This is a genomic window from Ferdinandcohnia sp. GQ5, from assembly GCF_059759275.1.
In genome coordinates, this window is record NZ_JCAXEW010000004.1 from 230,686 (window position 1) to 337,962 (window position 107,277).

Below are 107,277 nucleotides of genomic sequence, written 5' to 3' on the forward strand. Positions count from 1 at the left end.
ATGGATTCAAATAATTCAGCGATATTATTCGTGTTATAAAAGTGTTTTTTCCAATAAACAAAACCAGCAAAGTAAAGTACACTCCCACTTGCTAATTTTGTTTTATTCCAAATATAATTGTTTTTTATATCAACCTTAACATTTACCAATAAATCCACCTACACATCACTATTCATGGCTTTTTGATGTTTGCCTAGAATGTCTTTATCCACTCTACTTAGTATGGTTGTAATCAAAAAATAACCCCAAGCAAGTAAAATATAGATCCATGATAATTGACTTTCTTGTGTATATATAATGCCTGCAACTGCAATTAACATATTTATAAAAATAAACGACATTTTCCAGAAGGACACGGGTACATGATACTCTTTCTGACTTCTAAAGAAGATTAAGACGATAGCAACTACATAAGATAACAAATAGGCGATTACACTTCCCCAAATCGATAATTGAGGAATCAATATTACGTTTAGGATAACATTTACAATCGCAGCAATCCCAAAAGCTATTGATATGTATTTTGTCTTTTTCTTAAAGAAAATACCGACCGAGATAATCATGTAATAAAAATTCAAGAACGTAACAGCTGAAATTGGTGCAACATATTTATAGGCTTCCCAATAGTTCTTATCTAGAAGCTTTATTACCCATGGCATAATCGTTGCTACAAAGAGCACCCCTAATGTTCCAATCAGTAAAATAGCCATATATAATTTACCAAATACAACCTGGCTATCCTGCTTATCTTTAATGGACATGGAATAAGGGCGCCACGCCATTTGAACACCACTTGTAAGAAGTGTAATGAGGGAAGCAAATTTCACTGCCGTTCCATAGAGACCAACCTCTGTAAATGAAGTATACTCCTTTAAAAAGATCACATTTGAATTCACAATAACCCAAAACGCAAGTGATGCTGGTACAAGGGGTGCTGCATATTTCAGGATTTCCTTAAGTATTTCTTTATTAATATTAAAACTGATAAATTTCCGCAGATTAGGCAATAAAAGAATAACAATCAAGATTCCACTTATAATTCGGCCTATTAAAATACCTTCAACAGATGTCATTATCGTTGCTAATAAAGCATATGACAATACAGCAACTAAAAACATTTTTAAGACCGTAAAGATGACAACTTTCATTGTCTTGAATTGATAGCGCATGACTGTTAGGACTAAAGCTGCGATTGTATCAAATAATAAAATACCTGCGGCTATATAAAGTAAATGTACGGCATTGGGTGTTTCCAATAATAGGTTAGAGAGCCATTCTCCACCCAAAATGAACACAAGCGCACAAATTACAACAATTGCTAACCGAAAGCTCATAACCTGCTGTACATACTTAATACGTTTGTCTTCATCTTTGGTGTCATAATAATAATAAGCCAAAGCTGAGTCTGTTCCGAAGATAACCAAGAAGGTTAACATTGCACTAAGTCTATCAACATAATCAAGCACACCATATTCGGCTGGATCAGGTAAAAATCGTGTATAAATAGGCAGCATGATAAATGCAATCAGCTTTGTTCCTACGTTCATTAATGCATAAAGGAGGGAATCCCCTCCTAAACGTTTAATCTGAGCTAACACTATTTAAGCAACTCCCGCTCATCCACCATTTTACTTACTTTTGCAGGAACACCTTTTATAACTGTCTTTGGTTCTGTATTTTTCGTAACAAGAGCGCCAGCAGCTACAAATGTCTCTTCCTCTACCGTAATCCCAGGCAGAATAATAGAAGCACCGCCTACTCTCGCTCCTCGTTTCACAATCGCTCCTTTAATCTTATCAAAGCGTTCCTCTGTACGTCCCATAAAATTATCATTCGTTGTTGTTACACAAGGTGCGATAAAGACCTGTTCTTCCAACGTTGTATAAGCTGTAATATATGAATTAGATTGAATCTTAGTTCGATTTCCGATTTCAACATAATTCTCAACACACACACCACGACCAACAATGACATATTCGCCAATTTTCACATTTTCACGAACACTCGCCAAATCAGCGATTAATGTATTAGCACCAATAACAGCACCTCTATACAGAACTGCGTTTGCACCAATTGTAACTCCTTCTCCAATTTCCAAAGGAGGAACATCGCCAGATAATTTTACCGTACTCGTCTTTGCTGGCTTAGGTGGCTTTCCAACTACTGCACCATCCGCAATGGATGTATTATCACCAATAATCGTATCCTCATGGATTGTGACACGATTACCAATTAAGACGTTCTTACCGATCTTGGCACCCTTTTCTACGACTGAAAAATGTCCAATCACAACTGATTCATCGATTTGTACAGAAGGATCTATAAAATTCATGAATGGTAACTCCCTTATTGATTTATAATTTGTGGTATTTAGCTGGCAATGTAATACCCTTCATTGCATTACGTGTATCAAAAACAGCTTTACTATGATCTGCAATCATTTGATAATCAAAGTCCGAATGATCTGTTGTAAGTAACACTAAGTCTGCTTCTTCTATAATTTCTTTTGAGAACGGAATAGTTTCTACAACACGATTACAAGAACGGAAAGATTTCACATAAGGATCAATAACCTTAAATTCTGCACCTTGCTCATCTAATTCTTCAATGATTTTCAATACTGGTGATTCACGTACATCATCAATATCTTTCTTATAGGCAACACCAAGGATGGCTATTTTTGAACCTCTAAGTGCTTTACCATCTTCGTTAAGAATATGCATTGCACGGTTAACGACATACTCTGGCATTCCGTTATTAATTTCACCAGCCAACTCAATTAGGCGTGTATGGTAATTATACTCACGTGCTTTCCATGTTAAGTAGAATGGGTCGATTGGAATACAATGTCCTCCAAGACCTGGGCCAGGATAGAATGCCATAAAGCCATATGGCTTTGTTTTCGCTGCATCGATTACTTCCCAAACATCGATTCCCATTCTGTCACATAGAATAGCCATTTCATTTGCTAACGCAATGTTGATGTGACGGAATGTATTTTCAAATATTTTTTCCATTTCAGCAATAGCTGGGCTTGAAACTTCATGCACATCCCCTTCGAGTACGGAGCGGTATAAAGCGGCAGCAACTTTCGTACAGTTTTCAGTGATACCACCAACTACTTTTGGTGTGTTCTTCGTTTTAAATTGCTTATTACCTGGGTCAACACGCTCAGGAGAATAGGCAATGAAGACTGTTTCCCCAGTTACTAAACCTTTTGCTTCAAGAGCAGGTTTTACGATTTCTTCCGTTGTTCCAGGGTAAGTTGTTGATTCTAACACGATTAACATGCCCTCATGTGCGTATTTCGCAATTTCATTTGCTGAACTGCTCACATATGAAGTATCAGGTTGCTGATAAATATCTAGTGGGGTTGGTACACAGATCGCAACAGCATCTACTTCTGAGATTCGAGCGTAATCAGTTGTTGCCGTTAAATGGCCTGTTTTCACCATTTCACTTAAATCTTCATCTACTACATCACCAATATAGTTAATCCCTGTATTTACTTGCTCAACACGGCCTGCTTGCACGTCAAAGCCAATTACCTTAAAGCCAGCTTTTGCTTTTTCCACGGCTAGTGGTAGACCCACATATCCTAGTCCTACAACACCAATGACTGCATCTTTATTTTCTAATTTTGATAATAATTGATTAAAATGACTCATTATTATGTCCATCTCCTTAAATTTCCGTTTGAGTAATATCTGTGCTGACTGAATTAAGAGGTAGGTCTCTTTCATTATGTAAGACCGCACTTTCAAGTCCTTCATTTCACTCATGTGAATCATATTTTATTTTCACTCATTCATTCTTTATGATTCATCTATCCCTATATCCTTCGTAGAAAAAAAACGAATTTTGACGGGACACTAAAATGCCATTATTTTGAATCGTAATATCGCTTTGCTCTTTCAATATATTTTAATAAGGTTAAAAGCGCCACAGTAAGAATGAGACCTAAAAGTAAACCTATTAACGCACTTTCTAGGGTGTAGGTTTTGGTATCATCCACGGTTGAATCAAGAATTTCTGGATACTCGAACAGGTCAATATCATTATCCATAGAATTTACTGAACGGGTTGAATTGATTAAAGCCGCTTCGGCATCTAACCTCTTGGTTGCAAAATCAATTTCTAATTCATTTGGGTTTTCGTTATTAATTTTTGGTTCATACGTTTTTATAGCTTTTTCTAATTTTTCTATTTCTTCCTCTAATCTTTGCTTATTTGCTTTGGTACGATTAACTTGCAAATCAGACTGATTACGGATTTCCTCTTCCATTTGACTTGTTATAAGGTTCAATTCCGATTCAATGGTCTTGCGATCATCTCCAAAGATTTTAACCCTTAAATACCCACTAGAAGGGACATGTATCTTTAACTTATTATTAATTTTATCATTATACTTACTAGTATAATGAATAGGATCTGTGAGTGCTGGTGTTTTAACAGACCCTACATAAATAGTTGCCTGCCCTTCGTAATCCCCGTCCTTAGGCCACATAGCATTTACAGCAATAGCTAAGACAATCGTTATTATAGGCACAATCAAAAATGCCCATTTCTTCTTCCAAAAATACAAGAGATACTCATATAAAACAAAACGTTCTTCCTTGTTATTCGACAAGATTTCACACCATCTTTCTTACACATTACGTATTTGACAAGTAAAGAAAACGTCCCCAACCGGCGACGTTCCTTTATTTATTTAATTACTTGTTAAAAAACTCAGCAATTTTTGAAACGACGTATTCCTGCTGTTCAAGTTTTAATTCAGGGAACATTGGTAATGATAATGCTTCGTTTGCAATTTTTTCAGCTACAGGTAAATCTCCCTCTTTGAAGCCTAGTTCTTTAAAGACAGGCTGCACATGTAATGGCAGTGGGTAATAGACCATAGTGGCTACTCCTTGTTCCTTTAGATAAGTTTGGAGTTCATCACGGTTCGGTACCTTAATTGTGTATTGGTGGAATACGTGATAATTTCCTTCTACTTCAACAGGAGTTACAATCTTATCACCTACAGCTTCTTGTAAAAGCTTCGTGTAGTTTGCTGCTTTTTCTCTACGTAGTTCACTCCACGTATCTAAGTGAGGGAATTTCACATTTAAAACAGCTGCCTGAATTTCATCAAGACGGCTATTGTATCCTAATACATGGTGATAATATTTTGGTTTGCTTCCGTGAACACGGATTACACGGCATTGTTCGGCAATTTCATCATCATTTGTGACGATCATACCGCCATCACCATATGCTCCCAAATTCTTTGTAGGGAAAAAGCTATATGTAGCAGCAGTTCCTAATTCTCCAACAGTCTTGCCTTTTGATTTGGCACCAATAGCTTGTGCTGCATCTTCAATCACAATTAGCTTATGTTCTTTTGCGATCTCTGAAATAGCCTCCATGTCAGCCATCTGGCCATAAAGGTGAACTGGGATGATTGCTTTTGTGTTTGGTGTAATAGCTTCTTTAATTTTCTCAGGGTCTATATTAAATGTAACAGGGTCAATGTCTACAAATACAGGTGTAGCACCCGCTCTTACAATAGCTCCCCCAGTCGCAAAGAAAGTAAAGGTTGTCGTAATAACTTCATCTCCAGGACCCACTCCGGATGCCTGTAAAGCGATATGTATAGCGTCACTTCCATTCCCACAACCAATTCCATGGTTCACATGACTATATGTAGCAATATCTTCTTCTAACTTTTTTACATTATCTCCTAAAATAAAACGTGATGAGCTCATCACTTCATCAAGAGCTTGTAATACTTCTGTTTTCATTCCTTGATACTGTTCACTTAGATCAAGCATAGGTACTTTCATTTGAAAATTCCTCCAATAAAAAATAGATCTTACAATTTTTAATCATGAATAGTTTATCACAATCTGTCAAATATATTGATAGTAAATACGACAAAGTTCTCAAAAAAAATCCGTTTGTAACATTTGTCACAAACGGGCTACTTAATTATTGTCTTCCTGATACCTTTCGATATACCTTCATAACTTGCTCGGATTTCTTTTCATGAACAAGTCCAATAACTTCTGCTAATAGAAGTCCGCCGATGAACAGCATAAAAAGAATTAATATCGATCCCCATAATGTTGCACTGGAGAATAACACGGCACTAATGCTAAAAATGATACCAATACCGTATATGAATAATACTGTATTTCGATGCGATAAGCCCATCGCCAATAATCTGTGATGCAGGTGAGATTTATCTGGTGATGATATTGGGCGTTTATTTACTAAACGTCGAATAATCGCAAATGATGTATCAAAAATTGGAACACCTAAAATAATGATTGGAACGATAAAGCTAAATAAAGTTACGCTTTTGTATAGTCCTAGCAGAGACAGAATGGAGATACAATATCCTAAAAACAATGCCCCTGTATCACCCATAAAAATCTTCGCTGGGTAAAAATTATAGAACAAAAATCCGATGATACTGCCTAAAATGATCAAGGATAAGGTTAAAATTAAATTTGCTCCTGCAATACCAGCCATGATTGCAACTGTCCCTATACTAATAGCTGAGATCCCTGCGGATAATCCATCTAATCCATCAATCAAATTAATCGCATTCGTAATCGCTACAATCCAAAAAATTGAAAGTGGGTATGCCCAAAAATCCAGTTCAAACCTTCCAATAAAAGGAATGGTAATAAAATCAATTGTTAAGCCCGTCCAAACGACTAAAGAAGCCGCAATAATCTGACCGAATAATTTCACTTTTGCTGATAACTCATACATGTCATCTAAGATTCCAAGCAAAATAATAAGGATTGCCCCAACAGTAATACCTGTTACCTGTTCTTTATAGATACCAGCAACAAAATAACCAACAGCTACCCCGATAAAGATAGCTAAACCACCTAGACGTGGCATAATTTTCGCGTGGACTTTTCGATAATTCGGTTTATCTGTTGCCCCTATTTTGTGGGCTAATTTTATAACTAATGGAGTTACAAGCAATACCGCTATCATTGGTAAAAGAAACGATAGAACCATTTGTATTTTCATGTATTATCACCTTTTTTCGGATAAAATAAGCCTTATCCACACTATTTCATATCGTAACATAAATCTAATGGAAATCAATTGTTTTTTTGTGATTGTACTACTCATTATATAGTTATTCCCTAAAGGGAAGACTGTCATGATAGATAATTACAAGTAATAATGACCTACTTTTCCAAGAAGGTTGTTTTCATCCATAAGACGTAAAAACACCATTCAATGTTACAACTTTCCATAAATAAAATAGTGAAATCGATTTACACTAAGAATACTTATACACTCACATGATTCGAAACCTAACCTGATTATTAGGTGGTTCAAAGAAAAAGGCCATACAATCATGTATGACTTTATCCACATTATTTCCATAATATAATGATATTTTCTAGATAAACGAAACATCATATCTTCCGGTGTAACTTCTGCTTTTTAAAAATAAAAAGTTTACTAACTACATAGTTAAATAGAATAACTATGACATTGGCGATAATTTTCGAAACAAGATCATCAAAGTTCAAGATCTCAAATAACAAAATCATTGATACAATATCAAGAACATAGGATAGAAGGCGAAAGAAAACAAAGAATAAAAGTTCTTTAGTGACATTTAATAAGGCTTTATTTTTATTGGCAAAGACCAAAAATTTATTCGTTACATAAGCAAAAGAAACTGAAACAATCCATGCAAGAGTTGTTGAGACTTTATAATCAAGGAATAGTACATCTGTTGTAAGAATATAAACAGTAATATTGACAAGCGTTGTTAGAACACCAAATATTAAATACAGTACAATCTCTTTATAAGCCTTCACTTCTTACATTCTCCCTATTCCCTGCCTTTTCGCCATTGTATTCATCCACAAAATACAGGGGCCTTTTTTTTGTTTCATTAAAGATACGCCCTAAATATTCACCTATAACCCCTAAAGATAGGAGCTGGATTCCACCTAAAAACAAAATAATGGTCATTAATGAGGGATATCCGGAAACCGATTCTCCAAATAGTAAAGTCTTAGCAATAATCCAAATCATATACAAAAAAGCAAATAAAGATACAATTACACCAAATAGGGATGAAAGTCGTAACGGAAATGTTGTAAATGAGCTAATTCCTTCTATTGCTAAATCGATAAGCTTAAAATAATTCCACTTTGTTTCACCAGCAGCTCTTGGATCACGTTCAAATAGTATTTCCTTCTTATTATACCCAATCCAACTAAACATCCCTTTTGTATATCTTTGGGACTCCCTTAGCTGTTTCAACGCTTCTACACATCTTCTATCTAGGAGACGAAAGTCCCCCGTATCCTCCTGTATGGGAATGTTTGTAGTTCGCTTCAACATTTTATAAAATTTGGCCGATGTCCATTGCTTTAACCACGTTTCACCTGTACGAGAACTTCTCTTTGCATAGACATCATCATAGCCTTCCTCCCAATACCGGATCATTTCGGGGATAAGTTCCGGGGGATCCTGTAAGTCAGCATCAATAATAACAACAGCATCCCCCATCGCGTGGTCTAGGCCAGCAATCATCGCTGTTTCTTTCCCAAAGTTTCGAGAAAGATCAACATACGAAACACGATAGTCACTTCTGCGCAGTTCTTTTATAATATTCAATGTATTATCTTTACTACCATCATTCACAAAAAGAAACTCAAAATTGTAGCCCCCAAGTTGATTTGTTACAAATTGTAAGCGGTCATACAGTTGACTTAATACCTCTTCCTCGTTATATGCAGGAATTAAAACCGTAATTGACTTCATCGCCATTCCCCTAACTATTATTTTCGCTGTACTGAGTATAAAAGATAATCTATGACACTTTCAACCAAAATTAACGGTATAAAACCTAAAATGAACGAATTAACACAACACTCTGAAAAGGAGTATAATAGATAGTAAATATAGCCTATTACACATGCAAGGAGAGTGGAATCTATACAACCGCAAAACATGATAATAAGGAGTCTATTCCTTATCTCCATCCTTATTTTTATACCGATTTTTATTCTTACCTTTCAGGAAGTTTCAGAGTACTACAAACATGATAACATTCTGTTAATAGTACTAGGAACTGCTGGAATTGTCCTTTTGGTTGCCTTTTTCCTTTCCATGAGAAAGATATCGACTACACTCTATATAGTTATTTTATTATTCATTGCATTTTCATTTAGACTAAGTTGGGTGCTAAATATAGATTCGGAAATCATATCCGACTTCGAAGTAATGTATAACGCAGCTAGACGAGCTGCGGAGGGAGATTTTGGTTTTACATCCGAAGGCATATATTTCATGAGATGGGGCTATCAGTTAGGTTTTACGATGTATCAAGCATTAATTATCTATATATTTGGCGATAGCACATTTTTTTTGAAGTTATTTAACATTTTGTATAGCGTAGGTACTTCATTCCTGATTTATTTAATAGGAAAAAAACTATTCAATGAAACTAGCGGAAGAACTGCAGGCTTTCTCTATGCTGTCTCAATTCCAAATATCGTTATGACTTCGGTTCTAACAAATCAGTATCTGGCGATTTTTCTTTTTTATTTTGCTTTTTATTTACTGATTAGTGACTATTACGAAAAAAAATATTCATGGTTAGCAATTGGTTTATTCCTGGCACTAGGAGATATTAGCCGACCTTTGGGCAGTTTCATATTACTAGCTGTTGGATTATACCTATTCATTGCCTATATGTTACAATCCAACAAATTGCAAAAACTAGCGACTGTAAAAAAATTCACAGGTATTATAGTAACTTTCTATCTTGTTCATTATGTATTCAATTTTGCATTCGTTTCCACAGGAGTAACTCCATACTCGCTTGAAAACAGAGAACCTCTTTGGAAATTTGTAACGGGATTAAACCATGAAACAATCGGTGTTTTTTCTGATGCTGACGCCTCCTATTTATCTCAATTTCCTGTTGGTGAAGATAGAGATAATGCAAGTAAGGAGTTAATTAAAGATAGGATTGCTGATAAGTCGGAGTTAATTACTCTATTTAAAGAAAAATTCATCTATATGTGGACAAGCCATGATGGATCAATTATTTGGGGATTACGATCGGGTGAACATGATTATACCAATTTAAAAGAGTCTCTAACTAAAATTGAACGAGTTATTTACATTATATCAACGCTTTTTATAATCATTGGTTTAATACGGTTACTTTTTAATAGAAAAGTCAATTTAACCGTATCGCTTTTTCTCTTATTAGTAATAGGTTATGTATGTGTTCATTTACTAATTGAAATTCAAACGAGATATCGATTTTTTATTATACCAAGTTTTACCCTTATTCAAGGACTAGGGATATATATAATTTTGGAATTCTCAAAAAAGATAATGACTTATTTTCCAACTACATACACGCAAAGGAAAAGCGTATAGGTAGGTAAGGGTTTGTTATTTTTCATCATATTTTGCAAAATTGAGCGAGCTTTTATCCTTATTTGCAGAATTTCCTCGGAAATTGTTGAATTATGTACTGCATTATGAGTAAGTTTTAAAAATATTGGTAAAACACCATTGAATTTCCAAATAGTTTCCATTGTTATTACCTTAAAACAAGCTTATAATTCATTGTTGTTGACATTTTTAGACAAAAAGGGAGATAAAATATGGGGAGACAAGATAAAAAGAAAATGAGCACAGGTAAGAAAGTGCTAATCTCAATATTAAGTGTTTTTATCGTAGTGATACTAGCCGCTGGTGGATATGGCTTTTACTTATATAATTCAGTAGCAAAAACGGTTGATTCAATGCACACGCCAATCGACCGCGAAAAGTCGGAAAAGCGTGTGGAAGATGTTGTTTTTGAAAAACAAGATCCAATTTCAGTATTGTTAATGGGTGTGGATGCTCGTAAAGGAGACAGAGGCCGTTCAGACACATTAATTGTCCTAACAGTTAACCCAAGTGACAAATCAATGAAAATGGTAAGTATTCCAAGGGATACAAGAACTGAAATTGTCGGTAAAGGATTCCAGGATAAAATCAATCATGCTTATGCATTTGGTGGACCAGAAATGGCAATTAATACCGTAGAAAACTTCTTGGATATACCGATTGATTATTATGTGCAAGTCAATATGGAAAGTTTCAAGGATATTGTAGATGCTGTTGGTGGAATAACGGTTAATAACGACTTTGATTTTAGCTTTGAGGGTTACACATTTAATAAAGGCCAGCTTTCTTTGGATGGAAAAGAAGCCTTGGCATATTCTCGAATGAGAAAAGAGGACCCAAGAGGAGACTTTGGACGCCAGGATAGACAGAGACAAATAATTCAAGGTGTAATTGAGAAAGGCGCAAGTTTTACTACTTTAACAAACTTTAGTGATATTATGGGAGCAATCGGCAAAAACATCCAAACCAATTTAACCTTTGACGAAATCGTTGGTATCCAAAAGAATTATAAAGATGCGAGACATAATGTAGAACAATCAATGGTGAAAGGACAAGGAACAAGAATCGACGGAATTTATTATTATTCTGTTCCTGAAGAAGAACGAACTGCCCTTTCATCCATGTTAAAAGAGCATTTACAGATGAATGATTCTATAACAAAAAGATAAACCCCACTGAACTGCCCGTATATGTTAGTAGAGTGTCTAACATTTACGGGGCAGTTCACAAAGGGTTTATCTTTTTTTCATGCGTATCGATGTTAATGTTACTGGAAAGAGTCAGGCGCCTTACTTGTTTTTCCAAAACGATAAAGAATTGCTTGGACAATTCGATATGCTGCTTGACCATCCCCATAAGGATTAGATACATTAGCCATTTTATTATATGTTGAATTATTGTTAAGAAGTTCATTCACTGATTGATAAAGTATATCTTCGTTTGTTCCAACTAGTTTTAATGCTCCTGCCTCTACTCCCTCTGGTCTCTCTGTCGTTTCTCTCATGATTAACACAGGAACCCCAAAAGAAGGTGCTTCTTCCTGAATACCCCCTGAATCTGTTAAGATTAAAAAAGCTCTCGAAGCAATATTATGAAAATCAATAACACTAAGAGGTTCAATTAAATGGATCCGTTCAATTCCATCAAAAACTTCATGAGCAATATTTAAAACAACTGGATTTAAGTGAACCGGAAACACAACATGGATATCTTGATGCTCCTCAACAATTCTTTTTACTGCCCTAAACATATTTTTCATAGGCTCTCCCAGGTTTTCTCTCCTGTGAGCCGTTAGTAAGATAAAACGATCGTTCCCTAATTGTTCAAGAACTTCATGGGCAAAGTTTTCTTTTACTGTTGTTTTTAAAGCATCTATAACTGTATTTCCGGTAATATAAATATTGTTTTTCTTCTTATTCTCCAAAAGTAGGTTTTCATAAGAACTTCTTGTAGGTGTAAAATGTAAATCAGCAATTACTCCTGTTAATTGACGGTTTATCTCTTCTGGGAAAGGTGAATATTTTTCCCAAGTTCTTAGTCCAGCTTCTACATGAGCAACTGTTACCTGATTATAATACGCTGCCAAACTTGCTACGAAAGATGTAGTAGTGTCTCCGTGAACCAATACTAGATTTGGATTCACTTCCTTGATTATTGTATCAAGCCCCTCTAATGCACGGGTGGTTACTCCAATTAAGTTTTGCCGTTCCTGCATAATATTCAGATCATAGTCGACATTTATTTCAAACACTTCTAGTACTTGATCAAGCATCTGGCGATGTTGAGCAGTTACGGCCACAAAAGATTGTATGACTTCTGGATGCTTCTCAAGCTCTTTTATTAGTGGTGCCATTTTGATAGCCTCGGGTCTTGTTCCGAAAATAGTTAATACTTTTAATCTGTTGGTCATGATATCTCCTCCTCCCCTCCTAATATTGAATTTTTGATTAATAAACTCAGAATGCAGTATTTGATCTTATAACCTAAACTTCATAAAAGTGTAAAAAATTGCAACAAGAATTGTCTTGTTGCAATTTTACGATTCCATCTTATTATGGACTACCTGGAGAAGTTGGTTCAGAAGGCGGAACTTCTGTATTTCCTCCACTCTCTGGTGGTGTACTTCCACCGGATTCCGGTGGAGTATTCTCTTGCGGTGGTTCCGGTTCTTCCGGCTTAACCGGTTCAGTTGGTACCGGATCTGGTTTCACAACCGGTTTCTCTGGTGTAGTTGGCACAGTAGGCTGTGGTTTGTTTTCAACTGGTTTAGTCGGCGTGCTTGGTCTTGTTGTACTTGGCTTTGTCGTTGTACTGGGTCTTGTTAGAGTTGTTTCAGTTTGACTGGGTACTACATCCACTCTATCACCTTCAGAGGCATATTCATTTGTTTGAGCAGATTCATCTTTTTCCGTTACTTCATATTCTCCCACACTCACAACATGATTCTTATCCTTTATCACAGGTCTAATTACCAAAGCATTTACATTACTAAAGTTATCAGCGTATACAACATAGTCATAGTTCTGACCGTGATACAACAATACAGATTCATCACTTCGAAGATTTGGTGCACCCGTACTCTCACTAAAATCCTCAATATTTAAGTTAGTGTTTAGGTTATAGGTAATCTCATCTACTTTACCATTTTCGTCAAAACTAAATCCTTGCCTATCATCCTGATTAGGAACTGTTTGCTCAGTTAATGAAAAAGAAGAGTCAAGGCTAGATAAATCAACATTTAATAACTCTGAAATAGTAGTTATGTATTTTGTATCCACATCATCTTTTGCTTCTAATTTAGAAACTATTTGTTCACTAATCCATACTTCTTGATTGCCTTCAATATAGAATTTCAACCAATTAAAATCTTCTGTTGGATCCTTTTTTATTTCCGACACATAGAAAGCTTGACCGAAATATAACATATTTACGCGATTACTATTAGCCATATCAGGCGTATCTCTTACAAATGCAGCAGAGACATTTACGTATCGAATATCGAGAGTCTCCTCAATGATGGCAGGCTCTTTTACTTCCTCTGTATTTATTTTAGGTGGCTCTGACTCGACAATAACCTCGCTTTGCACTTTTGGTTCCTGCTCAGGTTGCTTACCGGCCATTAACTTGTCCCACCCCACGGCTACACCTGTACCAAGTAATGCAATGAAGATAATACCTATTAACCAGAACTTACCTTTTCCTCGCTTGCGTTTTATTCTACTATTTGAGGGAGGGACTACCCTGTCATTTCTGTCATTACTATCATTGCTATCATTTTTATCATCGCTTTTATGATTATCGTCAGGTTGAACCAGTTTCTTTTTTTTACTTCTTCTATCATTTATTTGCTTCTTGAACTGTTCCTGCTCTTTTTTCGACATCTTTTTGAAGTCTTTGATAAACTTTTCATACTGAGGAACAACTTCTTCTATTGTCCCAAAGGCTTTTATTTCCCCACCCTCAAGCCAAAGTGCTTTTTGACAGAACTCTTTAATTTGGCCAATCGAATGACTAATAAAAAAGATGGTCTTACCTCTTTCTTTAAATTCATTCATTTTCGCCAAGCTTTTGTTAGCAAAAGTCTTATCCCCGACTGAAAGTGCCTCGTCAATCACTAGGATATCTGGATCAATCGTTACAGAGATTGCAAAACCTAGGCGGGACTTCATTCCGCTAGAGTATTTTTTTACAGGCTGATCAATAAAATCACCAATATCAGCAAATTCTATGATTTCAGGCATCATATCCTCAATTTGATTTTTTGAAAAACCTAGCATTAAACATTTTAGCTCTATGTTTTCTCTTCCTGTAAGTTGATTATTTAAACCGGTTCCAATTGAGATTAGTGAAACATCACCATTTAATTCAATTTTTCCTTCAGTTGGCGGGATTACGCCTGAAATAAGATTAGATAAGGTCGATTTACCTGATCCATTAATTCCTATTACCCCAATAACGTCACCTTTTTCAGCAGTAAAGCTAATATCCTGAAGGGCATAGAAGTCTTTTCCATACCCACTTGGCAAAGCTATATCTAACAACTTATCGGAAGTTTTGTGATACATCTTATATTTTTTTGTAACATTTCGAAAGATAACAGAACTACTCATGTTTGCTCCTTTAATACAGCACTAATATTTACTTACTTATAATATCATAAAAACTATTCTACATTAATTGTTAAAATAGTGAAAACGACGTTTCTAAAATTATTGTTTATCTCATATTTACTATTCCCTAGCGACCTTATTTATGTATATATTTATATAATGAATATAATAACAAACTAAAAGACTACATTCATAAAAACACAAGATAGGGGTAAGGACTGTGACAAAGATAGCTGTTTTAGGGGCTGGAAGTTGGGGGACCGCTCTTTCAATGGTACTTGCTGATAACGGACATGAAGTTCGATTATGGGGCAAGAACAAAGATCAAATTAATGAAATTAATAAGTACCATACTAATAAGAGGTACCTTCCAAATATCCGACTACAAGACTCAATTATAGGATATACATCATTATCTGCATCATTAAAAGATATAGAAACTATACTATTGGTGGTACCTACCAAAGCAATTAGAGAAGTACTTTTTCAAGTACGTCAATTAATTAATCGACCCGTTTTAATCATACATGCAAGCAAAGGGATAGAACCAATAACATTAAAATGTATTTCTGAAATTATTAAAGAAGAATTACCATCACAACTGCTTAAGGATATTGTTGTTTTATCTGGACCAAGTCATGCAGAGGAAGTTATACTAAAACATCCAACAACCGTAACGTCAGCTAGCTCAAACTTGGAAGCGGCAGAATCTGTTCAAGATTTATTTATGAACTCATATTTTAGGGTCTATACTAATTCAGATATATTGGGAGTCGAGCTTGGAGGTGCGTTAAAAAATATCATTGCACTTGGTGCAGGCATTTCTGATGGTCTCGGATTTGGTGACAATGCAAAGGCTGCCTTGATAACACGTGGCCTTGCAGAGATTACTAAATTAGGCGTTGCTATGGGTGCAGATCCATTAACATTTTCTGGTTTATCTGGGATGGGCGATTTGATTGTAACTTGTACTAGTGTTCATAGCAGAAACTGGAGAGCAGGAAACCTTATAGGGAAAGGTTACTCGCTAGAAAGCGTCTTAAACGATATGGGAATGGCAGTTGAAGGAGTACGAACGACAAAAGCTGCGTATAATTTAGCACAAGAATATAAAGTTGATATGCCAATAACTAACGCCATTTACGAGGTATTATTTAACGACAAGGACCCAAGAAAAGCTGTTGATGTACTAATGAATAGACTTGGGAAAGATGAGAGTATACAAAATAAGGTGCCTTAGAAATCACGGCACCTTATTTTACAAATAATCTACAAAATGGTCTCTGAACTTAATATGTAATACGGATCCAATGATCAATAAAACAAGGATTACTACCCAAAAGTATAAGGTATACGTAAGATTTTCAATGGGGTACCAAGATAACCCAAGTATAGAATATCGGTATCCTTCGGCAAGATAATAGATTGGATTTAACTTCATTATTGTATGTATTATTTCTGGCTTCAAGAAATAAGGTGGCCATAAAAAAGGGGATAGATAAATTAAAACCCTTACTAGTGATTGAACAACCATTTGCACATCTCTAACAATTGTTGCCAAAGTTGATGTGATTAGCGTTAAAGAGATTAAAAAAATAACGGTAGAGAAAATAAAATAAGGCAATTGTAAATAATAGATAGATATTGGATATCCTATAAACTGCATTATAACTAGTATAATGACTAACAACATCAAATGTTGGTAAAGTCTAGAAAAAATCACATATGAAGGAATAATACTTATTGGAAAATTCATTTTTGAAATTACTTTTATTCTCGTATATATAGATTTTGACCCTTGAAGAATGGACTGGTTGATAAAAAACCATACAACAATTGCCGAAAGCAACCAAGGAACGTATTGTATAATTGTATCTCCTACTAATACATCTCCCCTCCCACTACTTCGAAAAATCCCAAAACCAAATACAAACCAGTAAATTGTAATTTGAATCATTGGACTAATTAATTCCCAAAGCAAACCCAAATACGTATTGGTGTTGGCAGTTTTAAATTCGTACACTGACAGTCTTCTAATTAAGTAAAAGTTTTTAATTTGTTCCTTTAATATTGTAATTACAGACTTCATGAAAATTTGATACCCTTCTTTTTTATTTGAGCATTTATAACCTTCGTCTTTTAACATAAATACAATTGTAAAATGACAACCCTTTTTGAATAATGAGTCTACCCGTTTAATTTTTTATTTACAACTTAAATAATGAATTAATAAACATGGCCAATAAACTTTACAACCAACCTAATATTTTTAATCTAAGAAATATTCTTGAACCTCACAAAAAACTCTATTGTTATTATTCACTATAGCGACGTACTGAAACCGTATTTCTGAACCCTATATGAAACCCTTGGCACACGCATTTTGGCGTGACCAAGGGAAAAGGTTTTGATACCTATTTACTTTCAAGTTTCTTTATTTTATTTTTAAGGTCTGAAATAGTCTTATCCTTAGCTTTAATTACTTTTGCATGGTTTTCATTTATTTTTTCCGCTTTAGCTAACATGATTTCAAAACCCTTTTCAAGTCTTGTTCTCATTTCATCAGGATTACATGTAGTTATTGAACCGATTGGTTTTTTTAGTTCAATAGATTCAAGCTTATTTTCTAGTGGCTGCTTAACACCTTCAGTATTTCTGTCATAAATATGTTCAATCCCATTTGTCGCAAGGAAATTAATAAAATTATCATAGTTTTTCTGATGAGTCTTCTCTACAGCATGGAAATCAACCTTCTCAACCAAATCTTCAAGACGTGAATAACCATTTATTTCTTCTGAAGAAACCCTAGGTAAATTATGGAATTCCGTTAACTCTCTCATACGAGCATCTATTGGGATTGTAATACTTGGAGTTCCAGCAAGTGTTGGTACTATATTACCATGCAATCTTGTCCCAATACTTAAATCAACAGTTTTCATATGGTCGATCCAAGTTGGTGCATTTAAGAAATATTTAACCTTTCCTTTTTTAAAGAAATGGCTATAAAGACTATTAGGATAGTTAGCTAATTTTCTGTTAACTGCCCCACCTATTAAAGGCGAACCAGCATACGTTAATAGCATCTCATCCATATCTTGTGGAATGAATTCAGTGTTTTCAAATTGATGTGGTAGACCATTTAAAAACTCTAACACCTTCTGATCTGCAGCTGGTGTCATGTTAACATTAATAATAGAAGAATCACTTAAATTCAAGTCTCTAATCTTAATGTTATTTCCAAATGTATACATGGATGGACAACCTATTACTTGATGATCCCTTCCCTCTTTAAAGCCTAAAAATGAAAGATAGTCAGATGTAATTTGTCCTCTTAAGCCTAGCATACTAGACTTTTCTAAGACAGCTTTTACAAATCTCTTTACATCTTCATCAAAAGGACGTTTTGTCTTAATATTCGGCTCGTAAGGGAACTGCATTCCTAAACCTATTACATAAACCGGAATAGTAAGTTTTTCAATTAATTCAGTATACCTATTCAATGTAGGTATAAAACTTTTTCTAAATGCATTTGCTAAAGGAAAAACATAAGCATCATATGTTTCATTTATCATTTCTGCATCCTTTGGATTTTGCCCATAATAGTCTGATACTAATTCAACATTCTCTGTTGTCAAATTTCTATAAATACTGTAGGCATAAATTAAGTTCCCTACATTATTTCCAATAGTATTTCTTTTAATTATTTCATCTGCACCGAAAGTGTCTAACGGTGACATACCTGATCTTACTAATATTTTTTTCATAATTAAACTCCCCTAATTAAAATTTATTTAATAAAAAGTCAAATTAACTTTTCATCTAACTTTATCCTTAACATTTATTATTTTGATTTATTTGGAAAGGACAGAACATAATTATAAACCTTCAACCCTCACGATGGAAGTTGTATTTTATTGGTAACGATTCAAAGACTTTTCAAACTTAAGATCGAGAGTTTCCAATATAATCATTTTTTCATTTAATTAGCAATTCCCATGTGCACTTTATTCATTCATATACTTATAAAACATATCCATTGCCTGTTTGTTATATTCTTTATAATCGAAAGCCTTATATTTTGTATTTTCATTCATCATTTTTTCCATTCCTACTACTAATCCTTCGATGCTATTCTCTACAATTTCACCATAACCGTTCTCTAAAACACTTCGATTTCCTGGTATGTCAGTTGCAATAATAGGTTTATTTAGAATTAAGGTCTCTAAGAGAACCATCGGTTGTCCTTCGTGGTTTGAAGGTAGCACAAAACAATCACAATCATTAATCAAAGGAAAAGGATTGTCCAATTGACCCACAAGATGTATTTTGTCGGTTAATTTTAATGATTTTATCAATTCTTGTATCTCTTTTTTTAGTTCTCCGGATCCAATGATATATAAAGCAATATCCTCATTTATTTCGTACAGCCTTGAAAAAGCTCTTATTAATTTAGTTTGGTCTTTTTCGGGTGACATTCGACCCATTGTTACAAAATTATATGCTGACTTCTCAGGTACTAGGTGTCCCTGAATATTAACAATATCATTTACTATTGTATTATTCTTGATGTAATAATTCTTATCACCAATTTTAACAGTTTCTCTTAATTTAACTGAATCTAAAACATACTTGTAGTTAATAGAGTTATGCACATATACCATTTTCTCATTGCTATTTATAACTAAATGTTCCAGTTCACGTCTGTTTTTATTTCTTGTATGCTCTGCAACAGAAACAATGTAATCAAAATAATTATAAACCGGAAAGATAACATTAAGATTTTCTTTATGTTTAAAAACGCCATCAACTATTTTTTCATATTCCTCCATCATCTCATTATGTTGGAATATTAGTTTCTTTTTATCTGTAGTTGCAAGTAATAATGTCCAAAATTTAACATAGCCACTAAAATCAATAACAATATCTATTTTAGAATTTCCGAACATTCTTTGAAATTCTCTTCGATACATATTAATTATTTCTTGGTCTAAATAATTAATATGTCCTTTCCTAAAAAATTGTTCAGCTCCATATTTAAATAAATAGTTTTGTTTATCTACTTCGTCTAATAGGACATTCATACTTCCTACACGATAGTATTTTTTTACATTTTCATTTAGTTTATTGAAATTCTTCGCACTTTCTTCATCGTAGTTAGCTTTATCAGCGACTACAACATTGTATTTGCTATAATCTATATTGTTCATTAAGTTAATTGCTGAAGTTGTAACACCATTATTTAGAAATCCGCCACAATAAATTAGGATATTTATCTTTTCATCAGTTATAGTGTAAGTAAATTGATCATCGTTTTTGAATATCATATCAATTACCCGTTTTGTACTGTTACCATCCTCTAAACTTGAAAATTCATCCAAGCATTTTTGAATTTTATCCATATATATTTCTTGATATTGTTCTGCATTTTGAATTTCTTCAATTACTTCATTAATCTCCCGACAAATTGGACCTGGCATGTCTTTTAAATCTAAATAAAATCCGCGTTCAGCTTCATATTTTCTCAAATCATAGGCATAAAAAATAATTGGCATCTTTTTAGGTAAATAATCAAAAAATACACTTGAGTAATCAGTAATAAGCAAATCAACAATGCTTAATAGCTCATTTGTATCAATGTTGTCTGGTGCAATATTCAAATTTACTTTATGTTGTTTTAAATATTTTTGCATTAATGAGTGAACTCTTAGATAGATTGTGTATTCATTACCAACTTTTTCTTCGAGCCGTTTTGTATCTTCAATGATTTTATTAATTTCCCCGGATACGTTACCTACTTCCCCTCTCCAAGTAGGTGCATAGAGTAAAACTTTTTTATTCTTTCCAACTTTAAGCAAGTTTTTTATATTGCTGTTTTCTTGTAATACTTTGTCAACTCTTGGGTAACCTGTTACAGCAATTTTCCCTTGATAGATTCCTCTCAAATCATGAGAATCAATTATCTTTTCTGCTGTAAACTCATTAGGGTTTACAATATAATCTGTTTGTAAGAAGTTTCTCATTAGGTTTTTATGTTGTCCAAGACTCCCCATCATATGTTTGCCTAATGTTTTCAAAGGAGTACCGTGCCATGTATTAACATATACTTGTCCCTCTTTTTTAATAAAGTATGGGGGAAAAGATGTATTGTTTATTAGGTATTTACTTGAAGCCAAATAACGTAAATAATCATCGCTATTAATCTTTACAAATTCAACATTAGGTAATTCCAAAATATCTTGAGGACAGTTACCCATATCATTAAGAGCCCAGATGTGTTGATAATTATTGAATTCTGGGTCTTTAATCAAAGCTCTAAAAATCGCATATGGGTTACAACTAATATTTTTTCCATGAAAGCTCTCATATAATATAGTATTATCCATAATATCTAGACTTTCAAAATATGATGTATAGTTAACCTCTCTTCTAAACGTCTCATTTTTATTATATTTCTCTAATGTATTTGCTGCTACAGATCTATTTCTATCCAAATGAACTGCATTTGCAGTGTAACTTAACGTTTTTTGTTTTGGCATTTGCCTTTTTTTACTATTTACTTTCTTTTGTGAGCTTTTTTGTTCCTGGACTACTATTTTATATCCAGTCAACTTTTCAACCATTTTTTTTGCTTTTCTTAGTGGAACAATCATTTTATTATTCATTTTTATCCTCCGCTTCAATAATTGCACTACAAATTTCTAAATAAAACATATTTATGGCATGTAAATTATATTGATGATGATCGAATTTTTTTTGTTTTAATCCCTCATTAATAAACTTTTCCATCCCGCCTATTAAACCATTCACATTATTTTCGACCACTTCTCCATAGCCACCTTTAAGTACACTTCTGGAGCCGGCATTACTAGTTGCAATTATTGGTAACCCTAATAAAAGGGCTTCTAACAACACCATAGGTTGACCCTCATGATCTGATGACAAAATAAAACAGTCACATCTTTTCATAAAAAAAAATGGGTTTTCTAGCTGTCCAGTAAAAATTACTTTTGTTTGAAGACCTAATTTTATAGTAAGTTCCTTCAATTCCGATTCAAGTATTCCCTCACCAACAATATAAAGCTTTACATTCTTATAATGATTTGCAATTTTTGAAAAGGCACGAATTAGTTTTGAATGGTTTTTTTCAGGAGAGAGTCTACCTATACTTATTAAATTAATATCTGTTTTGTTTGGACTGATTATTCCTTCAACACTTATTTCTCCATTTCCTTCCTTTGATTTTTTCACAATAACTTCCTTATCAGATAAATTTATTTCTTCGCCTTCCTCCATCTGTCTAAAAACCTTTTCAGGGTCTATACAATTATGTATATATACTGCTTTCTCGGGTGCAATAAATTCTCTTAGGTTTTTTAAATTCAAGTCCCTTGTATTCTCCGAAACAGAAACAACCTTATCAAAGACTTTATACAACGGGAAAATAATATTCATATTTCTTCTATGTTTATACTTATTGTTAACTATTTTTTTAGATTCAGCACTCATATCATTATGCTGGTATATTGCTTTCGTTTTAACTTCAGAAAATGCAAAAAGTAAGCTCCAAAATGGTACATAACCACTAAAATCAACCACTATGTCAAATTTCAAATCTCCAAATACCCTTTTAAATTCTCTTTTATAAAGTGTTTTTGGAACAAACTGCCGTATTCTATTACCCTTTATACCCTTGTTCATAATGTAATAATGCTTATAATATTCAAAAATAGTTGTATTCATATCACCTAAGTAAAAAACCTTTTTTACTTTACGATTTACCTTCCGTAGGTTATCTCTCGTTATAGGATTATTACTGCCTTTGTCAACTAGTACAATATTATATTTGTTGTAATCAATTTGGTTAAATAAATTTATGGCTGAGGTAGTAATACCATTATGTAAAAATCCACCGCAATAAAATAAAATATTTTTTTTCTCATTCGATATTTTGTAAACATTTTTAGTCTCAACCTGTTTAAAAATGATTCCTATATACCTCTCCGTAACAGAGCCATCATTTTGATAACAAAATTCTTTTATAAATTTATCGTATATACTTTCACATTCAACTTCATATCTTTCAATGTTTTCTAATACATTTACTACAGCATTGATATTTCCGCAAATAGGACCGGGTAATTCGTTAAAAGTTATTCCAACAGTTGTATTAATAGATCCTTGCAAATTATTAGGGGTATAAAAAATTATCGGCCTCTTAGTAATTAAAAAGTCACAGAACAGGTTAGAATGATCAGAAATTAGTACATCAACTATTGATAAAATTTCACTATCGTCAAACCATGACGGAATAAAATAATGCTTTATATCTTTATCCCTTGTGAAAAATTTGTAAAATTGATTATTTACCTTTACTAGCAGTTGAAAGCCGAGTGGAATTCTCTTACCTAGGTAAGAGATAATATTTTGAACATTTTCTTTAATATTGTTATGATCTTCCGTACAATCTGGTGCGTAGAGAATAATCTTTTTTGACTTATTTATTTTGGTATACTCAGATAATCTTTCCTTTAGATCATTAGAATCAATATTTATTAATAAGTCTGTTCTTGGGTTACCTTCAACAATTATTTTCCCATTATATATTCCCTCTAAATGGTAAGACTCTATTCTATTGTTTGCCGAACTATGGCTTATGTTTAATATATAGTCTGAGTGCAATAAATTTCTGAGGATATTTCTCTCTTTAAACTCATATTCATAGCTATTATGTTGAACTTGCCTTTTCAAATAGGTTTCATTTCCGGTATTCACATAAATTTGCCCTTCTTTTTTTTGAAAATATGAAGGGAAACCACTGTTATTAATCAAATATTTTGCAGTAGTCAAATATTTAAGATAGGCATCACTGTGAACTTCGACAAACCTTATATTTTTTTTATTCCTATAATTATCATTTGGAATTACTTTTTCGCTATCTATAGCCCAAACATGTACAAAATCATCATACTCAGAATTCCCTAATAGATATTTAAAAAAAGCAAACGGGCTATCACCCATACCTATACCACCAAATGATTCGTATAATATTACCTTTTCTTTAATTGGCGATTTCTTGTAATAAAAAGTGTATTTTATAGACCTTTTAAATTCCATGTTTTTCCGCATTTCTAAAAAAGGTCTAACCAACAAATAAATTGCTGTTTTTATCTTATTAAACAATATCAGAATCCTTCACCTCTTTTTTAGAAAAATTGGCTTGATTCACTATTTTTGACTACTTACACTTTTTTCTGCATTTAAAAGGTCTTCCATAACACGCAATACATCATTCCTCAATTCTTTATGCTGTAGAGCAAATTCAATAGTAGTTGTAACGAATCCAATTTTTTCACCCACATCGTATCTTCTACCCTCGAAATCATAAGCGAATACTCTTTGAATTTTATTCAAATTTTGGATTGCATCTGTAAGTTGTATTTCTCCACCTGCACCCTTTTCTTGTTTTTCCAAAAAGCTAAATATTTCTGGAGTTAATATATAACGCCCCATAATTGCAAGATTTGAAGGTGATGTTCCTTTTTCTGGTTTTTCAACAAAATTTTCTACCTGATAACGTCTACCATCCTGCTTTAGTGGATCAATAATTCCGTAACGATGTGTCTCTTCCATCGGTACTTGTTGGACACCAATAACGGAAGACGTTGTCTCTTCATACTGATTTATAAGTTGTTTAACACATGGAACGTCACTTACAACTATGTCATCTCCCAACAGTACAGCAAAGGGTTCTTCTCCTATAAAATTACGTGCACACCAAATAGCGTGTCCGAGCCCTTTTGGTTCTCTTTGTCTTATATAGTGGATATTCGCAAGTTTAGAGGAGTATCTTACTTTTTCTAACATTTCGAGTTTCCCTTTTTCTTGTAAATTCGACTCTAATTCTGGAGCATTATCAAAATGGTCCTCTATTGCTCGCTTTCCTTTACCAGTAACAATAATAATATCCTCTATACCTGATGCTACGGCTTCTTCAACAATATATTGAATTGTTGGCTTATCTACAATTGGCAACATTTCCTTAGGCATTGCCTTTGTTACTGGTAAAAATCTAGTCCCTAATCCAGCAGCAGGAATTATAGCTTTTTTGACTTTTTTCATATTAAATACCCCCATCTTTTTATATTACTAGTACACTCAATTTTATTATTAAATATTATTAGAATAAAATACCATCGTTAAGAATTATTAAGTATAACTTCTGCCACTCTCTTTGAAGATTTACCATCTTCTAACTGGCAAAACTTTTTGAAAAAAAGCTCTAATTTTTCCGTATAATCACTGTCACCTTTATCAATTTTTTTAATAAACGATATTAACTCTTCAGTAGTTTTAACTAGTGGCCCCGGGGAATTTTGTTCAAAGTCAAAATAAAAACCTCTGAGGTTATCACGATAATTATCTATGTCATAGACATAAAAGATCATTGGACGTTTTAAGCATAGAAAGTCAAATAAAACAGATGAATAATCAGTAATTAATAGATCAGAAATCAGATATAGTTCTCTGATATCCTCATAATTACTATAATCAAAAATAAAATCACCGAATTCCGAACTATCTATATTCCCCGAAATTAAGTAATGTGTCCTAAGAAGAATAACATAATTCTTCCCTAATTCTTTTTTCATTTTGTTTATGTCAAGGTGTAAGCTGAACTTATAATGACCCACTTTATAATATTGGTCATCCCTCCAGGTAGGTGCGTATAAAACAATCTTCTTATCTAACGGAATACCCAGTTTAATTTTAATTTTCGAGATATTCTCATTCGTATTGAAATTAACAAGATAATCATTACGTGGATAACCTATTTCGAGAATTTCTTTATCATACTGAAATGCCCTTTTAAAGATTTCAGATGAATATGCATTAGGAGAGATTAAATAATCCCAATTTCTAGACTCATTTACAAAATTTTTTTTATATTTTTTAGTATTGGTGCCTGGCATGTGAACTTCATCTATATCAACACCTAACTTTTTTAAGGGAGTGCCATGCCATGTCTGAAGATATATAGTGTTTTTCGGTTTCCTAATCCATAATGGTAATCTACAATTTATCACCCAAAAATTAGCTCTTGGCATTAAAAATAACCACTGTAGAGAGAATCGAGTAACATATGGAACTTTATGGTTTTTAAATATTTCAGTGAAGTTTTTATCCACACTCCATAACATTTGATATTCAGGGTTGTGCTCCCTCAAATATTCATAAATTGCACGCGGGTTACAACTATACTGCTTTCCAAAAAAACTTTCAAACATAATTACCTTTCTTCTTTTAGGTAATAGCCCAATAAAGTTAAAGACCACTTTAAAGATTGGTATTATAAGATTATGTTGAATACTTTTTTTTATTTTGTTCAACTTAAATCCTCCAAACAGCAAAAAGTATATACTTAACGTGAGAATAAAAAATCATTTAATCCCGTTTAGTATATACTGTGAAAGTTTTTTTGATGAATCCCCAACTGAATATTGGTTCCACGTACCTGCGAAACCATTAATAACATCAGAGTCAAAATGGTGATTTACTATTAATGCAATTACTTCATCTGTATGTTTAACTAAGGGACCTGGAACTTCTAATTCAAAATTATTAATTAACCCTCTAGATTTTCTATATAAGCTTAAATCATAGGTGAAGAATATCATCGGTCTTTTTAGTAATGCAAATTCAAATGGAATTGAAGAATAATCAGAAATTAAATAATCCGTAATAATTAGAAGTTCGTTTACTCTATGATAATCAGATAAATCGATTAAAAAGTCTTTATATAAACCTTCATAATTTTGACTTTCGTTAACAGAAGGGTGAAGTTTAAGAATCAACACATAATTCTTGTTAAGTTTCCTGTACATTTTTTCAATATCGAGTTTAATTGCGTAACTATTAAATTCACCATCCCGAAAAGTAGGTGCGTATAATATTACTTTTTTCTCTTTTAGAACTGGGTACTTTTTATAAAGAGCAGTTTTCACATTCTCGACCTGTGTCTTATCGTAAAAAAAATCCGTTCTGGGAACTCCTGTCCGTAAGATTTTTTTCTCAGGGATTCCAAAAGATTCCTTAAAAATTCCAGCCATTTTCTCAGAACCTACGACCACCTTATCAAAGCTTTCATAAACTTTCCGAAATCGCTTTTGTGCAATTGTATTTCTTTTTGAAGCTGCAATATCTTTTAAACCAAAGGTTTTAAACGCCCCAGCCGCATGCCAAACTTGGATACATTCCACATTTTTCCTTAACTTTATTGCAGATAAAAAGGCATAATAATTATCTATTACAACACTTTTCGTAGTGGATAGATGATATAAACATCTAAGAGTTGTAAAGAAATTAAAATTGCCCATTGGAATAATATTCGCTTTAGGAAGTTCCTTCTTTAAATCGCTAAAGAGTGTCGACTTACAAAAAATTATAATCATCGAGTTAGGTATCTCTTTTTCTAACTCTCTATAAAGGTAAATTGTGTTCTCTTCAAAGGTTACAAGGAAAGTAATTTTCTTTTGTTGTGGAAGAGGTGCAAGTAGACTATATAAAATCCTGATTACTAGAAGATATAAGGAAATAATGGTTTCCTTAAGCATTTACAGCAAATAGGTCTTCTTTAATTTTTGTTGTAGAGATACCCGCCGTTCTTGGTAAGTAAATAACCTGGCAAAAATCTTTTAAGAAGTCGAATTTACCTTCCCAATCATCACCCATAACAAAGATATCAATATCATTTTCGATTACATCTTTAATCTTTTGTTCCCAATTATTTTCCGGGATTACCTTATCAACATAGCGAATTGATTCTAGTATCATTTTTCGATGTTCAAAGCTATGATACGACTTTTTGTTTTTAATTGCATTAAATTGGTCAGTTGAAATTGCAACTGTAAGATGATCTCCTAAATCACTAGCTCTTTTTAATAGATTAATATGTCCCCAATGTAAAAGATCAAAAGTTCCATATGTTAATACTTTTTTCATAGAATCATGCACTCCCTTTTATATTAATTTAATAGTTGTCCGAATTTATAATATTAAAATTGTATAATTTATTATAGATTATGTCAATTCTTCAAAGAAATTGTAAAATTATTGTAGATTATGTTAATCTTTATTACAATTAAGTTAAAATTGTTTCGGTATTTCCTAGTACATAATAACTAATACTCGTAATGGAAATCAACTGGAAAATTATATTTAATATATAAAAAAACTTCTTTCACTAGAATTTGATGATATAATTACTGATAGATTTTCATATTACTAAAGTCCTACTTTTTATATAAAAAGATTACAAAATCTTTACTTGGTCTATTTTTATTGAATTAATCTTTTAAATCTGTTTACTCTATAAATAACTACACAAACCTTAAGGAAATGTAGGGGATACTTCTAATGCTTAAATATGAAGAAATACTGGGGTTCAATTTCGTTAATAATTCAATGAATGAGTTTGTTGGTGTAATCGAAAAACGAATGCTATCCTCTCAAAAAACATTTATTGTTACTGCCAACCCTGAGATCGTAACGTATGCACAGTTACATTCAACATATGAGGATGCTTTGAATAAAGCTGATTACATCATTCCTGACGGTGTCGGGATAACGTTGGCATCTAAATTACTAAATAAGCCATTACAAGAAAGAATAGCTGGTTTTGACTTCATGACCGAGTTATTACAAGTAGCAAATTTGCATAAATCAAAGGTTTATTTTTTGGGAACAAAACCAAAGGTTATTGATTTGACAGTTACAAATGTTCATAATGCATTCCCAAATATTGAAGTCGTAGGTTTCCATCATGGTTATTTCAGTGATCACGAACTTCCATCTATTATTGAGGAAATAAAGGTTGCTAAGCCAGATATAGTATTTGTTGGACTTGGATTTCCTAAACAAGAAAAGTGGATTGCCGAAAACCACCACCACTTTGATAAAGGCATTTTCATTGGCCTTGGTGGCTGCTTTAATGTCTGGGCAGGCGTAGTTAACAGGGCACCAAAGTTTTGGCGGAACCTTAACCTAGAATGGGCATATCGTATAATGAAGGAGCCAGCCAGACTTAAGAGAGCTGTAGCAATTCCTAAATTTGTTTTTCGAGTTTTAAATGTAAAATATCGAAAAAACACCAAAAAGGGAGTTTCAAAAATTTAAATTGATTGCTACAAAAAGGAGAATGGCAACCGCCATTCTCCTTTTTGTATTATTTATTAAATCTACCTGTAAAATCTAATGTACTGCATTTTTCTAACGGAAGTTTAACTCCCTTACCTTCTGCTGCTGACTTGTAAATTGCAAGCACAAGTTCTAATGCATCTCTTCCATCTTTTGCTGTTACATAAGGATCACGATCGTTTTTAATCGCGTCTATTACGTCAGTATAGAGTGGATTATGTCCAAATCCGTAGACGCTTGGAGGGTTTTCCTGATATTTTGCTTTAACTTCTTCTGGATTATCTTTATTATCAGCAAAAAGCCATTCTTCGATAATATTAACTGATTTCCCTCCAGCTTTTACTGTTCCCGAATCACCAAATATGTAAAGTGTTTCTTCTAGATTGGTTGGGAAAATGTTAGTTGTACCTTCAACGATCCCGTAACTTCCATTTGAGAACTTGATTAAAGCTAATCCAAGGTCTTCTGCCTCAATAAACCCATGCTTTAAGTTGTCTGTCATACCAACAACCTCGGTAATTTCTCCGCCCATCATCCAGCGTAGAAGGTCAATGTTATGAATACATTGGTTCATCAATGCACCGCCGTCTTGTTCCCATGTTCCACGCCAAGGAGCTTGTGTATAATAGTCTTCTCCTCTATTCCAACGAATGTGTGCAGTACCGTGCAGAAGGCGACCGAAACGTTCTTCTTCAACTGCTTCACGGATTTTTTGAATCGATTTGTTAAAACGATTTTGATGACATGCGCTTACCTTAACATTTTTCTCTTTTGCTTTATTGATAATTTCATCAGCATCTTCTAATGAAAGAGCAATCGGCTTTTCGATAATTAGGTTAGCACCCGCCTCGATACAATCTAATGCAATCGCTGCATGCTTACCACTTTCCGTACAGATTGCTACTAGTTCAGGGTTTTCCTTTTCTAACATCTGTTTGTAATCGGTATATAAAGATGTTGTTTTTGGAAGATCAAACTTGTCCATTTTATCTTCCATATTTTCTGGAATTACATCACATAAGGCAACAATTTCAAGTTTATTTTCCAATGCAGCCGCGATATGGTTTGGTGATATACGTCCACAACCAATTAATGCATATTTTAAAGTCATGTTGCTCCTCCTTAATAATTAAAACATAAATTTGATTTTAGATTTTTTGACGAATGATGGCAGTTTTTAAGAGCCTCTCTTATTTTAGTACAAAATGGACTAACTGCCAAACTAAGAAATACCTATTTACATTTCTCCATCCTTGACACTAATTTTCACCATCTTGAGCAATAAAATACTTCGACAAGTAATCTGCCCATAGTTTATGTCCTTTTTCGCTTGGAGCACCATTTGGATCTAAAAATTCAACGATTTCATCTGATTGGTAGTCTGGCCATACTTCCCAATGGTTGAGGTATGTATAATTGTTTTCTTTAGCATAACCTTCTAAATCATTAACCTCATTTGGGTAATACCTTGCATTATGTAAAGGATTAGCCGGCTGTAGTAAGACAGATACTTCAGGAACTTCCTCCTTAATTGCCCCTAGAATTACAGTAATATTTTCTAACCTTCTCTCTAAGGGCACCAGATTGGCATTGTCGTACAAAATAAATGGTTCAAATAATAAGATATCAGGAGAAAGATCGATGATTTCTCGATATATTTCCTCTTGAACAACCTCCGTTGATGTTTTATCACCAATTTCTTTAATTGTGATTGTAAGAATATCCTTTCCGTATGTATCTTCAAGGCCCTTCTTAAATAATGCTGGCCAAGCAGTTGAATCATCGGGTGTCGAGTCCGAACCTGCAATAATGAAGTTAATTGGTATACCAGTTTGAGCTGCTTCCATAAGCTTTGTTTGTATTTCTTCTGGTAAGTTCCTTGAGTACTTTTTTACTATTTCGATTTTATTTTCACTTTCATCCTCTTGTTTTTCATCAGCTGCTGTTTTTAATTGTTCGTCAGGCTTTTCTGCTTGAGAAGTCTTGGCCGTTGCATATAATTTATTGTTCCAATGTATTTTCCCTGTTATAACTGTTGCAACAGATAGCACGATGACAACAAGCACAAGTGCTTTTTTCAAAATATAACCCCCAGACAAAACACGACTAATTACCTATATTATACAATAAAAATGTTATAAAATTTAGCTTTTTCGGGTAATTCATGTAGTATTTCCTCGGAAATTGCAATTGGAAATAAAGAAAGCTGACGAAACTCGTCAGCTCTATAATTTACTTTAAGACACTTTCGAAAACAGCTTTTACCTTAGGCGTAACATCATGACTACCGTTTTTTACGTCTTCAATAAGCATTGCAACTAATAGGCTTGGATTTTCTGTATTTACAGCTACAAAAAATCCATTTTCTTTTCCATCTTCCTCTTTTGAAGTTTTCAGCTCAGCCGTACCAGTCTTTCCTGCAAGCCTAATACCCTCAATTTTTGCATCACGCGCTGTTCCTTTTGGGTCTTCCACAACTTGAATTAAATCATTAAGAATGAGTTGTGCCGTTTCAGGAGTAATCACGTTTTCTTTCCAAAATTCTTTATCTGACTCATCTAGGATAAGTTTTGGTTTGAGCAGGTTCCCAGAATTTAATAACGGTGTATACGATATCGCTAGGTGAACAGGGCTCATTTCAAGTTGTCCTTGGCCATAACCAGTGTCCGCAGTTAAAATTTCAGTATTTAAACCTTTATTTGAAACTTTTGATTCAAATAAAGGATACTCGAATGGGAATGGTTCTCCAAACCCATATTTCTTGAGTTCTTCTTCAAATTCTTCTCCACCAATTCCGAGTGCAGCCTGGGCAAAGTAAATATTGTCCGAGTAAACAAATGCGTCTCTTAAGTTCACTGGTTTTCCTGGATCACTGACTCTAGTAATTGAATAGCCTCCCCATGAACTATCCTTTTGCCATTGCTTCCCTTTAATATCAATCGTTGTTTCAGGTGTAATTACCTTATTCTCAAGTGCAATTCCTGCAGTAACTGGCTTAAAGGTTGATCCAGGTGCATATGTTGCACCAAAGCGATTTAGTAACGGCTTTAATGGATCTTCATTCAATCGATTCCATTCTTCTGCAGATAGCCCAAGAACAAAGGCATTTGGATCAAAGGAAGGGCTACTTACTAGAGCTAATGTCTCCCCTGTTAATGGATGAATTGCAGCAGCAGCCCCAGCGTTCCCACCTAGTTGATCATATGTTGTAAGTTGAACGTCAATGTCGATAGCTAATGTAATCGTTTCGCCATCCTTCACATCCTTTTCAGCAAGGGTGACTTTTCCTTCGCCATCCGCTCTTCTAATGTAGACTTTAGCTCCCCTTTCTCCTTTTAATCGATCTTCTAGTACCATTTCAAGACCCTTTTTACCGACAACATCATTTGCTGTATACCCTTTTTCCTCTAATTCTTTTAAGTCTTCAGCCGTTACACTACCGATATACCCAATCAAATGAGCGGTTGCTTCTTTAAATGGATATACACGAGATTCAACTTTTTTTGAAAGAACCCCATTCAGTTGAGTAACCTTTGTTGCAAGTTCCTGCTCCTGTAAAGACAATTTCGTGATTGGCACGAAGTAATCAGGTTGTACCCAAGAAGCATTTAATTTCTTTTCAATTGACTCTGGTGTTAGCTTTAATAGTTCTGCCACTTTTGCGATAGTAGTAGCCTTGTTTTCACCAAGATCCTGTGGAACTAGTCCGATTTCATATACTAGTCCATTTTCAGCTAATTTCACACCATTGCGGTCAAGGATTTCCCCACGTTTCGGATATGAAAACTCGAGGCCTATCCCATCCCCTTCTTCCATATCCGGGAAAAACATTGAAGGTTCCCATCGGATTGCCCACTTTTTCTCATCGTCTTTTTCTTCTAGGACAAGCGTTGTTTGCTCACTAAACTCAATCGGTCCTGCGACTGTTTCCATTGATAGGCCATATGTAAAAGAAACTTCTCCTTGATCATTCGGTTTCATTTCCTCTTCTGGTTTATCGAAGTTTACTTTTAATTCATTTACTCCAATATCACTGTAAATCTTTCCGAACCGTTCTACAAACTCATCTTTTTTAACAGTTTCTTTTACATCTGCAGAAAATTGGTCATATACTTTTTCGAAGTCCTGTGATTCCCAATCCTTGATGAATCCCTCGAATCGTTCTTCTGGTAGCGGATCCTTATTGCATGCAGAAATAATTAAGACGCAAAAGATCATGCTTATCATCAATAAGATTTTTCGTGTCATTGTCTCATCCCCTCTTTTACTTTACCTGTTTTTTATTTTAACATATGGAATAAACTATACTTCAAATTTTACTAAATATCTGAAATCAATAAAAAGAACATAGCCTAACACTATGTTCTTTTATTCTACTAGATACTTATAAAGCTTTTCTTTATTCCCAAAATAGATATGACCATCTGCATCTTGTACTATTTCTTTTACCACGTTATCTGCAAGAAATCGATATTCCATTGTTTTCGGATCCATCTTAAAAAGATGTTGTTCAATGGTACCATATATGAAGCCATCTTTCCCCACAAGCAAATATACATTCCCATATCTACCGGAAATCGCATCAAATATCTTTACTGTTTTAAATTCCTCATTCTCCGGGTTATACGAGAAAATCGTTCCATCAGCTGCACCCCAGATGTTGTTGTCTGGTCCAGTGATTAATGACATAACCAAGCTGGCTTTTACTGGAAGCTTTATATACTCCTTTTGGGTTGGATCATTCGGCTGGAATCGGAAAAATTTTGCTCCATCTTTTGCTTTTTTATAATTAGCATGAATAGATGATCCTCCATAGATATATGACTCATACGGGTGCAAAGTAATAATACTTTGATTTTCTATATAGTTTTTATAAGTTTTATATTTCTTTGCTTTCACATCATATTTAAATAGTAAACCGCCTTTATTTGAGTACTGCGGGTAAGTTCCACCGAAAAGATAATTCTCATGTGAGACCAAAGCAGGAATTCTTTCTTGTCCGAGTTCCCCAAACTTCACCAACCGTTTAGGAGTCTGGCGATTCCATTTTGATTTAGAATCATTAAGCTCCAATAATTTCGCACCCGGGTAAGCTCCCACGTACAATTTGCCATTTAAAAATACAGCACTTTCTAACTGACTAATTCCATTTAATTGAATGCCTTTATTCTTTATTGGGTCATACCTTGTCAGACCACCAGACATATAACCGTTTACATATATATATCTTTTATCTGGGCTCTCAAACAATAGGTGGAGGTCGACAGGTAATGGTGGGACACTCATTTTATGAATTTTAATTTTATTTGTTTTCGGATTATATATGAAGTAATGGCCTTCGTTATCAATCAACCCTGTGAGTAGATTGGTCGATCGATTTTTTTTTAATTGAATAATATCTAATGATAACGCTTCGGTTTTTTCAATAAGAGGTACCTTCGTATGACGAATCTTTCCTGTTTCACAGTTATAGGCGTAAATCTGACCAAGGTAACTATAATAAAACTCATTTGTTTGTTTATTTTTCTCAGAAAATCCCCTCGAAGCTGAATTAAAAGGTTCTCCGAATTTGTTGTTTAACATATCATATACAATCGCCTTTTTGCTTGGGTAAAGTTTCATTACTAAATAGCGAGCATCAATCAGTTTCATTTTTTCAATATAGGTTTCATCGTTTAACGGTTTATTAGGCACAGAAGATTTTGTGTTATTTCTTAAATCCCATCGCAGCAATTCTGCTTTTGAACCAACTCCTACATATAAACGATTATTTTGATTATCGACGGCAATCGACTTTGCATATTGTTTCCCTTTTAATGTCGGTAAGAAAAATTCCCGCTTATTTGTAATTCTATTATATTTAAATACATTAGCCCCATATGCAGTAACTCCATATACATAATTCTCATCGACAATAATATCTTGAATAGAAGTATCCGTTGTATCGCTTAAAATATGACCATGATCCTTTAGCAAGTGTTTTGTGGGATTATAGCTGTACAGATTCCCACTATTTGTTCCCGCAACCCATAAAATCCCTGACTGGTCAACATCAAGCGCCCACGCACTTGTTGAATTTGATAATTTATGAACATCGACAACCTTTTTTGTATTTAGATCAAGTATCGCCAACCCAGATGGGTTCCCATGAAGAACGACATATAAATAAGCATTTCCATCCTTGTCCATTCCTGCTTTCGCCGCCATTGTACTTTGTTTAAATACTTGTGGCCCTAGATTAACTGGGTTTTCATTTCCTAGTTGAGCAGCTCCCGTTGTTAATCCATAACTGAAAAAAATTGAAAAAATCGTAACCAACATAACAATACAAATTACTCTTTTTTGCAAAAAACCGCCTCCCCGAAAATTAAAGGAATACAACGTTACTACATGCACATAATTACTTTTTACAATCTTCCTATATATATACTTGATTACACATCACCTATTTCTGTTCACAGGGACAGGTCCCTTGTCCCACTTATCTTTTTCACACTCCTTGTTATGTAATAGTCTTTTGGGGTTTCTTTGAACACAGAATTTATTTTTTAAGGAATCCCAATTCTTCGAGTTTTGATTTACTTTCCCAGTATGTAGAATTATTATAGTTCTATTTACCTATTAACAATTCGACAAAATGCGACGATAATAATACAGGATTCGAAAAAAATCGTTGGATCAAAGCAAAATTACGGAAACGTGAGGACGCAAAGCTATAGGGACTAAAGTCCTATCGACCAAGTCAGCCAGTTACCGAAAACGAGGAGGAAAAAAGTATGGGCACATGGGTAACCCCAGAAGAAATGGAAAGAAAAAGAAAAAGAAATAAGACACTACTTTATATTTTACTTCCAATCGCGGCAATCATAATAAGTGCAACTATGACAATACTTGCTAATAGTTTTTAATAGGTCAAAATTCTAGCCACAGCTGGGTCACAGGGACAGGTCCCGTGTCCCAGAATGGACTATATTTAAAGCAATGAATGACAAAAAGCACCTAATTAATTTTCGATTAGGTACTTTTTGTCATTGGGATTATTAATTTCTATTTAAATTTAAGATAAACTTTATTTAACTTCCTTATTAAATTCTTCAAGCTCTTTTAATTTAGCTTTCGATGGTGTTTCGTACTTGATATAGCCTTCCATGTTAGTTACGTAGTAGCCAGCTCCCACACCATATTGTCCACCATATAATCCATCATAACTGTATACACGATAGGTTTCGCCTGGATTAAGAATTCTTTCAAATTTTAATTCAGGTTTTTTGTTCCTGCAATACGCACATTCTTCTACATTACAAACATCCACACGCTTCCAAAGATTAATGCGCTTTAGAACTCTAATTCGTCCAATTTGGCCAGGTTTCATTTCCATGCCATCCCAATATACGCCATCTTTTTCAGGCTCTCCATTAAAGACTTTACTCACATCTTCGATAAATTGAGTCCAAGTGATACCATACCGACTCAAAGCATTTTCAGGATCGCTTCTTCTTTGCGGATCTAACGTTTTGTGGGATACAATATGTCTTTTCGGATCTAAATTAAATTTTTCACAAAGGTATGCGTGATACCAAACGTATCTCTTATAGGCTTCATCAAAGTTTATATTTCCTCCCCAACAAAGTTCCACTCCAATCGCGGCATCATTTGCATCTTCACCGAATAAGCGGTTGTCAGTTGGTTTATTGTATTGGACATGCCAAGCCTTTTCCGTTAATGGGATAATCTCTAAGATATACTTGTCATCTATAAATGTATGAGCTGATGCTGAAGGTTGACTGTTATTAAAATAGCTTTGATTATTATATGCAGTACTTCCAGGGTTCGCGGTATCGTGACTAACTATAAATTTAACTCGGTTAATGGGTTGTCCGCTACGTGAGTTGCCAAGCTTTATATAATCTCTTGTAATTTGATACATATATAGATCTCACCCTTCGAATTATATTTATAAAATAGGGTATGTAATGTATCCAGCAAGAGTAACGGCTGATATGTATTTGTTATATAAATGAATTACTTGTCATAAATATATAGCTCGGTAGAAAAGTGGTACCTCAGTATCTGATTATGTTTATATACATCCCTTTCAGTCCATAATTCTGATAAGGTGATTTAAATTGAAGATAAATTATGAGCTTGTTTTCGGTGCTGATAAAGTTGGACATTTCTTGCTTTTCTTTTTCATTTCACTTTTTATTGGAGTTGTGATCCTTTTAATTATTGACCGCTCATATTTGTTGAATAGTCTTCGGACTATGTGGTTGTATTTAGTATTGCTGGGCATTTTCGAGGAGTATCGGCAATTAAACATTGTCGACAGGAGAACGGAGTTTTTAGATGCAGTTGCAAATTTACTTGGCGTAACAGTTGGATTGATGGTGCCCATGCTGATCGCCTTATTATTAACAAGGCAGCAACACACAACAAGTAAGACGAGGTTTAACCTAATTTACCTCCTTATACTGCTCCCCCTTCTAATTGGCCTTTGGCAACTAAACGAAATACCATTCTGGGACGCAGGAACTGGCCCCTCATCCTACCATTTATTTACAGGTACAATGGACCTGTTACCTTAACCCACCGTGAGTATATAGGAATATTTAAATTTCGCAAGTATATGGTAAAATACAGAAGGAGCCGTCCAATTCTAGGGAGTAGAAATCGGGGGATATCATGAGGAAAATTCTGTTTATTATTAAACTATTAACATTAACAGCAATTTTTTTAAGAGAACTTTTTAAATATAAGGTAAAAAAGAATGATACTGATAAAAAATTAAATAGAAAGTTTAAAAAAGCTTCAAATATGAAAAGGGACCAAATCAATTGATTTGGTCCTTCTTTGTTTTGGCTAGGGACTCAGCCCATCATCCTACCACTTTTTCACACCGCTCCATATTCTTTCAGCGACTACACCAAAATAGAAGTTTCATTGAACAAAGCATTCCTATTTAGTACAATCCTGTTAAGGCGGATATTACTTTAAATAGAATACTATTTTCATTTTCCAATAATCGACATAAAATCCACTTTCGAAACGTATTAATATATGATTTGGTATACGAATACCTTAAAAGAGAAATGAACCAAATAAAACATCACAAGACAGTGGGACACAAGCCAAGTCCCTTGTCCCAGAACGTGGCGAGACCTTGACATGGGACTTTGCCCATTGGGCGAGACTCCCCACTCAATTCCACTGTCCTAGCATTGGAGGTTTTACATATGACATCTGAGCATGAGTTTATTACAAAAACGTACTATCAAAGTTTTATTTCTGAAAATGATACGAGGCATCCGGTTGAGATTCTTGGTGAAGCATATATGGCTGAACAGGAGAAGGAGCTGTATGACCTGTCCTATATACGCTATGCGCAAGGTGAAGTTTATTTTCATTACAAGGATTATGAAGCCGCAATTTATAAGTGGGAGAACATCTCAAACGACTTAGAGCAGTGGGCGAAGAAGAATATTGCGGATGCGTATTATGAGCTTGGCTTGCTCGCAAATGCGGAAGAAGTGTATGGCTCGATTATTTCGACAAATAAAATCCTGACAAGTGAAGTTTCGTTGAGCCTATTCTCACTCTATCTTGAGGATAATAAAGTTGAGGCAGCTTATCGTGTTATTCAGGAAGCAGTTGAAAGTTATCCGGATTATCCGAATCTTACAACGGTTGCCAAGCAATTTTACGAGGAGCAAGAAGATTGGAAAAATGCGATTGAATTGGCGATTAATGAAACGAAGCGAACAGAGGCTATCGAATGGTTTGATGCTTTAATTGATTACTGCGGATTAGGGCACAGTAGTTCATTTGCACCCGATACATTCGTTTCGGTACTGCGCAAGCTCTATGAACTTGACCAGGCCAGATTTAAACAACTAATGGCAGCTGTTTGGGAAAGCTATCAAAATACGAGCGAATATCTAAACTGGCTTCATGCCGTCATAAAAATCATGAAGGATTTAGAAATCAATCCGTACGAACAGTGGCATACCATTACTCACTTGTTCGAGGAAGCATATATAAAATTAACAACTGGTGAATATTTATTGCGTGATATCGGTCAGCTTATGCCAAAATTGCTAGTCAATTGGTTAAACACAACGACTGCAACAAATGGGTTAGCTGCAGCTGCAGCGATCCTGGCGTGGGATGATATTTTCCCTTCCGCCATCAAAATGGTAATCGTAAAAGAGGCCGAAATTGTCCTAGAAAATGCACATAGCCGTACATTATCCCTAGATGAATGCCACCACTTCATGAAAACCATCATTGATTGGGCTCGAAAAAATAATATCGAAACGAGCGACCGTTTAGTATGGGGCTTTGATCAACTTTTTGATACAAAAACAACGAATTTACTTGTTCTAGGAAAAGGTAAGTTTTCTTTTGTAAATTCGATATTAGATGAGGAATTATTGACTCCAACTCTTTCTAATTATACAAGCATTCAATACGGAGCAGAAAAAGGAATAGCCGACGTGTCGGACGCTGGTCGTCATCCCCTACCAAGTCCGGAGGAAGCCATTACTCCAGACTCTATTTTAGAAGTGACAGTGCCATCGGCCCAGTTACGGACGTCTGAACTACGATTGAATACCACTGGATATAAAGAGTATTTTATGGAAAAGAGAAAAACGTTCGGCTTCTTACCCGTTGTCGATGGTGTTTTATTCGTGAGCGATGCGGAAAGCCTGTCAGAGGCTGATTTTGACTATCTCGCGCAAATTAAACATAGCGCTAAGAATACGCCTGTACATTTTGTATTGCGAAATACATTGGACACAGTGAGAATAAATGAGTATTTCCCTGAAGCGGTGATTCATTCAGTACGAAACATGAACTTCTTACGTGATATTAAAGTAAGCTTCGGAACGAATTATCGTGTTGGAAAAACACTATTTTTACTGAGAAAAGTGATTTCCAGCCTGTTAAAAAAACGTGCTGATGCAGAGAACAAATTACTTGAAGTAATCGCGCATAATGAGGAATACAATACAAGATTAGCTGGATTTTTAAATAGCCTTCATGATAAGGAAAACGAGAAGAGCAAAGAGATTACAGATTCATTCTCCAAAGTAATCTCGGATGTTAAACGAGATATTTCTGAAAAAATACCAAAAATCCTTACAGGGTGTTCGGAGATTATTACAGAAGACAGCAACCTCAACCAATTGCATATTGAGTTAAATGAAAAAATGAACGAAGAGATTCAGCGATTATTCTCTCAAGAGGTTTTACCAGGTCTCTCAACGAAGCTTCAAGAGTGGCTCGAAAACTCAAATTCGAAATTGGTTGCGACACAAGACTATTTAGATGACATGACTCAGTCACTGTCAGAAGTCTATCCTGAAAAAGAGCTCAAGTTGGAATGCGACTTTAAAGTCGTTGAAGACTGGCACCGAGACATTGGTCGCATGACGTATCAAATCCAAATTGATAAGGAAAACATCATGCTTCGCCACAATCCAGCGCAAGTATTGCTGAAAGGCGCAGGCAAAGTATTAGGCTTGCTACCACAAAAGCAACAATCTTACATGCTGAATCAATATAAAAAGTATGTAGAAAATGCGTCCTATGCCGAAGTTGTGGAATCCATCCAACGTAAATTCTGGCAGCAATTCGACTTTTTCAAGCGGTCATTGCCACAGGATGTCAGCTTATTCTACAAGGAACCTTTAGATGGACTATCACAAGCGATTGACCAAACGAACAGTCGTATCGAACAAGACAAAGAAACCTTGGCAAAAATGAAAGCAAACCCAGAAGTCTACTACGACCCATTGAAACTATTCGAAACAAGACTCGTACACTACGAAAAAATAGTGGGACGCAGGGACAGGTCCCTTGTCCCTGCAACTGGAGACATGGGGACAGATTCGCTGCACAACAAATCCTAATCAATTCAAACTGGCACAATGAGTGGGTTTAGCCACTCGTTGTGCCTTGTTTTTTTTCATAAAGTTTTCGTGAACTTCTTACTTTTATAAATTCTCATTCACATACTTAAGCGTATCATCAAGATGTGAGCTAATGCTCCCAACGTTATGTCCAGTAAACGGGTAAACGACATAACTCTTCTCTGCTTCAATATGATTATATACGCCAAAAATCGATTGAGGTGGACAAACCGGATCTTTCAGCGCAATCGTTACTCTCGTCTTACTTTTTATCATGGAGGCAAAATTCAGATTATCGAAGTAAGTAAGGTTATGGAAAACCCGATGTGTTTTTTCAGGATACTTTGCTAAATAATTTTCGAGGCTAACTAACGATCCTTCTAGCTTCAGCTGAATTGCTAGTTCAATATGACACATATTCGGTACATCAGCTATAACTAATTTGGGTCGACTATCTAGGGCAGCCACGGCTAGCGCGATACCTCCACCCATGCTGCCACCATAAATGCAGATCCGACTTTCATCGATTTCAGGTCTTGAAAATAGAAAATCAATGGCGCGTTTACTATCGATGAATACTTTTCGATAATAATACTCGGCTTTGTTTAAAATACCATGTAACACCCACGTTCCATTTGTACCCGTTATATAGCCTGAGTCGTCGCTACTTTCACCATGCCCACGATTATCAATCGCTAGAACGGCATATCCTTGTATAACCCATTTCATATAATCTGAAATAGACCCTTTATCCATGCCATAACCGTGGTACAAAATGATACAAGGCAGACTTCCCTTTGCCTCTTTCGGTAAAATATAATGCCCTCTTATCGATGTTCCACCAAATCCTTGGTAGCTAACCTTATAGGCGTCAATCTGCTTAATTGGATATTCTTCTCTTACTAGATGGCTTTGTAAAGGGAGTTGCTCGGACTCCTTTAACGTATCTTCCCAAAATGGGTGGAAATCGTCCGTCTTTGTTAAAGGTGGTTTATATGATTTATATTCTTTGATTTGTTGTTCAAAATATAACAAAATAACCCTCCCAAATACTTATAATCGTTTCCTGAGCATCGACTAGGACCCACTAATCACCTTTTTGGGTCTTTAAAAACGCAAACGCACTCTCCATACGATTCGCCATTTCCATGAATCCTAAGTCATTCGGATGGATCCGATCGACTGTGCATTCATGCCAATATTCGCCTAACAATGTTGATCCATCTATAAATGAAATTTTCGTATCTCCCTGTTGCTTTAACTTTTCCATGGTTGATTTGGAGTACTGTCTACGGTTTTGATAATCTTCATATTCTCCTATTTCTTTATCATGTACAAATGGAATTCTTGACACGATGAGAATAGGAACATCCGAATGATACTCCCGATAGGTCTCGATAAAAGGAAGTAGTGTCTCTTTGTATTCCTTGTACGACACATTTGCCTCATAGTCAAGGACAAGGCAGGCTGGACGTTCGATTTCTCTGATGGTTAAGGCCACCCCTTGTTCCCCTCTCCCGCTTCCGGAGAATCCTAGATTAATAAATTCAAAATTAAATCTTCGGTTAAGGATATTTGTGTACGACATACCTGGCCTACTTGCACATGCCCCCTGTGTAATGGATGTACCATAGAAAATCACTCGTTTATCTGAAGAATACGGAGTAGGTGGTTCAATAATTGCGCTTGGATTAATTCCGATTAAAACCTCTTCTACCCCCTGATACAAAGGAAAATACAACGTTACTTCTCTGGAATGCTCGATCGAGTGTTGATTACTGTTGGTAAAATCCCAAACTGTTTTCTCATAAGATCGATCAAGAAGTGATGGAATGGCCGTTTTATAGTACTGTTGTTGCCCAGGCTCTCCCACGTAGACATCAAAGCCACACTGACCAGAAGCCGTCATATGCCCCATGTAAGCTGCATCCGTTAGCTTTACTTTTATTTCAAGCTTGGTAGCATTCGTGCGAAAACTAATTTGTCCACCAGACGTATGATCCGCTAACTCATCCACACGTGGCGGAATTTGAAAATCTGAATTGACAGGTAGTCGCCGATATCGTTCTTCTACGTTAAACCATGCAAAGCCACTTATACGAAAAGGCTCCTCCTTCGGATTGTACCACTGCATCTCCTCTTGCACACTTCATCCCCCCATCTGGGTCAAGGGGACAGGTCCCTCGTCCCACCATTTTTTTACAGGGACAAGGGACATGTCCCTCTGTCCCACCATTATGTCGCGCTTGCTGTGGCGATTCGGTTGTATGTTTCGCCTCTACCTAGAGTTACGTTTTCGGGGAATTGTTCTGGACCGTCGTATCGTAGTCGCACTTCTTCTAATTCGGCTAGTGTTGTAATATGACCGTTCAGCCATTGATTTAATCGATATTGTGCTGTTTCCAACCGTGATAGTAAGCCGCCGTAACGCAAGTCTAGAACTTCCCATCCGAACGGTTTATTGACGGTAAACCATACATCTCTGTGTGACTTTCGTAAAGCATCAATCTCAACTCTAAGTACCTCTACCTTTTCAAGACACATCTTAACCCCTGCTTTATCCCCTTTATCATAGGCAAGCTTTAGCTGATTTCCCAGTTCCGCCTTTTCGCTTAATACTCTTGCTAGCTGCTCATAAAAGCAAAACAATTTTTCAGCGCCTAGATTACGTTCCTTAGCCGCCTTAAGCTTTTCCACTAAACCTTTGTAATGATTAGCAAGCGGCAATCCTTTAATGTTTTCATCAAACAGTCCCATTAGGACATCTTGCCAAAGCAAAAATTTAGACGGGTTTGAGGAATATAAATTATCTTTCATGACTCCAGGGACCTCGTCCAATTGATTTAACAAAAAGAAATCATTTAACTGATAACCTGTGCAGTAATAAAAACGCTCTTCCAAATGCTCACTGCTTACTTCTTGATGATAGGTGTGCTCAGCAAACAATTGCAGTCCTGGAAGCGCAGTTTGAATTGGAGTTTCAGCTCCATTGTCACCCCACATTGTCGCAAAGACTTCTTTAATTCCCGTTTTTCTACAGGCATTTAAAGCAGCTTCCGAATTTCGAAAGGCCCTCGCATAGTTCGGAGAGATTCCATTCCAAGTCCATATTCCTCCTGCAAAAAGTGGATTGGGCACAATTTGTTTATGAGTATTTAACATTCCCTCATAAAATTCCTCATCGGCATGATAATAATCCCAATACACCATTTGGACGTTAGGAATAGATTGTTTAACCTGTTCCAATATTGTTTCATCAAAGTCATAATAATTCCCGTTTTTAGAAGCTAAACGAAAATACATGTCACTCCAAATCATTGGTTCCAAGCCGAATTCCTCGGTAATTGATACAACTTCCTGAAGGTGCTTGTTCATAATTTCAAAACGGTCATCATACCCATTTTTCTCCATATATTTACCGCGACCTAACTGCAAGGCTTCATCCATGCCGATATGAATCCTTTTTGTCCGATACGGTCTAACAGCAGCCTCAATCAAATGTTTCAAAAATTCATAGGTTTTCGGCTCACCGACGAGCAGTATATCATCTGTATCCTTAATTTCATTCGCATAGCCCCACTTCAGCGCTTCCTTTAAATGTGCCAATGTTTGGATACACGGTATCATTTCGATCCCTAATTGAAACGCATAGTCATCACAATCCCGAATTTCCTGTTCGGAATACTTTCCACGCATGTATCCGAAATACGGGACATCTGGAACCTCATACGTATCCTCTGTATAAACCATCGCCATGTTTAAGCCCATTACGGCCATTTTACGCAACAACATTTTTATGCCGTCTACCGTTAAAACAGCATTCCTGGAAACATCAATCATCGCCCCACTTGTTTCAAATTGAGGCTCTTCTGTTAGATGGAACTCATTGCTTTTTTCCATATGCTGTAGCCATAACCCTAACCCTCTGAAAAAGTGAATCTTCTTATCAAAGATGATCTGTTTGTTCGTCACGACCAACGGACCTTGGCGATTTACCACTTCAATCGGGTATCCATCCTCCGCCATTTCTAATCCCAAATCATCACTAAGAATTCGAACTCCATCTAGTACCTCGGCTAAATCACCTGTAAAACGTATCTTCATGTCAAACCTCCTTCACAGGGGCAGTGGACCAGTCCCAACAGAAAAAGTCAAGCGCACGGGGTAGATCCCGCTCCCACACTTTCCACAGATGCTCATCTTCTGTTTCGATGTATTGCACGTTTATATTTTTCGTTGTAAAGCTTCTATATAACTCTCGGTTTCTAGTTAAGATAAGTAATTTTTGATCTGAAATTGAGGATACAAATTCATCTTCATAAGTCCCAACGGTTTGAAGCACATTCCATCCTGCAAAGTCCACTTCTTCCACCCGCTCAATATCCCCATCAGAAATAGCCGGAGACTGAAGCAATAAATGCGTCCAACTTTCCGGCTTCTCTAATGCGATATTTATACTTATATTCCCTGCCAACGAGTCCCCCAAGAGGCCTCTTCTAGAAACGCTAACCCCTAGGTTTCTTTCAAACTCAGGAATGAACTCATCGTTCATAAAACGCAGGTATTGATGAAAGAAGGCGCCTGTTCGACTAAATGATTCCCATCTTTCAATCGAATCCCCAGGGTGAATCAGCACGAGCACAAGGTGGTTGGCCAACTCGGGATTCGCAGATACTAAATCCTGAATCGCGTCCTCCAATCCACCTAGTTCTATATAATCACGGCCATCCTGGACGTATAATAGATAAGCATCCTCAATATTTTCACTTAACGTTAGGACCATGTAATCTAGTGTTTTGTTTAAATGAGAACTATAAAATGTTCGATTGGATTTATTCATTGTATTTAGCCCCTTTAGCTAAATTTTGTGCAGCGATATCGCGCCGTAAAGCCCGGATTTATTGCCATTTTTGGATCTCAAAATAATCACATCTGAATAACTGTCCATAATGTGTTTTTGAACCTTTTCCGATACAAGCTTGACAGCTAAGTCCTGTTCCATGATGCCTCCACCCAAAATGACACAAGGAGGGTTAAAGATATGTATTAAACTGGCAAGACCAAGCGCCACTTCATTCGTCCATTTATCAAAAACTTCATATAACTGTTCATCACCTTGCTGAATCATTTCAAATAGCTGTCTACCGTTCGTACAGTCAGGATTTGTCTTTTTCGCTTCCCTGATAAGGGCTGTTGTAGAGCCATATTGTTCATAACACCCCAACTTACCACAACCGCACTGGATTCCATTTGGATATAGATTCATATGGCCAAATTCTCCAGCACTACCCGTAAAACCGCGATACAACTTTGAATCGATTACAATCGCTCCACCAATACCTGTTCCAAAAGTTAAAAATAGAAAATCACGATATTCCTTGCCAACCCCGTAATATTTTTCACCAAGAGCTGCTGAATTCACATCGTTTTCTACCTTTACAGGTACGTTAAACCTCGATTCTAGTAAATCCTTTATCCGGGTACCAGTATAGTTTGGTAGATTGTCATTTGCGTAGATAATATACCCTTCTTCACTATTTACCTGACCAGCTGTACTAATGCTGATTGCGTCTATATCTGGGTAAGTAGCGATGATATCTCCCAATTTTTGAATAATATGTGGACCACCTTTTTTACTCTCCGTTTCAACCTCATCAAAAATCTGAACCGTGCCGCTCTCATCAGTCACACAGATTTTGATCGATGTCCCACCAATATCCGCAGCAAATATTTTCATCTCTCTCTCACCTCACTGGGTCACAGGGACAGGTGCCTCGTCCCACCATATTTTTACAGGGACAAGGGACCTGTCCCCTTGTCCCTAATCCTGTAAAGCATTTAGAAATCGTTTTGTTATTTCTTGTGGACGTGTGATTGCGGATCCAACTACTGCTGAATGGACTCCTGTTGCCATGACTTCCTTTAGTTCCTCGGGCGATGAAATTCCACCCTCAGCAATGATTGGTACACTCAAATGTTCCACAAATTCTTTTATCAACTTAATATTGGGCAGTTTTACATCCTTCGTGTATTCGGTATAGCCTGACAATGTGGTCCCAACCGCATCAAATCCTATTTTTTCTGCTTGAATGCCCTCTTCTAAAGTTGAGCAGTCCGCCATAAAGAGTTGATCAGGATATGTTCGTCTGATTTCTGGAAAAATCTCAGTAATTGTATGGCCATCTGGTCGTACTCGGCTTGTCGCATCTAGCGCAATCATATCGACACCTTCATTTACAAGAAGCTCTATTTCTTTCAATGTTGGGGTGATAAAAACCTCCGAGTTATCGTAATCCTGTTTAATGATTCCAATGATTGGCAGGTTGGTTACCTTCTTTATCTCATGGATATCTTCAACACTGTTAGCCCTAATACCACTTGCACCTGCCTGAGTTGCAGCTACAGCCATTTTACTCATAATATAGGGGCTATGAAGAGGCTCATCCGGTAATGCTTGGCAAGATACAACTAACCTTCTATATATTTTGTCAAAAAACCCTTGTTTGTTTTCCATGTCATCCACTCCAATTACTTACTAATGGATTTTTCTAGCTCATCCCACCATTGATAATCCTCTAAATACACTGTGTCAAACAGCATAACTCCATTTGATTTTTCCTTACAAAGCTGCACAGCCTTTTTAAATTGTTCAACATTGTCGGCATAATCTTTTAAATATAAGCTCGCAATCACTGGAATTTGTCCATTAATTGCTTCCTGACTCATCTCTATCGCGCCCTCAACACTATACCAAGTTGCAGGTCTTTCGTTTGCTAACGCTTCCTCAATTGTTACCTCCGGGTAATAGCAGCCTGTCATGATAAAATCGAATTCCTCTGCATATCCAGACGTGTTGTGCGTATCTGAAGTCCAATCCAACGTAGGGTGATATGTCTCACTCCCCCAGTTAACGCCTTCGTTATAATATAATGGATACCACGATCCCACATAGATTGTGAAAATCAAATCTGAATTCCTTGTTTTAACCACATTTTTTGCTTTTTGAACAAAGTTTTTAATATTCTTCGCACGGAACTCCGCCCATTTCGGAAAAAGACGACCAAAAACAGGTTTCTTATCCTCAACAGTCATAATATCCTGCGGCCAGTTGATAACTTCTTGACCGATATAAGCTTCAAACTTTGAACGACTCAAGCTACTAAAATCTCCATATATATTCGGATAGCGGCATCTGTCCAAAACAACGCCATCTATTTCATACTTGCTTACAATCTCTTGAACGATATTTAGTTCATAGGCCTCTACTTCTGGATGAATCGGATTCACAAAAACCGTAGGATCATTGTGGTTTTCCGCAGCTGTTGGCATATTTGAAAGGGCTTGGTCATAGTGAACTACCTGCCACTCAGGCTTGGCATAGACCATTCCTTCTTTATCGATTCCATTTCCTTCTGCAAATACATCGACATTTGCGATTACTTTCATCCCAGATCCTTTTGCATAATGAATCATTTCTTGAAGAAAGTCTCGGCCTTTCCATTCGTGATATTGCTCATCCTTCAATTCACTTACATGATAGGCAAACTCACTTGGGTACGTTGTAAATCCATATGGAATTTTTGCATCCACTACAAGATGTGTAATCTCGCATCTAACGGCATGTTTGATTAACTCTTTCATTTTTTCCGGGTCTAATAATCGAGAACCATTTGCTAAAAAGTCAACCCATAATATATTTGGTTGTTCCATTTGGTCTTCTCCCCCTTATAAGTCAATATCATCTGGCCAGTGTAGCTGAACGCCATGATTTACTAATAGATTTTGATAGTCATCTAAGTACTCCTGCTGTTCTCTCACCTGATGCGGAGTCACATTGTTTAAGAGTGAATACGCCACTAAGTAACCTGCTGATTCTCCAATATTCCATTCTGTTGGATGAAGCCTGTAGCAACCATTCGTAATTTGGGTAGTCCCTATGTTTTTACAAGCAGGAATCAGATTCTTTACACGCACTGGCAATAGAGCGCCAAGCGGTATTTCATATGGGAAATTCGGGATATAAAAGCTTCGGTTTGATACCGTTGTGTGATGTAAATCTAGATGATAGCTACCAACACCAACGCTATCGTAATACTCACAAATCCCTTGGTCTCCTCTTATTTCTTTACTAACGTCATGTTCTGTAATGGTGTAAACAGCTTTTATTCTTCTTGATTCACGAATGTAAGGATATTTCGCTAGGCCATCCTCTGTATCCAATACATCTTTGCGAAGTCTTAATCCAGGGAATCCTTTCCCTCCATCAAGTCTAGGTGCTTCTGTTTGCAGCCAATATAAAAGAGACAAGCTTTGTTGTTTTGCATTAAATAGGTTTTTTTCAATTTCCTCTTCAGGTACTTCATAAATTGGACCTAAAAAATAATCATTTTGCGCCCAATTGATAAGGGAAATGTCACCTTCATATAAATTCCCTTCCAAATTCTCTGTATCTAGTATTCTTCGATATGTAAATAAGGAAGGAATATCTTCATCATTTGGAAAAAGTGTAAACTGCTTAAGCTTCGATGTATCATCCGCATCTGTTGCATACCAGCTAAAGAGAGGCAAATGAGAGAAACTCGGCATATATTCACGCCAAAAGTCATACTGTTCTGGCTTATCGATTACAAAATTTCCACCCTCTACATAGTCCACTGCGAACACATAGGTAAAGGATTGCATATCGATTGGATTCGCCTCTTCTAAAGCATGCGGTTCACCAGTTTCTTTCATTGATTCTGCTCCAGTTACATATTCGACACCGGCAATTGGTAAAACATCTCCACATTCGGTAGCATCTAAGAAATATTGACCAATCAACTCGATCTTTTTAGGCTCGCTAATGTGAGTAACGGTGACAGATTTTACAACATCCTCTTCAGTTTTTGCTTCTAAAGGCTTATAGTTGTAAAGGACTGTTATTTTCCCACTGTTAATGTATGGGGCAAGCATATCCTCAATCACCTTTAATGAAACCTTTGGTTCATGAGCTAACCGGCTTACCCAACCATTTCCAGGGTTCAAAATGTCATTCTCCAATGCTTCCTTCGTAAGCGGATAGTTATCGCGATAATATTGGCGCACACGATCTCTAAATTCACTAAAAGTGGCTGTACAACCATATCTTTCAATCCATTTATGTTCATCCGGAGGTACCGCCTGACTCGTAAGCTGTCCGCCTAGCCAATCTGTTTCTTCCGTCATAATGACCTTTAACCCCATTTTGGCAACAGCCAAGGAAGCCATACACCCTCCTAAACCTCCACCAATCACAACAACATCTGAAATTCTGCGATCCATCACTAGCAGCAACTCCTTTTTGGGACACAGGGACAGGTCCCTTGTCCCACCATTTTTTTACAGGGACGAGGAACCTGTCCCTCTGACCCGGATATGTTCAACTTTTAAGCCAACTTCAAACATTCGGCTCCATGGCATGTAGCAATCTGTAATTCGTAGTTCATTTTCTTCGTCGATAAGATTCTCTTTTATAAACGCAGTTAATTGTTCCTGCACAATTTCAGAAACCTTTCCACGTTTTCCGTCAACAAGGAAATAGTCATATCCTAACTCTGGCAGGATGTTATTTGTAACATTTTTTCTGACTGTGCTACAATATCCCGCATCTTCGACATAGCGTAGTGCTAGAAAATCCTTATGAGTTTGTGTATTTCCATAAACATGATAGAACATCCCTTGTGCAATGCATGTTCCCAGTGTATTCGAGCTCGTATTCCAGCCTGCATACCCCGCTAATTTAAAAAGAAGATTCTTCCTTTTTAATAGCTTGAGAAGGCCTAAATCTGAACCATTAGCAAATGCAACATCAGCCACCACGCACGGTATGTTTCTTTCCTTTACTGTAAATTCGAGCTGCTCCACAAAATCAATTAAGTTACGATTCACCTGATATTTTGTACTTAGACTATCTTGATAGGCAGCCTCCATCATAGGCTCTACGGGTGAATTTAAAAATAGAGCAAGATCAGCTTCAGCAAGACTTGAAGTCATCAGTCCACCCGCTGCTAAAATTTGATATTTGAGAGTCTCCATTAATGGGCGATCCTCATACAAAGGTGTGACAGAGGGGCCTTGCATACTTGAGAAGACTGGATAGACCAATGGTCTTTTCCCTTTAAAGTTGTTGAGCATTCTCGCTAGCATCGTACAACCTACTTCATCTGCACCTGGATACATGTATACATCTAACTCGAGATGATGAGTAGCAATCGCTCCCCTTACCTCCTGCTGGTCAATCGCCGTCCAACCGTAAGGTGCAGAATCATCTTGTGGAATGATCATAAAATCAATCGTTCCATTATTCACATATTCAAGGGCAAGCTTGTTTACTTCAACATTGACTTTTCTGCGAGAAAGATAGTCATCTACAACCTCTTTTGGAAGCTGTTGCTTAAGTTCTTCGTACTGTTTTTCATCTTCTTCAGATGCAAGATTGGCAGAAAGTAAGTGATGCAATCTGCCATATTGGAAGATTTCACTTCCCCAATCCTCGTAATAGTCCGGTTCTTCATCACTGCTTGAATATTTCGGACATCTCATGATTAAGTTGAATGCGTATATTTTTACTTCTGGATTAACTTCCTTAATTTGTGAAAGCCTCGCTAACACATCTCTGCACTCATCCAATGTTAAATGGTGCAATCTAGACGGAATGATTCCGCCATATAACAATGTATCGATTGATAGAATGAGACCGTCTGCATCCACCGCTTCCTCGAACAGCCATTCCCAAATCTTTTCCGTATTTCCAGGTGTTTTTTTATCTCCCATCAGACTCAAATCTGGTCGTACGAGATTCACTTCACCGTGGGACGAGGGACCTGTCCCCCTGTCCCACAGAAGGCTTGGGAAGTCATAGTTACATGGGCGTTCGTCTAGTGGGATGTAAGCAATTTTATACATTTGATATCTCCCTTTTTCTTAGCACTTTTTATTTCAGGTGGTTTATCCTTTAACCGCTCCTGCAAGTCCTTCCATATAATATTTCTGAGTGAATAAAAACACGAATATGATGGGTATTACTGAGATTACTGTACCTGCAGCAATCCACCCAAAGTTATAGGAGAACTGACCATTTAAAAAGCTTAATGCTGAAGCTAATGGGTATTTTTCTGTATCTAGGACAATGATCGGCCAAAGGAAACTATTCCAGTTCGCCATAAATTCAAACAAGCCCACAACTGCGACTGCTGGTTTGATCATTGGCATCATTAATTGAACCCAAATCCGGAATTCGGAAGCGCCGTCCATTTTTCCTGAATCCCTGATATCGCCTGGAATCCCCATGAATGCTTGTCTAAAGAGGAAGACGTTAAATACAGAGACCAGTGTTGGAAGGACTACCCCGGTAAATGTATTAATTAACCCCAAATTATTAATCGTTAAATAGTTAACAACAAGTCCTGCAGCTGCAGGAATAATCATTGTCGATACGAGTAACATGAAAATGACATTTCTTCCTTTAAAATTGAAAATAGCTAACGGATATGCTGTTAAAGCACTAAATATAATACTTAATGTGACACCTAAGAAGGTGATGATCACGGTGTTCCAAATATATTTAAGAAAATCCATATACTCCCAAACTTCTATATAGTTTTTGAAGTCAATAAAAGTTGGCAGTATCGCAGGTGGAAACGCGAAAATATTCTTACCAGGCATGAGTGACACACTGATTAGCCAAAGAAATGGCCCCATCATGAAGATGGCAAATAAGATTAACAACACATAAACGATTGTTTTACTGACAATTTTTTTAAATAGATTCGTATTTTTCATAGGTTCATCCATATTAATATGGATTTACACCACCCCTCTTGTTAAACAGGAAGACGAAAATACTGAAGAACATGATAATGAAACTTACGACTAATCCTAGTGCAGATGAATAGCCAAACTCAAATTGTTCGAATCCCTGCTGGTAGATATAGACACTACTTGTTAAAGTTGCATTACCAGGTCCACCAGACGTTAATACGAATACCTCATCAAACACTCGAATCGCTGCCATTAAGGAGACTAACGTACATAAGAATACATATGGCTTTAATAACGGAATCGTGATTTTACTAATGATTTGCCAGTTACTAGCACCATCGATTCTTGCTGCCTCAATACAATCGGTTGGGACTGCTTGTAGGCCAGCAAGATAAATCATCATATAGTAACCCAAGCCCTTCCATAATGTGATAAACATGAGGGCCCATAGAGCGGTATCTTTATCCGATAACCAATTCACTTTTTCATCTAATATTCCAATTGACATTAAGAGATAGTTGAGAACCCCATTTGAACTCATCAACCAACCCCAAATAATGGCAACAGCAACCATTGATGTAACAACTGGAATATAATAAGCCGTTCTAAAAAACTTAATACCTACCATTTTTCGATTTACTAGAATTGCCATCAAGATGGAGATAATTTGGATAAAAGGCACAATAATCATATAGAGTAGAGAGTTTTTAAGCGAAGCAATAAAATCAACGTCAGAAAATGCACGTTTAAAGTTGTCCAGTCCTACGAACGATGTTTCTCCTATAACCGAATAGTTCGTAAATGCCAAAGGAAGACTGAAAATGATCGGCCAAAAGGTGAATAGAGCAAGCAATATCAACCCTGGCGCCATAAAAAGCCATGCAGTTTGTACCTCGTTGAATCTGCTATAACTGTGGGCTCTTTTCTTTCCCATAGGTTATTCCCTCCTAATCTTCTAAAACCTTTTCGTATTGCGCAGATTAGTAAGTCCACATGATGTGGGTCACAAAGACGTTTCCACAGGAAGTGGGGGTATGAAGCCTTAGTCTTTGGATCTTACTTTATAAAAAGTTCCATGATAAAATCTGCGGCAACGCAAAAGGCTTACCTCTTATTCAGCTTTTGCTGGATAAAAGTAAATGGGCAGATGTTCATCTGCCCATTCAATTTTCATATATTAACGAGCTAAAATATCATTAACTTCTTTTTCAGCTGCTTCAAGCTCTGCATCAAGGTCTTCATCATTGATGTAGATATTTTGTAGATGTTTATTGATTGCACTATCTACATCGCCTGCGTTTTCAACACCAAGGTAGAAATCTGTTGCTTTGTCTAAACTTTCAACAGATGCTGTTAAAGCTTGTCCTTCTAAAGTTCCATCATTTTTATAGAAGTGCTCATCCTTCGCAGCTTCTTTAGTAGATGGAAGTGTGTTTGCTACTTTCGAGAATGCTAATTGATTCGCATCATTTGTTACATAATGTGCAAATGCTGTTGCAGCATCTACATTCTTAGATTCTTTAGGAACAACTAGGTTCATTGTGTTTGTAAAACGAATGCCCGCTTTTCCTACTGGTGCTGGAACCGCGATTGTATTTTCATATACATCTGGTGAAGCTGTTTTTAATTGGTTAATAAATGAAGAACTTGAGATGATCATCCCTACTTGTTCACTACCAAACAGCTCAACCTGCTTACTAAAGTTCGGAATATCCTTTGGAATAACCCCTGCTTCGATTAAATCGATATTGCCTTGGATATATTCTTTTACTTCGTCGTTATTGAAGATTGCTTTATCGCCTTCTACAATTTTGAAACCTTCTTCAAGGATAGAGCGAGTTTCCATTGTGAATACGTATCCAAAAGAATCTGTTTTGTCAGCAATTTGTTTACCCCATGCTGCTAGATCTTCTTTTGTTTGTGGCGGATTATTTAAATCGATACCTGCTTTTTCTGCTAATGATTTATTGATATAAAGAACCGGAATACCTGTATACCATGGAAGGGCATATGCACCATCACCTTGTACAGTAGAATCATAGATTCCTTCAAAATATATACCCTTTTGCTCATCTGTTAATGCCTGATTGAAGTCTACTAACGCACCTTTTGACGCCATTTGATGAGCCATAACTGTATTTAAGTTAACTACATCTGGAGCTTGCTTACTTGCAATACTTGTTAATAATTTGTTTTGTACTGCATCATAAGGGAAGTCCTTCCAATCGATTTTTACGTTTGGATTTTCTTCTTCATATTTCGCAATAAGATCATTGAAGTAATCATTAAATGTTGGTTGAAGCGAAATGGTCCAAAATTCAACTGTTGTCTCTTCGTCCCCGCCTTTTGCTTTATCTGAGCCTGAATCTTTTGTTCCTGAATCTTCAGAACTACATGCAGCTAAGACACCTAAAACAAGTAAAAACACCATTGCTACGGATAGTACTTTTTTGAATCTACTCATTTTTTCCCCACCTCATTTGGAATTTTTTGAATTTTGATCTCTAATAGCAACTCTCTTTGTGTACCCCCTACTAGACTTCAAAACCCTTTTTGATTAAACGCTTTCAATAGAGAATTTTCTATCTATTAGAAATGTATCACCTTTTGGAGATTAAATCCACCTTTTTTATAAAAAAATAAAAAAATCTCCATTTTTTATTTTAATCTAACTATTCTCCGTCTCATAATCTCTTGCCATCATGACAAAATAGTAGGTAAAGGCAAGAAGACTGAAAGAGATTAAAAAAGGAACGTATCCTAAATAGATTGATAAAATCACAATCATTGTATTGATTATGATGATGAGTAAAGGCTTTAATGGTTTTCTAAAAAATAGAACAAAACTCCGAAATACTAAAGGTTTTAAACGATGCTCACCCAATATAAATAGTTTTGTAAGATAGCTAAATATCCCGAAAAATAAAAGAATCATAATGATATTAAAAGGAAGAAGAAAATTCTGTAACTCATTTGGTAAATAAAAGGAGGCGAAAATGTCTCCTATGATGACGACCGAAATAAAAAGAAGAGTCATCCAGACTTTCATCCCTTTTATTAAATACTGAATAAATAGCTTAAAAAACATTTTCCATGCAGGTAGCGGTTCGTCTTCTGATGTATATTTAATCGCCCCCACCAATGCAACAAAGGCAGGGTATGCAGTTACGAGAGGAAGTGAACATATAATAAATAGAAAGTTTAATAGAACCAGATCTACTATATATTCGAGAACCTCAAATAGCTTATTATTTGAAGTAACCATGATTTTCACCTTTCTCTATTCGATTAGATTCTTGTTCAAAAAGGAGGATGAAAAGGACCCGTCGTCAACAACGCTACGTCCTGTGCAACTGTCTACACTAGCCCATCCTGCGCGTTAATAGTTCGAGGCGGTGCAGATTTGAACAGCGCAACGTATATTGTGAATACGTAAGCACAAAGAATGTTCCTTCCTTGAATCCGTTTCGCACGCCGGAAAAGTGGTTACTTTTCCAAGGAACTAAAAAACCAAGCCAACGAACTTCCACTGGATGTGTCAGCTTTTAGTCGAAGTTCCTCCAGCGCTATGACATTTTCGCCAGCCGTTTTGAACATCCACTCTAGTACAATTTATCAAGAACTGATTCCGCTGTATTTTTTATCGCTCTAAATGTTTGTTCTTTATTCTTAAGAGCTGCATTTGTTGCTAGAACATCTAATAGTAAAAGCTGAGCAATCTTTGAAGAGAAAATACCACCTTCAAATGGGGATTCCTTATTTGCAGCCAACAGAATTAAATCCGCATATTTTGTAATCGGTGACCTCGCCTGGTTTGTAATACAGATGATAAACGCATTATTTTCTTTCGCAATTTCAATTGCATCAACGACGTCCTTTGTGCTTCCTGATGAAGACAAGGCAATAATTAAATCTTCTTTGCCTAATAACGAAGCAGTCATTGACATGATATGTGAATCAGAAACATGTTCTGTATCATAGCCCAGCCTCATAAATCGATGTTTGCCGTCTAATGCCGTGAATCCTGAAGAACCAACCCCGAAAAAATAGATTTTCTTGGCGCTATTAATCTTTTCGACCGCTGTCTGTATAGTAGGATCTTGGAGTAGGGCGACTGTATCATTTAAAGCACTTACATTTTGATTCGCTATCTTTTTCGCAATCACATCAAGGGAGTCATTTTCCTCAATCTTTCCATATACTTGTTCATCAACTTCCATTAGGTTTTGTGCGACAGCCAATTTAAACTCTTGAAAGCCACGATATCCTAGTTTTCTACAAAAGCGCAAAACAGTAGTTTCTCCAACCCCTACCACTTCCGCTAAATCGGTAACAGACGAATAGACTGCTTCCTTGTGGTGTTCCATTATATAATCCGCTACCTTTTGCTCTGTTTTCGTAAGCGAGTTATATACAGATGTAATAATTAAAAGAGGGTTTACGTTCTCTGTCTTTGGCATTATAAAAATCTCCTTTTTTACTGCTAAAATAGTTTGAAGGAATATTCCTCCATTTTACACAAAAGAGAATATATCCTCCAACTCAAGAATACAAAATTCTCCCCGCTGGGTCAAGGGGACAGGTCCCTTGTCCCACCATTTATTTACATGTAGACGTTAACTTGTTCATCACTCATCTGTTAAAAATGGGGACTTTTTCCTCATTTATATAAAAAATGGAGGAATAATCCATCAAATATCGAAAGTAAATTAATATTGAATTCCCATCCCAACCTCTAAATGATTGAACAACTGTCATTGGGATTTCAATAAAATGGAGAGGAGGAAAACAAAATGAAAATGAAGTCTGCTTTAGTCTTAGGTACTGTTTTATTGGCATTTCTTTTGCCAAATCAGACATTCGCCAATGAAAATTATGTACCAATCGAAACACTTCAACCCGCTGTTCATCTAGAAAAGCCTGAATTAAAACAAACAGGAGGAAAACTGATACTGAGTGATTCTCCAGAAACATACTCTGACAGTGGTGCGTTTTATCGCGACTCCGCTACAGGAGAATTTCGTGTATTTTGGCATCATCAGAATACAAGTGGAGAGACTCGAATCGTCAGCGTTGCCCTAACCAATACCTCGGCGGAACCAGTAATGTTGTTCTCTAAAGGAGTTGGCGCTACAGCTAGTATTTATCCAGACGTTGCTGGGAAGGAAGCGTTAGTACAATTCCTAGAAGAAAAGGCTGAAAAAAAATACATTCAGACCCTACAGCCTGGTGAGAGCTATTTCTTGGAAACAAGTGCACCCGACGGAGAAACGGTTAGTGGGATTGCCCAATATGATGTTTATACAAAACATGGGAATCAGCCAGCCACTGTCACTGCAACGATTCTTAATTACGTAGAACGACCAGCTGACCCACTTTCTGTTGATATCTTACCGCCAGACTCACATGTTCGCGGAAGTTTTCCACACTTTGATCGTGAAGGTACACTTACGTATGATACTGCTTTAGGAAATGCCTATATTCGCCTCTCATCTGCTGCCTATGGTCAATGGAGCGATAAGTTACCGGGAGAATATGAAGAAGGTATTAGTGTTGTGGATGGAAACAAGCCGGTAATTAACAATGGGAATTATGGTGTGTTATATGATTTAGACGTTAAAGTGGAAAACAGTTTACATCGTCCACTGCAACTCTCAATCTATGATAATCCATCAGGTGGATTTGGCCATTTTGTGATGCAATGGAACGGTCACCTTAACACGACCGGCTTCCTAAGCTATGTAAATGCATGGAAGTTTGCGTCTGAAAACATTGGAGCCAACGGGAATCAATATGATTTTGTTACAAGTCTTCCAGGCGGCGCATCAGGTCCATCTGTGATTTACTTTGTTCCAGAAAACTAAAAGATAGAAAGGCTGCCATAATCAACATGGCAGCCTTTTTTTGTGTCACCGGTTGAGTTGCGGCTCACAATTTCAGCTGTGGGAAACGGGTTCTTCCCGCTCACAATTTCAGTTGGTGGGACTCGGGCTCTTCCGACTCACGAATTCAGTTGTGGGTCACGGGGACAGGTCCCCCGTCCCACATACTTTTACACGGAAAAGGGACCTGTCCCTCCGTCCCATTATAAATTTTTTAAATATGATACTAGTTGTTCAGCCACTTCTTCTGGTATGTGTTTACCAGCATGTTTTTGAACAAATAGCTGAAGATCTTCTAGTTTTTGGTTACCACTCGCTTTTGCTTCCTCAGCTTGCTCAACTAAGCCCGCTTCTTTAAGCTCTTCTGCTGAAGCAAAATCCTTTTGTGCACTTTCTAATTGAGCAAGTACCGCTTGTTGGATACCTTTATTCGTGAAAGTAGCATTTTCAACAAATCCGATTACTTTATCAAATGTAAGTTCTTCACCAATAACCGTTACCGTTTGTTGATGTGTTTTGAAACCATCGACAGTAACGACTATTTCAATTTGATTTTCACCTGGCTGAAGTGCAAGCTGTGCTGTGAATTCACCGTTTGATTGAAGTGTTGCTGGTGAACCATTCACTTGTACCTCTGCTTCTCCAGGTCCGACTACTTGCACTTTTCCTTGATATTCAAAACCTACAGTTGGATAGGTTTTCCCCTCATACTCTAAAAATCCTTTTAATAACGCGGAACGAACCTCATCCCCAATATCAAAATTAGTACCAACAAGGACCCTTTTTTCACGGGCACCGGATCGATCAAGTGCTGAAACGACAAATCCACCTTCAGGAATGAGACTATTGTTATCTTCTACAGCAGCCCAGTTCCAGTTCATTGCTTGTTTTTTATTGACCATCTTAACAACTTTACCATTTGCATCAACTACTGCTTCTACTCCCCATTTATTGGTTCCTGTTGAAAGTCCAAACGAGTCAGAGTAAACATTTAAATTATCATCATTACGATTGACATTAAAGAAATCGCCAACAAAAGGACTTTCTGGTTGGATTGGATTACTGATTCCTAAAACATAATCTTTCACGTATTCCTCGTCTGCAATAGAAGCTTTAATGACAGGGAAGTTCGCTTGTGAATAGTCAAAAAGCATAAGTCCACTTGTATTTTGAAGACCAGCTTGGAAGACTTCTCTTTGTAGGGCTGGATCTTGTACATTCACCAATGCCATTCCTGCATAAAGAGGTACTTGTCCATCAGTTAAAATATTTCCTAACGTAATATATCTATTGATTTCCTGTGATGTTGTTTGGTACGTACCAATCATTAGGAAGTCTAATTTATCAGTATAAGCTGTTTGTCTATACTCTTCACTATATAAACTCTCTTGTGGAAATTGTAAGCGAGAATCATATGAAAAAGTTGGACTCGACCAGTTTACACCGTTCAGATAATACGATTCATACCATGAACCAACATACGCAGACAACTGAATATCTCGATTTTCACTACTATTATATTGGTCAACTAATTCTCTTGTTTCTTCTACGTAACTATTAATGACACCCGATCTAAACGTATACCATTCATTAATGAGTGGACCATCTACACGGTTACTACCTTCATAATAGAAGATATCTTCTGGCCAATTTGTTAATGTTTTTCCTTTTTTATCAAGGAAATCTTCAAATTGCGCTCTAGTAAGATCGCTAAAATCAGCAAAATAATTATCATATCTTCCACGGTCTAATAAGACGCCGTCAACATCATAGTTTTTCATTACTTCTTCAAATGTTTTTAATTGATAGTCACGAACCTCAGGGTTAGATGGGTTCACAAATGTAACTAATGCACCACTTTTACCATACGTACTTTCTCTTAAAGGTAAAATTGCTCCGTTATCTTCAGAACGATAGACTTCCTCTTCCCATTCTGGATGATCATTTAAAACGGCAAATTCATTATGAGCAATAGAGCCTTCTGCAAACACGTTAAAAGAAGCATGAACCTCTAATCCTAACTCATGGCCATGTTTGATAAACTCTTCTAGTAAATCTAAATCTGGGTTCGAACCACTTCTACCTTCTGCTGTCATCTCACTTACATATGGACGATTTGTTAAATCATTCTTTTGATAGGAAGCGAATCCTTCAACACCTTTTACATCTAACACAACAGCCGTTACGCCTGCATCTTTCGCCTCGAGGAGCATATTACGTACATCCTCACTAGACTGGAATCTTCGAGCGCTTGGTCCTTGCTCAACCCAGAGAAACACTTCCTTCTCCTCTACAGATGGGTTGTCCTGATAGTAAACAACTAAAGACTTTACATCATGTAAAATATCATTCTTGTAAATTTCTACATCAATATAATTCGTCCCTTTTGCCAGTTCATACACATACTGGAAGGAACCATCTTCTTGAAGCTCTACCTCCTGCCCATTTACAAGTAATTGATAGCTTTGATCACTTTCAATGTTTTGAATGGAGCCAGAAATATCAGCCTGCGATTTAGTAAGCGTATACATTAATTCATTTTCTAAATCAATACTTGCTTTCAATCCATCACCAGTCATAAATTCTGTAATAGGAACTTCATTTCCGTTTTTCCTTAACTTAATCGTATCGCCTACTTTAAAATTTGTGGCTAAGAATTTACGGAAGTTTTTCGTTGCCCAAGAATCGTCATGAGCTAAAAGCACATATCCACCTTCTGGTATTGCTAAAGACTGTTCTTCCTCCCAAACAGGTGGTGCCCCATTTACAGATTGACTAACAACGTCTGTAACTTTATTATTTGCATCCACTTGAACAGCAACCCAGAACTGTTTCACTAAAATCTCTTTTGCATACTCAGATGTATAAAGCATGATAAAATCTGCTTTACCCTCAACATCTTCATCAATATAACTTATTGGATGCTTAAGCCCCATTGGATCAATTGAAGGGTCTAATGGTGCTGCCTCAACCTCAATCAAATCCTCACTTTTCGTTTCAGCAAGTGGTGAAACCGGAAATAAGGAAATCAGTAATAGCAATGATAAAAAAACACCTAAAAACTTTTTGACTTTCACAACCTTCACTCCCTTAATTTTGTAAGTTAATTTGGTAAGTAAAAAAAATTACTTTACACCTCCCATAACCATTAGAAGGTAATAACCTCCTAAAAATAAAATAAGTTAGGAAAAATCCTCCTGAACTCAACATACAGAAGTACATTTAAGAGGTCAATGAAAAAGTTGAATTTTCAAATAAATAGGAAAAAGGTAATAGGACATGAGTTGGGTCGCAGGGTTAGGTCCCCTGTACCACTCCCATTAAACAAAAAAAGGCACAATAAGTGCTTTTTTTAGCCACTCATTGCGCCTTATTTATTTCTCATAAAATTTCGTTTGCAATATCAACATTATAACTGCCTATTTTCACACATCAAAAATTCGTCCAAACAAACGATTGATTGAATTTCATATTTCTGCTGATATTGAATTAGGGTGCCAATCAAACGTTTGTTTGAAATTAAAGTTCCAGATTCATACTAAGTTAATTAAAGCGAAATTTCACTATAGTAGAATAGGGACGAGGGACCTGTCCCTCTGACCCACCGGGGGCCTTTGTCCCGTTATGGGCTCTCGCTTAATATGTCAGTTAGTAGGTAACCCCCGTCGCTTGGGTTTTGTTTAGTTTGGTTCATGGCATCTAGATCGTTAAAGTGCCACCATTCGGATGCGAGTGGTGTGAGTCCAGCGTTTGTCAAATAGGATTGGAGTGTTTTCGCCGATTCGTTCATTGTGTCTGCTAAAACTGCATTTTTCCATGCTGTTGGCGATGATGATGGGACAGGCTTTGTAAATGTAATGGATGCCAAGCTTAGTTCGTGAATAGGTGTTGGCATCGTATATTCCGTGTAATCCGTGATGTCGGTCACTAAATATTCACCAATGGCTATATCTTCTTTTGATTCGACTCTGGCTAAAGTTACATCAATCGCATAGCCCATTTGATGGTTCGAAATGTTTTTAGCGATAAACCAACCTGTGCTCCAAGGAGCTGTATTTATACCAGCCATTACAGCCATATCCTCATATGCCACAGAAGTCAATGCATCTACCACTGCTTTTTGAACGGAATAAGGTCGATATCCTTCATATATGACAAGTGTATCGCCATGCGCCAAAGCTTCTTGTTGGGCAAGATATATCTTTTTTGACATGGAATACAAAACCGGTACAATGAATTCTTCTTTCCCAAATCTCTCATTAAAAGCTTTACCTTCATACAAAGTTTGTCCAGTTATTCCTGGGATTTCGATTCCGGACGAAACGAACTTAGATGAATAGGTGTTGCTGCTATTATAGGCAATGGAAGGAATCACGTCGGGAAGATTAATGAAACAATACGTATGATCAATCCATCCCTCTGAAGTGGCATCTTTCACAAACCACCAATTTCCTTCTTCTTCTAAAATTGTAAAAGCTGTTCCAGCATTAAGTGTTTCAATAGTTTCCGAGTCTACATTTGGAGAAGTTTTTAGGTTTAGATCAACAGATGTATATCCTGTTGCACCATGAATCGGCAATTCCAAATCACCTTCATATTTTTCAGGAGTTGGGATTGGCTCTAACTCTTCGAGCGAATCTGTCTCTTGAACGTTCGCCACAGCTTCTACCGACTCTTCAACTTTCACATTTCCTGTAACATTTGAACAAGCTGCAAGTACCAGTAAAAATGAAATAAGTGCAAGTATCTTAGATCTGGACATATACCCGCCCCCTAAGCGTAAATTACGTATTTTATAATATATAAAACGATTAAATGTAATGGATAAAAAACATAAAATCCCCATTTTAAAAGGTTCGATTTTCTCCCACGCCTGCCTTTGTACAACAGTAACAATGGGATGGCCAGGAAAATGCCAATTTGATACGCATGATGCCAGCCCATATTCAAAATTTGCGGTATGATGTGAGCAAATATCCCGATAAGAACAAAGCTAATAATTTGTTTTTTCAATTGTCCTCGATAAATGCCAAAAAATACGATCCACAATACGGCCACGAAGTTCCAATCTGCAGGATACGCAAACATACAACAGACAAAAACAAGGGCTAGTTTCGCATACAATGAGAGTTTTTCACTTTTTACAATCGTCAATGCGATTAATCCCAACGCGAGACTCCACATGACACTCGTCGTTTTCCACGGCGACAATTTAAAGTATAGTACATACGGAAAGTGAGAGATAGCTGCAAATATAACCAGTCTTTCGATATACTTTCTAATATTGGATGTGTAAAAATATCCCATCGCGATAAAATAACAAAATATCGGTGCGACAACCCTCCCTGGAATCCGCAAAACAAAACCAGCTACCGTTTCCTGAGGGATAAAACCCGCAACAAGATGGTCAAAAAACATCGCAATCAGAGCTATGTACTTCAAAGCATTTGACGTCAAATCCCTCTGAAAAATAGTATCCTGAAACATATCCTTCTGATAAGTAGTATACTGCATCCATTCTCCCTCACTTATTGCGGGACAAAGGGACAGGTCCCTCGTCCCAAATTCATCAACCACATGAAAAAAGGCACAACGAGCATTTTTATTACACTCATTGTGCCCTAATCATATTTAAATTATTGGAGATAGCTCGGTACTAAACTTTTTTCTCATGCCCAAGTTTTAGTATCACGGTTAATTCGTCTCTATCCACTATCTTTCATAAAGTTAAACTTCATAATTATATCCTTTCGGAAGATGGAAAAGATAAAGCAGATGTACTTTTAGTATTCTTTGCTAATACATTTTTAATGACTATATAAAAAAACATAAAATGAATGGCCGAGGTGAATAGAATGACAATTGAGATTTCCGATATAAGTTATTCATTTTCTTTTGAAACTGACTTAAATATGATGAATGGCTACGGTGAAATCAAAATATTTTCGGATGAAGTTTTTGAACAAGAGGAAACAATTGGAGGTATTTCATTCCATTATTATAATGGCTATGAATTTGATACCAATCAAGAACTCCTTATCAGCTCAGACTCTGTATCTGGTGATGAAATTTATATGATACATTCATTCTTGGAAAGTGACTTCGATCGAGGAAAAATTGTTACACTAGACCGAATAGATGTACAAGAAACTTACCATTCAGTTGAGATAGAACTGCAGATTTTAGAAGAATTTGTTGAGTTCTGTAACTACATGGATTTTGACTACATAGTAGTAATTGCAGCAAACCCGAAACATCACGATAAAAAAGGAATCGTTGAATTTCCACAATTAAAACCGTACCGCGAACTCAATTTTACGAAATTGGGAGGAACTGATAATCGATTACCCGTTATGATTAAGGTTCTAGATGAGATATAAGTTACATGCGGACAGGTTGTAAAAAAACAAAACAAGCCGCTTTTTGCGACTCATTACGCTCCCAATTTATTCTTAATATTGTTGTGGTGCACAGGGACCTGTCCCTTCGTCCCACATGCTCGAGATGCAACTCCACAAAAAAGACCAGGAGCAATTCCCTGGCCTTTTAGTTCCCATTTTTCTTATCAATGGTTTCTCGTATTTTTTGGTTACCTTCGTCAATGTATTCACGTCGTTCACGGTTCCCATTGTCAATAGATTCCCTTCGGAGTTGGTTACTTGTATCGATTCCATACCGTCTTTTGTCATTCGTGTAGTCGATCACCATAGAGCGTACATTTCGGACCGGATGGTCAAAGTCCTCGAAACGATCCTCGAGATACTCCTGCGCCGCCTTCAGCCGCTCTTTTTCACGAAAGGCCTTTTCCTTCACGCTTTCTTTTGTGTCAAAGGCAATTTTCTTTTTCTCTTCTTTTATATCGAATGCTTGCTTCTTCCCAGCTTCTTTCCACTCGAACCATTTCTTTTGAATCTCTTGATATTGGGCTCTCATATACTCTTTAAGATCCCGTTCGGAGTTAACATACGTGAACTCACCTTTTCCAGCACTCGCTACTTCCTTAAGAAGCTTTTGACCCTCGTTATCGACATCAAATCCAATGATATTGACAACTGTTTGGATATCGGATGAAACGAGATCTTCCGCTTCCTTTACCGGATCGCCGTTACAAGTTTCAATCCCATCACTTACAACATAGACCACTACATCATCTGTGCCCTCTGGAATATCTCCCTTAACCATTTGCAGCGCAAGCGCGATAGGTGTCCAACCAACCGGTTTCACTTGTGATAACGCAGTTTGAAATCCTGCAGCTTCAAAATGGCTATTATATAAAACTTCCGTACTGTCACAGGACAGTCCTTTATCAGAATCACTATTCGAGCCCTTATGTCCATAAACTCGTAATGAGAGGGTCGCGTTTTCTGGGACTTGTTCCGCGAATTCCATAACGGCTTCCTTCGCAGCTTCCATCCTTGTCTTGCCTCCAACCTTTGCCGCCATACTGCCACTAGCATCCACTAAAATGGCATAGTGGGCTGTTTTTAAAGTTGGCGCATCAACAGTTTCATCCGGACGATCTATGTCAACCTCAATGGTCGAATCAAAGGTAAGGAGCGTCTCCATTTCCTGATGGTAATCCTCAGTCAATAAATACTTCAGTTCTTCCATATACTGCTCTTTGGTAAGGTCATCTGGCAACTGGTCGAGTGCTTCCTGAACCTTTGCCTCGTCATACTTATCACCACTAAAAACTCCCGGATGACGCAGCATCTCCTGCTCAAGCTCCGTTAATTCACGCTCGACACCTTCAACTTCATAATAGGCAACCTCTCTTGGAGTATAAACTTCCTCCGTTGGCTCTTCATCTCTCTCGGCCTTAGTTGTTTTTGCTTCCTCCGTTTTTGGTCCCTCAGGTTCAGCTTTCGCCGGCTGACTCTCATCCTTCGAACACGCAGACAGCAAAAGCGCCAGCATAGCCAAACTTAGTAAAAGTTTCTTCAATCCTATTCTCCCCTCCAACAATGGGTCACGGGTACAGGTCCCTCCGTCCCATATCTAAATCACACCATTTACATACTACTACAATCAACACCCAAAATTTCCTAAATTAGTAAAAATAGGCAATAAGTATTATGCGTTGATATACAAGGACAGGTTTTATATCCCTATACGGGACAGGGGACCTGTCCCTCTGTCCCACCTTTCGCCCTATTTCACCTTCCCTATAAATATATTAATCTATAAATTAATACCTATATGAAGGGGGAATGGGAATGAAAAAGAAGTTGGCTTTGTTTTTAATTGTTTTGATGGTAAGTTTACTCGGTTTTGTTGGAGGTGTTTCAGCACAGACGGTTACGTATCATCCATCTTTGGTGCATAAAGATGGGGCAATGGCCTATGAGCACATGAAGTATCTGGCATATGAAATTGGGCCTAGAGTTGCCGGAACTGGAAATGAACGAAAAGCTGAGCAATACGTTAAGAGTCAATTTGAACGCATGGGTTTCACTACTGAGGTTCAGGAATTTAACTACACAAGAGGTGGAGCTACTATCACATCTTCTAACGTGATTGCCTACAAACCAGGCAAATCTAGCAAACAAGTAATCGTTGGCGCACATTATGATTCCGTTTCTGCCGGCCGTGGAGTGGATGATAATGCATCTGGCGTTGGAGTTATGCTCGAGGTGGCAGAGGTATTGAAAAAAATTAATACCCCATACTCCATCGTATTCATTGCTTTTGGGGCTGAGGAACAAGGCTTAAGGGGTTCTAACTACTATGCAAGTCAGATGACAGAAGATGAAATTGAAAATACAGTTGGCATGATTAACCTTGACAGCCTAGCGGTCGGGGACCAAATGTATGTCTATGGCAGCCCAGGGGAAGATGGATTCATTCGTGATCAAGCATTAAAGATCGTTGAGAAAAAGAAACTAAATATCGAAACAAATCCTGGACTAAATCCGGATTATCCTGCTGGCACAACAGGCGACTGGAGTGACCATGCTCCATTCAAGAGGGCTGGTATTCCAATCGGATATCTTGAGTCAACGAACTGGGAAATTGGAGATTTAGATGGATATACCCAAACGGTTAAACACGGGGGAGTATGGCATACAAAAAACGACACCATTGAATTTATTGAACAAGAATTCCCTGGTAGAATCCAAGAACACCTCTCCTCATTTAGTGTATTACTAACCGATCTACTAAAATTCATGAATAAAACAAGCACAGCAAAATAGTATAGCACCGCAGTTTGCGTTGAGTCTCAGGTGGGACGAAGGGACAGGTCCTTCGTCCCACCTATTTTGAGTTTCGCTAGCTTCATATAAAAATTACTAATTTCAACGAATTGAAGTTAACATAAACAAAAATAGCTCCTTATCGTAGTCACGTAGGTTAACTTGGATAGAGGATATCTTACCAAACCAGAGCTACAATACGATAAAGAGCTTTTACTTATTCTTAGTATATCCATTAAAACTATTGTCCAAACATATCAAGATTTTTTTACTGTTTGGGCTGGGACACGGGACCTGTTCCTCCGTCCTATTAATTTTTTGCAGGGGCGCAGGAACAGGTTCCTCGCCCTACCAATTTTTTATAGGGTCAAGGGGGCAGGTTCCTCGTACCACCGTAAATTGAACACAGGTCCAACTTTGGAATTTTCGGGATCACTGTGCCATCCTACACACCATTCACCCAATCCAAATATTAACCAATATAAAAAAGGGGCATCACCAACTTTTGGTGATGCCCTTTTTCACCTTGTTTTGTCTATAACAATCGTAAAGGAAAGATTTTGTCCAAGGACTAGTAAACTTCGGACGTGGAGGTGGCGAAACGGCGAGAGCGTGTCTGAAGACGAGCAAGCTTCAGACAAAGTAATGGTGAAGAGGAAAGATTGTGTCCGAAGACGAACAAACTTCAGACAACGAAGCAACGAAATGGCGTGATTCTGTCCGAAGACGAGCAAACTTCAGACAGGGAAGCAACGAAAAGGCGACGGTGTGTCCGAAGACGAGCAAACTTCAGACAAGGAAGCAACGAAAAGGCGACGGTGTGTCCGAAGACGAGCAAACTTCAGACAAGCTAGTAACGAAATGGCGTGATTGTGTCCGAAGACGAGCAAACTTCGGACAATGAAGCAACAAATAGGCGAGTTTGTTTCCGAAGGCTAGCAAACTTCAGACAGGGAAGCAACGAAAAGGCGACGGTGTGTCCGAAGGCTAGCAAACTTCGGACAGGGATGCAACGAAAAAGCGACGGTGTGTCTGAAGACGAGCAAACTTCGGACAACGAAGCAACGAAATGGCGTGATTCTGTCCGAAGACGAGCAAACTTCGGACAAGGTAACAACGAAAATGCGTGCTTCTGTCCGAAGACGAGCAAACTTCGGACAACATAGCAACGAAAAGGCGTAGTTGTGTCCGAACACCCCCTTAGAACTTAGACAGCTGTCCCAACTATAGCCCCTATTTCGCCAAACAAGGTATGTGCCTGTACAAACAAAATGAATTTTACATATTTTAACAGTAAAGGAGTGATTTTTATGAGCTGGATACAAGATGCCGGGCATGGTGGTAGTGACCCAGGTGCGGTGGCGGACGGGAATACGGAGAAGGTTTATACACTAGAAGCTGCACTTTATGTGGACAAACGGTTGGCTGAACTGGGGATTGCAAGTGACTTGACCCGTTCAAGTGATGTTACTATAAATCCCGAGCCAAGGACCTCGAAGGTAAAGAAATACAAAAAGTGTATTTCCCATCATTTTAATGCTGGCGGAGGTAGTGGTGTTGAAACCATCCACTCGATTTATGCTAATGGCAAGTTTGAGCAAATGTTAATTGAGGAATTTAGAAAAGCTGGCTATCCAGTTAGACCACGCCCTGTGTACACACGTAATAATTCTTCGGGCGGGGATTATTACTATATGCATAGACTTACTGGAAATTGTCGTACTACTATACTAGAATACGAATTTGTGGATGGCCCACAATCCGATAAAATCAAGGATAAAGCATACCGAGAAGGAATGTATGAATGCGTGGTTCGCGCTATTTGTCTTGATGAAGGTGTTAAATATGCTGGACCTGGTTCTGAACCAAAACCAGCACCTAAACCCGAACCAACGCCTGTCAATCCTCCGAAAGAAAATCTCGCAGTTGACGGTTATTTCGGGCCGAAAACAATCAGTGCCCTCCAAAGATATTTCGGAACACCTGTAGATGGCTACATTAGCAAACCATCACTCGTCATAAGAGCATTGCAAAAATGGCTCGGCGTCACACAAGACGGCTACTTCGGGCCAATTACAATCTCATCCCTACAAAAACGACTAGGAACACCAGTTGATGGGGTCATAAGCAAACCATCACTCGTCATTAAAGAACTGCAAAGACGTTTAAACAAAGGAAACTTGGGATAATATTGAAGGCCACAGGGGTTTCTGGTGGGTCACGGGGAAAGTTCCCGCGCCCCACCATTTTTTTCCTTTTGGGACAAGGGACCTGTCCCTCTGTCCCATTATCTTTCGTAGAGTTCTAATGGTAAGTCGTCTGGGTCTCTAAAGAAGGTGAATTTTTTACCCGTCACCTCGTCAATTCGCAAATCTTCTACTATGATTTTTTTGGCAGTTAACTCTTTCACCGCTTCTTCTATATCATCAACTTCAAAGGCTAAATGACGCAGACCCGCTGCCTCCGGATAACTTAGTCTTTTTGACGAGTCCGGAAATGAGAACAACTCGATTTGATAGGTATCTCCAACAGCTAAATCAAGTTTGTAAGAATCACGGTCTACACGAAACGTTTCATTTAAAATGGTAAAACCAAGCTTATTGACATAAAAGTCTTTTGACCTCTCATAGTCAGTACAGATAATGGCAATATGGTGAATACGATTAATTTTCAAAGTAACCATCCTATCCTAATAGTAATTAGTAGTTGATTCATAAATAAATAGTTGGAACTCCTGGCCCTCTATAAAACAGAGTATAATAAAAAAAGAAGTGCTTGAACACTTCTTCTGTACCCTCAACGATTAACTATTCTCGAAAATATGGTAGCAATATTAAAATAAGGATAGTATTTCATGCCAGGGCTGGAACAGTGGACCTGCCCTGCGTCCCAAATTATTTTATTAGGACGTATTCGAGGTCGACTAGTTTGGCGTAGGTTATGATTTGGTCTGTTGTTAATTTCAACGAGACGACTGTATGGTGACCGCCGCCGTTTTCGATCCAGGCTTTTACGCCATCTTGAAAGTTTGGCTTTACCTCCCAAAGGACACGCGCTACTGGAAGATTTGGAGCTGGGGTGGTTGGTTCAAATGCGCAAACTTCATTGATTAATAGTTTGTAATGGGAACCAAAGTCGGCCATTGAGACGACGACACCGTCTCCTGCCTTCCCGTCAAATACTAAGCGTGCAGGATCCTCTCGATCACCGATACCAAGTGGCGATACAACGATTCTCGGTCTATTGCTTGCTAAGGTCGGATCGACCTCAAGCATATGAGATTGAAGGACTGCTTCCTGACCAGCAGCTAATTCATACGTGTAGTCTTCCATAAACCCCGTTGATTCGTTATGGCTCATTACCTTTAATAAGCGATCAAGTGCGGCCGTTTTCCAATCGCCTTCCCCCGCAAACCCATATCCCTGTGCCATTAATCGTTGAACAGCAAGACCAGGTAATTGCTTCATACCATATAAATCTTCGAAGTTTGTGGTAAAAGCATTGTACCCTCCATCATCTAAGAAACGCTTAATTGCGATTTCATAGCTTGCTTGCACTTTTACGCTAGCTTCCCAAGCCACTCTCTCGTAACTGCCATGATCAAACTCATAGTTCTCTTCATATTCGGCAAACAATGCATCGATTTCTTCTTCCTTAACCTCATTCACATACCGAACTAGATCACCAATTCCAAAATAATCGACTGTCCATCCGAATTGAATTTGCGCTTCAATTTTATCTCCCTCGGTAACGCCAACATTTCGCATGTTGTCACCAAATCGAGCAACTTTTATGTTGAAACTTTCATTATACGCAACGGCTACATCCATCCAGTCTGCAATCTGCTTCTGTACTTCTGGGCGCTGCCAGTAACCGACTACCACTTTATTTTGCTTTTTCAAACGAGCATTGATAAACCCATATTCCCGGTCACCATGAGCGGATTGGTTTAAATTCATAAAATCCATATCAATTGATGCCCAAGGAATACTTTCATTAAACTGGGTTGCCAAATGTAAGAGTGGTTTTTGTAATAAATTTGTTCCTCGAATCCACATTTTTGCAGGTGAGAATGTATGCATCCACGTGATGACACCGACAACCTCATCCCGGTAGTTTACTTCTTTCATCAGGTTTGTAATTTTATCTGCACTAACCGCTAATTCTTGTAGAATGAGCGGATAAGGTAGTATACCACTTTCATTTAAGGCGTCCGTCATCTCTTGAGCATGTGCTTTTACTTCTGCCAACGCTACTTCCCCATATAGATGTTGGGAGCCCACGATAAACCAAAATTCTTTTTTCTCCATCCTAATCCCCTTTCAATCACTTTTGGCCGTAATATGCGTTTTTCCCGTGTTTTCGTAGATAGTGCTTATCTAAAATCCGTTGTGGCAGCTCTGATGCAAGGTCATTTAGTCCCCTTGCAAACAGGTTCATTTTTGAAACTTCATCCAAGACAACACTGTTTACCACTGCCGCCTTTACATCTTTACCCCATGTAAATGGGCCATGGCCACGTAGCAAGACACCTGGAACCGCTAAAACATCGAGCCCACGTTCCTCAAATGTTTCAATAATGACTTGACCCGTTGCTGCTTCATATCCACGATCAATTTCCTCTTGTGTCAAAAAACGTGCACATGGGATTGCGCCATAAAATGTATCGGCATGAGTTGTTCCCATCGCCTGAACATCAAGACCTGCTTGCGCCCAAATTGTCGCCCATGTTGAATGAGTATGAACGATGCCACCAATTTCAGGATAATGCCTATATAGCACGGCGTGTGTCAGTGTATCTGATGAGGGATTCATGTCTCCTTCAACAACATTCCCATCTAAATCAACAACCACCATGTCACTTGGTTTCATCGTCTCATACTCAACACCACTTGGCTTGATCACAAATAAACCACGGTCATGGTCAATCGCACTCGCGTTTCCCCACGTGAATTTTACAAGTCCATGTTTGGGCAATTCTAGATTCGCCTGGTATACTTCTTCCTTCAGATGTTCTAACACGTTACCCCTCCCTCATTTTTGACATACAGCAAATGTTCAACAGCAGCTCGCTCAATCTCAAGTCCTTTTCTATATCGCTCAATAAACACTTCAAATCCCGCTACGTCCTCAGGGTCAGGATCGATTTTGTCCCCTACCACATCTTTAAAAACTCTGTTATCTAGAAAGTCTTCTAAACTTTCATTCTTGTTTTTATTCATCATATAAGAAGCTAGGATTGCCATTCCCCACGCACCGCCGTCACTGGCCGTTGCCATAACAGAAACGGGAGCATTCATTGCAGCTGCCACCATCTTTTGTCCTACTACAGGTGTTTTAAATAGTCCACCATGCGCGAGAATACTATCTATCGCAACATTTTCTTGCTTCGTTAGAATATCCATTCCCATTTTCAACGCACCAAAAGCAGTAAAAAGATGTGTCCGCATGAAGTTCGCTAGATTAAAAGGACTTTCCGGAGAACGAACAAATAATGGTCTACCTTGATCTAATCCCGTGATATTCTCACCTGAAAAATAACCATAGCTTAGCAATCCACCACCGTCTCGGTCTGCTTCCAACGCTTTGTTGAACATCAAACTGAATAATTGAGCAGTATCAATTTCATATCCCATCGCTTCCGAAAACTCTCGGAACAGTCCCAGCCACGCGTTGATATCACTTGAACAGTTATTCGCATGAACCATCGCAACAGGACTCCCGTTCGGGGTCGTAACGATGTCAATTTCCGGATATACTTTTAAAAGTTCTTTTTCTAACACAATCATGGCAAAAACGGAAGTTCCTACGGAGATGTTTCCGGTGCGTTTACTTACACTATTTGTCGCTACCATCCCTGTTCCTGCATCACCTTCTGGTGGACAAATCGGGATTCCAGGTTGCAATTGCTGTGAAGGATCTAGAGTGTTTGCTCCCTTTTCTGTTAAAAGACCTGCTTGTTTTCCTGAAATATAAACGGTCGGAAGAATATCACTAAGCTTCCAAGGGTACTTTTTCACGGCAATTAGTTTATCAAATGGCTTAATCATGGCTTCATTGTAATCCTTCGTTTCTTCATCAATCGGGAACATCCCAGAAGCATCGCCAATTCCGATCGCTTTGTTTCCGGTCAGTAACCAATGAATATAGCCAGATAACGTAGTGATATAATCGATTCGAGGTACATGTTCCTCTTCATTTAAAATGGCTTGATAGAGGTGAGCAATACTCCACCTTTCCGGAATATTGAATTGAAATCGATTGGTTAAATCATTCGCTGCAGGACCTGTCGTCGTATTCCGCCAAGTTCGAAATGGAACCAGCAGCTCTCCCGTCTTATCAAAAACCAAATACCCATGCATCATGGCCGAAAAGCCAATCGAACCAATTGTTCGTAGTGTAATTCCAAATTTGCGTTCAACTTCCTGTTTCATTTCACGATAAGCCGCTTGCATACCAGCGATAACATCCTCTAATCCGTACGTCCAATAACCATTTTCCAACCGATTTTCCCACTCATAACTGCCAGACGCGATTGTTTCAAAATGCTTATTAATCAAAACCGTCTTAATCCGGGTGGAACCAAACTCAATCCCAAGCGAAGTCTCACCCCTCGCTATCGCCAGCTGCATCTCATCATAATTCACCCTCACATCACATCCCTCCTCAAATGGGTCACGGGGACAGGTCCCTCGTCCCACCATTTTTTCCTGGGACAAGGGACCTGTCCCTCTGTCCCAAACCATGCGAGCACAACCCCATTGGAAATTACTGGGAACATTTCGCCCCGCTATTTCCCTGCTCTGTTTTTGTTGTAGATATCAAATCCTACCGCGAGTAGGAGCACGAGTCCTTTGATGGCTTGTTGCCAGTCGATTCCGACGCCAATGAGTGACATACCGTTGTTCATGATCCCCATAACGAGTCCACCGACAATGGCACCGATGACGGTTCCTACGCCTCCTGCCATAGAAGCACCACCGATAAAGACGGAGGCAATGGCATCAAGCTCAAGCATATTACCCGCTGCGGGTGTTGCTGAATTAAGACGCGAGGCAAACATTAATCCAGCTAAGGCTGCGATGACTCCGTTGTTCACAAAGACCCAGAATACGACACGCTTTGTTTTAATACCGGATAAATCCGCCGCTTTCTGGTTACCACCTGTTGCATACACGTGACGACCCATGACTGTGTTTTTCATTACGAATGTGTAAACCACGATAAGAATGATAACAATGATTAACACCGTTGGAATTCCTTTATTTAACGCCAATTGGTACGCGAACCAGTTAATCACTGCGATAAGTAATGCCATTTTTGTAACAGATAGCCATAACGGACTCACTTCGAGGCTATATGTTAATTGTTTTTTACGGTTTCTGAACTCCATATAAATTAAGATGATTGATAGAATAATAGATAAAATGATTGTTAGTAAGTGCAACTCCCCGGAACCAATCGAAGGTAAAAAGCCCCCACTCAGCATGCCAAATGACTCAGGAAATGGCGCAAGTGATTTTCCATCTAATAGATACAAGGTTAACCCCCGGAAAATTAACATGCTGGCCAAGGTCACGATAAAGGACGGTATCCCGACATACGCTATCCAAAAGCCTTGCCAAATTCCAATGATTGCCCCAACAACAAGCGATAGAATAATAGCCAACCATACCGGCACATTGTGATTAATCATGAGGACCCCTGCAATTGCGCCGACAATTGCAACAACGGAACCGACAGATAAATCAATATTTCCTGTAATGATGACTAAAACCATTCCAATCGCTAGGACGAGGATAAACCCGTTTTGCAAGATAAGATTGGTCAAGTTTAATGAACTAAAGGATATCCCATCCGTTAAGATCCAAAACAGCCCTGCAATGAATACAAGTGCAATGATCATTCCATATTCCCGGATATTGTTGCGAAATAAATTACTTAGTGTTTGCACGTTTCGTCCCTCCTGTTCCCGTCATATAACGCATGACACTCTCCTGGTTCGCCTCTTCACGACCGAGCTCACCTGTTATACGACCTTCATTCATGACATAGATACGGTCTGATAGCCCCAATACCTCAGGTAACTCCGAAGAAATGACAAGGACACCCATTCCTTCAGCTGCAAGTTCATGGATGAGTGAATAAATTTCAAACTTAGCTCCTACATCAATTCCTCGAGTCGGTTCATCCAAAATTAAGATATCTGGCTCTGTAAAAATCCACTTACTTAAGACAATTTTTTGCTGATTACCACCACTTAAATTTCCTGCAAGTTGAGCCAATGATGGAGTTTTAATATTTAATCGTTCTCGTAAAATTTGGGCTTCCTGAACTTCCCTGTTTTCATCAATCACTGTATTCGTTGAAATTCGCTTGAGATTTGATAGAGTTATATTCCGTTTGATATCATCAATTAAATTTAGACCATATGTTTTCCGGTCCTCTGACACATAAGCAATTCCATGCCCAATGGCTTCACTAACTGTATTTGCCTGTATTTCATCACCATTTTTATACAACAGCCCCGTAATTTTTTTTCCATACGTTTTCCCGAAAATACTCATCGCAAGCTCTGTTCTTCCAGCTCCCATTAAGCCTGCTAAGCCAACAATTTCCCCGCGACGAATATGAAGATTGACATTGTCGATGACTTTCCGATCACGCTGTAATGGATGATAGACATTCCAATTTTCCACTTCAAAAATAATGTCACCAATGTTCGGGATTCGTTCGGGATACCGGCTTGTCAACTCGCGACCTACCATTCCTTTAATGATACGATCCTCTGATGCCTTTTCACCCTTCACTGCAAACGTCTCAATTGTTTGTCCATCTCGTAAAATCGTAATGTTATCCGAAATACTAGATACTTCATTTAATTTATGAGAAATCAGTATGGAGGTAATCCCTTGTTTTTTCAGTTCAAGTAAGAGGTTTAATAAGTTTTCGCTATCTGTTTCATTTAGGGCTGCAGTTGGTTCGTCTAAGATTAAGAGTTTCACATTTTTAGATAGTGCTTTTGCAATCTCTACGAGCTGTTGTTTCCCAACCCCGATATCCATTACGGCCGTGTTAGGTGATTCTTTTAACCCGACCCGATCTAACAACTTTTTTGCCTCAGAAAAGGTTTCCTGCCAATTGATAATCCTTTTGGATTGTCTTTCGTTCCCTAGAAAAATATTTTCTGCGATAGATAAAAAAGGACTCAAAGCCAACTCTTGATGGATGATCACAATCCCAATTTGTTCACTTTGTTTAATATCTTTAAAGTGACATTCTTCCCCTTCAAAATAGATGCTACCTTCATAGGTTCCACTCGGATAAACACCACTTAATACTTTCATCAAGGTTGATTTTCCAGCACCATTCTCACCTACTAGTGCATGAATTTCTCCCTTTTTCACTTTTAAATTCACGTTGTCTAATGCTTTAACTCCTGGAAATGTTTTTGTGATGTTTCGCATTTCTAAAATATACTCAGACATATCCTCACCACCTCGTTAAAATCCGGAATGAAGTAATTTAGTGGTGACATGAAAATCACCACTAAATAGGGGGGTACTTATTTCACTTCGTCTTCTGTGTAATATCCGCTATCAATTAATACTTCTTTGTAGTTGTCGATATCGACTGACACAGGGTCAACTAAGTAAGAAGGAACGACTTTTTGACCATTATCATATGTCTCTGTATCATTCACCTCTGCTTCTTCACCAGCTTCAATCGATTTAATCATTTTTACCACTACAGCAGCTAAATTACGTGTATCTTTAAACACCGTTTGTGTTTGTTCACCCGCAATAATTGATTTAACAGAAGCAGACTCAGCATCTTGTCCAGTAACAACTGGTAGTGGAAGGTCAGCAGAACCGTAACCTACACCTTTTAATGCTTGAATAACCCCACGGCTAATTCCATCATAAGGTGATAAAACGGCGTCAACCTTTTCCCCGCCAGAGTACGCTTTACTTAAAATGTTTTCCATACGTGATTTTGCGGTGTTTCCATCCCAGCGCATTGTTGCTCCTTGTTCAAATTCTGTTTGACCACTTTGAACAACCAATTTCCCGCTATCAATATGTGGTTTTAGAACAGACATCGCACCATCCCAGAAGAAGTAGGCATTATTGTCATCTGGTGAACCACCAAATAATTCAATATTAAATGGTCCAGCTTCTTCCTTAAGGTTCAGTGCTTCTTCAATATAGGAAGCCTGTAAGACACCTACTTGGAAATTATCAAATGTTGCGTAATAACTTACATTTGGTGTCTCCATAATTAAACGGTCATACGCAATGACTTGTATGTCTTGATCGGCAGCTTTCTGTAATACATTGGTTAAAGCAGTACCGTCAATCGATGCCACAACCAAGATCTTTGCACCTTTTACAATCATGTTTTCAATTTGCTCGATTTGCTTATCGACATCATCCTCCGCATATTGCAAATCTGTTTTATAACCAAGTTCTTCTAGTTGCTTCACCATATTGTTTCCATCATCCACCCAGCGCTGTGATGACTTTGTAGGCATCGCAACTCCGATTAACGTACCCTTTGAATCGCCCCCAGAACCTGACGATTTGTCGTTTCCACTACATGCTACTAACGCAAATACCAAACTAACGATTAGTGCTAAAAAACCTAATTTCTTCATACATGTAACCCCTTTCATATTTTTGCTACTATTAAATTATCATTTCCGTTGATGAAAGGGCTTTACATAAAATTAAACACTTTTTATAATTTTTTAAACTTTCCGTAATATTTGTTATGAGCTCATAAAAAAAAGCACCTTCTACGAAAGGTGCACGTTTTCTACATCATTCTTGAATTGCATTGGTGAAATACCGACTACTTTTTTAAAAGTGGTGCTAAAGTAATGTTGAGTTTCATATCCAACCATTTCTGCTATATCTCGTATCGATAAATCTGTCGTTTTCAGTAAATCAACAGCTTTGTTAATTCGCATTTGAGTTAAAAGTCCAACATAGGAAATGCCCAGCTCATGCTTAATCATCCGACTTAAATAGACACTAGTGATATGTAATTCATCCGCTACTCGTTCTAGCGTGAGGGAAGAATCCTGATAATGCTGTTGTATATAAGTTAGCGCCTGTTTGACAATTGGGGACATTTTGATTTGCTGTTCAACCTGCCGTTTGCATTGATCATAGACTTTATACAAATGAACAAAGTCCTGAATAGTAATATCCTCCATATGATAATAGATTGTGAGATTAAAATAGGTTTGCACGACTTCTTCTATTTTTGTGAGGAGCTCCCGGTTGAGTTCCTCCCATACACACACATTAAGCAAATGAGATTGGTCCCAAAAAATAACCGCCTTTTTTGAACCAATCATTTCTTTTACGACATTCTCTATCGCAAATAAGTACAACTGCCGGTCATTTTCTTGCATAAAGGTTTGATTCAAATGATAATCGGGCCATTTAATCACGAGATATTGTGTTGGCAGTGCAACTGGCAGGTGTAAAAACTGAAGTTGCTCTCTAATCTCTTCATTCGCTAACTGACCTGCAATCCAATCCTGAAAAAAACGTTCCTTAAGCTGGACATGATTCCTTTTTATCTGTATGGCAGCTTGTTTGATATATTTCTTCTGGTTAACTTCCAGATCAAGTTTTTGTTTAATGTCCATGATTAACTCTTCCAGTTTTCCCGGATTGATTGGTTTTAATAAATAATCTTCAACCTTTAATCGAAGGGCTGCTTGTGCGTAACGGAAATCATCATACCCCGAGATGACAACCATTTTACAGTTTGGCAATTGCTCCTTAATCTCTTCCATTGCTTCAAGTCCATCCATGATGGGCATATTTAAATCAACTAGTAAGATATCAATCTGGTGTTTAATCGCTAATTCAACAGCTTCTTCACCATCCTCTGCTTCCCCAATGACCTCCATATTGAACTTCTCCCAGTCAATAGAAGAATGGATTCCATCCCGAATAATATACTCATCATCGGCGATTAAAACCTTCCATTTACGCATGTTGTTTTCGCTCCTCTTCCCATTCAATATCTTCTTCTAAAATAGGTAACACTAACTCGAGCGTTGTCCCAACCTTTTCTTTACTCTCAATCGTAATCCCATACTGTTCCCCGAATGCAAGTACGATTCGAGCTTGAACGTTCAAAATCCCATATCCCTTCTTATGCTTCGATTCAGTTTGATTCTCTGTCCTTCTAACAGCATCCTTAAGGGCGACACGAATTTCGTGAAGGTGTGATTCTGACATTCCAGCACCGTTATCTTGAATCGATAGGCGTAAATTTCCGTTCATTTGTTTTGCAGAGACCATGATTTGACCCGGCCCCCGTCGCTCTTTTATTCCATGGTAGATTGCATTTTCGACAAGTGGCTGCAGAATAAATTTGAGAACATAAAGCGAAGCGGCACGTTCGTCCACATCAATCTGATACTGTAATTTTTCACGATATCTCGTTTGTTGAATTTTTAAGTAACTTTCAATATGCTCTATTTCCTTATCGAGTGGTATCCGATCTCTTCCCTTACTTAATCCAATTCGGAACAATTTTGCTAACGATTCAACCACTTCGGCTATTTCAATCGCCTTTTGCTTTCGTGCCATCCATTGAATCGTATCAAGCGTATTATAGAGAAAATGAGGATTGATATTGGCTTGTAAACTTCTAAATTCGGCTTCTCGCTTCTGTCTTTCGTGCCTCTCCGTTAAGCGTAGCAATTCATTGATTTGTTTTAGCATTTTGTTAAAACTTCGGCCAAGCATACCAATCTCATCATCTCGTTTTTCTGTATACCGGACCCCAAATTCCCCACTTTCGGCTTTCCGCATAAACTTCATTAACTGGCGAATTGGCTTAGAGATCGAATTGGATAAGAAGTACGATACCGGAATTCCAAATAAGAGAATGATAAAGACAAAAACGACTAAATAAAACTGTATCTCCCTTATTTCGAATATGGATTCCTCGGTTGGAAAGACGCCGATGGTGGTCCAGTTCGAGTATGGTGATTCTTGAAAAATAAACTGCACCTTCTGTGAACCAATCTTCTTTGAAAACGTACCTGACCTTTTTTCATCCAGCCATTCATTTGGGATCGTTTCAATTAAAGGATCTTTGGGCTGGTAAATCGGTCTACTTTGTTCATCAATCACCGTCAAATAGCCGGTTTTTCCAAGCCGTACATCGACTAACGTTTCAGCAACCGTCCTAACCTTTAAATCGATTAAAATGACCCCTAGTACTTCCTGTGAAATTGGATCAATCACAGCGCGAACGCCTGACACCACTTCATCATTTTTGTAACTGACCAATGATGAGAGACGGCGGTCCTTCGGTTGACCAATCATTCGAAAGATCCCTTTATTGTCTACCGCCTCTTGATACCAAGACTCTTCCGTTAAATTCTCTGAAGCCGGAGCGTACAGTTCATTACTCACATACTCCCCTGCGCTGTTCACGACTAAAACCCCTGCTACTTCAGGCATTAACGTTGTAAAATTACGAAGATAGCGTTGAATCTCATATTCATTTGTTTGATATTGACCAGGTTGCTGACCATTATGATGAAAAAAGTCCTCAATCCGCTCATTATAGGAAATAAAGTAGGTAACACGTTGCATGTTGTTTATGTAGAATTCAAGTGTTTCATTCACTTTACTAATAAGCTGTAAGGTATTCTGATTGACTTGCTCTTCCACAACACGCTCAACCGTCCAATTAATTAAAAAACCCAAGCAGATAATCGGGATGATACTAATAATTAAAAAATGAGAGATCAGTTTATATCGAATTGGTAAATTATTTATTTGTATGAAGTTCTTCAATTCAACCAATCCATTCCTAGAAGTTTATTGTGGATAGTAGGAGTTCACATTTTCCTTTGTAACAATGGTCACACCTGTATCCACGTAACGTGGTAAAGGTGCATTTTTACGGTCTTGTTCATGAATCCCATGTTGCAAGTGAAACAAAAATTGCAAGGACCAGTATCCCATTTCCCATGTTCCCTGTGCAATGGTGGCGGAAATCACATCGTCCTTAATCATATCGAGGGTTCCCTTATCTGTATCAAAACTAATGATTTTAACAGAGTCTTTGAGTTTATTGGCGATGATCGTTTGTCCAACTCCAACTCCACCATTCGCCTCCGTCACGAAGATACCAGTCACATTCGGATTCTCGGCAATCATCGATTCTGCTACCTCTTTTGATATCACTTGATCGCCTCTTCCATCTTTGACAGAGACAACCTCCATGTCAGGATATTCCCTGAAAATCGTATCTTGAAATCCTTTGGTACGTTCCTGATGGTTTAACTGATTGGGGAGGGTAATCACACCAACTTGTCCCTTTTCATTTACTAACTCTGCCATTTTGTGAGCCGCCTCTACACCTGCCTTATAATTATCCGTTCCTAGGAACGAATACGCTTTACTTTGTGGTGCATCTGCATCGAACATGACGACTGGTATTCCAGCCTCAACCGCTTTATCAATCACAGGATTTAAGGCTTCTGGATCCATTGTGGATATTGCAATTCCAGCTGGATTCTTAGCAATTACCTGCTCGAGGACTGTCATTTCCTCGTGTACATCATATTGCGTCGAACCCCGGTACTCAATCGAAACATTTAACGCTTCTGCCGCATCCTCAAAACCTTTTAACGCCCGCTTCCAGTAATCAATCCCCACCATAAACGTGACCATTACATACGTTTCATCCACATCCCCGACCAGCTCATTCTCATTCCAGGCACGTTTCGTCGAACCCTCCGCTTGATAGTTATATATGTAAAGAACAAACAATCCAATGAGCAACAAATACACGAAAAGCAGCTTCTTCATCTATGAAACCCCTTTCATAAAAAGAGTGATTAGTAGATTCAATTTCAATATATGCCTATTATAGCGTAACTCTTTCAAAAATTCTTATTATTTTAGAGAGAGTTATAGAATGGAGGGGTTGGGTTGGCGTTGGTAGTCGTGCTGGGCTACGAAGTTAAAATCGGCCGTTGCTGGGTCACAGGGACAGGTCCCACCTCGAAAGAAAGGACTTGTCCCATTTTTTGTTTTAAATAGGTTAGCCATAGCATATAATTGGTTTGTAATATTCAAAATAATTCGATAGGTGGCGATGAGGTTTGGAACGATCTTCAGTACAATCTCGTGCATCTCAGGTATTACATAATCAAGGTAAGGATGAATTATGGCGTTGGTCGGCAACAGATTTGGCTCATGGCATTCGAACAAGACTCATTTCTTCTCGCGAGGCTGTTGAGAGCTGTTTGGACAGAATCGAGGAAGTCAATCCAGTGCTTAATGCCCTGGTTGAAGTTCATGCAGAAGAGGCACTTGCTGCAGCTGATCAGGCAGATCTTGCTGTAAAAAAAGGAGAACTTCTTGGGCCGTTACATGGTGTGCCTGTTTCTACAAAAGTGAATGTTGACCAAGCTGGACATGTAACAACAGATGGTGTTGTGGCTTTTAAAGATAATCTTGCTGAAAAGGACAGTCCCCCAGTGGCAAATCTCCGGAATGCAGGAGCCGTCATTGTTGGCCGCAGTAATACGCCTGCTTTTAGTTTCCGCTGGTTTACAAATAATGATTTGCACGGAAGAACCCTGAACCCTTGGGATAAAACACGTACACCTGGAGGGTCGAGTGGAGGCGCTGCATCAGCTGTTGCTTCTGGGATGATGCCAATCGGGCATGGTAATGATATTGGTGGTTCTGTTCGACACCCAGCATATGCTTGTGGAATTACTGGAATTCGGCCAACTATAGGAAGAGTTCCTGGCTGGTTTGGTCCTCCGGAAGGAGATCAATCCTTTTCAGGACAACTGATGTCAACTGATGGTCCGCTTGCCCGTAGCGTTGGGGATCTTCGCCTTGCACTTCAAAGCATGAGTGCATTTGATCCCCGTGATCCACTTCATGCTTCAGTACCGTTAATTGGCGAACCCCTTCAAAAGCCAATTCGAGTTGGGCTTTTACGTGATATTGGTGTCGCTACTCCATCTACAGCCGTTAATCAGGCTTTGAATGAAGCTGCCGACCAGTTGACAGAAGCTGGTTATGTAGTAGAAGAAGTGAAACTTCCTCTATTCGCTGAAGCCTACAGACTTTGGTATTTGTTAGTGCTTGAAGAATTCAAATTGAATATTTCGCTTATAGAACAGTATGGAGACGAAGGTATGAAAAAAGCTGCTTTGCATTATTCCGAAAATGCAAAAGAATGGTGGGGAGAAAGCCCTGGACTAACCGATTATATAAAGGGCTACGCACGTCGCGGTACGCTAATTGTACAACTTCAGGAGTTTTTACAAGAATACCCGCTATTGCTCATGCCAGTCTCTGCAGAACAGGCATTTGAACAAGATGAGGATATCAAAAGCATTGAAAGTATGAGGCGTGTTATGGATGCACAATGGTCCATGATGGCCATTCCAGTGCTTGGATTCCCGGCTATTTCCGTCCCTACTTCTGTTGCAGATGGTCTACCAGTTGGAGTTCAACTCCTCGGAAGACGTTTCCGGGAGGATACACTATTTGATGCTGCTGAAATAATTGAAGCACACGCACAAATCCAAACACCGATTAATCCAAGATAAAAGGTGGGACACGGTGACAGGTCCCGTGTCCCACCATATTTTTCCTTTTGGGACGAGGGACCTGTCCCTCTGTCCCTACAATTTTACTGTTTTCTCGTCTTTTGTTAGATGCAAATTATCAACCGCTGCCTTCTCAATTTCTATTCCTTTTTTATAGCGCTCAATAAATACTTCAAACCCTTTTACGTCTACAGGACTAGGATCTATTACGTCCCCAACCACATCGTTAAAGACTCTTCTATCGAGGTAGTCTTCTAAGCTTTCATTCTTGTTTTCATTCATCATATAAGAAGCAAGAATAGCCATTCCCCACGCGCCACCTTCTCCGGCTGTTGCCATGACAGAAACAGGCGTATTCATGGCTGCTGCCATCATCCTTTGTCCCACTACAGGCGTTTTAAATAAACCACCATGCGCCAAAATACTATCTATCGCAACATCTTCCTGCTTAGTGAGAATATCCATTCCAATTTTCAATGCACCAAATGCTGAAAATAGATGTGTACGCATAAAGTTCGCTAGATTAAAGTTACTCTCTGGTGAACGAACAAACAATGGTCTGCCGTGTTCTAATCCGGTAATAAATTCGCCTGAAAAATATCCGTAACTTAGCAATCCGCCACCATCTGGGTCAGCTTCCAATGCTTTGTTGAACATGACACTGAATAACTGATTGGTATCAACCTTATACCCCACCGCTTCCGAAAATTCACGGAACAATCCCATCCAAGCGTTAATATCACTTGAACAGTTATTGGCATGAACCATCGCAACAGGACTACCGTTTGGCGTTGTGACCATGTCAATCTCTGGATATACTTTAGAAAGTTCTTGCTCTAATACAATCATGGCAAAAACAGAGGTCCCTACTGATACGTTTCCTGTACGTTTTCTTACACTATTTGTCGCAACCATCCCTGTGCCTGCATCACCTTCAGGTGGACAAATAGGAATACCAGGCTGTAAATCATGTGATGGATCTAGAATTTCAGCTCCAATATCCGTTAATTTCCCGGCATACTCACCAGAGATATAAACTGGAGGAAGAAGGTCTCTTAGCTTCCAAGAATATTTTTTCTCGGCAACGAGTTCATCAAATTGCTCGACCATTGCTTCATTATAATTCTTTGTTGCTTCATTAATCGGGAACATACCAGAAGCATCACCAATCCCAATTGCCTTGTTCCCAGTCAATAACCAATGAATGTAACCAGATAATGTTGTAATGTAATCGAGTTGTGGTACATGATCCTCTTCATTTAAAATCGATTGGTATAGGTGAGCGATACTCCATCTTTCTGGAATATTATATTGAAAAAGATCTGTTAATTCTTTTGCTGCTTTACCAGCATTTGTATTCCGCCACGTCCGAAAAGGAACGAGTAGCTCCCCCGTCTTGTCAAACGCCATATAGCCGTGCATCATCGCAGAAAATCCAATAGAACCAATCTTTCGTATCGTGATCCCATATTTTCGTTCAACTTCGTTTTTCATTTCGCGATAAGCCGCCTGTAACCCAGTAGTTATCTCTTCTAGGTCGTACGTCCAATAGCCATTTTCCAGACGATTTTCCCACTCATAACCTCCAGATGCAATGGTTTCAAACTGCCTATCAATTAGAACAGCTTTAATCCGTGTCGATCCTAATTCAATCCCAAGAGAAGTATCTCCATTCATAATCGCTTGCTTAATGTCTACTTGATTCGCTTTCATGTCACATCCCCCTCCAGTAACTATTTCAATGTGTAAATAGGATTTCCAAAAGCGCTATTTATTGGGTCAAGGGGACAGGTCCCCTGTCCCACCATATTTTTCCTGAGACAAGGGACCACCCCCTGCGTCCCATTTAGTTATTTACTTTTTTGTGTTGGCCATAGTATGCGTTTTTTCCGTGTTTTCGTAGGAAGTGTTTATCTAGTAAGTGTTGGTCAATTGCTTCTAATTCCGGTGATAGACTTTGGGTATAGTAAGCAAATTTCGCAACTTCCTCCATGACAACCGCATTTTCTACCGCTGTCAATGGGTCTTTTCCCCAGTTAAAAGGACCGTGATTGTTCACAATGACACCTGGAATTGAAGATGGATCGATATCTTTAAATGTTTCTACAATGACTTCCCCTGTATTGTGCTCATAGTCATTATCAATTTCAAACGGAGTCATGTGACGAGTACAAGGAATCTCTCCATAGAAGTAATCAGCATGTGTTGTTCCATAAGCAGGAATCGGTCTTCCTGATTGTGCCCATTTTGTACACCATGGTGAATGGGTATGAACAACCCCTCCTATTTCAGGAAACGCCTTATATAAAACTAAGTGTGTTGCAGTATCTGACGATGGGTTCAGTTCACCTTCAATGATATTTCCTTCTAAATCTAGTACTGGCAAATCCTCCGCTTTCAAATCCTCATAAGCAACGCCACTTGGCTTAATTACTACAAGGCCTTTTTCTCGATCAATTCCACTTACATTTCCCCAAGTAAAAATGACTAAGTTTTGTTTTGGCAGCTCAAGATTCGCTTCTAACACTTTTTGCTTTAATTCTTCTAACATAATTATTCACTCCGTTCTATAAAGAAAACTCGGCGAATGCCGAGTCTTCCTTTATTCTTAATTATCAATACTCGTGACATATATCCTAATGGCTAAATTAAGGTTTTAATAAAACTTTAATTGCTTCTGGATTATGTGCCATATCCATAGCTTCAGCAAAGTCTTCTACTTTGTAGCTATGTGTTACAATGCCTTCAGCTGTTAATAAGCCACGTTCAAATAGGTCGATTGCAATTGGGTATGTGTATGGTCCTAAGTGAGACCCTCTAATATCCAATTCTTTTCTGTCCCCGATAACGCTCCAGTCAGTAGTTACTTCTGATCCAAATACGCTAAATTCGATAAATCTTCCAAGTCTTCTTACCATTTCTAGGCCTTGTGTTACACCACTTGGATGACCTGTTGCTTCAATATATACATCACAACCGTAACCGTCTGTTAAATCTTTAACGATTTTGATTGCATCCTCTTTTAATGGATTAATGACAAGGTCAGCGCCTAATTTTTTCGCAACAGATAGTCGGTTTTCATTGCCATCTAGTACAATTAATTTCTTAGGTGTTTTTAATTTAATGAGTTGAAGCATACATAATCCAAGAGTTCCAGCACCTGCTAACACAACTACATCTTCAAACTCAATTGTTGCTCTTTGGATGGTATGAACGGCACAAGCCATTGGCTCAACTAATGCAGCTTCTTCAGGAGTAACTCCATCCGTAATTTTATAAATAGTTGCTGTTTCGCTGAGTTTCATATATTCAGCCCAAGCTCCTTCAGCAATGTCTTTTTGGAAACCATAAATGTTATGAACATCACACATCCAGTACTTACCTGTTTTACAGAACTTACATTTTCCGCACGGATTAATTTGGTCAGTTGTTACGCGATCGCCAACTTGTACTCCGTGTTTTTCTGCAGCACCCACTCCTAATTCAGCCACAATTCCGTAGAATTCATGTCCTGGAATAACCGGTGCTTTCATCCAAGGGTCTTCTCCGCCCCAATACATTGCAGAACCATGATATGCCTTTAAATCACTACCACAAATACCACAAGCTTCGACTTTGATGATAACTTCCCCTGGTCCAGCCTTTGGAACTGCAACTTCCTCCACTCGATAATCCTCTGGACCATGTGCTACTACAGCTTTCATTGTTTCTGGTAATACTGACATTGTTCTACATCTCCCTGTATGTTTAGAATTTTAATAGATTAAGTAAACTTACATATTGTTAACGCCAGTGCTTAGCATTCTAGTATATTAGTCTTTTTGACGAGTACTACTATAGTAGATCGCACCAACGATAATCACACCTTTAAGTACACGTTGTACATATGGCGATACACCCATAAGGTTTAATCCATTACTTAATACTCCTAATAGAAGAGCACCTAGTAACGTTCCAAAAATATGTCCTCGGCCACCTGCAATGCTTGTTCCGCCTAATACAACTGCTGCGATTGCATCTAACTCATACCCTTCCCCTGCCATTGGTTGTCCGGAAGAAAGTCTTGAAGTCATGATCATTCCACTGATAGCAGCTGTCACACCACTGAATAGATAGACAAACGTTTTGATACGTTTTACTTTTACTCCAGATAATCTTACTGCTTCCTCATTACCACCTAATGCGTAGATATAACGACCAATTGGTAAATGGTTCAAGATTATATAAGCTGCGATAAAAACAAGAATCATAATGACTGCAGGCATTGGAATTACCCCAAATAGATAGCCTCTACCGATAAACGCATATGACGATGGCAGACCTGAAAGCGGATATCCACCTGTATATAAAAGGGCTAAACCACGAGCCGCCTCCATCATTGCTAATGTGACGATAATTGCTGGTATTTTCGCATATGCGGTAAACAAACCATTGATATAACCTAGTGCAGCACCTAAAACAATCCCAATTAATACTGCTACAATTGGAGGTAATCCAGTATTAATCATCATACCTGCAATTATGGTCCCGGTAAGTGCCATTACCGATCCAACGGATAAATCAATACCGCCTGTTAAAATAACAAAGGTCATCCCTACAGCGAGGATCCCGTTTATTGAAACTTGTCGAACAATATTCGAGACATTATCTGCCGTTAAAAAACTTTCTGCTGCAATGGAAAAGAATATACATAACACTAAAAATCCAATCAGCGTTAGCATCTCAGGGTACTTAAATATTTCCTTAGCGCTAAACCCTTTTTTCTTGTAATCTAATTCACTCATCCTTCAGCACCACCCGTTGCGTAATACATTACTTTTTCTGAAGTTGCTTCACTTCCCGGAAGTTCTCCCTTAATTTTCCCCTTATGCATAACAAGAACTCGGTCACTCATCCCTAGAATTTCAGGTAATTCTGAGGAAATCATAATGATGGAAAGTCCTTCGTCTGCTAGTTTTTTCATTAGTTTATAGATTTCTTCCTTCGCCCCTATATCAATTCCACGGGTAGGTTCATCGAAAATTAACACTTTACAATCGGTATTCAGCCATTTTGCTAAGACAACCTTTTGTTGATTCCCCCCACTCAAGTTTTTTACTAACTGTGAGCTGCTAGGTGTCTTGATCAATAAGTCCTGAATGGATTGCTCGACAATTTCGTTTTCTTTCTTCTTATTAATAATTCGTACGAAGTTGGTCAAATCTCTTAAAATTGGAATACTAATATTGTTTTTAATAGATTGGCTAAGCACGAGACCTTGCGTTTTTCTACTTTCAGGAATTAATGCGATTCCATGTGCTAGTGCATCTGTTGGATTCTTGATTGACACTTTTTGACCGTTGATATATACATCTTTCTCTTGTGCATCATCAGCGCCAATAAGTGCCCTTACAACCTCTGTTCGTCCTGAACCAACAAGACCAGCAATTCCGATGATTTCACCCTTTTTCAGGTTGAATTGAATATCATGAATCTGTTTATTTTGCATTCTCTTAACTTCTAAAAATACTTCCTCATTTCCTGTTTTCACTGGCTTATCAGGAAACGCATTGACAATCTCACGACCTACCATCATTTTGACAATATCTTGTTTAGTTGACTCCTTCACTTCACGGGTTCCTACAAACTCACCATCCCGTAAGCAGGTATAGCGGTCGCACATTTTTAGAATTTCCTCTAAGTGGTGCGATATATATATAATGGTTACACCATCAGCTTTCAATTTGGCGATTAATTCAAATAACTTATCAATTTCTTTTCCTGTTAAACTAGCTGTTGGTTCGTCGAAGATTAATACCTTTGTATCAATTGCAATCGCTTTAGCAATTTCGATAAATTGTTGATTTGCCACACTTAAATGTGCGACAGGTTTATTGATATCAATATCTGCATCTAGCCTTTGTAATACTTCCCTTGCTTCCTTACGCATTTGTTTTCTATTTAATAACCCATTTGCTTGCCTTTTCTCTCGACCTAAGAAAATATTATCCACACCACTTAAATAAGGAATTAAACTAAATTCCTGGTGAATAATACTAACCCCTAATTGTTGTGCTTGCTTAGGATCTTTGAATGTGACTTCTTTTCCATCTAAACGAATTGTTCCCGAAGTAGGTGTGTAAACACCAGATAGTATTTTCATCAATGTGGATTTTCCAGCACCATTTTCTCCAACTAATGCATGCACTTCACCACGTCTAATAGTAAAACTAACTCCGTTTAAAGCTTTTACCCCAGGAAATTCCTTCGTAATATTCTCAATCTCTAGAATGTTATCCATAGCAATCACCTTCCTTCTTACACATATTTAGGAGAGGCGCTATGCAAGTTTGCAAAAGCGCCCTATTTTGTTAGATTACCAGCTAAAGTCAGCTGCGTTTTCTTTTGTTTGTAGTTCTACATCAATTGGAACTTCAGTTGGTACTACTTCTGCACCCCAAAGTTTAGCCAAAGCCATACCAAGACCAATTCTTACTTGGTCACGTGGGAATTGAGCAGTCGTTGCCTTGAATGGTCCACCCTTTGTGATTGCTTCAATTGCTTCTGGGTGTCCGTCAACACTATAAATCGCTACATCTTTACCAGATGCTTCAATTGCTCCTAGAGTACCTAATGCACCTTCATCGTTAACACTGAAAATTGCATTTAATTCTTTGTTTGCTTGAAGCATGTTTTCTGTAACCTTCATTGCTTCTGCTCTATCTTGTTTACCGTTTTGCTTGTCAACAATTTCGATTCCTGGAGCCTCTTTAACTGCATCTTCGAAACCACGTACACGCTCTAGAATAGGAACAACTGGAATACCATCAAGAATTGCAACTTTACCTTGTCCACCTAAATCTTCTACCATTTGCTTACCTGCTAAATAACCAGCGTCATAGTTTCTTGAACCTACGAAAGAGTCGATAGGACCTTTTGCCTGTGCGTCAACAGCCACTACGATAACTCCAGCTTTTTTCGCTGCCTCTACTGCTCCTTCAACACCGTCACTGTCAGTCGGGTTGATTAATAAAATATCAATATCCTTTTGGATCATGTCATCAATATCATTAATTTGCTTTGTTACGTCATGTTGAGCGTCAGCAATAAATGTTTCTGCACCAATCTGTTTAGCCGCATCTTCAAATGCTTCTTTCATTGAAATGAAGTAAGGATTGTTCATTTCCTGGAAAGACATACCGATTTTAATATTTCCTTTTTTTGCTTCTCCGCCTCCATCACTTTCGCCACCAGCGCTGCCTTGACTTGAGCAACCCGCTGCGATGAATAGAAGTAAAACGAGTGAAAGTACAACGAACTTTTTCAAATGTTTCATTGGTTAGTTCCCCCTATTTTTTAGTAGAAATTTAGTAAAATTATATTGTAAACAGAATGAATATAAAGCGGTTACATCTTTCTTGAGTCAGTCTTGTTAACTTGTCATAAACCAGAGATCAAGTAACGTGTTACCATCTCTATTCCATCCCCATCACAACCACTTGGTTAATCAGCTAGTTCTTGAAACATCACCCCTTTCAATGGATTGAACACGTTTGCATTTCTTGTAAAAAACAAAAGGGTGCCTTAGACACGTAATCCTAGTAAACTCTACAAAATGAGAGAATAACAGATTAACGTATATAAGGCACCCATAGCCATTATAAATTTTATACCAGCCATAAGTATAAAATTTATCGTATATGAAATTTGATTGTAAACGGTTGTAATTTTCTATACCAATCATTAGTATAGATTTCAACTAACCTTTAAATTTGTAACGTTATTGTAAATTTAGTATATTTCCTTAAAATCGAATAGTCAAGAATTTTTTTCTCTATTTTTGATCTGAATGGAATAAAGAATCCGCTTCAATGAGCTCTTTCGCAATTACAACTAATTTCTTGTTTTTATCTCGACTCATTTTCTGTAACCGTTTCATGGCCTCTGGTTCTTTCAAGTTCATCCGCTCCATCATAATCCCTTTAGCTTTTTCAATATATTTACGGGCTTCTAATGCATTCTTAGTACTTTGCAACTCTTCCTGTAGCTTCTTAAATTCCTCAAATTTAGCTAAACTTATATTGATGGCTATTTTTAATTCTTCTATATCAATAGGTTTTAGTAAATAATAGAGTACACCCTCTTCTGTTGCTCTATTAATTAATTGTTCGTCATGATAACCGCTTACAATAATACTCGGGATAAATAAGGTTTTATTAATCTCTTTAATGGCATCAATCCCATCAAGGTTAGGCATATTAATGTCCATAATAACAAGGTCAGGCTTTTTTTCTAATGCTAATTCAACTGCTTTTTCCCCGTCTGTTGCCACGCCTACAACTTCGTGACCAAGGCTTTCTACATAAGACTTCGTCGCCATTAAAACCAAAAATTCATCCTCTGCAATCATAACTCGTAAAGACTGTAACAAAGCTATCACCACCCTATTTATTCATTGTTATATCCACAAAGAAGCATGTATTTAAAAGTTCATTTATCTACCTAAAGTATATAGAAATCAGTCTAAAAATGAAAGCGAAAACAGTCGAAATTTGTATTATATTATAAATATAACAAAGATTACTAGTATATAACTACTTGAAATAAAAAGTTGGATTTGTCGTATTCATAAAAATGATTTATCATCAAATAAGGTAATTAAACTATTTTAAAATAATAGTACCTTCCATTTTAAAAAACACGGTTTTCTTACGATTGGGGGTATATGCTTGAGTGAGTATATTTTGGAATGTAATCGTGTAACATTTAAAAGTCCTGATGGAGATATAGATAACCTTAGCTTTAATCTAAAATATTCTGAAATACATGCTTTTATCCTAAAGAATAGTTCTGAGCAAAAGGTGTTCGTACAGGCACTTAAGAACATAGTAGAGAAACCAAGTTTGAATGGTGAAATGAAAATAAAGGGCAAAGTGCTAACGAATGATAAACATGTAATAAATAAAATTGCTATTTTACAACAAAAACCGTTGTTGATAAAAAACTTTTCTATCGCTGAAAATCTTAACTTATCTAGTTTGCCAAGACGGAGATTTCTTCCCTTTGTCGATTGGAAAAAAGTGAATAAAAGAGCAGAAAAGGTGTTAACCCTACTTGATTTTCAATTTGACTATCGGAAGAAGATAAAATACCTCTCGGATGAAGAAAGAAGAATCGTTTATATTGCACGGGGCTTTATGCAGGATCCCGAAGTCCTTGTGATTCAAGAACCAATGGAAGGTCTTTCTGATAGCAATGCTTCAAAACTATATAACACAATGAAGCAATTTAAGAATGATGGCAAAAGTATAATCTACATTACAAAACAATGGGAGGATGCGTTAAAACTTGCCGACCGAATAACCGTAGTAGCCAACGGAGAAATTACTGCTGAAATGACAGCAGATGAAGCAAAAGCCGATCCTCAAAAATTACTTAAAAAAATTGAGAATTACAATTTTAACGATAATGATGAGTATAAAGACGAAGAAACGCAAACGGTTCTTGACGCTGTCTTTAAGGCCGCCGAATTTCTTACATCTGAATATGAGTTGAAAGATGTTTTGTTACTATTAGCGAAAGAAGTTACGAGAGTGATGAAAGCTGACAGCGGTTCAATTAAATTAATTGATGAGATCACATGGACGATTATTGATGATTACGAATATAAAAATAAACAAAACGTCAGCGCTCAACTAACGCAAGATGCCATTTTACAGATAGCGAAGGGCAATGAAGTCTTTTACGCAAATAAGAATGATACGTTCTATCCCACTTTGTTTGAAAAAGTTGAGAATGTCAAAACAATTATCTGTATTCCCGTTTTGATACGTTCCCAGGTAACGGGACTTATTCAGGTTTCCTATGAAAACTTATATGTTCATTCAAAAGAGGAGACGAAATTCTTATCAGCACTGGCACGACATGCAGCAATTGCAATTGAAGATACAAGATTATTGGGGAGATCCGCGCTTCTCCAAGAAAGCCATCATCGAATTAAGAACAATCTACAATCAATTGTTGGATTGATTTCCTTACAAAAAGTGTTTGTAACAAACAATCCGGAGCAACCTGTTGATGAATTACTTGATAGCCTTATTTCACGAATCAAAAGCATTGCCTCCGTTCATAACCTTCTATCAAAGGACAAATTAGGCAGGAGTATCATTAATGTAAAACAAATTATCGAGTCTATTATTCACATTATCGATAACAGTCCCAAAGTAACGATTCAACTAGAGCTTGATGATATTTTCATTCCGTATAATAAGGCTACATCAATCGCACTGGTAATTAATGAGTTAGTGATTAACTGCTTTAAGCATGCATTTGCTGATGATGATATCGGAGAAATAGTAATCAAATGTAAGAGGGTAGATCAAACCATCTACTTATCAGTTACAGATAATGGCCGCGGTTTCCCAGAAAACTTTGACATGTCCAAGTCCGCATCCTTAGGATTATCCATCATCCAAGGAATCGTTACAAGCGAGTTCCAAGGTCAAATGACCTTTGAAAGTAAAAAAGGAAACACACTCGTTGAAATTAAACTGCCAACAGAGCGGATTTTTCTGCACCAATAGATGGTGCCACTTTCAGTTTGGCAACTTGCTGGGTTGGGGTGGTGGGTCACGGGGACAGGTCACGTGTCCCACCATATTTTCCCTTTTGGGACAGGGACCTGTCCCTCTTACCCCAAAAAAGAAGCAGAAGAATTTTCCTCTTCTGCTTCTTTTATCTTTATTTACATCTTTCAAATAATGCAGAGATACGTTGACCGTGACGATTCACATGGTGACGATGCCAAAGTATCTAAATCAGAGCGCATCATTCAAGTCAAACCAAAAAGGAAAAAACGAAAATTGGTATGGCTTACACTGTAACCTACTTTCGTTTTTTCCAATCACTCTTTTTCCCTATAGTTTTATCTAACCCGGATTATGACTAAAGCAAGCAATCCTTATAAAACCTTGCCCGTCACCGAATTCCATAATTTACTTATGGTTAAATAAATAAAGTGAAATAAACAATAACGTAATGGCTACAATCTTTTTTACATCAATTGGAATGCGTGTTCCACCAAATAACCCAAAATGATCAATAATTGCTCCCATAATAATTTGCCCCGCAACGACAGCAACTAAAGTAGACGCAACACCGATTTTAGGCACGGCAAATATCGCAATGATTACATATATAGCTCCTAAAAGCCCCCCGAACAGTTGCCATTTCGGTACCTCCAACATGGCTAATAGATTACCTTTTCCAAAAAAGAGAACGGAAAAAAACAATGCAAGGGTTCCTATAAAAAAGGAAATAAAAGAAGCTTCAAGGACACCTGCTTTTTTCCCTAATCCACCATTAATTTGACCTTGAATGGCGATCGCTATTCCCCCAATAATCGCAAGTATCGGAAATAGTATTTTCATAAACTTTAATCCCCTTATCATATGTAATTCTAATGGATTTAGGGGACAGAAACCGTCCCTTTTCCCTACCTAAAGCAAAAAGATCACTAATGGTATTGAAATCAAGCTAAGTAGGGTTGTGACTAGGGTTGTAAATGAGGTTAAGTCTGGTTTGCAGTCAAACTGTACAGCCAGCAAAGTTGTGTTTGCTGCAACTGGCATTGCGGCCAGGAGAATAAAAACCTGTTTAATGAGCTCGCTAACGGGCATGATTTGAACTAATACCACAGCAAGAAGCGGTGAAACGACCATACGTAATAATGTAGCACTGCTCACAAATTTCACATTAAATTTTTGCGGCTTAATTTCAGCCAACTGCATTCCCAGCATTAACATTACGACTGGAATGGATGCACTCCCTACCATACTTATTCCATCAATGATGGTAGAAGGTAATGGTATATTCAAAATCTGAAAGATTATCCCTAATAAAGCTCCATACAAGACCGGCATACGGCTCAACCGAAATAATGCACTTTTTATGCCATTTGAACCCGCACCACCAAGGGATGCAAGAAAGATTCCTAATGAATTGATTAAAAAACCATGAATCACCATAATAATGATGGCATAGTTAAAGGCCGTCGGACCGAATGCAAATAGTACCACTGGTGCTCCGTAATTCCCGCTATTTGGAAAAATACTACCTAGCTGCAAGGCAGACATATGTGGTCGATCAACCTTTAAAAGCTTTCCAGTCAAGAAGGTAAAACCGACTAACACAACAGTAATCAATACTGTAAAAATAAACATATAGAAATAATCTGAATTTAATTGATTCGTATAAAACGTATTAAAAGTTAAAAAAGGTAATAACAAATATAAAGATAACTTTGAAATCGATTTAATATCAAATTTGAGGAACCTTTGTCCAATGAATCCGGTAGTGAAAATTAAGAATGCGGGTAAGACTATTAATAATAACTCCATCGGAAATTCCCTTCCATATTTATACTAATATCTTATTCTAGCACAATGGTCAAGAATGGGTTGTATAAATTCAGGGGACATGGGGATAGGTATGTTGTCCACCATACCGCCTTGGGACAAGGAACCTGTCCCTCCGGCCCATTCGACAAACTTCGGGCCGTAAACTTCAGGACCTCGCTGTGACCTTAACAATTGAGCTATATCGTTCAGCAATCGTTTTTGACCTCCAAATACAAAAATCGCCCCGCTGTCCTTTTCTAGCGGTGGCGATTGTTTTTTTAGATAAGAAGAGGAATTCCAATACCTACCATCGTTTTCCTGGGACAAGGGACCTGTCCCTCTGACCCAGCACTTCAGTTCCTATCTTTTTGCAAATATATACGTATTTTCTTCATTGGAGATACATGTGACGTTATCGTTAATTTCTATGGACTCTGATAATCTGCCGGTAACTCGTAAGCCATTTTCTAATTCGATTAATGCAACGGTATATGGAGTTAAGTGTGCGAATTCCTGGGAGGTGACATGAATTTTTGTAAATGAAAATACTTTTCCTTCTCCTGTTACTTCCTTTGATTGAAATTCGGTATGTTTACAATTAGGACACACCCATTTCTTCTGTACGTACTGTTTTTCGCAGTGACTGCATTCATAGACGTGTACATTGGCCATCATAGATTCACCCCTTCAAAGATATGAACCGTCGAGTATGCACCTGTTCCACCAAGGTTTTGGGCCAAACCAATTCGCGCTCCATCCACTTGGTTACAGCTCGTTCCACGAAGCTGGGAGACAATTTGATAAATTTGTGCAAGTCCAGTAGCGCCGATCGGATGTCCCTTGGATAGGAGACCACCACTTGTATTGACTGGAACTTTTCCACCATGCTTGGTAAGACCTTGTTGGAGTGCTTCCCAGCCCTTTCCTTTCTCAAAAAATCCAAGCTCTTCAATCGCTAATATTTCGGTCATTGAAAAACAATCATGGAGCTCTACTACATCAATATCATCAGGACCTATACCTGCTATTTCATAGGCCTTTCTTGCAGACTCTCTAATTGCCGGCAAGCTTAACAGGTCAACAGCTTCCTGCATTTGTGTTGTTCCAGAAGCTTGTGCAGATGACCTTACAACCACACCATCTTCACCTTTTGACAGGACAATCGCTGCAGCGCCATCAGTAGTTGGTGAGCAATCAAAAAGCCCTAATGGTTCAGTAATCATCCTAGCAGACATGATTTCTTCTATGGTAGCCGGTTTCTTAAATTGGGAAATCGGGTTGTTTAAGGCATACTCTCTGTTTTTTAATGCAACCATCGCTAAGTGTTCTTTCGAAGCACCTGTTTCGTATATATAACGATTTGCTACTGTCCCGAAAAATCCTGGGAAAGTTAAGCCAGCGTTCTTTTCATTTGACTCATTATCCATTGCGGCATTAATCGCTCTTGTCGTAATTTCTGTTGAAGAATCTTTCATTTTTTCTACGCCAGCAACTAACACATGGTCATACTCTCCGCTCTTAACCATCAAATACGCTTGGCGAAAAGCAATCCCTCCTGAAGCGCATGCCCCTTCAACTTTGGCGGTTGGAATCGGTCCTAAACCAAGATCATTTGCGACGATTGCTCCCAAAATCTCTTGATTTCCCAATTGTCCTGACATGAAGTTTCCGACATATACCGCATCAATTTTAGGGAAATTTGCTTCTTTTAAGGCTTGCAGACATGCATCCATTAATAAAGATTTTAACGAGACATTCTCGAGTTTACCAAATGGTGTAATCCCTATCCCCGCTACCTTTACCTTATTCATTTCGCTACACTCCCATCTAACTGCTTCATTTCGCGTTTTAAAATTTTTCCGTAACTACTTTTCGGAAGCGCTTCCACGATATGAATCTCTTTTGGCTTTTTATAGCTTGCTAGATGATTTTTACAAAGCTCTAAAAGCTCCTCCGGGTCTACAGTTGCTCCTTCATTTAAGACACAGTAAGCAACAACTGCTTCACCCCATTTTTCACTTGGTTTACCGATAACACAAGTTTCCTTTATGCCATCATGCTTATTTAATACTTCTTCGATTTCGCGTGGATAGATGTTTAGTCCTCCACTTATAATGACGTCTTTCTTTCGATCTACAATATGTAAATAGCCATTTTCATCAACCCAGCCTAAATCACCTGTATGAAGCCAGCCATCTACAAGTGTTTCATTCGTTGCTTTCTCATTTCTCCAGTAGCCCTTCATGACAAGTGGTCCCTTACAAATAATTTCCCCGATTTCCCCTTGTGAGACTTCAGTTCCGTTGTCATCTACAATTTTCATTTCAACGAACGGGCCTACAGCACCACAGGATTCTAATCGATTAGCCAACTCATGACGAGGCATCGTCGTGATGGTCATTGGAGCTTCCACTTGTCCATATGTTTCAATAAAGATTGGTCCAGCTTTTTCAATGGCTTGTTTTAATTTACTCGCAGCTATCGCAGATCCTGCCATATTGATTGATTTAATGTTCTTCAGCTTATTGGCATCAAATTCTGGATTCTGGATCATTAAGTTAACCATTGTCGGAACCATGAAAATGATTGAAACCTTTTCTTTTTCAATATCATTTAAGAATTCTTGTGGATCGAACTTGTCAAATACGATTTGTGTTAACCCAAACAACCATGATACATGAGATAAAAAATTGCTCCCATGTGTTAATGGTGCAACATGACCGACTACATCATCAGAGGTAATTTCGCACACAAGTGAAAGGGATAAGGCACCCGAAATCATATTTCGATGTGAAAGCATGACTCCTTTGGGTTTGCCCGTTGTACCAGATGTATACATGATTGCAAAAAGATCTTCTTCTCCTGTATGTATTTCTGGTTCAATTCCTTCTTGAGATGTGACCCATTCTTCATATTCACTACCAATGAGAATTTTTTCACTAGTCGTATGAACAGGCTTCAAATATTCTTCTTCACCAATCAGTACGTTCACTTCAGCATTTTCTAAAATATACTCGACTTCTTTCGGGTGAAGACGATAGTTGATAGGAACCTTAATGAAACCGCCAATCGCTGTGGCTAAATCTAGTTCAATATGTTCTGCTCGGTTTGACATAAGGATGCCGATACGGTCCCCTTTTTTTAACCCCGCCTCTTTTAAGGCTGCATATAATTGGTAAGTCCGTTTTTGTAGTTCTTTATAAGTAAAACTCCGTGTTTTATCCTTGACGGCTAATTTATTGGGGTATCTTTTAAACATTTTATTAGCTAAATGTGCAATGGTCTGCATTATTCTGCCTCCTTTTGATCATAAAAATTGAACAAGCGGAAACCGAGGGGCTTGTAAGGTTCCCGAACAGGCTGTATCGCCTCTGACACGAGAATCGTAAATTCTATAGTAATAGCTACAGGATTGCCTCCTTCCAAGAAGTGCCCGCCTGAGATCGTCTTTCTGTGATCGACAAAGACACCGTGGAAGTGAATATCAAGCTGTTCATTATCATCCAGCCCAATGAGGCCATTCCCAGATAACAGTTCGACAGGGGTATCCCAAATGATTGGCTTTGAATATAACATTTTACTATCTTCATAGTTTAATTGAACAATCGTTACCTTAGATAATGAACCTATGCATGAGATACTGCCAGAAGTAATATTATGACGTTGACAAACGTTCTTAAAGCCTTGTATGAGATCCTCACCAGGGGCAAGGTATCCCATAATCATGCCTCTTTTTTTATCATAGACAGATTGTGTAATGCGGCTCATAGGCATCTCCTTTTCTAATACTTTAGCCAATAGCAGCTCCTCCACATACTTTTAATACCTGACCTGTCGTATAGCCTGCTTCCTTTGAAGCGAAGTAAAGGACTGCTTCAGCAATATCTTCTGGGGTTCCCATTCTTTTTATCGCCTGATTATCAAGATTGTAATTTGATCCCTTCGTCAGCTCTGTTTCGACTGCTCCCGGAGCAACACTATTACAAACAATGCCTAGTGTTCCTACTTCTTTTGCCACCCACTTTGTAAAAGCAATAACGCCACCTTTTGAAGCTGCATATGCTGGACCTGAACGTCCTTTCGTACTTCCCGGTTCATTACCGGATGAAAGACCCCCAATAATGCCTGAGATCGAACTAATATTGACAATTCTCCCATACTGTTGTTCTTTCATATATGGATAGATAACCGCTTGAGTTAGATTAAAAGTTCCCTTTAGGTTTGTATCAAGGTCACGATCCCACAATTCCTCCGTCATTTCTTCTAAATCATGCCTACTGGCCGTTCCAGCATTATTTACAAGAATGTCAATTCTACCTAACTCTTGGTGTATTTCTTTTACTACCTTCTGAACTTCTTCCTTATTTCTTATATCAACTTCAAACGAAAGTGTTTTCGAATTTAGGTTAAGTTTTGCAATTTCATTTTTCGTATTTTCACTTGGTAATAGGTCGACCAACACAACATGTGCACCTTCTCTTGCAAGTGTTTTTGCACATGCAGCACCTATTCCTCTTGAGGCTCCGGTAACAATGGCTACGTGATTTTCAATTCTCATCATTATACCCCCTTCTATTTAACTCCCAGTAAGTCTGGTAAGAACGTTGTAATTATTGGAACATACGTAATTAGGAGCAATACGATAATAGATGCAACGACAAAAGGGAAAATGGCCCTTGAAATTTGAGCTAAAGATACTCCCGCTTGACCAGTTGCAACATATAGGTTTACACCAACAGGAGGTGTAAATAAACCAATTGCAAGGTTAACAGTCATGAATAATCCGAATACAGTTGGGTCAACTTCAAGGAATAACATAATTGGAAGAATAATAGGAACAAAAATGTAGTAGGCCGAAATCGCATCCATAAAGGCCCCTGCAATTAATAGAATAATGTTGATTAAGATGAGAATAATAATTTTATTTTCTGTCATTCCTAACAAACCATCAGAGATCTGTGTGGCAATTTGTTCTGTTGTGATTATGTAAGCGAAAATGGAAGCAGCACTTACAATGAACATAACAACAGCGGTTTGCACAGAAGAATCAATCAATATCTTTTTAATTTGTGGTAATTTTAATTCTTTATAAATGAAGACCCCGACAAACAACCCGTAAAACACAGCAACGACTGCAGACTCTGTAGGGGTAAAAATACCGCCATAGATTCCGCCTAAAATAATAACCGGGATGAGCAGCCCCCAAAAGGCATCATAAAAAGCTTTAAGTCGTTCTTTACTTGAGGCTTTTTCTCTTGTAGCAGAGATTTCAATGGTTGCATCATTATTCTTTGCTTTAAGCAGATACTCTTTGACATCTTTTCGTTTGACATACAAGGCTGCCAAAATAAAAGCAAGGCCTAAAAGTAGTCCGGGAACGATACCTGCAATAAATAGACGCCCGATTGATACAGGAATTTGATCACCAGCAACTACTGCAAAGACGATTAGCGCGATACTTGGAGGGATTATAATCCCAATGGATCCCGAACTTGCAAGCAGAGCAGCTGCCGATTCTTTTTTCATCCCACTTTTTACTAGCGCGGGAATTAAGATCCCACCTATTGCAGCAACTGTAGCCGGACCCGAACCAGAAATTGCCGCGAAAAAAATCGCTGTAATGACAGTAACAAGAATAATACCGCTCTTTTTGTGTCCTACCATAACATCAGCAAAGTGAATCAAACGCTTCGATATGCCTGCATAATCCATGATAACGCCGGCAATGATAAAAAACGGAATGGCAAGCATTGTAAACTTTGCCACACTCGTATACATAATATCTGAAACTACTTCTAAAGATGACATTCCCATCGTAGAAAACAACGTCACAATAGACGCAGATGCCAGCGCAATGGCGATGGGTACTCTTATCAGTAAGAGAAGTGCAAAAACACCAAAAAGGAGAATAGTAGCCATCGACATCACTCGCTTTCTTTTAATAAATTTTTGTATTCTATAACCGTAGATTCAATCGCTCGAATCACACACAACGCACAACCAACAGGGAAACTTAGAGTAAATATCCATTGTTGCCAACCTAAAGCTGGAGTCGTCTGATGAATCATCGACTGGAATTGCACCATCTTAAATCCATAGTAGGCAAATAGAATAAAACATGTTACAACAATGGCACCTATCAAAATGGACAATAGTTTCTTTACCGGCAGGTTGACCCTATCAAAAATAAGAGTAAAGCCGAGGTGAGCATTAGCCCTCACCCCGACTGAAGTTCCAACAAAAGTCATTAAAACAAATAGATTAATCGTAACTTCCTCTGTAAACGCTAAGGAATTACCGAGAAAATATCTTGAAACAACATTCGAAAATGCAATTATACACATAATAGAAACACTAACTATTAAGAGGCTATTTTCGATTTTTGATAGCAAATTAGACATGATTTTCACACTTCCTTCGTAAACGAAATTATTAGAGGATGTTCAAAAAGTCCGGTGAAAATGACACATCGAATTTCTTCGTTGGCTTGCTTTTCCGCTCCTCACGTATTAATTATATACGTTCTGGTGCTCAAAGCTTCGCCGCCTCGAACTTCTTGGTCCTTTTCATCCTCCTTTTTGAACACGCACTATTGTTGGAAGGCGTTCAGTAAATCTTCTCCCCAAATTTCCTTATACTTATCATAGATTGGCTGAGCTGCTTCTTTAAATGCTTCCATTTCTTCATCTGTTGGATAATAGATTTTCATTCCAGCTTCTTCTAATGCTTTGATTTGCTCTGCTTCTAGCTTTCTAGCTTCTTCGATTTGGAACTTGTTTGCGTTGTCTGCAGCGGTTTGAATAATCTCTTTATCGCCATCACTTAAAGAATCAAATAACTTCTTATTCATACCTAGAACAAGCGGATCATACGAGTAATTCCACATCGTCATGTAATCTTGAACTTCGTTTAATTTAGAAGAATGAATAACGTCGATTGGGTTTTCCTGTCCATCAATCGTTCCTTGCTGAAGGGAAGTAAACACTTCTGAAAAGCTCATAGTTGCTGGGTTCGCACCAAGTGTTGTCCAAAGGTCTGTATACATAGTGATTCCAGGAATACGCATTTTCAACCCTTTAATATCCTCAGGAGTTTTAATCTCCTTAACACTGTTTGTTACTTGTCGGAAACCATTTTGAGCAAATCCTAAAGGCTCTACTCCAAAATCGCGAAGGATGTCCTTAATCATATCTCCGCCTTCACCTGCAAGCTTTTCATCCGTTTCTTCTAAACTTTTAAATAAAAATGGAGCACTTAAAACACCAAGCTTTTCGTTAAGAATTGAATAAATAATGGTAGAATTATACGTTAAATCGATGGTACCTTTTGCAAGTGATTCTACTGCTTTCCCAGAATCACCGTTTGATAATTGTTCATTTGGGAAAATATCAATTGTGATTCTGCCGTCTGTATTTTCACTTACTTCGTTTGCAAATTTTTCAGCTGCTTTATACCAAGTGGAAGAATCACCGACTGTTACTGACATTTTAAGTTTCATTTCTTTTTCTTCTGAACCCTTGCCAGCACTAGAGCTAGACCCTCCGCCGCCACAAGCTGCTAATAGCATCGTTAAGATAACGCTTACAATTAATAAAGACCAGACTTTTCCTCTTCTCATTACTAGACCCCTTTCTTTATTCCATGTTCTAATTGATACGATATTTCGCTCGCAATCTTCGTAGCTTTTTCAACAATCATAGATATTTTTTCATCGGTTAATCGATGAGAAAAACCCGCTACACCTAAAGCAGCTACCAAATTCCTCGAGTAATCATAAATTGGAAATGCCATCCCTTGTAAATATTTCTCCCATTCTTCACGGTCAAGCGCATACCCATTTTCCTTTATTTTCGCGATTTCTTTCCGAAGCTCTTTCCTGCTTGTAATCGTATTTTCCGTTAAAGCCTTCAGTTGCTGTCTCTCAAAATAAGAATCTAGCTCCTTTTCGCTTAAATGAGCTAAGTACAACTTGCCACTTGCAACACAATATAATGGCGCTGTTTTTCCCGGCTCAACCACAATTCGTAGAGCTGCCGCTGAACTCTCAACTTTATCCAAATAATATACTTCGTCCCCTGTATATGTAGCAATGGCAGTGCTTTCCTCTATTTCATTAGCAAGCATCTGTAAATATGGGAGCGCCACTTCACGCAGCTTATATTGAAAAACATTCCGTGTAACCATCGAATATACCTTAGATGTTAATTGATAGCGCAGCTGTGCATCCTTTCTGATATAGCCAAGATTCTCAAATGTAGAAACAAAACGATGAATTGTAGCTTTATTACTTTTCATCAACACAACCAATTCTGAAAAAGTTTTCGGTCTTTCGGCAATTTCCTCAAGTATCATCATTGCTTTTTCAACAGTCTTAATATTTTTTTCGATTTGACCTCCCCCCCTTTTGGTTTCATTTTTTGAAACTAGGTTTCATTACAAGTATTATAAATTTTAAAATTATTAATAGTCAATATTTTTTGAATATAATATGTTTTTATAATTGCAAAAAAATGCTAGAATAAGAGGGTCCAAGCTATTTATAATTATTTATATTTTTTTAAACGAAAGGAAATAGAGATGCAGATTGTAATCAACTTTATATCTAGCAGACTGCCCTTATTTATTTTGTTGGTCGGGGTTGGTACATACCTATCCCCTGTGTACATAAAAACAGATTCTTGGGTTCCGAGTCTCCTATTAGGCATTGTCATTTTTTTCACTGGCATTTCGATGAATATCTCAGCAATTAAGGATATTCGCACAAAAAAAAGAGAATTATTTTTAACTACTTTTTTAAAATGGACAATAACGGTACTCATATCAATCGGAGTATCTTATCTATTTTTTTCTTCTCACCCTGAAATTATGGCAGGGATGATCTTAGCAGGTACCGTTCCAAGTGCCACCGCTGCAACACTATACACATTTTTGGCCGGAGGGAATACATCACTTGTTATTGCATCATCATTAGTTGATATTGCTTTTAGTCCCATCATCACCCCACTTGCCATGCTAGGACTATCCGGAAATGTTGTTTCTATTTCGTTTCTAAACCTGCTTCAATCTTTTATGATTGTGGTCGTCATACCACTCGGAGCAGGTATTTTGATTCAACGCGTATATCCTAAATCGATGACCTATTCAAAAAGTGTGACAAAGCTCGGTTCATCATTGACACTTTTACTAATCATCCATACTCTTGTAGGGAGTGGGAAACATGCAATCTCTCTAGAAATTAATCTCATTCCCCTCATGGTATTTGCGACTTTTATACAGGTTGTACTGCCGATGATTGCTGCCTATTTTATCGCAAAAAGGTTAAGGGTTCGTGAGGCTGACGCCAGAGCAGTATTATTTCAGGTTGGACTTTGCAATACAGCACTTGCCGCTATCCTTGCCTTCGAATTTATTGGTGAATTAGCAGCAATTGCGCCTATCATAAATATGATTATTAATCTTTCAGTCGGAGCATGGATATCAAACTATTTTGCTAAAAGACCGATTTTAGAGGATGTTGTAGATTCTAAAATGATTGTAAACAGCTGATCTAGGAAACTTGTCTTAAAATAGAAAAAGAGAGACCGGCTTTGGGGGAGTATAGTTTAATTAACGTGAGGAAATACGAAATCACAGATTAGATAATGTAAATAAATCACAAAAAGCTTGAGGAATTTTCTAAACCTCAAGCTTTTTTTTTATGGTTTATTGTTTCTTATCCCATTATATATTCAGCACGTAAAAAGGAATGTGTATACATTTTATAGATTGGTAGGATAAAATCATTCGTAAAAACCAATAAATGGTAGAAGTTTCCACTTTCGTATCGTTTTTTAGCAAACTAACGAGAAAAGCATTCGTAAAATAGAATTGCGTATGCTTTTATATAAATTAGCAGGATAAAACCATTCGCAAAATCCAATAAATGGTAGAAACAACATCAAATAAGACACTAAATGGTATTATTATCCACTTTCGTATCGTTTTTTAGCAAACTAACGAGAAAAGCATTCGGAAAATAGAATTGCGTATGCTTTTATATAGATTAGTAGGATAAAACCATTCGCAAAATCCAATAAATGGTAGAAACAACATCAGATAAGACACTAAATGGTATTATTATCCACTTTCGTATCGTTTTTCAGCAAACTAACGACAAAAGCATTCGGAAAATAGAATTGCGTATGCTTTTATATAGATTAGTAGGATAAAACCATTCGCAAAATCCAATAAGTGGTAGAAACAACCTCAGATAAGACAT

The 107,277-nt window shown here is 37.5% G+C and carries 84 protein-coding genes, 1 pseudogene and 1 riboswitch (1 of these 86 only partly in view); of the genes and pseudogenes, 15 read left to right on the forward strand and 70 right to left on the reverse strand.

Annotated elements, in window-relative coordinates:
* The 9 genes from AC6CHV_RS07065 to AC6CHV_RS07105 form a co-directional block, all read right to left on the reverse strand.
* Window positions 1-149 carry the 5' portion of an asparagine synthase-related protein gene (locus tag AC6CHV_RS07065; RefSeq protein WP_498078453.1) on the reverse strand. 1,435 nt of this gene lie to the left of the window's left edge, so the window shows 149 of its 1,584 coding nt (coding positions 1-149); it begins with the start codon at window positions 147-149; the stop codon falls past the left edge of the window.
* Window positions 150-158: 9 nt separating this feature from the next.
* A complete protein-coding gene (locus AC6CHV_RS07070) occupies window positions 159-1,598 on the reverse strand; it encodes an oligosaccharide flippase family protein (protein ID WP_498078454.1) in 1,440 nt (479 codons plus the stop codon).
* Window positions 1,598-2,332, reverse strand: a complete 735-nt coding sequence (locus AC6CHV_RS07075) for a DapH/DapD/GlmU-related protein (RefSeq protein WP_498078455.1) — start codon at window positions 2,330-2,332, stop codon at window positions 1,598-1,600. The genes AC6CHV_RS07070 and AC6CHV_RS07075 overlap by 1 nt, the downstream gene beginning before the upstream one ends.
* Before the next feature lie 22 nt (window positions 2,333-2,354).
* A complete protein-coding gene (locus AC6CHV_RS07080) occupies window positions 2,355-3,668 on the reverse strand; it encodes a nucleotide sugar dehydrogenase (protein ID WP_498078456.1) in 1,314 nt (437 codons plus the stop codon).
* A gap of 215 nt (window positions 3,669-3,883) precedes the next feature.
* Window positions 3,884-4,630, reverse strand: coding sequence for a hypothetical protein (locus tag AC6CHV_RS07085; protein ID WP_498078457.1), 747 nt, complete (start codon window positions 4,628-4,630; stop codon window positions 3,884-3,886).
* A gap of 85 nt (window positions 4,631-4,715) precedes the next feature.
* Window positions 4,716-5,828, reverse strand: coding sequence for an aminotransferase class I/II-fold pyridoxal phosphate-dependent enzyme (locus AC6CHV_RS07090; protein WP_498078458.1), 1,113 nt, complete (start codon window positions 5,826-5,828; stop codon window positions 4,716-4,718).
* 145 nt (window positions 5,829-5,973) lie between these two features.
* On the reverse strand, window positions 5,974-7,035 hold the full coding sequence (locus tag AC6CHV_RS07095; RefSeq protein ID WP_121445744.1) for an MraY family glycosyltransferase: 1,062 nt from the start codon (window positions 7,033-7,035) through the stop codon (window positions 5,974-5,976).
* A 398-nt stretch (window positions 7,036-7,433) separates the two neighbouring features.
* On the reverse strand, window positions 7,434-7,844 hold the full coding sequence (locus tag AC6CHV_RS07100; protein ID WP_498078459.1) for a GtrA family protein: 411 nt from the start codon (window positions 7,842-7,844) through the stop codon (window positions 7,434-7,436).
* Window positions 7,831-8,799 (reverse strand): glycosyltransferase, encoded by a 969-nt coding sequence (locus AC6CHV_RS07105; protein ID WP_498078460.1) that lies wholly within the window; start codon window positions 8,797-8,799, stop codon window positions 7,831-7,833. The genes AC6CHV_RS07100 and AC6CHV_RS07105 overlap by 14 nt, the downstream gene beginning before the upstream one ends.
* A 165-nt stretch (window positions 8,800-8,964) precedes the next feature.
* On the opposite strand from AC6CHV_RS07105, the gene AC6CHV_RS07110 reads away from it, so the two are divergent.
* Window positions 8,965-10,431, forward strand: coding sequence for a glycosyltransferase family 39 protein (locus tag AC6CHV_RS07110; protein WP_498078461.1), 1,467 nt, complete (start codon window positions 8,965-8,967; stop codon window positions 10,429-10,431).
* A gap of 230 nt (window positions 10,432-10,661) precedes the next feature.
* On the forward strand, window positions 10,662-11,618 hold the full coding sequence (gene tagU, locus AC6CHV_RS07115; RefSeq protein WP_498078462.1) for a polyisoprenyl-teichoic acid--peptidoglycan teichoic acid transferase TagU: 957 nt from the start codon (window positions 10,662-10,664) through the stop codon (window positions 11,616-11,618).
* A 98-nt stretch (window positions 11,619-11,716) separates the two neighbouring features.
* Here tagU and wecB read toward each other — a convergent pair whose 3' ends face one another.
* Together wecB and tagH are read right to left on the reverse strand one after the other, a co-directional pair.
* Complete coding sequence (gene wecB / locus AC6CHV_RS07120) at window positions 11,717-12,859, reverse strand: non-hydrolyzing UDP-N-acetylglucosamine 2-epimerase (RefSeq protein WP_498078463.1); 1,143 nt, start codon at window positions 12,857-12,859, stop codon at window positions 11,717-11,719.
* 142 nt (window positions 12,860-13,001) lie between these two features.
* Window positions 13,002-15,059 carry a teichoic acids export ABC transporter ATP-binding subunit TagH gene (gene tagH / locus AC6CHV_RS07125; RefSeq protein WP_498078464.1) on the reverse strand — a complete coding sequence of 686 codons (2,058 nt, stop codon included), beginning with the start codon at window positions 15,057-15,059 and terminating at the stop codon, window positions 13,002-13,004.
* Window positions 15,060-15,279: 220 nt separating this feature from the next.
* On the opposite strand from tagH, the gene AC6CHV_RS07130 reads away from it, so the two are divergent.
* Window positions 15,280-16,299, forward strand: coding sequence for an NAD(P)H-dependent glycerol-3-phosphate dehydrogenase (locus AC6CHV_RS07130; RefSeq protein ID WP_498078465.1), 1,020 nt, complete (start codon window positions 15,280-15,282; stop codon window positions 16,297-16,299).
* A gap of 18 nt (window positions 16,300-16,317) precedes the next feature.
* On the opposite strand, the gene AC6CHV_RS07135 is transcribed toward AC6CHV_RS07130, so the two are convergent.
* The 8 genes from AC6CHV_RS07135 to tagD form a co-directional block, all read right to left on the reverse strand.
* A complete protein-coding gene (locus tag AC6CHV_RS07135; protein ID WP_498078466.1) occupies window positions 16,318-17,148 on the reverse strand; it encodes an ABC transporter permease in 831 nt (276 codons plus the stop codon).
* Window positions 17,149-17,473: 325 nt separating this feature from the next.
* Window positions 17,474-18,823: a polysaccharide pyruvyl transferase family protein gene (locus tag AC6CHV_RS07140; RefSeq protein ID WP_498078467.1), complete on the reverse strand. Its 1,350-nt coding sequence runs from the start codon at window positions 18,821-18,823 to the stop codon at window positions 17,474-17,476.
* Window positions 18,824-19,063: 240 nt separating this feature from the next.
* On the reverse strand, window positions 19,064-21,721 hold the full coding sequence (locus AC6CHV_RS07145) for a CDP-glycerol glycerophosphotransferase family protein (protein ID WP_498078468.1): 2,658 nt from the start codon (window positions 21,719-21,721) through the stop codon (window positions 19,064-19,066).
* Window positions 21,714-24,239, reverse strand: coding sequence for a CDP-glycerol glycerophosphotransferase family protein (locus AC6CHV_RS07150; protein WP_498078469.1), 2,526 nt, complete (start codon window positions 24,237-24,239; stop codon window positions 21,714-21,716). Before AC6CHV_RS07150 ends, AC6CHV_RS07145 begins: the two co-directional genes overlap by 8 nt.
* 45 nt (window positions 24,240-24,284) lie before the next feature.
* Window positions 24,285-25,178 (reverse strand): UTP--glucose-1-phosphate uridylyltransferase GalU, encoded by an 894-nt coding sequence (gene galU, locus AC6CHV_RS07155; protein ID WP_498078470.1) that lies wholly within the window; start codon window positions 25,176-25,178, stop codon window positions 24,285-24,287.
* 77 nt (window positions 25,179-25,255) lie between these two features.
* Window positions 25,256-26,446, reverse strand: a complete 1,191-nt coding sequence (locus AC6CHV_RS07160; RefSeq protein ID WP_498078471.1) for a CDP-glycerol glycerophosphotransferase family protein — start codon at window positions 26,444-26,446, stop codon at window positions 25,256-25,258.
* A gap of 51 nt (window positions 26,447-26,497) precedes the next feature.
* Window positions 26,498-27,670, reverse strand: coding sequence for a CDP-glycerol glycerophosphotransferase family protein (locus AC6CHV_RS07165; protein WP_498078472.1), 1,173 nt, complete (start codon window positions 27,668-27,670; stop codon window positions 26,498-26,500).
* The gene (gene tagD, locus AC6CHV_RS07170) at window positions 27,663-28,058 is read right to left on the reverse strand and encodes a glycerol-3-phosphate cytidylyltransferase (RefSeq protein WP_498078473.1); all 396 of its coding nucleotides are present in this window, start codon (window positions 28,056-28,058) and stop codon (window positions 27,663-27,665) included. The genes AC6CHV_RS07165 and tagD overlap by 8 nt, the downstream gene beginning before the upstream one ends.
* Before the next feature lie 414 nt (window positions 28,059-28,472).
* Between tagD and AC6CHV_RS07175 the strand changes: the two genes are divergently transcribed.
* Window positions 28,473-29,231 carry a WecB/TagA/CpsF family glycosyltransferase gene (locus AC6CHV_RS07175; protein ID WP_498078474.1) on the forward strand — a complete coding sequence of 253 codons (759 nt, stop codon included), beginning with the start codon at window positions 28,473-28,475 and terminating at the stop codon, window positions 29,229-29,231.
* 49 nt (window positions 29,232-29,280) lie between these two features.
* Here the strand turns inward: AC6CHV_RS07175 and AC6CHV_RS07180 are convergent, their stop codons facing one another.
* From AC6CHV_RS07180 to AC6CHV_RS07195, 4 genes are all read right to left on the reverse strand, one after another.
* The gene (locus AC6CHV_RS07180; RefSeq protein ID WP_498078475.1) at window positions 29,281-30,363 is read right to left on the reverse strand and encodes a Gfo/Idh/MocA family protein; all 1,083 of its coding nucleotides are present in this window, start codon (window positions 30,361-30,363) and stop codon (window positions 29,281-29,283) included.
* A 148-nt stretch (window positions 30,364-30,511) separates the two neighbouring features.
* Window positions 30,512-31,333, reverse strand: coding sequence for an SGNH/GDSL hydrolase family protein (locus tag AC6CHV_RS07185; RefSeq protein ID WP_498078476.1), 822 nt, complete (start codon window positions 31,331-31,333; stop codon window positions 30,512-30,514).
* Window positions 31,334-31,484: 151 nt separating this feature from the next.
* Window positions 31,485-33,500, reverse strand: coding sequence for a penicillin-binding transpeptidase domain-containing protein (locus tag AC6CHV_RS07190; RefSeq protein ID WP_498078477.1), 2,016 nt, complete (start codon window positions 33,498-33,500; stop codon window positions 31,485-31,487).
* A gap of 120 nt (window positions 33,501-33,620) precedes the next feature.
* On the reverse strand, window positions 33,621-35,600 hold the full coding sequence (locus tag AC6CHV_RS07195; protein WP_498078478.1) for a ligand-binding sensor domain-containing protein: 1,980 nt from the start codon (window positions 35,598-35,600) through the stop codon (window positions 33,621-33,623).
* A gap of 324 nt (window positions 35,601-35,924) precedes the next feature.
* Window positions 35,925-36,010: riboswitch (cyclic di-GMP riboswitch) on the forward strand.
* Window positions 36,011-36,028: 18 nt separating this feature from the next.
* On the opposite strand from AC6CHV_RS07195, the gene AC6CHV_RS07200 reads away from it, so the two are divergent.
* A complete protein-coding gene (locus AC6CHV_RS07200) occupies window positions 36,029-36,160 on the forward strand; it encodes a hypothetical protein (protein WP_498078479.1) in 132 nt (43 codons plus the stop codon).
* Window positions 36,161-36,669: 509 nt separating this feature from the next.
* Here AC6CHV_RS07200 and AC6CHV_RS07205 read toward each other — a convergent pair.
* Window positions 36,670-37,179, reverse strand: a pseudogene (locus AC6CHV_RS07205) (peptidoglycan recognition protein family protein); the annotation flags it as partial.
* 199 nt (window positions 37,180-37,378) lie between these two features.
* On the opposite strand from AC6CHV_RS07205, the gene AC6CHV_RS07210 reads away from it, so the two are divergent.
* Both AC6CHV_RS07210 and AC6CHV_RS07215 read left to right on the forward strand, forming a co-directional pair.
* Window positions 37,379-37,837: a VanZ family protein gene (locus AC6CHV_RS07210; RefSeq protein ID WP_498078480.1), complete on the forward strand. Its 459-nt coding sequence runs from the start codon at window positions 37,379-37,381 to the stop codon at window positions 37,835-37,837.
* Between the two features lie 648 nt (window positions 37,838-38,485).
* Window positions 38,486-41,164, forward strand: coding sequence for a GTP-binding protein (locus AC6CHV_RS07215; RefSeq protein ID WP_498078481.1), 2,679 nt, complete (start codon window positions 38,486-38,488; stop codon window positions 41,162-41,164).
* Window positions 41,165-41,248: 84 nt separating this feature from the next.
* Here AC6CHV_RS07215 and AC6CHV_RS07220 read toward each other — a convergent pair whose 3' ends face one another.
* From AC6CHV_RS07220 to AC6CHV_RS07285, 14 genes are all read right to left on the reverse strand, one after another.
* Window positions 41,249-42,199, reverse strand: a complete 951-nt coding sequence (locus tag AC6CHV_RS07220; RefSeq protein WP_498078482.1) for an alpha/beta fold hydrolase — start codon at window positions 42,197-42,199, stop codon at window positions 41,249-41,251.
* 52 nt (window positions 42,200-42,251) lie between these two features.
* Complete coding sequence (locus tag AC6CHV_RS07225; RefSeq protein WP_498078483.1) at window positions 42,252-43,310, reverse strand: SGNH/GDSL hydrolase family protein; 1,059 nt, start codon at window positions 43,308-43,310, stop codon at window positions 42,252-42,254.
* 89 nt (window positions 43,311-43,399) lie between these two features.
* The gene (locus AC6CHV_RS07230) at window positions 43,400-45,268 is read right to left on the reverse strand and encodes a family 20 glycosylhydrolase (RefSeq protein ID WP_498078484.1); all 1,869 of its coding nucleotides are present in this window, start codon (window positions 45,266-45,268) and stop codon (window positions 43,400-43,402) included.
* A 1-nt stretch (window position 45,269) separates the two neighbouring features.
* The gene (locus AC6CHV_RS07235; protein ID WP_440274023.1) at window positions 45,270-46,004 is read right to left on the reverse strand and encodes an alpha/beta hydrolase; all 735 of its coding nucleotides are present in this window, start codon (window positions 46,002-46,004) and stop codon (window positions 45,270-45,272) included.
* Between the two features lie 18 nt (window positions 46,005-46,022).
* Window positions 46,023-46,901 (reverse strand): ROK family protein, encoded by an 879-nt coding sequence (locus tag AC6CHV_RS07240; RefSeq protein ID WP_440274024.1) that lies wholly within the window; start codon window positions 46,899-46,901, stop codon window positions 46,023-46,025.
* 84 nt (window positions 46,902-46,985) lie between these two features.
* Window positions 46,986-47,678, reverse strand: coding sequence for an N-acetylmannosamine-6-phosphate 2-epimerase (locus AC6CHV_RS07245; protein ID WP_440274025.1), 693 nt, complete (start codon window positions 47,676-47,678; stop codon window positions 46,986-46,988).
* 14 nt (window positions 47,679-47,692) lie between these two features.
* Window positions 47,693-48,874, reverse strand: coding sequence for an alpha amylase family protein (locus AC6CHV_RS07250; protein WP_440274026.1), 1,182 nt, complete (start codon window positions 48,872-48,874; stop codon window positions 47,693-47,695).
* A gap of 15 nt (window positions 48,875-48,889) precedes the next feature.
* Window positions 48,890-50,464: an FAD-dependent oxidoreductase gene (locus AC6CHV_RS07255; protein ID WP_498078524.1), complete on the reverse strand. Its 1,575-nt coding sequence runs from the start codon at window positions 50,462-50,464 to the stop codon at window positions 48,890-48,892.
* A gap of 57 nt (window positions 50,465-50,521) precedes the next feature.
* Complete coding sequence (locus AC6CHV_RS07260; RefSeq protein WP_440274027.1) at window positions 50,522-52,087, reverse strand: DUF4127 family protein; 1,566 nt, start codon at window positions 52,085-52,087, stop codon at window positions 50,522-50,524.
* A 42-nt stretch (window positions 52,088-52,129) separates the two neighbouring features.
* Complete coding sequence (locus tag AC6CHV_RS07265) at window positions 52,130-52,963, reverse strand: carbohydrate ABC transporter permease (protein ID WP_341333031.1); 834 nt, start codon at window positions 52,961-52,963, stop codon at window positions 52,130-52,132.
* A 13-nt stretch (window positions 52,964-52,976) separates the two neighbouring features.
* Window positions 52,977-53,876, reverse strand: a complete 900-nt coding sequence (locus AC6CHV_RS07270; protein ID WP_498078485.1) for an ABC transporter permease subunit — start codon at window positions 53,874-53,876, stop codon at window positions 52,977-52,979.
* 243 nt (window positions 53,877-54,119) lie between these two features.
* Window positions 54,120-55,406 (reverse strand): extracellular solute-binding protein, encoded by a 1,287-nt coding sequence (locus tag AC6CHV_RS07275; RefSeq protein WP_121445708.1) that lies wholly within the window; start codon window positions 55,404-55,406, stop codon window positions 54,120-54,122.
* A 204-nt stretch (window positions 55,407-55,610) separates the two neighbouring features.
* Window positions 55,611-56,207 carry a DUF624 domain-containing protein gene (locus tag AC6CHV_RS07280; RefSeq protein WP_498078486.1) on the reverse strand — a complete coding sequence of 199 codons (597 nt, stop codon included), beginning with the start codon at window positions 56,205-56,207 and terminating at the stop codon, window positions 55,611-55,613.
* A gap of 337 nt (window positions 56,208-56,544) precedes the next feature.
* Window positions 56,545-57,402, reverse strand: coding sequence for an SIS domain-containing protein (locus tag AC6CHV_RS07285; RefSeq protein WP_121445706.1), 858 nt, complete (start codon window positions 57,400-57,402; stop codon window positions 56,545-56,547).
* 333 nt (window positions 57,403-57,735) lie between these two features.
* On the opposite strand from AC6CHV_RS07285, the gene AC6CHV_RS07290 reads away from it, so the two are divergent.
* Window positions 57,736-58,806 carry a hypothetical protein gene (locus AC6CHV_RS07290; protein WP_121445705.1) on the forward strand — a complete coding sequence of 357 codons (1,071 nt, stop codon included), beginning with the start codon at window positions 57,736-57,738 and terminating at the stop codon, window positions 58,804-58,806.
* A gap of 221 nt (window positions 58,807-59,027) precedes the next feature.
* On the opposite strand, the gene AC6CHV_RS07295 is transcribed toward AC6CHV_RS07290, so the two are convergent.
* The 3 genes from AC6CHV_RS07295 to AC6CHV_RS07305 form a co-directional block, all read right to left on the reverse strand.
* Window positions 59,028-61,901 carry a family 10 glycosylhydrolase gene (locus tag AC6CHV_RS07295; protein WP_498078487.1) on the reverse strand — a complete coding sequence of 958 codons (2,874 nt, stop codon included), beginning with the start codon at window positions 61,899-61,901 and terminating at the stop codon, window positions 59,028-59,030.
* Window positions 61,902-62,446: 545 nt separating this feature from the next.
* Entirely contained in the window at window positions 62,447-63,586 is a 1,140-nt protein-coding gene (locus AC6CHV_RS07300; protein WP_498078488.1) for a M15 family metallopeptidase, read from the reverse strand.
* A gap of 11 nt (window positions 63,587-63,597) precedes the next feature.
* Window positions 63,598-64,338 (reverse strand): TraX family protein, encoded by a 741-nt coding sequence (locus AC6CHV_RS07305; protein WP_498078489.1) that lies wholly within the window; start codon window positions 64,336-64,338, stop codon window positions 63,598-63,600.
* A 341-nt stretch (window positions 64,339-64,679) separates the two neighbouring features.
* On the opposite strand from AC6CHV_RS07305, the gene AC6CHV_RS07310 reads away from it, so the two are divergent.
* Window positions 64,680-65,204: a hypothetical protein gene (locus AC6CHV_RS07310; protein ID WP_121445701.1), complete on the forward strand. Its 525-nt coding sequence runs from the start codon at window positions 64,680-64,682 to the stop codon at window positions 65,202-65,204.
* Between the two features lie 166 nt (window positions 65,205-65,370).
* Here AC6CHV_RS07310 and AC6CHV_RS07315 read toward each other — a convergent pair whose 3' ends face one another.
* Complete coding sequence (locus AC6CHV_RS07315; protein WP_498078490.1) at window positions 65,371-66,768, reverse strand: VWA domain-containing protein; 1,398 nt, start codon at window positions 66,766-66,768, stop codon at window positions 65,371-65,373.
* Between the two features lie 272 nt (window positions 66,769-67,040).
* Between AC6CHV_RS07315 and AC6CHV_RS07320 the strand changes: the two genes are divergently transcribed.
* From AC6CHV_RS07320 to AC6CHV_RS07330, 3 genes are all read left to right on the forward strand, one after another.
* Window positions 67,041-68,018: a M20/M25/M40 family metallo-hydrolase gene (locus AC6CHV_RS07320; RefSeq protein ID WP_498078491.1), complete on the forward strand. Its 978-nt coding sequence runs from the start codon at window positions 67,041-67,043 to the stop codon at window positions 68,016-68,018.
* A 664-nt stretch (window positions 68,019-68,682) separates the two neighbouring features.
* A complete protein-coding gene (locus tag AC6CHV_RS07325) occupies window positions 68,683-68,922 on the forward strand; it encodes a hypothetical protein (RefSeq protein ID WP_498078492.1) in 240 nt (79 codons plus the stop codon).
* Window positions 68,923-69,328: 406 nt separating this feature from the next.
* The gene (locus AC6CHV_RS07330; RefSeq protein WP_498078493.1) at window positions 69,329-70,207 is read left to right on the forward strand and encodes an N-acetylmuramoyl-L-alanine amidase; all 879 of its coding nucleotides are present in this window, start codon (window positions 69,329-69,331) and stop codon (window positions 70,205-70,207) included.
* A gap of 98 nt (window positions 70,208-70,305) precedes the next feature.
* Here the strand turns inward: AC6CHV_RS07330 and gloA2 are convergent, their stop codons facing one another.
* From gloA2 to AC6CHV_RS07380, 10 genes are all read right to left on the reverse strand, one after another.
* On the reverse strand, window positions 70,306-70,692 hold the full coding sequence (gene gloA2, locus AC6CHV_RS07335) for an SMU1112c/YaeR family gloxylase I-like metalloprotein (protein ID WP_440272371.1): 387 nt from the start codon (window positions 70,690-70,692) through the stop codon (window positions 70,306-70,308).
* Between the two features lie 220 nt (window positions 70,693-70,912).
* Window positions 70,913-72,328 (reverse strand): L-arabinose isomerase, encoded by a 1,416-nt coding sequence (araA, locus tag AC6CHV_RS07340; protein WP_498078494.1) that lies wholly within the window; start codon window positions 72,326-72,328, stop codon window positions 70,913-70,915.
* A gap of 16 nt (window positions 72,329-72,344) precedes the next feature.
* Window positions 72,345-73,040 (reverse strand): L-ribulose-5-phosphate 4-epimerase AraD, encoded by a 696-nt coding sequence (locus AC6CHV_RS07345; RefSeq protein ID WP_498078495.1) that lies wholly within the window; start codon window positions 73,038-73,040, stop codon window positions 72,345-72,347.
* Window positions 73,034-74,650 (reverse strand): FGGY-family carbohydrate kinase, encoded by a 1,617-nt coding sequence (locus AC6CHV_RS07350; RefSeq protein WP_498078525.1) that lies wholly within the window; start codon window positions 74,648-74,650, stop codon window positions 73,034-73,036. Before AC6CHV_RS07350 ends, AC6CHV_RS07345 begins: the two co-directional genes overlap by 7 nt.
* Before the next feature lie 158 nt (window positions 74,651-74,808).
* Entirely contained in the window at window positions 74,809-75,972 is a 1,164-nt protein-coding gene (gene mmsB, locus AC6CHV_RS07355; protein ID WP_121445694.1) for a multiple monosaccharide ABC transporter permease, read from the reverse strand.
* Window positions 75,956-77,506 (reverse strand): multiple monosaccharide ABC transporter ATP-binding protein, encoded by a 1,551-nt coding sequence (gene mmsA / locus AC6CHV_RS07360; protein WP_498078496.1) that lies wholly within the window; start codon window positions 77,504-77,506, stop codon window positions 75,956-75,958. The genes mmsB and mmsA overlap by 17 nt, the downstream gene beginning before the upstream one ends.
* A 77-nt stretch (window positions 77,507-77,583) precedes the next feature.
* Window positions 77,584-78,675, reverse strand: coding sequence for a multiple monosaccharide ABC transporter substrate-binding protein (chvE, locus tag AC6CHV_RS07365; protein ID WP_498078497.1), 1,092 nt, complete (start codon window positions 78,673-78,675; stop codon window positions 77,584-77,586).
* 141 nt (window positions 78,676-78,816) lie between these two features.
* A complete protein-coding gene (locus tag AC6CHV_RS07370; RefSeq protein WP_498078498.1) occupies window positions 78,817-80,034 on the reverse strand; it encodes a response regulator in 1,218 nt (405 codons plus the stop codon).
* The gene (locus AC6CHV_RS07375; RefSeq protein WP_498078499.1) at window positions 80,027-81,856 is read right to left on the reverse strand and encodes a histidine kinase; all 1,830 of its coding nucleotides are present in this window, start codon (window positions 81,854-81,856) and stop codon (window positions 80,027-80,029) included. Before AC6CHV_RS07375 ends, AC6CHV_RS07370 begins: the two co-directional genes overlap by 8 nt.
* A 24-nt stretch (window positions 81,857-81,880) precedes the next feature.
* Window positions 81,881-82,876 carry a substrate-binding domain-containing protein gene (locus tag AC6CHV_RS07380; RefSeq protein WP_498078500.1) on the reverse strand — a complete coding sequence of 332 codons (996 nt, stop codon included), beginning with the start codon at window positions 82,874-82,876 and terminating at the stop codon, window positions 81,881-81,883.
* Between the two features lie 296 nt (window positions 82,877-83,172).
* Here AC6CHV_RS07380 and AC6CHV_RS07385 point away from each other — a divergent pair, with 296 nt between their 5' ends.
* Window positions 83,173-84,642, forward strand: a complete 1,470-nt coding sequence (locus tag AC6CHV_RS07385) for an amidase (protein ID WP_498078501.1) — start codon at window positions 83,173-83,175, stop codon at window positions 84,640-84,642.
* A gap of 75 nt (window positions 84,643-84,717) precedes the next feature.
* Here AC6CHV_RS07385 and AC6CHV_RS07390 read toward each other — a convergent pair whose 3' ends face one another.
* The 7 genes from AC6CHV_RS07390 to AC6CHV_RS07420 all read right to left on the reverse strand — a co-directional run bounded on the left by AC6CHV_RS07390 (window position 84,718) and on the right by AC6CHV_RS07420 (window position 93,052).
* Window positions 84,718-86,355: an FGGY-family carbohydrate kinase gene (locus tag AC6CHV_RS07390; RefSeq protein ID WP_498078502.1), complete on the reverse strand. Its 1,638-nt coding sequence runs from the start codon at window positions 86,353-86,355 to the stop codon at window positions 84,718-84,720.
* Between the two features lie 133 nt (window positions 86,356-86,488).
* Window positions 86,489-87,193: an L-ribulose-5-phosphate 4-epimerase gene (locus tag AC6CHV_RS07395; RefSeq protein WP_498078503.1), complete on the reverse strand. Its 705-nt coding sequence runs from the start codon at window positions 87,191-87,193 to the stop codon at window positions 86,489-86,491.
* A 97-nt stretch (window positions 87,194-87,290) separates the two neighbouring features.
* Window positions 87,291-88,367, reverse strand: coding sequence for an alcohol dehydrogenase catalytic domain-containing protein (locus AC6CHV_RS07400; RefSeq protein WP_498078504.1), 1,077 nt, complete (start codon window positions 88,365-88,367; stop codon window positions 87,291-87,293).
* An 87-nt stretch (window positions 88,368-88,454) separates the two neighbouring features.
* Window positions 88,455-89,426, reverse strand: coding sequence for an ABC transporter permease subunit (locus tag AC6CHV_RS07405; RefSeq protein WP_121445685.1), 972 nt, complete (start codon window positions 89,424-89,426; stop codon window positions 88,455-88,457).
* On the reverse strand, window positions 89,423-90,922 hold the full coding sequence (locus AC6CHV_RS07410) for an ATP-binding cassette domain-containing protein (RefSeq protein ID WP_498078505.1): 1,500 nt from the start codon (window positions 90,920-90,922) through the stop codon (window positions 89,423-89,425). Before AC6CHV_RS07410 ends, AC6CHV_RS07405 begins: the two co-directional genes overlap by 4 nt.
* Window positions 90,923-90,997: 75 nt before the next feature.
* Window positions 90,998-91,957: a substrate-binding domain-containing protein gene (locus AC6CHV_RS07415; RefSeq protein ID WP_498078506.1), complete on the reverse strand. Its 960-nt coding sequence runs from the start codon at window positions 91,955-91,957 to the stop codon at window positions 90,998-91,000.
* Window positions 91,958-92,455: 498 nt separating this feature from the next.
* Entirely contained in the window at window positions 92,456-93,052 is a 597-nt protein-coding gene (locus AC6CHV_RS07420; protein WP_121445682.1) for a response regulator, read from the reverse strand.
* 298 nt (window positions 93,053-93,350) lie between these two features.
* Between AC6CHV_RS07420 and AC6CHV_RS07425 the strand changes: the two genes are divergently transcribed.
* Entirely contained in the window at window positions 93,351-95,204 is a 1,854-nt protein-coding gene (locus tag AC6CHV_RS07425) for a histidine kinase dimerization/phosphoacceptor domain -containing protein (RefSeq protein ID WP_498078507.1), read from the forward strand.
* Between the two features lie 411 nt (window positions 95,205-95,615).
* Here the strand turns inward: AC6CHV_RS07425 and AC6CHV_RS07430 are convergent, their stop codons facing one another.
* From AC6CHV_RS07430 to AC6CHV_RS07480, 11 genes are all read right to left on the reverse strand, one after another.
* Window positions 95,616-96,050: a DMT family transporter gene (locus AC6CHV_RS07430; RefSeq protein WP_498078508.1), complete on the reverse strand. Its 435-nt coding sequence runs from the start codon at window positions 96,048-96,050 to the stop codon at window positions 95,616-95,618.
* Window positions 96,051-96,119: 69 nt separating this feature from the next.
* Window positions 96,120-97,019, reverse strand: a complete 900-nt coding sequence (locus AC6CHV_RS07435) for an AEC family transporter (protein WP_498078509.1) — start codon at window positions 97,017-97,019, stop codon at window positions 96,120-96,122.
* Between the two features lie 360 nt (window positions 97,020-97,379).
* Window positions 97,380-97,694 (reverse strand): OB-fold domain-containing protein, encoded by a 315-nt coding sequence (locus AC6CHV_RS07440; protein ID WP_498078510.1) that lies wholly within the window; start codon window positions 97,692-97,694, stop codon window positions 97,380-97,382.
* On the reverse strand, window positions 97,691-98,830 hold the full coding sequence (locus tag AC6CHV_RS07445; protein WP_498078511.1) for a thiolase domain-containing protein: 1,140 nt from the start codon (window positions 98,828-98,830) through the stop codon (window positions 97,691-97,693). Before AC6CHV_RS07445 ends, AC6CHV_RS07440 begins: the two co-directional genes overlap by 4 nt.
* A complete protein-coding gene (locus tag AC6CHV_RS07450) occupies window positions 98,827-100,308 on the reverse strand; it encodes an AMP-binding protein (RefSeq protein WP_498078512.1) in 1,482 nt (493 codons plus the stop codon). Before AC6CHV_RS07450 ends, AC6CHV_RS07445 begins: the two co-directional genes overlap by 4 nt.
* The gene (locus AC6CHV_RS07455) at window positions 100,308-100,817 is read right to left on the reverse strand and encodes a PCC domain-containing protein (protein ID WP_498078513.1); all 510 of its coding nucleotides are present in this window, start codon (window positions 100,815-100,817) and stop codon (window positions 100,308-100,310) included. Before AC6CHV_RS07455 ends, AC6CHV_RS07450 begins: the two co-directional genes overlap by 1 nt.
* Window positions 100,810-101,577, reverse strand: a complete 768-nt coding sequence (locus AC6CHV_RS07460) for an SDR family oxidoreductase (protein ID WP_498078514.1) — start codon at window positions 101,575-101,577, stop codon at window positions 100,810-100,812. The genes AC6CHV_RS07455 and AC6CHV_RS07460 overlap by 8 nt, the downstream gene beginning before the upstream one ends.
* Before the next feature lie 14 nt (window positions 101,578-101,591).
* Entirely contained in the window at window positions 101,592-102,938 is a 1,347-nt protein-coding gene (locus AC6CHV_RS07465) for a TRAP transporter large permease subunit (protein ID WP_498078515.1), read from the reverse strand.
* Window positions 102,939-102,943: 5 nt separating this feature from the next.
* A complete protein-coding gene (locus tag AC6CHV_RS07470; protein WP_498078516.1) occupies window positions 102,944-103,420 on the reverse strand; it encodes a TRAP transporter small permease subunit in 477 nt (158 codons plus the stop codon).
* Between the two features lie 188 nt (window positions 103,421-103,608).
* Window positions 103,609-104,637, reverse strand: a complete 1,029-nt coding sequence (locus AC6CHV_RS07475; RefSeq protein ID WP_498078517.1) for a DctP family TRAP transporter solute-binding subunit — start codon at window positions 104,635-104,637, stop codon at window positions 103,609-103,611.
* A 2-nt stretch (window positions 104,638-104,639) separates the two neighbouring features.
* Entirely contained in the window at window positions 104,640-105,407 is a 768-nt protein-coding gene (locus AC6CHV_RS07480; RefSeq protein WP_498078526.1) for an IclR family transcriptional regulator domain-containing protein, read from the reverse strand.
* A 189-nt stretch (window positions 105,408-105,596) separates the two neighbouring features.
* Here AC6CHV_RS07480 and AC6CHV_RS07485 point away from each other — a divergent pair, with 189 nt between their 5' ends.
* Window positions 105,597-106,565, forward strand: coding sequence for a bile acid:sodium symporter (locus AC6CHV_RS07485; protein WP_498078518.1), 969 nt, complete (start codon window positions 105,597-105,599; stop codon window positions 106,563-106,565).
* The last annotated feature ends 712 nt before the right edge of the window (window positions 106,566-107,277 follow it).

Bases quoted from the DNA above. Each gene is read 5' to 3' on its own strand.
- AC6CHV_RS07075 (WP_498078455.1), bottom strand. From the start codon at position 2,332: ATGAATTTTATAGATCCTTCTGTACAAATCGATGAATCAGTTGTGATT.
- AC6CHV_RS07080 (WP_498078456.1), bottom strand. From the start codon at position 3,668: ATGAGTCATTTTAATCAATTATTATCAAAATTAGAAAATAAAGATGCA.
- AC6CHV_RS07090 (WP_498078458.1), bottom strand. From the start codon at position 5,828: ATGAAAGTACCTATGCTTGATCTAAGTGAACAGTATCAAGGAATGAAA.
- AC6CHV_RS07095 (WP_121445744.1), bottom strand. From the start codon at position 7,035: ATGAAAATACAAATGGTTCTATCGTTTCTTTTACCAATGATAGCGGTA.
- AC6CHV_RS07105 (WP_498078460.1), bottom strand. From the start codon at position 8,799: ATGAAGTCAATTACGGTTTTAATTCCTGCATATAACGAGGAAGAGGTA.
- tagU (WP_498078462.1), top strand. From the start codon at position 10,662: ATGGGGAGACAAGATAAAAAGAAAATGAGCACAGGTAAGAAAGTGCTA.
- wecB (WP_498078463.1), bottom strand. From the start codon at position 12,859: ATGACCAACAGATTAAAAGTATTAACTATTTTCGGAACAAGACCCGAG.
- tagH (WP_498078464.1), bottom strand. From the start codon at position 15,059: ATGAGTAGTTCTGTTATCTTTCGAAATGTTACAAAAAAATATAAGATG.
- AC6CHV_RS07135 (WP_498078466.1), bottom strand. From the start codon at position 17,148: ATGAAGTCTGTAATTACAATATTAAAGGAACAAATTAAAAACTTTTAC.
- AC6CHV_RS07140 (WP_498078467.1), bottom strand. From the start codon at position 18,823: ATGAAAAAAATATTAGTAAGATCAGGTATGTCACCGTTAGACACTTTC.
- AC6CHV_RS07145 (WP_498078468.1), bottom strand. From the start codon at position 21,721: ATGAATAATAAAATGATTGTTCCACTAAGAAAAGCAAAAAAAATGGTT.
- galU (WP_498078470.1), bottom strand. From the start codon at position 25,178: ATGAAAAAAGTCAAAAAAGCTATAATTCCTGCTGCTGGATTAGGGACT.
- AC6CHV_RS07165 (WP_498078472.1), bottom strand. From the start codon at position 27,670: ATGCTTAAGGAAACCATTATTTCCTTATATCTTCTAGTAATCAGGATT.
- tagD (WP_498078473.1), bottom strand. From the start codon at position 28,058: ATGAAAAAAGTATTAACATATGGAACTTTTGATCTTTTACATTGGGGA.
- AC6CHV_RS07175 (WP_498078474.1), top strand. From the start codon at position 28,473: ATGCTTAAATATGAAGAAATACTGGGGTTCAATTTCGTTAATAATTCA.
- AC6CHV_RS07180 (WP_498078475.1), bottom strand. From the start codon at position 30,363: ATGACTTTAAAATATGCATTAATTGGTTGTGGACGTATATCACCAAAC.
- AC6CHV_RS07190 (WP_498078477.1), bottom strand. From the start codon at position 33,500: ATGACACGAAAAATCTTATTGATGATAAGCATGATCTTTTGCGTCTTA.
- AC6CHV_RS07200 (WP_498078479.1), top strand. From the start codon at position 36,029: ATGGGCACATGGGTAACCCCAGAAGAAATGGAAAGAAAAAGAAAAAGA.
- AC6CHV_RS07215 (WP_498078481.1), top strand. From the start codon at position 38,486: ATGACATCTGAGCATGAGTTTATTACAAAAACGTACTATCAAAGTTTT.
- AC6CHV_RS07230 (WP_498078484.1), bottom strand. From the start codon at position 45,268: ATGAAGATACGTTTTACAGGTGATTTAGCCGAGGTACTAGATGGAGTT.
- AC6CHV_RS07235 (WP_440274023.1), bottom strand. From the start codon at position 46,004: ATGAATAAATCCAATCGAACATTTTATAGTTCTCATTTAAACAAAACA.
- AC6CHV_RS07240 (WP_440274024.1), bottom strand. From the start codon at position 46,901: ATGAAAATATTTGCTGCGGATATTGGTGGGACATCGATCAAAATCTGT.
- AC6CHV_RS07245 (WP_440274025.1), bottom strand. From the start codon at position 47,678: ATGGAAAACAAACAAGGGTTTTTTGACAAAATATATAGAAGGTTAGTT.
- AC6CHV_RS07250 (WP_440274026.1), bottom strand. From the start codon at position 48,874: ATGGAACAACCAAATATATTATGGGTTGACTTTTTAGCAAATGGTTCT.
- AC6CHV_RS07255 (WP_498078524.1), bottom strand. From the start codon at position 50,464: ATGGATCGCAGAATTTCAGATGTTGTTGTGATTGGTGGAGGTTTAGGA.
- AC6CHV_RS07260 (WP_440274027.1), bottom strand. From the start codon at position 52,087: ATGTATAAAATTGCTTACATCCCACTAGACGAACGCCCATGTAACTAT.
- AC6CHV_RS07265 (WP_341333031.1), bottom strand. From the start codon at position 52,963: ATGAAAAATACGAATCTATTTAAAAAAATTGTCAGTAAAACAATCGTT.
- AC6CHV_RS07270 (WP_498078485.1), bottom strand. From the start codon at position 53,876: ATGGGAAAGAAAAGAGCCCACAGTTATAGCAGATTCAACGAGGTACAA.
- AC6CHV_RS07275 (WP_121445708.1), bottom strand. From the start codon at position 55,406: ATGAGTAGATTCAAAAAAGTACTATCCGTAGCAATGGTGTTTTTACTT.
- AC6CHV_RS07280 (WP_498078486.1), bottom strand. From the start codon at position 56,207: ATGGTTACTTCAAATAATAAGCTATTTGAGGTTCTCGAATATATAGTA.
- AC6CHV_RS07285 (WP_121445706.1), bottom strand. From the start codon at position 57,402: ATGCCAAAGACAGAGAACGTAAACCCTCTTTTAATTATTACATCTGTA.
- AC6CHV_RS07290 (WP_121445705.1), top strand. From the start codon at position 57,736: ATGAAAATGAAGTCTGCTTTAGTCTTAGGTACTGTTTTATTGGCATTT.
- AC6CHV_RS07300 (WP_498078488.1), bottom strand. From the start codon at position 63,586: ATGTCCAGATCTAAGATACTTGCACTTATTTCATTTTTACTGGTACTT.
- AC6CHV_RS07305 (WP_498078489.1), bottom strand. From the start codon at position 64,338: ATGCAGTATACTACTTATCAGAAGGATATGTTTCAGGATACTATTTTT.
- AC6CHV_RS07310 (WP_121445701.1), top strand. From the start codon at position 64,680: ATGACAATTGAGATTTCCGATATAAGTTATTCATTTTCTTTTGAAACT.
- AC6CHV_RS07320 (WP_498078491.1), top strand. From the start codon at position 67,041: ATGAAAAAGAAGTTGGCTTTGTTTTTAATTGTTTTGATGGTAAGTTTA.
- AC6CHV_RS07330 (WP_498078493.1), top strand. From the start codon at position 69,329: ATGAGCTGGATACAAGATGCCGGGCATGGTGGTAGTGACCCAGGTGCG.
- araA (WP_498078494.1), bottom strand. From the start codon at position 72,328: ATGGAGAAAAAAGAATTTTGGTTTATCGTGGGCTCCCAACATCTATAT.
- AC6CHV_RS07350 (WP_498078525.1), bottom strand. From the start codon at position 74,650: ATGCAGCTGGCGATAGCGAGGGGTGAGACTTCGCTTGGGATTGAGTTT.
- mmsA (WP_498078496.1), bottom strand. From the start codon at position 77,506: ATGTCTGAGTATATTTTAGAAATGCGAAACATCACAAAAACATTTCCA.
- chvE (WP_498078497.1), bottom strand. From the start codon at position 78,675: ATGAAGAAATTAGGTTTTTTAGCACTAATCGTTAGTTTGGTATTTGCG.
- AC6CHV_RS07370 (WP_498078498.1), bottom strand. From the start codon at position 80,034: ATGCGTAAATGGAAGGTTTTAATCGCCGATGATGAGTATATTATTCGG.
- AC6CHV_RS07380 (WP_498078500.1), bottom strand. From the start codon at position 82,876: ATGAAGAAGCTGCTTTTCGTGTATTTGTTGCTCATTGGATTGTTTGTT.
- AC6CHV_RS07390 (WP_498078502.1), bottom strand. From the start codon at position 86,355: ATGAAAGCGAATCAAGTAGACATTAAGCAAGCGATTATGAATGGAGAT.
- AC6CHV_RS07395 (WP_498078503.1), bottom strand. From the start codon at position 87,193: ATGTTAGAAGAATTAAAGCAAAAAGTGTTAGAAGCGAATCTTGAGCTG.
- AC6CHV_RS07400 (WP_498078504.1), bottom strand. From the start codon at position 88,367: ATGTCAGTATTACCAGAAACAATGAAAGCTGTAGTAGCACATGGTCCA.
- AC6CHV_RS07405 (WP_121445685.1), bottom strand. From the start codon at position 89,426: ATGAGTGAATTAGATTACAAGAAAAAAGGGTTTAGCGCTAAGGAAATA.
- AC6CHV_RS07410 (WP_498078505.1), bottom strand. From the start codon at position 90,922: ATGGATAACATTCTAGAGATTGAGAATATTACGAAGGAATTTCCTGGG.
- AC6CHV_RS07415 (WP_498078506.1), bottom strand. From the start codon at position 91,957: ATGAAACATTTGAAAAAGTTCGTTGTACTTTCACTCGTTTTACTTCTA.
- AC6CHV_RS07430 (WP_498078508.1), bottom strand. From the start codon at position 96,050: ATGAAAATACTATTTCCGATACTTGCGATTATTGGGGGAATAGCGATC.
- AC6CHV_RS07435 (WP_498078509.1), bottom strand. From the start codon at position 97,019: ATGGAGTTATTATTAATAGTCTTACCCGCATTCTTAATTTTCACTACC.
- AC6CHV_RS07440 (WP_498078510.1), bottom strand. From the start codon at position 97,694: ATGATGGCCAATGTACACGTCTATGAATGCAGTCACTGCGAAAAACAG.
- AC6CHV_RS07445 (WP_498078511.1), bottom strand. From the start codon at position 98,830: ATGAATAAGGTAAAGGTAGCGGGGATAGGGATTACACCATTTGGTAAA.
- AC6CHV_RS07450 (WP_498078512.1), bottom strand. From the start codon at position 100,308: ATGCAGACCATTGCACATTTAGCTAATAAAATGTTTAAAAGATACCCC.
- AC6CHV_RS07460 (WP_498078514.1), bottom strand. From the start codon at position 101,577: ATGAGAATTGAAAATCACGTAGCCATTGTTACCGGAGCCTCAAGAGGA.
- AC6CHV_RS07465 (WP_498078515.1), bottom strand. From the start codon at position 102,938: ATGGCTACTATTCTCCTTTTTGGTGTTTTTGCACTTCTCTTACTGATA.
- AC6CHV_RS07470 (WP_498078516.1), bottom strand. From the start codon at position 103,420: ATGTCTAATTTGCTATCAAAAATCGAAAATAGCCTCTTAATAGTTAGT.
- AC6CHV_RS07475 (WP_498078517.1), bottom strand. From the start codon at position 104,637: ATGAGAAGAGGAAAAGTCTGGTCTTTATTAATTGTAAGCGTTATCTTA.
- AC6CHV_RS07485 (WP_498078518.1), top strand. From the start codon at position 105,597: ATGCAGATTGTAATCAACTTTATATCTAGCAGACTGCCCTTATTTATT.